Source organism: Enterobacter sp. BIDMC93 (assembly GCF_001037805.1).
GTDB classification, from domain to species: domain Bacteria; phylum Pseudomonadota; class Gammaproteobacteria; order Enterobacterales; family Enterobacteriaceae; genus Enterobacter; species Enterobacter hormaechei_C.
On the sequence record NZ_KQ089962.1, the window covers coordinates 2620341 to 2735683 of the forward strand.

Below are 115343 nucleotides of genomic sequence, written 5' to 3' on the forward strand. Positions count from 1 at the left end.
ACGACCACGGGCACGCCATATTCGTCCAGCGTCGCGAAAAAAGACTCGTTCGCCGGCGAGCTTAGCATGATGATCCCCTTGATCATCTTCTGCTTTATTTTACCCACGCATTTTTGCAGATCATCTTCGCTGCTTTTGGACGTTTGTAAAATAACATCAAAACCCTCTTCTTCTGCTTTTGCCGTAATGGCATGTAGTACATCAGAGAAAAACGGATTGCCTGCGGTGGTTTTGGTTGAACGGGTCGAAATAACCATAATGGCGTCGAAGCCAGAAGAGGTGAGTGCGCGGGCAAGTTTATTCGGTTGATAATTTAATTCTTCTATCGCCTTCAACACCTTTTCGCGCGCTTCAGGAGAAATATTCGTTTGTTTATTCAGAACGCGCGACACGGTTGATTTCGAAACGCCAGCAACGCGGGCAATATCATAGATGGTGGGTGACATACACCTTACTCACTCCAGACGGACAGCAATTGCGCCCATCTTACTGGAGAGAAAACGGCAATAGCAATAATTAAGAATTGATAATCAACGATCTGCCCCAATTTACTGTATTCTGAAGTGACTTTTTTCAGGGTTCCAGGCAATGAAGGACGGCGATGAAGCGACTTAAAAACGAATTCAATTCTCTGGTGAACCGTGGCGTTGATCGCCATCTGCGTCTTGCCGTGACGGGGCTGAGCCGCAGCGGTAAGACAGCATTCATTACGGCGATGGTCAATCAGCTGTTGAACCTGCATGCAGGGGCGCGCTTGCCACTGCTTAGCGCAGTGCGCGAGGAGCGGTTGCTTGGGGTGAAACGCGTACCGCAACGTGATTTTGGCATACCCCGTTTCACCTATGATGAAGGTCTGGCGCAGTTATACGGGGAGCCTCCCGCCTGGCCCACCCCGACGCGTGGCGTGAGCGAAATCCGTCTTGCGCTTCGTTTCCGCTCGAATGAATCCCTGATGCGTCACTTCAAAGAAACGTCCACGCTCTATCTCGAAATTGTGGATTACCCGGGAGAATGGCTGCTCGATTTACCGATGCTGGCGCAGGATTACCTGAGCTGGTCCCGACAGATGACCGGTCTGTTGCAGGGGCAGCGGGCAGAGTGGTCGACCAAATGGCGCCAGCTTTGCGAAGGACTGGATCCGCTGGCACCGGCGGATGAAAACCGTCTGGCCGTCATAGCCGAAGCCTGGACGGATTACCTGCATCAGTGCAAGCAGGAGGGGTTGCATTTTATTCAGCCGGGCCGCTTTGTTCTGCCGGGTGATTTAGCCGGTGCTCCCGCGCTACAGTTTTTCCCGTGGCCGGACGTTGACAGCATCGGTGAATCGAAACTGGCGCAGGCGGACAAGACCACCAACGCCGGTATGCTCCGCGAGCGATACAATTATTACTGTGAAAAGGTGGTTAAGGGCTTTTATAAAAATCACTTTTTACGCTTTGACCGCCAGATCGTGCTGGTGGACTGCCTGCAACCGCTTAACAGCGGGCCGCAGGCGTTTAATGATATGCGGCTGGCGCTTACGCAGCTGATGCAAAGCTTTCATTATGGCCAGCGTACGCTGTTTCGCCGTTTGTTCTCGCCGGTCATCGACAAGCTGCTGTTTGCCGCCACAAAAGCTGACCATGTGACGGTCGATCAGCACGCCAACATGGTATCCCTGCTGCAACAGCTGGTGCAGGATGCCTGGCAGAATGCGGCCTTCGAAGGGATCAGCATGGACTGTCTGGGGCTGGCGTCCGTACAGGCAACGCAGAGTGGGTTGATTGACCTGAATGGCGAGAAAATTCCGGCCCTGCGGGGCAACCGTCTCAGCGACGGGGAGCCGCTCACGGTCTATCCGGGGGAAGTTCCGGCGCGTCTGCCGGGCCAGGCTTTCTGGCAAAGCCAGGGTTTTCAGTTCGAAGCCTTCCGTCCGCAGAGCATGAACGTTGACCAGCCATTGCCGCATATCCGTCTGGATGCCGCGCTGGAGTTTTTAATTGGAGATAAATTGCGATGACGGAACCGTTAAAACCACGCATTGATTTTACCGGCCAGCTTGAGCAGTCCCCGCATGAGGCGTTTAAAACGGCGCAGACCTTCAGCGGGCCGCAGGCCGACAACTTTGCTCCCGTGCTGGCAGACGAACCGATGGTTGAAGAGGGGCAGGCGGAAGCGGTTGTTGATGCGGCACTGCGCCCGAAACGCAGCCTGTGGCGCAAGATGGTGACCGCCGGGTTAGCCCTTTTTGGTGTGAGCGTAATCGGTCAGGGCGTGCAGTGGGGCGTCAATGCCTGGCAAACGCAGGACTGGGTGGCGCTGGGGGGATGCGCCGCCGGGGCGTTGATTGTTGGTGCGGGCGTTGGCTCAGTCGTCACCGAGTGGCGTCGCCTCTGGCGTTTGCGTCAGCGTGCCCACGAACGCGATGAAGCGCGGGATCTGCTGCACAGTCACGGCACAGGAAAAGGGCGTGCTTTTTGTGAAAAGCTTGCGGCTCAGGCCGGGATTGATCACTCTCACCCGGCGCTTCAGCGCTGGTATGCGGCGATCCACGAAACCCAGAATGACCAGGAAGTGGTCACGCTCTATGCCCACATTGTTCAGCCGGTGCTGGATGCGCAGGCTCGTCGTGAGATCAGCTGCTCGGCGGCGGAATCTACCCTGATGATCGCCGTCAGTCCGCTGGCGATGGTGGACATGGCCTTTATCGCCTGGCGCAACCTGCGCCTGATCAACCGCATCGCCAGATTGTATGGCATCGAGCTTGGCTATTACAGCCGGCTGCGCCTGTTCAAACTGGTATTGCTGAATATCGCCTTCGCCGGGGCAAGCGAACTGGTACGGGAGGTCGGGATGGACTGGATGTCGCAGGATCTTGCGGCGCGTCTCTCTGCCCGGGCGGCGCAGGGGATTGGTGCCGGTCTGCTGACGGCACGCCTGGGCATCAAAGCGATGGAAGTTTGTCGTCCACTCCCCTGGATCGATGGCAATAAGCCGCGGCTGGGGGATTTCCGTCGCGAATTGATTGGCCAGCTTAAAGAGACGCTCAATAAAAAACCTGCTCAGTGAGGTTTTGTTTACTAATCGTGCGGGCTGTCAATATTTGTTGACAGCCACCTTCCCGAATACCGTTATCTGACATATCATTTTATTGTTATTGGCTTAAACGGTGAATTTCCCATGCGTCTGGAAGTCTTTTGTGAGGACCGTCTCGGTCTGACCCGCGAGTTACTCGATCTTCTTGTTTTACGTAGCATTGATTTACGTGGCATAGAGATCGACCCTGTTGGGCGAATTTACCTCAATTTTGCCGAAATTGAATTTAATACCTTCAGTAGCCTGATGGCGGAAATCCGCCGTATCGCTGGCGTTACGGATGTACGCACCATCCCCTGGATGCCGTCCGAGCGGGAACATCTTGCGCTGAGCGCGCTGCTGGAAGCAATGCCGGAGCCGTTTCTCTCTCTCGATCTGAAAAATAAAGTCGAGCGCGTTAACCAGGCCAGCTGCCAGCTGTTTGCGCAGACTCAGGAAAAACTTATCGGGCACCACGCCACGCAACTGATCACCGGGTTTAATTTCCAGCGCTGGCTGGACAGCAACCCGCAAAATACCCATAGCGAGCATGTCGTCATCAACGGACAGAATTTCCTGATGGAGATCACGCCGGTCTACCTGAAAGGGGAAAATGCCGCGCGGGTGCTCACCGGCGCGGTGATCATGCTGCGCTCCACGGTGCGCATGGGACGCCAGTTACAGAATCTTTCCAGCCAGGACGTCGGCGCATTCAGCCAGATTATTGCGGTGAGCCCGAAGATGCGTCATGTAATCGACCAGGCGCGCAAGCTGGCAAATCTTACGGCGCCGCTGCTGATTACCGGGGATACCGGTACGGGGAAAGATCTGCTGGCGCATGCTGTGCACATGGCCAGCCCGCGTGCGGCAAAACCGTATCTGGCGCTGAACTGCGCCTCTATTCCTGAAGATGCGGTGGAAAGTGAGCTGTTCGGGCATGCGCCGGAAGGTAAAAAAGGCTTCTTTGAACAGGCGAATGGCGGCTCGGTGCTGCTGGACGAGATTGGCGAAATGTCGCCACGCATGCAGGCGAAACTGCTGCGTTTTCTCAATGACGGCACGTTCCGCCGTGTGGGGGAAGATCATGAAGTACACGTGGATGTGCGCGTCATCTGCGCCACCCAGAAAAACCTGGTGGAGCTGGTGCAGAAAGGGGTATTCCGCGAAGATCTCTACTATCGTCTCAACGTTCTGACGCTCAATATTCCGCCGCTGCGCGATTGCCCGCAGGACATCATGCCGTTGACAGAACTGTTCGTGGCCCGTTTTGCCGACGAGCAGGGCGTGCCGCGTCCGAAGCTCTCTGCCGACCTGGGCACCGTGCTGACGCGTTACGGCTGGCCGGGCAATATTCGTCAGCTTAAAAATGCGGTCTATCGCGCATTAACTCAGCTTGAAGGGTATGAACTGCGCCCTCAGGATATTCTGTTGCCGGATTACGATGCCGGGACGGTCTCGGTAGGCGAAGAGGCAATGGAAGGCTCGCTGGATGACATCACCAGCCGTTTCGAGCGTTCGGTGTTAACGCAGCTTTATCGCAGCTATCCGAGCACGCGCAAGCTGGCTAAACGTCTTGGGGTGTCACATACCGCGATTGCGAATAAGCTGCGCGAGTATGGGTTAAATCAGAAGAAGGGTGACGAATAAATAAAAAAGCCTCTTTGCAGAGGCTTTTTTACGTTTAGGCTTTAAGCGCCTCAAGTGCAGCGGTGTAATCCGGTTCGGTAGTGATTTCGTTAACCAGCTCACTGAAAACAACGTTGTCGTTTTCGTCGATCACCAGCACCGCACGAGCAGCCAGACCTTTCAGCGCGCCTTCGGAAATGGCAACACCGTATTTTTCCAGGAAATCCGGGCTGCGCAGAGTGGAAAGGGTGATGACGTTACTCAGGCCTTCAGCGCCGCAGAAGCGGGACTGGGCAAACGGCAGGTCAGCAGAAATGCACAGCACTACGGTGTTGTCCATTTCGGTCGCCAGCTGGTTGAATTTACGCACTGATGCAGCACAAACGCCAGTATCGATGCTTGGGAAAATGTTCAGGACTTTACGTTTGCCAGCAAACTGGCTCAGCGTGACGTCAGACAGATCTTTAGCCACCAGAGTAAAAGGCTGTGCTTTGCTGCCAGACTGTGGGATGGAACCTGCAACAGCAACCGGGTTGCCCTGGAAATGAACGAGTTGTGACATAGATATCTTCCTGTTTACAAATAGTTAACGTCGTGGCTAGTGTATGTCATCCGCAGTTAGCACGGCAAACCAATTTTCTGCCTTTCCGGCCTGCAAGGAGTCAGTGATGAGAAGCGTTAAGGTCTATGAAGAAGCCTGGCCATTGCACACCCCGTTTGTGATCTCGCGTGGCAGCCGTAATGAGGCCTGTGTGGTCGTGGTTGAATGTGAAGAGGACGGCGTAAAAGGCGTCGGGGAATGTACCCCTTATCCTCGCTACGGAGAAAGCCTGGCGTCAGTCATGGCGCAAATTATGACGGTAGTGCCCGAGTTGCAGGCGGGCCTAACGCGTGAGGCTCTTCAGCTTCGGTTGCCGGCCGGCGCGGCACGCAACGCGATTGACTGCGCACTCTGGAGTCTGGAAGCGGCGAAACAACAAAAACCGCTGCCTGCGCTGCTGGACGTTACGCTGCCGCAATCGATCGTCACCGCGCAAACGGTGGTCATCGGTGAACCAGAGCAAATGGCCGCCAGCGCTCAGGCGTTGTATGCCACCGGTGCAACATTATTAAAGGTGAAGCTCGACGATCGTCTGATTAGCGAACGCATGGTCGCCATTCGTGCGGCGGTGCCTGATGCCACTCTTATCGTCGATGCGAACGAATCATGGCATAGTGAAGGGCTGGCAGCTCGTTGTCAGCTGCTTGCCGATCTGGGCGTCGCCATGCTGGAGCAACCCCTATCGGCAGAAGACGATGCCGCCCTGGCGAATTTTATTCATCCGCTTCCCGTCTGTGCAGATGAAAGCTGTCATACCCGTGAGAGCCTGTCAGCTCTCGAGGGACGCTACGAAATGGTGAACATTAAGCTGGATAAAACAGGTGGATTAACCGAAGCCCTGGCACTGGCACAAGATGCGCAGGCGCAAGGCTTTGCTCTGATGCTGGGCTGCATGTTGTGCACGTCAAGAGCGATCGGCGCTGCGCTCCCGCTGGTGAACAGCGTGCGTTTTGCCGATCTTGACGGCCCAACCTGGCTGGCGGTTGACGTATCACCCGCCCTGAATTTTACCTCCGGTGTACTTCATCTTTGAGGCTGCCAGCGCAGGAGATCTGTCATCGCCCGCAGGTATTTTTCGCTCGCTTCATCCGAGGAGATGGGCGGAAACTCTGCGGTGATACAGTGAAGGCTAAGGTCTGCGCACCAGCTGCCAAACGACCCGGGTGTTTCATAGCCAACGCTGCTCACCAGAGGTAGAGCAAACGCATCCGCCAGCCACTGCCCGAGCGCCGTATTACGAGGATCTTCAATACAGGCGAGGGGATCGTGGAAAGAGACAACCCAGGCCGGGTGGATCTTATGAATAAGCTGGCACAATGCCTGAGTCTCCGGTTCGGAACCGGGTTTGTCTCCCGTGAGCAGGACAACATCTCGCTCCTGCGCCGAACTGTTCCAGCGATACACCGTTTCACCGGCGCGCCAGTTTGCCGCCGGGAAGTTCCTGTTCAGGTCAACGCCGCGTGCATTCGCCCGTAATCCAAGCTGACAACCGTCCGGGTTGACGGTCAAAATCACATGATGACGTCGTAAATCGGGGGCCAGCGTACGTAGCGCGCACGAGAGCGTCACGACAGACGAGTTTTCATCGCCATGCGTGCCCGCAATGATTAAGCCGCTATTGCGATCGGCCTCGGGTGCCGGAAACCAGATCAGCGGCGCGCCTAAAAACGAGCGTCCGTAATGTTCAGTCCCGGGCGGGAAGGCGCCGCGTTCCGTTCTTGGTCGGGTAGTTGCCATAGTAAACCCTGATGATAAAGTCACTTCTGGCAGTGTTGTGCAAAAGCCGCGCTTAATCAAATAGTTTCCGTGTGTGGAAAATTGCCTGACATCAACTTTCCGGAGGAAGCATTTGCATTTCTCCGTTTCGAAACAAATAATTACGCATCTGCCTGTTACCTGACATCATTAAGGGGATCGTATGAAGCATCCTGTTTCGCTTCTTTGTACTGCGCTGTGGCTGTGCGGGCTTTCTTCACTTTCATATGCCGCGGAGGTTCCCGAAGGAACGGTTCTCGCGCAAAAGCAGGAGCTGGTTCGACATATCAAAGATGAGCCCGCTTCGCTCGATCCGGCAAAAGCGGTGGGGTTGCCCGAGATACAGGTGATCCGCGATCTCTATGAAGGGCTGGTGAATCAGAACGAAAAAGGGGAGTTAGTTCCCGGCGTGGCGACGCGCTGGCAGAGCAATGATAACCGCGTCTGGACATTCACGCTGCGGGATAACGCTAAGTGGTCCGACGGTACTCCGGTGACGGCACAAGATTTTGTCTATAGCTGGCGTCGTCTGGTTGATCCTAAAACAACGTCACCTTTCGCCTGGTTTGCGGCGCTGGCGGGCATTAACAATGCCCAGTCCATCATCGACGGCAAAGCTGCTCCGGATACGCTCGGCGTGACGGCGGTCGATGCTAAAACGCTGCGCGTGCAGCTGGACAAACCGCTACCCTGGTTCAGTAATCTGACGGCTAACTTCGCGTTTTATCCTGTTCAAAAGGCCAATGTGGAGAGCGGTAAGGAATGGACGCGCCCTGGCGCGCTCATTGGCAACGGTGCTTATGTGCTGAAAGATCGCGTGGTGAATGAAAAACTGGTGGTTGAGCCGAATTCTCATTACTGGGATAACGCCAGGACGGTGCTTAAAAAAGTCACCTTTGTGCCGATCAACCAGGAGTCCTCAGCGACCAAACGCTATCTGGCGGGCGATATCGATATTACAGAATCGTTTCCGAAAAACATGTACCAGAAGCTGCTTAAAGATATTCCGGGTCAGGTATATACACCGCCACAGCTTGGGACCTATTACTACGCGTTTAACACGCAAAAAGGCCCAACCGCGGATGCCCGCGTACGTCTCGCGCTCAGCATGACTATCGACAGACGTATTATGGCGGAGAAAGTCTTGGGGACCGGTGAGAAACCGGCCTGGCATTTTACTCCCGATGTCACTGCGGGTTTTACGCCGGAAACCTCACCATTTGAGCAGATGTCGCAGCAGGAGCTGAATGCGCAGGCGAAAACGTTGTTGCAGGCGGCAGGCTATGGCCCTCAGCGTCCGCTAAAATTAACGCTGCTGTATAACACGTCTGAAAACCACCAGAAAATCGCGATTGCCGTTGCATCCATGTGGAAGAAAAATCTGGGTGTTGACGTTAAGTTGCAGAATCAGGAGTGGAAAACCTACATCGACAGCCGCAATACCGGGAATTTTGACGTCATCCGTGCATCGTGGGTAGGGGACTACAACGAGCCGTCGACATTCCTGTCGCTGCTGACCTCCTCCCACAGCGGGAATATCTCACGATTCAACGACCCTGCTTACGATAAGATTATTCATCAGGCGACGCTCGAAGCCACTGAAAAAGCGCGTAATGCCGACTACAACATGGCCGAGAAGATCCTCACCGAGAAAGCACCGATTGCCCCTATTTATCAGTACACCAATGGACGTCTCATCAAGCCATGGGTTAAAGGTTATCCGATAAATAACCCAGAGGATGTTGCGTACAGCCGTACAATGTATATTGAAAAGCATTAAAAAGAGGTCAGGGCGCTACGTGATTATGGTAAACATCCATTAACCGCATAAGCGCCCGCTCTCAGGGGGTATGATTTTACAGCCTGGTTAATACCGAATATCCCCTTCCTATCAGCCCATCACTCATTGTCATGATGAATATCTTCAGAGAGATTCTTCCTCCCGTTTATCGAAAAACGCGTAGTCATTTATTCGCCATTCCAGTAGCAGTGTAGTCATTACTTTTTTTAAGATTAAATTTGTCCGATACAGGATTTTTCATATTCAGGCCATTTATTGAATTAAAACCTTATTTCTCTGCACTGTTAAGGGACGCGTTAATAAATGCATTGATGTAAATCAATTATTCAACCTCATGGAACAATAAGTTCAATATTTCCAATCAAAGCAGTCATTTCTGCCAAATTAATGTGAATAAATAGTTAATTTTTACTGTGTGTCATGTATCTATGGCATTTATGAGTACAATAATTTAGTGGAATATTCTTAAGAAAAGTCTAATAGTAGATCTTTGATCTGATAAGTTGATTTTAAATGGGCTTTTGCTCTAATATGGTTTTGTAAAGAAACGTCACTCACTTAACATTTATTTCTTTTAAAGAAAGGGACTGCTATGGCCGATTCATTCCAGAATGAGGTGCCCAAGGCACGCATAAACTTAAAGCTGGCTCTGCATACAGGTGGCGCGCAGAAGAAAATCGAACTGCCGCTTAAACTCCTCACCGTCGGTGATTTCAGTAATGGAAAAGAGAATCGCCCATTATCGGAAAGGGAGAAAATTAACGTCAATAAAAATAACTTCAACAGCGTACTTTCGGAATTTAACCCGGAAGTGAATCTGACGGTTCCTAACACAATGGCCGGGGATGGTTCGGAAGAAAGCATAAAACTGAATTTCTCCGATATTAAGGATTTCGAACCTGAACAGGTTGCCCGCCAGATCCCCCAGCTCCGCGCCATGCTGGCCATGCGTAATTTATTACGCGATCTCAAATCCAATCTTCTTGATAACGCCACTTTCAGAAAAGAACTCGAGAAAATTCTTAAAGACCCGGCGCTGTCTCAGGAATTACGCGACGAAATGAGTGCACTGGCCCCGAAATAAGCGGCATGTGTAATTTAATGGATTAACCGGGAATATGCTGATGTCTGTAAATACTGAAACCGCCTCCGCGCAGGGGCAGACCACCGTACTGGAAAAAGAGGGCGTTTACGCCTCCCTGTTTGAAAAAATCAACCTGACCCCGGCCTCCAGCCTGGGTGATATCAATGCGTTTCTGGATGACGCCGCGCTTTCTGACGCTCCGGCGGGTGAACGCCTGACGGCGGCGATGCAGGTGTTTATGGACTGCATCCGCAAATCCGGTCAGCCGGTGGAGAAGCTCGACAAAACGCTGATTGACCATCATATAGCTGAGCTGGATTTCCAGATTAGCCGTCAGCTGGATGCCGTAATGCATCACCAGGAGTTCCAGAAGGTGGAGTCCCTGTGGCGCGGCCTGAAGCAGCTGGTGGACAGCACCGACTACCGCCAGAACGTGAAAACCGAAATTCTGGATGTGTCGAAAGAAGATCTGCGTCAGGACTTTGAAGACGCGCCGGAACTTATCCAGAGCGGCCTCTACTGGCACACCTATACCGCCGAATACGACACCCCGGGCGGAGAGCCGATTGGTTCCGTGATTTCATCCTATGAATTTGACGCCAGCCCGCAGGATGTGGCGCTGCTGCGCAACATCTCTAAAGTGTCAGCTGCCGCACATATGCCGTTTATTGGCTCTGTCGGGCCGAAATTCTTCCTGAAAGACTCCATGGAAGAGGTGGCTGCAATTAAGGATATCGGCAACTACTTCGACCGCGCGGAATACATCAAGTGGAAATCGTTCCGCGACACCGACGACGCCCGCTACATCGGCCTCGTGATGCCGCGCGTGCTGGGGCGTCTGCCGTATGGCCCGGACACCGTACCTGTACGCAGCTTTAACTACGTTGAGCAGGTGAAAGGCCCGGATCACGAGAAATACCTGTGGACCAGCGCGTCGTTCTCCTTCGCGTCAAACATGGTGAAGAGCTTCATCAATAACGGCTGGTGCGTGCAGATCCGTGGCCCGCAGGCGGGCGGGGCGGTGAAAGACCTGCCTATTCATCTGTACGATCTGGGTACCGGCAACCAGGTGAAAATCCCGTCTGAGGTGATGATCCCGGAGACCCGCGAGTTTGAGTTTGCCAACCTCGGCTTTATCCCGCTCTCGTATTACAAAAACCGCGACTATGCCTGCTTCTTCTCGGCGAACTCCGCGCAGAAACCGGCGCTGTATGACACCGCAGATGCCACGGCCAACAGCCGCATCAACGCCCGTCTGCCGTATATCTTCCTGCTGTCGCGTATTGCGCACTACCTGAAGCTCATCCAGCGCGAGAACATTGGCACCACCAAGGACCGCCGTCTGCTGGAGCTGGAGCTGAATACCTGGGTGCGTAGTCTGGTGACGGAAATGACCGATCCGGGCGATGAGTTGCAGGCTTCTCATCCGCTGCGTGACGCGAAGGTGGTGGTGGAAGATATCGAAGACAACCCGGGTTTCTTCCGCGTGAAGCTGTTTGCGGTGCCGCACTTCCAGGTGGAAGGCATGGATGTGAACCTGTCTCTGGTGAGCCAGATGCCGAAAGCGAAAGCGTAACGTAAGGCAGGAAGCATGAAAACGGAACAACCGTTATGGGGCAGGGGCCAGATGGTCTCTCCCCAGCACTTCCAGCAACAGGCCGCCTATGCGGCCTGGTCTGCGGAATGTATCGCCCGACTGGGTCTCTCCCATCCCTGGGGGGTGATTAATGCCACTTTCGAACCGGATGTACTGAAGTTGGGCCGTCTACAGGCCCGTCATCTGCACCTCCGGTTCCCTGACGGGACATTAATCGATACGGATAATGCTGACGACCTGCCACCGGTGCTGGCGCTTGAGAGTGAAACACAGGACGTGGTGGTGGTTCTGGCTCTTCCGCTGCTGCGCGCGAATGGTGGCAACTGCCTTAAGCCCGATGAGGTGGCCGCGCGTCCTGTTCGCTATCGCCAGCGCTGGCGGGATGTCCGCAACCTTTTTGGCGATGATACCCGCCAGATTGCAGTGATGCGGCCAGAGCTGACGTTGCGATTTGCCCATCAGAACAACAGCGATTACCTGACCTGTCCGGTTGCCCGCCTGCAACAAGATTCGCAGGGGAACTGGGCACTTGATGAGACATACCTTCCGCCGCTGTTGGCGTTACTGGGCAGTCGCTGGCTGATGACCCAGCTGGAGCAACTGTTGACGCAACTGCGCGCCCGTCTGGGCCGCCTGATGGACATGCGCCGGGAAAGTAATGAGCGCATGGCGGATTTTGCCGTAGCCGATGTTTCATTGTTCTGGCTGCTCAATGCCCTGAACAGTGCTGAGCCCGTGCTGGGTCAGTTTCAGCGCCACCCGCAAAGCCCGCCTGAGCGTCTCTATCCGGAGCTGGCAAGGCTTGCAGGCAGCCTGTTGACATTCTCGCTGGAGCATCAGGTCAGTGCGATCCCGGCATGGCAGCATGAGCAGCTGAATAACGTCTTCCCGCCGCTGTTTGATTTACTTGGCGATCTTCTGGAAGCCAGCCTGCCGTCGCGGGTGGTGGCAATTGAGCTTGAGCATGATGACCGGCTTCACTTCTGGCAGGCCCGTCTGCATGATCCACGTCTGCGCGAAGGGGCTGATTATTACCTCTCCGTGCGTTCACCGATGCCGGTGGCACAATTGCAGGAGCAGTTCCCGCGCCAGTGCAAGGTCGGCAGTCCCGATCATGTCAGGAGTATCGTCAATTCATCGCGGGTGGGCGTCCCTCTGATGCCGCTGCGCCATGTGCCGGCAGCCATTCCACTACGTCTGGAAAATCAGTATTTCAGCCTTGATGTCTCTCATCCTCTGGCCATCGAAATGTTCCAGAGCGGCACCTGTATGTTTTACGTTCCGGGAATGCTCGCCGAGCCTGAACTTGAACTCTTTGCGGTACTGAGAACATGAATGATCGTAAACGCGCTACTGCCGCGTTCATTGATATTGATGCCCTGTTACAGGACACCTGGCTACAGGTGATCAGTCTGCGTCACGGCCCGACATTCCAGGACGGGGAAGGTCGTACGCTTTGGGAGCGCTGCATTGATGATGTCGGGCGTGTGCAGCGAGAACTGAAAGCGAGCGAACTCGATGAAGCCAGCTGCCAGCATATTCTTACGGCACAGTGTGCGCTGCTTGATGAGGCGGTCAAAGGTCGCGGTGTAGAGGATGACGCCTGTATACAGTGGTATGACATTCCCTTACAGGGATACTTTCTTGGCACCATGGACGCCGGTGACACGTTATGCGATCGGATGCGTGATGTGCTGCGTGAACCGGCTCCTGACCACGCCGTTGTGACCTGCTTCCAGCGAGTCATGATGCTCGGATTCCTCGGCAACTTCCGCTCCCTGAACGATCCTGAGCGGCAGAAACTCATGAATGCACTGAATGAATATGTTGCGCCGTTCAGCTATTCACAACCCCATCCCGTTCTGGCGGAAAGCCATGCCGGACGGGGGATAGGGGGTTGGCTGGCATCATGGCCTATGCGCATTGGCCTGAGTGTGGTGGTGGTCACCGCATTATGGTGGGGACTGGATTGCTGGCTGGATCAGACACTGCTTACCCTGCTGCCGGGAGCCGTGAAATGAGCCCTGCACAACAGCGCGGGCTTGCGCTCTGGGCTGCCCTGCTGAGTGCAGTGGTCTGCCTGTGGTTTCTGCCAGCATCCCGTCTGGTTTCCATTCTCGTCCTGCTGGCGGTACTGGGACTCATCATAGCGTTCTGGGCTGTCGCCTGCCGTCGCGTGCAGCACGATTTCACCCTGTGTCTGGAGGACCTGCCTGAAGCCAATTATTGTCAGCCCGTGGTACTGGTCTGTGGCGATCTGCCGCTTGCCTGGCCGCATCAGTCACCTGTGCTTACTGTCACGCAGGGCTGCTGGATCCGTGTGGAGGATCATCTGGAACTGGAGCAGGCCGCCCGTCAGGTACTGTGGTTGCGCCCCGACTGGGGACGTCAGCTGTCAGTGATGGTCAGTGTTTGTCCGCAGCAGCACCCTGACAGTGAGCGCCTTACCAGTCGTTTGCTTGCCCTGCGCTGGCAGATTAGCCGGTTGCGTAAAGCAACCGGCCATTCTGTGCCACTGGTTCTGAATGGACAGGTCGGCAGTGCGATGATGAATGACATGCTCTGGCAGACGGCGATCCTGGGGGAAGGGGTAAAGGTCTGGAGTGGGACTTCAGCGCCTGGCTCAGTTGCTGAATGGGTTAATACTGGCGGAACGCCTGCGATGCAGCAACAGGTGCTGATGAACAGCCTGATGAGCTGGTTCCAACAGCACGTCCAGGCTGTCCTTATGGATGAAAACCCCGATATTCCTGTCATTGAACCTGTTGCGGTTCTGTGGGGATTGGGTCCGATCCTGGCCGGAAGCATGGCCACCTCTGTCTGGACAGCGTGGTTGTCCCGCCATACTGCGATGCAGCAGGTGTCTGGCTGGCAGCCGGCGGGAACGGACAGTACGGTTATTTCCCTGTTCCCGAATTTTGTCCTCCCTTTACTGCCAGAAGGACGAGGCCTGACACCGCATGGACGAACCTGGCGCGGTGCGCTCGGAATCTTCACGCTGGCAGCCATTGCTGCGCTACTCAGCAGTGGCTGGAATAATCGCCAGCTGCTGCAACGCGTGAGCTTCGATATTGCACGCTATGAACGTATACCGATGAATGACTCCGGGCCGAAAGCTGACGCCGTTGCCGTGCTGCGCGAGGATGCGGCATTGCTGGACGACCATGCACGTAACGGTGTACCGGCCCGGCTGAGTCTGGGTCTGTATCAGGGCGGACGTCTGCGTATGCCAGTGCTGAATGCGATTCGCTCTTATGTGCCTCCGCCTCCGCCGCCTGAACCGGAACTCAAACCGGCACCGAAAATCATCCGCCTCGACAGCATGTCGCTGTTCGATACCGGAAAGTGGGCGCTTAAACCCGCCTCAACAAAGCTGCTGGTGAACTCGCTTGTGGGGATCAAGGCGAAGCCCGGCTGGCTGATTGTGGTGGCGGGCCATACCGACAGCACCGGGGATGACCAGTCCAACCAGGTGCTGTCGCTTAAGCGCGCGGAGTCGGTGCGCGACTGGATGCGGGATACCGGCGACGTGCCGGAGAGCTGTTTTGCGGTGCAGGGCTATGGTGAAAGCCGTCCTGTCGCCACCAACGACACGGCGGAAGGCCGGGCGCTGAACCGCCGTGTCGAAATCAGTCTGGTACCGCAGGCGAATGCCTGTCAGGCGCCGGGCAAGACCCATGCGTCATCGCAGGATGATGGCGCTGATAACAATGTAACGGAGTAATTAACATGGCAATTCCAGTCTATCTGTGGCTGAAGGACGACGGCGGCGCGGACATCAAAGGGTCCGTGGACGTTCAGGATCGTGAAGGCAGTATCGAAGTGGTGGCCCAGGAGCACAACCTGTACATCCCGACCGATAACAATACCGGCAAGCTGACCGGCACCCGTATCCACACGCCTTTCCTGTTCACCAAGGAAATCGACTCCTCCAGCCCGTACCTGTACAAGGCGGTGACGACCGGCCAGACCCTGAAATCTGCTGAGTTCAAATGGTACAGAATCAATGACGCAGGCCAGGAAGTGGAGTACTTCAACACGAAGCTTGAGAACGTGAAGCTGGTGAAAGTGAATCCGAAGATGCATGACATCAAGGACCCTGCTTTCGAGAAGCACAACCACCTCGAGCAGATTGAACTGCGCTACGAAAAAATCACCTGGACCTACAAGGACGGCAACATCATTCATTCCGATTCCTGGAACGAACGCGCCACTGCGTAAGAGCCCTGAGCAGACGGTCAGCCGTCTGCTTTTTTTGCTGAGCGCCTGCACTGACGGGTGGTCAGCAAAGAAAAACACAATCTGCCTGCCCGACCTGATGCGCTTTGGGTTCCTGAATAACAGGGAACAGCGACGGGCGGTAGCGTGTCCGGAACTGATAAAGAGAGAGTCTCATGGAAAATCCAGCCATCCTGTTACGCCGTCTTAACCCTTACTGTGCCCGCGCAATGGAAGGGGCCGCTTCCCTGTGCCAGACCCGCGCCCATGCGGAAATCCTGCCTGAGCACTGGCTGCTGAAACTGCTGGAGCAGGGTGAGGGCGACCTGACGGTGCTGGCGCGGCGCTACGAATGGGATATGGATACGATATGGCAGGATATGCTGGGTTTTCTGGACAGCCTGCCACGGTCGGTGCGCAGCCGTCCGCAGCTTTCGGAGGGCGTGCAGTCCCTTATGCAGGACGCCTGGCTGCACGCCTCGCTGTCGGGGGAAGAGCATATCCGCAGCATTCACCTCCTGATGGCTCTGGTGGAAAAACCGAAACTGCTGCGCTGCGACGGCCTGTGGCCGCTGCTGACGCTGGCGCAGAGCCAGCTTGAGCGCCTGCGTGGACTTCTGGATGCGCAGTCGGATGAACGACCGGAGGTGCAGCAGGAAGCGGAGCTTACGCAGGGGGATGAGGTGGAGTTTGTCGGCCGTCCGGTGAATGCGGATATAACAGGAGAGCTGAACCCGGCGTTGCAGAATGCGCTGGACAGGTTCACCCTCGACGTCACCGCCCGCGCCCGTGAGGGCAGAATCGACCCGGTCTATGGCCGCGACAATGAAATCCGCCAGATGGTGGATATTCTTTCCCGGCGCCGCAAGAACAACCCGATTCTGGTCGGCGAACCGGGCGTCGGCAAGACCGCGCTCGTGGAAGGACTGGCGCTGCGCATTCATGAGGGCAATGTGCCGGACGCGCTGAAGCCGGTCTCCGTGCGCACCCTTGACCTCGGCCTGTTACAGGCCGGGGCGGGTGTGAAGGGGGAATTCGAGCAGCGCCTGAAAAACATCATCGACGCGGTGCAGCAGTCACCCCTGCCGGTTCTGCTCTTCATTGACGAGGCGCACACCATTATCGGCGCGGGCAACCAGGCGGGCGGCGCCGATGCGGCCAACCTGCTGAAACCGGCGCTCGCCCGCGGTGAGCTCAGAACCATCGCCGCCACCACCTGGAGTGAGTACAAACAGTACTTTGAGCGCGACGCCGCGCTGGAGCGTCGTTTCCAGATGGTTAAAGTTGATGAGCCGGACGACGACACCGCCTGCCTGATGCTGCGCGGACTCAAGTCACGCTACGCGGAGCACCATGGCGTGCATATTACCGATGAAGCGGTTAAAGCCGCCGTCACGCTCTCCAGACGCTATCTGACCGGACGCCAGCTTCCGGACAAGGCGGTGGATTTGCTGGATACCGCCTCTGCCCGTGTCCGTATGAGCCTCGACACTATTCCGGAGCCGCTGACCCGCATGAAGGCGCAGCTCACGGCCCTTGCTATGGAGAAGCAGGCGCTGCTGGAGGATATCGCGGTGGGCAATACCGCCCACGGCGAACGTCTGACCGCCATCGGAGAGGAAGAAGTCGCCATCATTTTGCAGCTCGACGAACGGGAAACCCAATACGGCCAGGAGCTGGCGCTGACGGAACAACTGCTGGCCTGCCGGGCTGATATCTCCCGCCAGGCGGAGATGGCGGACCTGCAACAGCAACTGAGCGATATACAAAAGCATACCCCGCTGCTGGGGCTGGATGTGGATGCGCGTACCGTCGCCACCGTTATCGCCGACTGGACGGGCGTACCGCTCTCTTCCCTGATGAAGGACGAGCAGACGGAACTGCTGAGCCTTGAGCACAGTCTGGCGAAACGCGTCGTCGGTCAGGACAGTGCGCTGAATGCCATTGCGCAGCGCCTGCGCGCCAGCAAAACCGGTCTGGCGCCGGAGAACGGCCCGCAGGGCGTGTTCCTGCTTGTGGGGCCGAGCGGCACCGGCAAAACCGAAACCGCCCTGGCGCTGGCCGATGAACTGTTCGGCGGCGAGAAGTCCCTTATCACCATCAACCTTTCGGAATACCAGGAGCCACACACCGTCTCGCAGCTCAAGGGCTCACCTCCGGGCTACGTGGGTTACGGTCAGGGCGGCATTCTGACCGAAGCTGTCCGTAAGCGCCCGTACAGCGTGGTGCTGCTGGATGAAGTGGAAAAGGCGCACCGGGATGTGATGAACCTGTTCTACCAGGTCTTTGACCGGGGCTTCATGCGCGACGGCGAGGGGCGGGAAATCGACTTCCGCAACACGGTGATTCTGATGACCTCGAACCTCGGCAGCGACCTTATCATGCAGCTGCTGGAGGAACAGCCGGAGGCGACAGAGCCGGACCTGCATGAACTGCTGCGTCCTGTCCTGCGGGACCACTTCCAGCTTGCGCTGCTGGCGCGCTTCCAGACGGTGATTTACCGTCCGCTGAATGCAGAAGCCATGCGTACCATTGTGGAGATGAAGCTGGCGCAGGTCAGTAAACGCCTCAACCGTCACTACGGTATGAAGACCGATATCCACGAAAGTCTGTACGACGCGCTGACCGATGCCTGCCTGCTGCCGGACACCGGGGCCCGTAATGTCGACAGCCTGCTGAACCAGCAGATTCTGCCGGTCCTGAGCCAGCAACTGCTGATGCATATGGCAGCGGGGCAGAAGCCGCAGCATCTTACGCTGGGCTGGGATGAGGAAGAGGGCATAGTGCTCGAGTTTGACCGGACAGAAGGAGTGCACGCATGAGCAATAATCCTCCGTTAAGATTCAGCCACAGCCATCACCTGCTGTCGGTGAAGGACTGCGATGCAGGGCTTGATGTGCTGGAGTTTGAGGGCGATGAAGCCCTGAGCACACCGTTCAGCTACCGTATTGAGTTCACCAGCACGGACCATGCCATCAGCAAAGAGATGATGCTGATGAAAGCGGCTTCCCTGACGCTTCAGGCCCCGGTTGACCAGGGTTACGGCATCAAAATACAGCAGCCGGTGCGGGTGATTCAGGGCGTGGTCACGGGTTTTGAACGTCTGGGTACCTCAAAGGATGAAACCCGTTACGCGGTGACGCTTGAGCCGCGTCTGGCCCTGCTCAGCCGTTCGCACCAGAACGCCATCTACCAGGACATGTCCGTCCCGCAGATTGTGGAGAAAATCCTGCGCGAGCGCCACGGCATGCGTGGCCAGGATTTCCTGTTCTCACTGAGTAAAGAGTACCCGCGCCGCGAGCAGGTGATGCAGTACGGTGAGAGCGACCTGCACTTTATCACCCGCCTGCTGGGTGAGGTCGGTATCTGGTTCCGCTTCACCACCGACACGCGCCTCAACATTGACGTGGTGGAGTTTTACGACAGCCGGCAGGGGTATGAGAAAGGCCTGACGCTGCCGTCGGTGCCGCCGTCAGGGCAGCACTCGCAGGGTGTGGACTCGGTGTGGGATATGGAGTGCCACCATAACGTGGTCCAGAAGGAGGTCAGCACCCGCGACTACAACTACCGTCAGGCCACGGAGGACATGAACACCCGGGTTGACGCGACCGGCGGGGATGTCACCACGTACGGTGAGGCCTATCACTGGGCCGATAACTACCTGACACCCGGCAGCGCGTATGACCGCAACCCGGCACCGGAGTCCGGTGCGTTTTACGCCCGCATCCGTCACGAACGCTACCTGAATGGCCAGACGCAGACCGTTGCCTTCACCAGTTGTCCGGTGCTCTCTCCGGGTATGCTGCTGACCGTCACCGGCGGGTACGAAGTGGCAGACGTGTTTGCGCAGGGCGTGGTTGTCACGGCGATGCACAGCCATGCGCAGCGTGATGCGGACTTTTGCGTCAGGTTTGACGGTATCCCGGACAGTCCGGATTTCAGTTTCCGCCCGGAACCTGGTTCACGTCCGGTGATGGCCGGTACCTTACCGGCCCGCGTCACCAGTACCACTGAAAATGACATCTACGGGCATATCGATAAAGACGGCCGCTACCGCGTCAACATGCTGTTTGACCGTGAGAACTGGGAGACAGGGTTCGAGAGCCTGTGGGTCCGTCAGTCCCGGCCGTACGCCGGGAATACCTACGGCCTGCACCTGCCGCTGCTGGCGGGTACCGAGGTGGCGATTGGTTTTGAGGACGGCAACCCGGACCGGCCGTACATTGCCGGTGTGCTGCACGACTCGGCGCACGGCGACCACGTCACCAACCGCAACTACAGACGCAACGTGCTGCGCACGCCGGCGAACAACAAAATCCGCCTCGACGACGAGCGCGGGAAAGAGCATATCAAGGTCAGCACGGAGTACGGCGGCAAGAGCCAGCTGAATCTAGGCCACCTGGTCGACAGCGAGAAACAGCAGCGCGGTGAGGGGTTTGAGCTCAGGACGGACAGCTGGGGGGCCATCCGGGCGCAGAAAGGACTATTCATCTCGGCGGACGGGCAGGCGAAAGCGAAGGGACTGCAGCGTGAAATGCAAGCTGCGCTCAAAGAACTTGACGCTGCCAGAGAGGTGACTTCTGGATTACGTCACGTTGCTCAAGCAGCCCAGGCGGAATTAGCCGATCTTGAGAAACAAACAACATTAATGAATCAGACGCTTAGCGATCTTAAGCAGCAAGCGTTACTTCTGTCTGCCCCTTCAGGAATTGCGCAGGTCACCCCCGCGAGCATACAAGTCTCGGCAGGGGAGAATCTAATTGTTACCGCAGGTCAAAATGCAGACATTAGCATTGCCAAAAAATTAACCCTGGCGGTGGGCGATATTCTGAGCTTATTTGCACACAAACTGGGAATAAAAATGTATGCCTCGGAGGGCAAAGTAGATATTCAGGCACAGTCGGACGCGCTGAATTTATTTGCTAAAGAAAAGCTTTCTGTTGCCAGTTCTGACAACAGCGTTGTCATATCAGCCAAAAAAGAAATCCTTTTGGTTTGTGGGGGGGCATTTATACGGTTAAGTGACGCGGGGGTTGAAGTTGGTACTGGCAAAAACGTCACGTTGAAATGTATTGCGGTTCAACAGCAGTCTGCGGCGACGTTAAATTCAACGCTTTCGCTACCTTCTGGTTGCAAACCTGGAGTAATTTCTGCAGCCCAACAGCAAGGGGCTGTGGTGATGCTTAGCTAATACTTGAGGAAAAAGATGACTACAAAATTAGCCGTTTTAGGTGACAGGACGAGTAATGGGAAAATAATTACTGCAACTGCGAATTATTTTAGTGATGGAAAACAGGTGGCACAAAATAATGACAAAGCCATCTGTACTGTCTGTAAGGGAACATTTCCCATCCTGGCCACTGCAGTTGGTATCGTCAGTAATGGCATAGTTCTGGTACAGGATCAGGACCGTGTGCTTTGTCTATGTTCCGGCCATAAAGTGATCGCAGGCTCTAATTTTTTCACTGGTTGAATAAGAATTTTTTATTTACAGGCTTAATTAAAAAAAGGATGTGAATATGGCATGCCAGGGGTTATGCACAACGAAAGGCCTGACAGTACTGCCCGTGCGCTATGCTGTTGTGCCGGAAAATATTAATGCTAGTTTACCGGGATGGGCGAATGATCCGTGCATCACCGGGGTAACGATCGCCAGTAATGAAAAGTACACACTCCGCGCGCTTCGCCAGGGCTACCTTTACGTTTTTTATGAAAAAGGAAAGCAGGGCACCAATTACTGGCAGTGCTACAGCGTTGCGCCGGACGGCTCACTGTGGCTGCAACAGGTGGCGTCTAATCCTGTACCGGTGGATAAAGCGCTGTGCGAAACGGGCGAGCATATCGCTCAAAACGTCGAGTTCATGAGCATTGAATCCCCGGATAAGTGCGGCAATGTGTGGTTTGCGTTCAGTCAGTATCCGTGGGAGCAGGAAACGCTCGATCGGTATCGCACCAGGCCAGAAGAGCGCACTGAGAGAATGCAGAAAGTGATGCCTTCGGTGGCGGGATCTCAGCGCACAAAAACAGGGACCGACGTTACCGGGGCAAGCCTGAATCAGGTACTGGACTATCAGGTTCCTTCTGTTTCTGGTCTGCTTCCTGGTCCGGATGATGCGAAAGTGGTAAACGTCAGCCGGGCATCGTCACTCTGGGATCCGACGGTGGATGATCCCTGGCGGGTTAATAATGATGTGGTGAAACTGCAGTCCAGTCTGTATCCGTGGGCAAAAAACCGCAGTGGCATGGCAGACGCGACGGTCACGGCCATGGAAAACCGAAGTGAGGGGATGACGCCGCTGCTGCTTCCACTCTGGGATCCGGTGGGGATTGTTCATGAACTTAACGGATGGAGCCAGGATGTGCTGGGGCGCCAGGCGCAGTTTCTGCAGGAACGTGAGCTTGAGTTCGCCACCAAAACAAATCTCGATGCCGTCAGAACGCTGCTGGAAAGCAATGCCGAATCTCGGGAGGACGCAATGCGGAGACGAAGAACTGATGGTCCCATGCTGACAGACGAATATCTGGATTCGCGTCTGCAGGCGCTTGAGAAAAGGTATCAGGGTAAGCCTGATGTGCTGGCACAAATCAGGGCAGATGACAGGTTAGTGAGAAACTGGCATGCGCAGAACGTGACGGCATCATACCCGGAGAGTGTGCTGATGAGTCCACCCGAACCGCTGGCTGCTCACCAGCGACGGGTTGCCGCGATACAGGCGCAGGTCGATGAGGAGCTGGCGTTAAATCTGCCTAAACCCTCGCAGGATTTCAGTGGAGTCCGGGCCCGGAGCTGGGCACCCTATCAGAAAAAGCTCAACGCAACCCGACAGGCGAACTTTGATACATGCTACACGAACCTGGTTGATTCGGTTAACGCTATCTTCCAGAAGCGTATCGTCAGCGTGGTGAACTGGCTCAGTGCACCGGTACTGCTGGCAACGTTGGATGATTTCCACTGCGAGGCACAGCGGGCAGGGCTGTTCTACCAGTCAGCGGTGGGGATGGCCATGCACGGGATCAACAGTTGTCCGGCAGGGGCGGCAAAGATAGACGGCTGGTGGAATGAGTACAGCACTAAAAATCGCGGGAATCTGCTGTGGCGGCATGTGGCGGCCAATAACCCGCAGCTAATCAGTGAGCTGGAGCCGTATCTGGCGACGGTGAAAGGGAAAAAGGACGAGGACGTGACGCCTCTGACGGCGACCGCCATGACGGCAGCCCTGATGCAGCAGGTCAGCAATATGAAAAAGCTGGAGGGGTATTACCAGAAATCGATGAACAGTGTCGTGAAGGGGCTGAGGGAAAATGCCAGCAAACTGGAAGTACAGCTCTTCAACACGGATGCGTTTATCGTCACGGTGGGAGACAGGGTAAGCCGCATTCTGCGGGTGGATAAGGCAGGCGAGAAGCTGGCGACCACGGCGTTCAGGCTGATATTTATGATAAGGGCGGGAATACCTTCAGAAGAAGTTCACTCGTTAGTGAATGCGTATCTGAAAGATGCCCCGGCGTTACGTCAGACGGTGCTGGAAGGTATATGGCGCAGTGGACGTTTTATGGCGAGCGGGAATGAAGTCGCCGAGATTAAACAGAGAATGAGCAGCAGGCTGGAAGAGCACTTTGCATCAGAAAAGGGCAAGGCCGAATACCGGCTGGCGGGAATAAACAGTCTGTTGCTGGTGCTGAATGCGATGGATTTTATCTACCTGTGCGGACAGGTAAGGGATGAAAAGAAGCCGCTGGCGAGCCTGCTGGCCAGCGGGCTGGCGATGGTGAGTCAGGGGACGTCGGTTATTTTGCCGGCAATAGAAAAAGGTCTGGAAGCGCGTGAGCTTACAGTGGCCTGGGTCAAGGGGGTTGGGGCGGCAGCGGGTGGAACTGCGTCTTTAATTTCGGTGTTTGCTGATGGTGCAAGTACTTACGAAGAGTTGCAAAGCAATCGTTTTTTACTTTCCTCTGTATTGCTTATTAAAACAACAGTTGATGTCCTGGCAGTCACAAAATCAGTCGGTCTTCTGCTGGAACAGTTTAGTCAACCGATAGCTAAAAAAGTAGCTGGGAAAATTACAGGTTTTTTGGCTTGGGAAATTTTAGGGATCCGAATACTTGCAGTACTGATGACCTGGGAAGTGATGGTTGCGATAACTTTGTTACAGGTGGTTGTGACCTGGATATCGGACGATGAGCTTCAGATATGGTGTAGAAAATGCGTGTTCGGTACAGCACCTTTCAACCGCAGTCTGACAGACCAGAATAAAGCCCTGGAAGGGGCGATAAAGGATATTTCATGAATTCAGTTGAAAATCAGCAGATATGCTCCCGTTTTGTTGAGCCAGAAAAATTAGCAGACCTGCGTACAAAGCGAGAGATTGAGGTGATGAACGGCAGGCCGTGGACACGTGAGCTTCCGCCGTCGCCGGTATTGCCGCCTTATGGTCCTCTGGAGAAAATATCAGGGAAACTGCAGTCTTTCCGTAGCGAATATTTTCGGGAGTATTTTGATGCAGTTGCCTACCGGACCAGCATGTTGCCGGAGATATCAGATGGCCAGCGCGGAGCTGCCGCCGCTGCAGCGATAGTTGCAGGGAGCCCGGGTGTCGGGGCTGTAATGATGGCTGAAAGCGAGTCATCGAATGATTCGGCGGAATATGTGCAGGGGATGATTAATGGCCAGCCGTTTCGCGGCTGGGTGGGTGTCACCCGACTTCAGACTGGCGATGATGTGGACATGATTGTTGAGTGGCAGCATGACCATTATGAGGTCTATGCCATTGCGTTACCGGAAGAGCGGATAGTGTCAGTATGTCCGAAATGTGATATGGGGCATATTGCGCATATGCTGTGGCGCATTAAAAATATGTTCATTCTAATCACCATATTGATGGTGGCTTTTGTTTCTGTATGTGTATTTATCTCTCTCTCAAAAGGAAATCCAAATGGTGTCTCTTTATTTGAGAGGTTTTATCTTTTCCTGGTAATGGCTTTTGTGGTGTCTTCTGTAATTTCGGGGTTGATTGCATTCTTTGCATATAAAGCCTGTGCGCCAACACGCTGCAAACTGGCGGAGGAGATATTTCAGTTGCTGGGGATGAGACGTGTTGCAACAATCAATCTCAATAAAATAACAAAAAAACATGAGCAGCAACTAAAAGATAATGGGAAGTGGTATGAGCCGGGTGATAAAAGCAAACCAGCCTGTCCCAGTGGGAAATTCATTTATTCAGATGAAGGCTGGTTTTACTACTAGACAGAAAAAAACATTGTTATTTTGGTTACCCCCGGCAGGAATCAAGGTAAACCAGCATGCCCAAGTTTGAAATTTACCTATTCAGGAGAAAATTGCTATCGCTACTGAGAGGGGGCGGCTCAATATGAATAAGATAATGATGTTTTATGAAAGTCATAAATATAAATTAATTGAAATGTGTTTCTGATATTATTCTGGTGGGGTTGATTATGGATGGTATATTTTTTAACGATATACATGAAGAAATTACCAATGCTGCTTTTGGGGAAAATGGGAAATGTTTTCTACTGATAGATGCATCTTTAGAACAGTATCATTCATCACTTTTTTTGCCCAGTATTCTTAGAGAATATAAATCTTACCCTGTAACATTCCGCCAGGATGAACTTCAGGGGGCTTTACCACTTTACCTTTTCCCTCTTAGTGCCTCCAGCGAGAGAGATGGCCAATTGTTTAAGAATAGTATTTACAATTCATTGAATGAGTTGAAAATAGAAAAACTTGAGTCCGGGGAAGGGCGCAGCGTCTGTGCGTGGATTTCGACGGATTTAACTGGGGAGCAGCTTGCTGAACAGGTCGCTTTGTCCGCCGTACAGTCGATTCAATCAGTTGGTAATATATTACTTCGCTATTAGGACCCATCAGTATTTGGTTTGTTAATGTATACGCTGGATAAATGGCAAAAGCAACAGCTATTAAGCAATATTAATACATGGTCTTATATTGATGGAGGCGGAATAGCTCAGGTGGCGAATGGTGATGGTAAATGCAAAAAAAAATTAAACTACTCACTTGGATTAACAGAGCAAAATGCATTCGAAATGGGCCGGATTTCAGTTGTTAATAATATTTTGCGAGCATATCGGAAAATGAGAATGCCGCATAAATTTAGTGAGCGTGATGTGATGAAATTATTGAGTCCTGCGCTAGATTATTATTATTCAACTTTCTCTACATCCGCTAAGGATCTTATTGATTTTGGGCTTGACGTGTTGAGCGCGCAGCGACTATTTTATCAGGATGAGGTATTTAAGAAGATCATATTTAGTAATCGCAGTAAAGATCTTCAGTCATACTCAGATATTAAATCCATAATTGACAGTATGGCATGTTAAGAAGTTTTTTCTCTTAAAGAAAATGTGCTGTTAACAATGATGGAGAATGATATGAATTGGCCTGTACAAATAATCCCTCCAGTCGATAAGATTCCTGGAATTAAATGGAGTAAATGGTTTTTTTCTTTCATAAGTATTTTGTTGACTGTGGTGGTTAGTTGGGTTGGGGCTAAAATTATTTTGCCTGCTGAAGATAATGAGTTGTTAAAATTACTTACCCTGTTGGTTTTTTCGGTGCCCCTAGCTTTTTCTGTCATAATTCCCGTTAGAACCTATTACCATGGTTTGTGTTTGTCGGCATTCGAAGCAAGAGAGCGCGAAGCAGCATTGGTCAGGAAAGACTGGACTGAATGGGCAAGTCAAAAATTTTATGTTTCCGCTTATAAAGCGTTTCTCCCTTCTGTAATATCGCAAACCGATATGGCAATGTCTCATTCGGTTGAAATATATAATAACCAGCGATTGAAACTACGGGGCCATAACGATGATTTATATACTGAAGAACAACTGATTTACGAACTGTTGGCGTCTGTCAGAACAAGGCTGTTACGGTTGAGTGAATCATGTATATTTGATGTTATATTTACCTATGATAGTAATTATATTACTTTCTCAATATTTAAAGAGTGCTGGGCTGCGATCGGGTTTGATGAAAATTGCTTGCGTAATTATTACTGTTGGAGTAAAGCATTAGGGCAGGAATTTGATACATTATCCAACATCTCAAAAAATCGGGTGTCAATAATAATATCTGCAAACATTGAAAGTTTTGAAAAATACCCTCCTAACTCAACAGAGTTCGCTTCAATATTGCTGGTGACTCATCAAGAGCAACCACCTGAAAAAGCCAATAACGGTATAGCCTTGCGACCAATGGTATGCAACAAAAATCTCACCAAACAAGAGGTCATCCACATGATGACTTACCAGTCAGATGTCCTTAAAACGACAAGAGTACTTTTTAGCAATATGAGTGCAGAGGAAGCTTCAGAAGTTTCGGGGATATTAAGACTCTCATCTTTATCTATGAATGTTGAATGGGAGTGTGAGAGAATGTATTTAAATTTGATGCTGGGTAATTTAAATGAGCACCATTTTTGGTTGGTGTTTGCTCTGGCACTTTTCATATCAGAAAAAAACAATGAGCCGGTTTTAATGGTCACTGGCGTTGGTGATGAATACCTTTTAAATGTCATTAAGCCATTTGATAATAGCAAGGAGCATTAAATTGAACACCTCGGCAAAATGGAGAGTGATTGGCCTTGTATCCTGTCTCATTATTTTTGGTGTACTGACTTTTATAGGATGTTACTACTATGGGGATATCTTTGGATGGGTATCCTCAAAAGAAAAAGTGAGCCTTTGGTTCTTATGCATGTTTTTAATTTCTGTGTTCCTGATGTTGATGAACTTCGGTGTATGGTTCCATCAAAAAGAGTATCGCTTTCAGCATATCGCGGGAGGGAAGTCCGTCACAGCTAATGTTCTTAATAACTATAAAAAGTCCAGTAAAAAGGATCCTGTAAAAGCTCATTTATGCCGACGCTATAGCTTCTTCTGGCAAAACAAGATCCGCCTGCTGCTGATCACCGGCGATGAAGCCGCGATTGAGCAACTGCTACCCGGCCTGCAAAAGCAGCAGTGGCTTGAAGGCAACCGCACCGTGCTGATTTACGGCGGCAGCCTGGCATCGGAGCCTGACCGCGAAAAATACACAGCGCTGCGTAAACTACGCCGCGGGCGCCCGCTGGACGGGATTATCCGTTTACTGCCCGAGTCGCTTAAGCTGACCCCACATATCAGCGACAGCGATTTACGCGGCCTGGAAAAAATCAGCGAACTGCTGCGTTATTCCGCTCCGGTCTGGCTGTGGCAACTGTGCAGCAGTCACTGGTCGCAGAGTACGCGTCCTGAGCAGGCGGTAGGTGCAAGCTTTCCACCACGCGCAAAAGAAGACGATGTAATCCGCCAGCTGGAACTGATGCTGCCGGCCCTGCGGGCGCAGGGGATGAGTCAGGTCGCGGAAAACAGCAGCCACGACTTCCTGCTGCGCCTGAGCCAGCACCTGAACGACGGTGCTATTGCCCGCTGGGCTCAGCAGTTGCAGCCATGGCTCTTTGTTTCTCAGCAGCGCGTCCCGCTACGTGGTCTGATGTTCAGCCTGTCGGAGAAGAAACCTGCCGGAATGTCAGCGGGAACAGCCGACGCTGAGAATTATGGATCACAGCGTCATGCCCTGACTCTGCCAGCAACCTGGCAGGGTATTGTCGACGACTGCACCCGCGTACGTGGCCGTCGTGTCGGTATGCCGTGGGAACGAGCGCTGGCCTGGGCACTGATGGCCATCATCAGTTTCTGGGGGGTAGGGACGCTGCTGTCGTTTGCGGTCAACCGGTCACAAATCGTTTCTGTTGCACAGCAGGCTCATGCTCTGGTGGAGCACACTTCTGTATCGGATTACCAACTGACGGCCCTGCATGCTCTGCGTAATGATGCCGGTCGTCTGCTGCACCATATTCAGGACGGCGCGCCATGGTATCAGCGCTTTGGTCTGGACCATGATCAGCAGTTGCTTGACGCAATGCTGCCCTGGTACGGGGTGGCGAACAACCGTCTGATACGTGACCCGGCAAATGAAGCGCTTAAGCAGAAGCTCATTGCGCTGGTCAATTCGGCACCCAACAGCGACCAGCGGACACAGATGGCGAAACCGGGTTATGACCAGCTGAAAGCCTGGCTGATGATGTCCCGTCCGGATAAAGCTGATGGTGCATTCTACGCGCAAACCATGAAAACCGTGCAGCCGACGCGTTTAGGCATCTCAGCTGGCCTGTGGCAAAGCCTGTCACCGGATTTGTGGGCTTTCTACATCAACGAACTGCCAGCGCAGTCACAGTGGAAAACCACACCGGATGAGCAACTGGTCAGCCAGAGCCGCCAGGTGCTGTTGCAGCAAATTGGACGGCGCAACGCGGAAAGTACGCTGTACGAGAACATGCTCAAATCCGTGCGTCGTAACTTCGCCGATGTGTCTCTGGAGGACATGACCGGCGGTACCGATGCCCGTCGCCTGTTTACCACCGATGAGGTGGTGCCGGGCATGTTCACCCGTCAGGCCTGGGAGGGAGGTATTCAGCAGGCCATTGAGAAAGCGGCGAACTCCCGCCGCGATGAAATTGACTGGGTGCTGAGCGACAGCCGGAAAGCCGTCTCCTCAGACCTGTCGCCGGAAGCACTGAAAGCACGTCTGACGGAACGCTACTTCACCGACTTTGCCGGTAGCTGGCTGAGCTTCCTCAACAGCCTGCAACTTAATCCGGCAAACAATATTGCAGACGTCACCGACCAGCTGACGCTGATGAGTGATGTTCGCCAGTCACCGCTGATTGCCCTGATGAACACCCTCGCCTGGCAGGGGCAGACCGGCCAGAAGAGTGAAGGCCTGTCGGACTCCATCATCAAATCGGCTAAAGACCTGGTAGGCGGGAAGGACAAACCGGTAATTGACCAGTCAGCCTCAGGCCCGCAGGGCCCACTGGATGAAACCTTTGGACCGTTGCTGGCACTTATGGGTAAAAACAAAGGCAGCAATGTTATGTCGGCTGACAACTCACTGAGCCTGCAAACGTATCTTACCCGTATCACCCGTGTGCGTCTGCGTCTGCAACAGGTCGCCAGCGCCTCTGACCCTCAGGAAATGATGCAGAGCCTGGCGCAGACCGTGTTCCAGGGCAAAAGCGTGGACCTGACCGACACCCAGCAGTACGGCAGCCTGATTGCTGCAAGCCTGGGCGAAGAGTGGAGTGGTTTTGGCAGCACCATGTTTGTGCAGCCACTGACCCAGGCCTGGGAAACTGTGCTTCAGCCATCGGCAGCGAGCCTGAATGACAAATGGAGTCGCTCCGTGGTGGCGAACTGGCATACGGCATTTGACGGACGTTTCCCATTCGCTATCAGCAAGAGTGATTCCTCTCTGCCAATGCTGGCTGAGTTTGTGCGTAAGGACAGCGGACGCATTGAGCGCTTCCTGACCGCGGAACTCGGCGGTGTGCTGCATAAGGAGGGCAGCCAGTGGGTGCCAGATAAGGTTAATAGCCAGGGGCTGAGCTTTAATCCAGCCTTCCTGCGGGCGATTAATCAGCTCAGCCAGCTATCGGATATCTTATTTACCGACGGCAGTCAGGGCATCAGCTTTGAGCTACAGGCGCGTCCGGTACCGCAGGTGGTAGAAACGCAACTGACTATCGATGGACAAAATCTGCACTACTTCAACCAGATGGCAGACTGGCAGAGCTTCCGCTGGCCTGGTGACACCTACAAGCCCGGAGCCATGCTGACATGGACCACCGTCAATGCGGGTACACGTCTGTTTGGTGATTACAGCGGAACCTGGGGCTTTATTCGCTGGCTGGATGAAAGTAAGAGAGAGCAGCTTGACCGCAGTCAGTGGATGATGAGTTTTACCGCCCCGGATGGTCATACCCTACAGTGGGTACTGCGTTCACAACTGGGCAGTGGGCCGCTGGCGTTACTGGCACTCCGGGGTTTTACGCTGCCAGATCAAATATTCAGCGTCGACAGCGCGGCTATGGCGCAGGCGCTGATGACCAACACAGAAAACAGTGACATGGACGGAGTCGAATAATGGACGCTTTGCAGAATCTGGTTGTTGCCTGCCAGGCGGATGAAACCTTGCTGCGACAGCAGGCGCAGTCACGTATGGAAAGCTGGCAGCGCTGGCTTACCCCTATCAGTGAGATCAATCCTACTGGAGAAGACCCGGGTTATGACGATGATTTCCAGCGTATCCGGGAGGAGGTCAATAAACTTTCCGGCATTGATACCGGGCTGATTTGCCAGCTGGCTGAAAAGGTGCTGATCACTGTGGCCAAAGATGTCCGGGTTGCTACTTACTATTGTTGGGCGCGCTTGCACCAGGACGGTGAAACCGGGTTTGCTGCAGGGCTTGAGTTACTGGCGGGATTACTAACCCAGTATGGAACACAGCTCCATCCTCAGCGCGAGCGAAGCCGTAAACCGGCGCTGGAGTGGCTCGCAGGCTCTCGTCTACTTGACAGCCTGTTACTCTGGCCAGAAGTGGTACGCGACGATGCCCAGCGTACGACCGGTGCGTTGCTGCTCATCCGAGACAGTCTTGAAACTGAGCCTGAAGCGTCACGTCCAGATCTGAGTGCCCTGTACAGCGCGCTGGGATCCCGCCTGATGAAAGCCGGTGGCGTGGATGCGGTAATACCTCAAAACGCCAGCAGTCAGACACGCGCTCATCCAGCAGCTCATACGGCAGAACAGGAAACGCCAGTGCTGAGCCGCATCACGTCCGGTCAGGATTTGCTGGCTCAGGCCCGAACCCTGACGGGATATTTGCGTGAGCAACCTGATGGCTGGCTTGCCGCACACCGGCTGATGAAAAGTCTGCGTCACGACACGCTAAGAGCAATCCCGGCACCGGATGCCGAAGGGAAAACGCGCATCGAACCGCCGCGGGCTGACCAGCGGGCAATGCTCAAACGGCTGTATTTGCAACAGAGCTGGCTGGAGATACTGGAACAAGCGGACAGCACTTTCTCGCGTGGCGCCAATCATCTCTGGCTGGATTTGCAGTGGTATATCCATCAGGCCCTGATTAAATCAGGCCAGGATGTGCTGGCCGATATCATTACCGCTGACCTGAAAGGGCTGCTGCGGCGACTTCCCGGACTTGAAACGCTGGCCTTCAATGACGGCACACCCTTTGCTGATGAGGTCACGCTGCACTGGATAAACCAGAGCGTGCAGGACGAGATGTCCAACTGGCGGGATGAGTCTGTCAGTGCCTTGAGTGAAACTGGCAACGATATTCTGGCCCTTGAACCGGAAGCTTTGGAGAAAGCTGACACGGATGGTCTGGATGCCACACTCCACTGGCTGCAAACGCGCCCGGGTACCGACACCACCAAAGACAAATGGTTGGTGCGTCTGCTGATGGCACGTGTGGCTGAGCAGAAGGGTAAGAATGAACTGGCGCTGCATCTGCTGGGTGAGCTTGACGGTGCAGCACAGGCCATCACCCTCACTCAGTGGACGCCAGCGCTGTTGTTTGAAGTGAAATCGCGCCGCCTCAGGCTGCTGCGTATGAAAGCCGCCCGCAGTGAAACCGATAAGTCACGGCTTCAGCCAGAGATGGACCAGCTTCTGGCGGGCCTGATTGCCCTTGACCCGGCAGGCTGTGCGGTACTTTGCGGGTAAAGCGACTGACATACCTTTAAAACACACATATTCAGGTTCTTATGGACGACTTAACCCTGCGTTATTACGACGCTGAAATGCGCTACCTGCTGGAAGCCGGCGAAGAATTTGCCCGCGCTCACCCGGAGCAGGCAGCAATGCTCAATCTCGATAAAGCGGGCGCGCGCGACCCATACGTGGAGCGCCTGTTCGAGGGCTTTGCCTTCCTGATGGGCCGCCTGCGTGAGAAGCTTGATGACGACCTGCCTGAACTAACTGAAGGGCTGGTCAGTCTGCTGTGGCCGCATTACCTGCGCACTATTCCCTCGATGTCGGTGGTGGAGTTCACTCCTGTCTGGCGTGAGATGAAAGAACCGATGCGTATTGCCAGAGGTTTCGAGGTCAATTCGCGGCCGATCGGTGAAAAAGGCACGCGTTGTCGCTACACCACAACTAAAGAGATAACCCTTCAGCCACTGGCGCTGGAGCATGCCCGCCTGTCGACTGATCCTGACGGGCGCTCTGTCATCATCCTGCGCTTCAGTTGTAGCCATCTTGCTGACTGGAGCCGTGTCGATCTCAGCCAGATCCCGTTCTATTTCAATGCTGACGCACCGCTGGCCTGCGCTATGCATGAAGCTTTTACCATGAATACTGCGCGTCTGTGGCTGCGCATGCCGGGTGACACGGACAGAAGGCCGATGGACGGGTATTTCACCGCACTGGGGTTTGGTGATGATGACAGGCTGTGGCCGAAGGGGGACAGTAGTTTCAGCGGTTACCAGTTGCTGCTGGAGTACTTCACCTTTCGCGAGAAATTCATGTTTACGGGGCTGCGCGGGCTGGAGAGCGTGGTCTTTCCGGCTGAGATCCCGTGGTTTGAAATCGACGTGGTGCTGGCGGAACGCTGGGAGCATAACTTCAGCTTTACCGAAAAGCACCTGCGCCTGAATTGCGTGCCGGTCATTAACCTGTTCCCGCTGGAATCCGATCCGCTGACGCTCAATTCTCTGCAAACCGAATACATGCTGCGCCCGATGCGCGTGCAGGATGGCCATACCGAGATATATACCGTGGATTCGGTGATGTCATCGAGCCAGCACACCTACGTGCCGTTTTCGAGCTTCCGTCATAAGGGAGGAATGATGCGTCATGAAGCACCGGAATATTACTACCACACCCGCGTGCGCCGCGGTCCGTCCGGCCTGCATAACACCTGGCTCATCCTTGGCGGCGAAGCATTTGATAATCATACCGTCCCGGAAGACGAAAGCCTGTCGCTGACGCTCACCGGCACCAATGGTCAACTGCCACGACGTGCGCTGCAGAGCACCGTGCTTGATACGGTGATGAAAACCACTTCGGTCAGCATTGCCGTGCGCAACCTGTGTGCGCCGACGCTGCCTTGTTACCCACCTGCGCAGGACCGTTTTCACTGGCGCGTACTGAGTCACCTTGGCAGCGGATTTCTGTCGATGATGGATAATGCCGACGTGCTGCGCGGTACCATGGCGCTGTATGAATGGACCGACAGCGAGATGAACCGTCGCCGTCTGGAAGCCATCCTCGAGGTGAAGCACAGTGAAACGGAGCGCTTTGAACAGGGCTACCTAGTCCGTGGCGTGCAGATTGAAGTCACGCTGGACAGCAATGGCTTTGCCGGACGCGGCGACATCTGCTTATTTGGCGAGATGATGAGCCGATTCTTTGCGCTATACACTGACATCTACTTGTTTAACCGCCTGATTATCATTCTGCAACCGACCGGAGAACGCCTGGAATGGGAAGAGAAGCACAACCGCCGCATTCCCGGCTGAGCCCACGGCTGGAAGCCGACCTGCATCGTATTAACTTTTACCGTTTATGCCAGTTGCTGGAGAAGCGTAACCCGGGCAGGCCGCTGATGGGCTCGACCAGTCACCCGGGCGATGACCCGGTACGCTTTGCCCCGCATCCGGGCATGGGATTTCCGGCCAGTGAGCTGAAAGCCGTGGAGTATGATGAGGATGATGACAGCCGGCCACCACGTATCCGCACGACCTTTATGGGAATGTACGGTGTCGACTCACCCCTGCCGATGGCGTATCTCGATGACATCGCTCAGCGTCGGGAAGGGCATGACGCACTACAGGGTTTTCTGGATATTTTCAGCCATCGCATTCTGACGCAGTTTTACCGTATCTGGCGTAAATACTCTTATCCGGCCACCTTTGAACCCGGTGGTACGGACAGCATCTCGCAGTCATTGCTGGGCCTGGTGGGATTGGGTATTCCCGGCACAGCAGACCACATCGCCACACCGGTATCTCGTTTTCTGGCTCTGCTGGGTGTTCTACAGCAACCGGGCAAAACTCAGGAGGGAATGCAGGCGCTGGTGACGTTGCTGGCCCCGGATACCACCGTGAAGGTCAGTCCATACTGCCTGCGGCCGGTGGAAATGGGTCAGCCGCTGGGCTTTTACGGTGATGACGATTTTCTGCTGGACGGCAACACGCCACTGGGTGACGAAGCGATGGATGCGGGTAGCCAACTGCTGGTTGCGCTTACAACGGATAATGAACAGGAGGCACAGGGCTGGAAGCCGGACGGTCTGCTGTATCAGGACTTTCTGGTGATGCTTCGTGTCTGGCTCGGCTGGCGTTTTAAAGCAAAGATCACCCTGACCACACGGACCCGACTGCTGGCCGTTCCGCCGCTTGGCGAAGGCCCTTTCTGGCTCGGGATGAACGGCGTGCTGGGTGCTGATGAGGGGGAACTTAAAGACGATATCCCACCGACCTTTACGACGGAACTGGGCTATTACACTGGCCTGAAGCCGGCAATACCACAACAAGGAAACCGACGTGTTACGTACAAGTTTGATTAAATCCGCAGGCTGGTTGCCTGCACTGCTGGTGTTCAGCCTGACGGGGTGCGGGATGACGCAGGGTATCACCGATGGCACCAAATCGGCATTTAACGCCGTGTTCTACAAAAAAATTAAGATGCTGCACCTGGATTTCACGGCGCGTGAAGCGCTAAACACCGATTCCCGCGAAAGTAACTCACTCTCCGAGCCGGTGGTAGTTCGTGTCTATCAGCTGAAAGACCGTAAAATCTTCGATAAAACGGTTTACCAGCAACTACTGAACGATGGCGAAACTATTCTGAAAACCGACCTGATGGCGACCCGCGATGTGGTCGTAAAACCGGGCGGTGATACAAATCTTGATATGCCAATGGAAGAAGAAACGCAGTTTGTCGCGATAGTCGGCCTGTTTCGTCACCCGGACCTGGTAAACAATACCTGGAAGCAGGTTCTAAAACGTGAAGATCTCGATCCGGATAAGCCGCGCATTCTGGAGGCCGGGAATAACCACCTGACGTTACAGCCATTGAAGGATGACTGATGCCTAAGGGACATAATACGCCATCGCTGTATGAAATGCTGAGCGGCAATTTCTCAGGTGGCCTGAGCCTCAACCAGGTCAGCGAACAGAATCAGGTGATTTTATCAGTACTCGATAACATGCAGCGCATCCTCAACTGCCGCGCCGGTACGCTGGCTCACCTGCCGGACTACGGCCTGCCGGATATGACAAAAATCCTCCAGGGAATGCCCGGTACCGCCCATCAGCTGATTACCACACTGTCGGCCATATTGCTGAAATATGAGCCGCGCCTGAGCCGGATTAACGTGGTGATGCAGGAACAGATTCAGCCCGGTGAACTCCGCTACGCCATTGATGCGGAGCTGAAGGGGGTCGGGCTGGTGCGCTACGGCACGGAATTTATGCCCGAGGGCAGGGTATTAATCCGTCATCTGAAACAACAGCAATACCTCGATGCACGAGCCGCCATCTAGTTATTACTCAGGTTAAAACAGTTATGACAATAAATTCTGAACGCCAACTTAAAACCGGCGGGGATCCGCGCACACTTGCGGATTACGCTGCCTTGCGCGAAGAAATGAACAAGCTCACCCATCCGGCACGCCCGGATGTTAACTGGCAACACGCGGAAACGCTCTGTCTGTCACTGTTCGAGCATAACGGTGTGGAGCTACAAACGGCTGCCTGGTATACGCTCGCCCGCACGCATCTCGCCGGACTCTACGGCATGAATGAAGGGCTGGCGCTACTGGCTGCACTGGTCGTCCGTCAGTGGGGTAGCCTCTGGCCACAGCCTGTCCATGCGCGAGTTGAAATCCTCAGCGCACTGAGCAAACGCCTGCAACAGGTGGTGCGAACGCTGACGTTGACGTATGCCGATTTAGGACAACTTTATCAGGCTGAGGAGAATCTGAACGCGCTGAGTGACATGTTGCAGCGCCTCGAACTTAAGCATGCTGCTCAGCTTGATGCTCTGCGCACGATGATGCAGAACGCAGCAGTGCGTCTGGAAAACAGCGAAAATACGGGCGTAAGTCTGCCGGGTAACGCGGTAGGGGCCGCGGAACTCCACCTCACAGAACCGACAGAGCGTTGTAAATGGGTTTATGTGGTTCAGCCCGAGCCGTTGCCGAATAAAGAGCCTCCTGTACCCGCGAAGCAGTGGAAGCCATTTGCTGCGGGTATGTTGTTCATGCTGGTGGCAGCCAGCATTGTCGCAGTGGGATGGCAGACGATGCATGCGCCAGATTCAGTACAAACTCAGCTGGCCGCGTCCCTGACTCCTTTACCTGATGGACTCTCTACAGCACAGTTGCAGGCGCTGCAACAAACGTCACCGCCACCTGAACCGGGGATCAGCAAGACACAGCAGCTGTTAGCGCAGCTTTTACACCTGAAACCAGACTGGGCAGTAAGCTACGGCGACCGTCTGGTGCAGCAGGCGCTGACGCTGTGGCCTGAAGAGGCCAAACCCCTGGCGCAACAGTGGCACAAGCAGATTAGCGTTGCCGGACTTGCAGAGTCAGAGCTGAATGGCTGGCATCAGGGAATGACGCAGTTACAGCAGTTGACGAACAGGCTAAACGCGCTGGATGAACAGAAGGGGAAGTACATGACGGTCAGCGAACTGAAATCAGCCGTGTTTGCCATGTCGCAGTCCTTCAGCCATACCGTTCCGCTTGAGGAGCAGCTTCGTCTGCTTTCCATTTTACCTGCCGGGCAACCCGTGTCAGCAGCGCAGCTAAACCAGGCCGAACAGCATCTTCAGCAGTTGATTGCCAGCTATGCCTTGCTGAAGCACCAAAAAGAATAATGAGACTGGCGAAAAACACGGAGTTGACATGTCAGCAAGAGAGCGTTTTTTTAAGAAAGTGCAACAGAATATCGGGGACAAACCAATCTATGTTAATACGGCTGAGGCCGAAGTCAGGGCGTTTTGTGAGAGGATGGAGGATCTTGCGCAGCAAATCATTACATGGTTTGAAGGTTCTGGTATTGAAATATTTTTATCTAAAAAACATATCACCGATTTAAGTACGGTTGGCTACAGCCTCAGTAGCGGTATATGTCGTTATGCCATTACGACGATCATTTTGCAAAATGGGGATCGCAGCGTCACCATTATGCCAGAACAGGTGATCAGGGGGCCGGAGAAGGGGTGTGTGACGATGAGTATTAATGTCCCCGATAGTCTGTCGGGGGCGAGGATATTCCATTTAAGCATGGCGCCTGATACAGGCTGGTATATTCGTCGCGGGCATCAAAGTGCAAAAGAGAATATTCTCATGAATGAGGACTGCTTTTTCCAGACTATCGACTATCTGGCCTGAACGTAAGCCACTCTAACGGGAGGGGAGCGTATTAACTACGTTAACTTATTAAGCACCACTAAACAACGGCGCCCTACAGTACCCCTCCTTAAATATATAATTGCCATTTTTGAAGGGGTATCAGCAACCAAACGACAAGCCAGGCATTTAGCGTAAAACATGCTTTTTGTCCGCCTTAAGTAAAACTGCGAAAATCAAACTGCAAAACAACAAACCAGCGACGAACGTGAGGACAAATTCGTATGGCAATGCTATAACCCTTAATGCCAACCAAAATATAATGTCCCAGGAAAACGTATGCTAAGAAATATTAGTGTCAGAACGTTCATTGTCTATTTCCTTTTATGTGTATTTTTGGTAAGTGATGGAGTTATAGCGCTATTTTCACGGAATTCTTCGCTTTTTATTGCAGTCATAATTGTACAATTCATCGCCTTATTTTTGCTTTGGGCGTACATGACAAAATATCTTGTGACGCCGATCAATACGGTGAAAAAAAGTATTGAAGAAGTGACGTCAGGCAAACTTGGCGTGTCGATACCTGAATTTGGCAACAACTGTGCGGGACGACTGATCCCGGGGATTAACAGTCTCTCCAGCAACATTGCAACGCTGGTCCGTGAGATCCGCGCCTCCTCGCAAACCGCGATGACCCTGTCAGATCAACTCTCTTCACGCAGCGCGCAGCTTTCCGTCAAAACAGAACAGCAGTCAGCTTCGCTGGTGCAAACGGCAGCAAGCATGGAAGAGATGGCTGCAAGTACAAAAAATAATGCCGACAATACCCGTTTAGCCAGCGAGCAGGCGAATATCGCGACGTTACAGGCGCGTAAAGGCGGAGAATTAATGGGGCAGGTCGCGAACAATATGCAGTCGATTACCGACTGCGCCCAGCAAATGACAGAGATTATCTCGCTGATTGACGGTATCGCTTTTCAGACCAATATTCTGGCGCTTAACGCCGCCGTTGAAGCGGCAAGAGCGGGCGACCATGGTAAAGGGTTTTCTGTGGTCGCGGGTGAGGTGAGAAGCCTGGCGCATCGTAGCGCCGAAGCGGCAAAAAATATTAAGTCACTGATTGAAGTTACCAGCCATAACGTGACGCAGGGCGTTAACGTGGTCTCTGAAGCCGAAAAAAACATGCATGACATTGTTACCGGTTCGGGCAATGTCAGCAGACTGATGGATGAAATATCCGCCTCAACATCAGAACAGGAAAAAGGTATTTCACAAATTACGCAGGCATTGTCAGAGCTTGAACGCGTAACGCAGAGCAACGTGTCAATGGTTGAAGAACTCAATGGATCGTCAGATGTGCTGCGCAATCAGGTGATTGAGCTTCAGACACGAACACGTAATTTCCGTCTGGAAAATGAGTTCCAGACTGATAATGCATTAAAAAGCCGCGAATGGGCGGTGAATTCCTGAACGTATTCAGGACGATGCCTCACATAATTATTGCTTAACCCTCGGCGAAAGCTAGACTGACACCGAAAGAGATAAAACGGTGGAGGCGCTGTGGAGAGCATTAAAGGGTCTGAGGTTAACGTACCTGACGCAGTTTTTGCATGGGTGTTTGATGGACAAGGCGGCGCAAGGCCGCTTGAAGATCAGGATCACATCGACAGCGAACATCCATGCTGGCTGCACCTCAACTACACGCACCCGGACAGCGCCGAGTGGCTCGCGTCCACGCCGCTATTGCCCAACAACGTTCGGGATGCGCTGGCGGGAGAAAGTCTCAGACCCCGCGTCAGCCGGATGGGTGAGGGGACGCTAATTACGCTGCGTTGTATAAACGGCAGTACGGATGAGCGTCCGGATCAGTTGGTGGCAATGCGTGTTTATATGGATGAACGGCTGATTGTTTCCACCCGCCAGAGAAAAGTGCTGGCGCTGGATGACGTCATTAACGATCTGAAAGAGGGCACCGGACCTACGGATTGCGGCAGCTGGCTGGTGGATGTGTGTGATGCGCTGACCGATCATGCCAGCGAGTTTATAGAAGAACTTCACGATAAAATCATCGATCTGGAAGATAACCTGCTCGATCAGCAAATCCCCCCACGTGGTTTTCTGGCGCTGCTGCGTAAGCAGCTCATCGTGATGCGCCGCTATATGACCCCTCAGCGCGACGTTTATGCGCGGCTGGCCAGCGAACGCATGAGCTGGATGAACGACGATCAACGCCGCAGAATGCAGGATATCGCTGACCGGCTCGGACGTGGACTGGACGAGATTGACTCATGTATTGCCAGAACGGCAGTCATGGCGGATGAGATAGCCCAGGTGATGCAGGAGTCGTTAGCCAGGAGAACGTACACCATGTCGCTGATGGCGATGGTCTTTTTACCGAGTACCTTCCTGACGGGGTTGTTTGGCGTAAACCTCGGAGGAATCCCCGGCGGTGAATATCACTATGGCTTCACCACGTTTTGCGTCATGTTAGTGGTTTTGATTGGGGGTGTTGCATGGTGGTTGCATCGTAGTAAATGGCTGTAAATTTACGCTTTTCTGTGGCAGAGTCGGCTTCAAAACGACATTTTAATTGAGCGAAATCAATAAACTCCGACCATGTTAGGTGCAATATTACTCCCGCAGGTGAATGCAACGTCAAGCGATGGGCGTTGCGCTCCATATTGTCTTACTTCCTTTTTTTGAATTACTGCATAGCACAATTGATTCGTACGACGCCGACTTCATAGTCGGCTTTTTTTTGCCTCCTGTTTATCTGCGTCTACCCTTTAGGAGTAAGCACCCTAATCTGGAGGAAAAGATGAGTATGCTACTTGCCCTGCAACGCCTTAACACCTGGCAGTCCGATCCGGTGCCCATCGATCCGACGCCGATACCCGATCCTGTCCCACGTCCGCAGCCGATGCCGGATCCGCCGCCCGATGAAGAACCGATTAAATTGTCGCATCGTTAGCGCAGATCTGCGAGGATACGCGCCATCTGACTGCAATCATTACCACGAGAGTATATTGTGACCGCTTTTTCCACGCTGAACGTTCTGCCTGAAGCCCAACTGACTAACCTGAATGAGTTGGGCTATCTCACTATGACCCCTGTCCAGGCCGCCGCGTTGCCGGCTATCCTTGAAGGCCGTGACGTGCGCGTGCAGGCGAAAACCGGCAGTGGAAAAACGGCTGCATTTGGGCTAGGCCTGTTACAACACATTGATGCAACCCTGTTTCAGACCCAGTCCCTGATACTCTGCCCGACGCGCGAGCTGGCCGACCAGGTCGCGGGTGAGCTGCGTCGTCTGGCGCGTTTTTTGCCTAACACTAAAATTTTAACGATCTGCGGCGGGCAACCGTTCGGTGCGCAGCGCGATTCCCTTCAGCACGCGCCGCATATCATTGTGGCAACGCCGGGCCGTCTGCTCGATCACCTGCAAAAAGGCACCGTTTCACTCGATGCACTGCAAACGCTGGTGATGGATGAAGCTGACCGCATGCTGGATATGGGCTTCAGCGATGCGATTGACGAAGTGATCCGCTTTGCCCCAGCCACACGCCAGACGCTGCTCTTTTCTGCCACCTGGCCAGAGGCGATAGCGGCGATCAGCGGGCGCGTGCAGAAGAACCCGCTGACCATTGAAATCGATACTGTCGATGCGTTACCGGCGATTGAGCAGCAGTTCTTCGAGACATCGCGGCACGGCAAAATTCCACTGCTACAAAAATTGCTGAGCCAACACCAGCCAGCGTCCTGCGTGGTGTTCTGTAATACCAAAAAAGATTGTCAGGCGGTGTGCGATGCTCTGAATGATGCCGGACAGAGCGCATTATCGCTGCATGGCGATCTGGAACAGCGCGAGCGCGATCAGACGCTGGTGCGTTTCGCTAACGGCAGCGCTCGCGTGCTGGTTGCAACGGATGTGGCGGCCCGTGGCCTGGATATTAAATCGCTTGAGCTGGTGGTGAATTTCGAACTGGCATGGGATCCGGAAGTGCATGTCCACCGCATCGGGCGTACCGCGCGCGCAGGTAACAGTGGTCTCGCCATCAGCTTCTGCGCACCTGAAGAGGCGCAGCGCGCCAATATTCTTGCGGAAATGCTGCAACTAAAACTCAACTGGGTGAATGCCCCAGGTAATATCAGCATCGCTCCGCTGGCGGCGGAGATGGCCACCCTGTGCATCGACGGCGGTAAAAAGGCCAAAATGCGTCCCGGTGACGTTCTGGGGGCGTTAACTGGGGATATCGGTCTCGACGGGGCAGATATTGGCAAGATCACGGTCCATCCTGCGCATGTCTACGTAGCGGTTCGCCAGTCGGTTGCACATAAGGCCTGGAAACAGTTGCAGGGCGGGAAGATTAAAGGGAAGACCTGCCGCGTTCGACTGCTGAAATAAGCTTAAAACGCGTCTCAGAAATGATATCTGAGACGCTGCCAGGTTACTTGACTTCTACCACGTTCAGGCGCAGTTCATCGAATTGCGCATCCTCTTCCTCTGGCTGCCAGCCAGCAGGCTGCATCGGGATCTCTTCGCGGTCAAACGCCAGATCCCCGCCATTCACCACCTCTGAACCGTGGTTAATCCCTTTGAAATCGAACAGTTCAACGTCGGCGAGGTGCGAAGGCACCACGTTCTGCATGGCGCTGAACATGGTTTCGATGCGGCCCGGATAGCGTTTATCCCAGTCACGCAGCATGTCGCCAATGACCTGACGTTGCAGGTTCGGCTGTGAGCCGCACAGATTGCACGGAATGATAGGGAAGGCTTTGGCCTGGGAGAAACGCTCAATGTCTTTCTCGCGGCAGTAGGCGAGTGGGCGGATCACGATGTGTTTCCCGTCGTCGCTCATCAGCTTCGGTGGCATTCCCTTCATTTTGCCGCCATAGAACATATTCAGAAACAGCGTTTGCAGAATGTCGTCCCGGTGATGACCAAGCGCAATCTTGGTGGCGCCCAGTTCGGTTGCAGTGCGGTACAGAATGCCGCGACGCAAACGTGAGCAGAGCGAGCAGGTCGTTTTGCCCTCTGGGATCTTCTCTTTAACAATGCCGTAGGTATTCTCTTCTACGATTTTGTACTCAACGCCCAGGTTCTCAAGGTACTCCGGCAGGATATGCTCCGGGAAGCCCGGCTGTTTCTGATCGAGGTTAACCGCGACCAGGGAAAAGTTCACCGGTGCGCTTTGCTGTAGATTGCGCAGGATCTCCAGCATGGTGTAGCTGTCTTTACCGCCCGACAGGCAGACCATGATGCGATCGCCTTCTTCAATCATATTGAAGTCTGCAATGGCTTCGCCCACGTTACGGCGCAGTCGCTTTTGCAGTTTATTCAGGTTGTACTGTTCTTTCTTGTTAATTTCTTGATTTTGTTGCATCTATTCGTTACTCAGATCTCAAATGGGGCACAGGGTGAGGAAAACGATTTCAAAGCGTCAGCTTCGTGTTCATCTCTTCTATCCATGTAGCATAGATTTCATACACCATCTGCGCATTTACGTGCCCCACCTGGTTAGCGATAAAAGACGGGTTTGCGGCTACCGGTAAAAACCAGCATGCGAAAGTGTGTCGTGTATGGTACGGATTGCAGCGCCGAATGCCAGCACGATTTACAAATGAGCTCCACAGGAGAAGTTTGGTTAAGACTGAAGGGTTGTCTACACTTACAGCTTACGCAGTAAAAACGGAGGTGAAAATGACTGACCGTCCCGTTAATGGTGACCATCCTGATTATAATCCCAGCCCGGATAACCCGGACAAGGATGGAAAAAAACCGAAAGATGATCCTGGCTCAGCGCCTGAATCAGGCGATAAAGATCCAGAGTAATGACCTGCCGCCTTTTCGAAGGCGGTTTTAACACCCATTCGGCCTCTCTATGCGCACCGCTATTCATGTTGTCCTCTTCAACGTTGTCTGATAACCGCTCAGAACCCCTACTGTTTTGCCTGGCGAACAGCTGAGATAAAGCACGGATCTCATTCCCGCGTACCAGCGCGTTTTACATTTCTCCTGCTACGCTTTTGAGGGGGACAAGGGAGCGCTTCTATGAAAAATAAAGACGAGCAGACAGGATTAGTTGGGCTGGCGATTGGTGCCGCCGTTATCGGGCTGGTTTCATCCCAGAAGATCATCAACCGTGAAAGTATTGTCGCTGAGCTGGTAAGGCTCGGCAGGCAGAAGGGGGATGGTGTCGAAGATGAGGTCTTTTTAAAAGCGGCTGAGTTAGTGAGAAAAGGAGTATAACGATGGCTGACATTCGTCATGCACAGTGTCATTGTGGGGCGGTGAAATTTACGGTTGAGCTGTCGGACGGCCTGAATACCGCTCGTCGATGTAGCTGCTCGTTTTGCAGGATGCGTGGGGCGGTAGTGGTTTCAGCGCCTTTGACGGGCATTAAGGTGACGCAGGGCGCGGACACGCTCACAGAGTACCGTTTCAACACCGGCACGGCGCGCCATTTCTTCTGTTCGATTTGCGGTATTTACACGTTCCACCAACGACGTTCCAATCCCAATGAATATGGTGTGAATGTCGCCTGTCTGGAAAATGTCACGCCATTCGACTTCCCGGAAGTGGCGGTAATGGATGGAGTAAATCACCCTATGGATGGCGACAGCGGGGTAATTGGTTATCTCTCTTTTCGCAAAGAACAGGCGAAACAGCGATAAAATTAGCCCGCAGATCGCTGCGGGCTAACGGGATTAGAACTGGTAAACCAGACCTAACGCTACGATGTCATCCGTACCGATACCATTGTTTTTGTAGAACGAATCATCTTCATCCAGCAGGTTGATTTTATAATCAACATAGGTGGACATGTTTTTGTTGAAATAGTAGGTAGCACCGACGTCAGCGTATTTCACCAGATCTTTATCGTCCTGGCCATTGCCCAGGTCTTTACCTTTGGACTGTAAATAGGAAATAGCCGGACGCAGACCGAAATCGAACTGATATTGTGCGGTGACTTCAAAGTTCTGGGTTTTGTTTGCCACCGCATCTGCATTGTCGCCGTACGGCGTCATATTGCGGGTTTCGGAATACATTGCCGCCAGATAAATGTTGTTGGCATCGTATTTCAGACCTGCGGTCCATGCATCCGCAGTATCGCCGCCGGCGGTAGTGTAATTTACCTGATCGTTGGTACGGTCAGATGAAGTAAATGCTGCACCTGCGCTGAAGCCCATGCCGAAATCGTAGGTTGCGGATATACCGTAACCGTCACCATTTTCATGACGTGTATCACGACCGTTGTTGGTCCCTTCATTGGTAGAGCAGAAATTCTCGTCGCAGTTATTACCTTCATTATTACCCTGATACTGCACCGCGAAGTTCAGACCCTGCACCAGACCAAAGAAGTCGGTGTTACGGTAGGTAGCCACGCCGTTTGCACGACCGGTCATAAAGTTATCGGCATAAGTATAAGAGTCGCCACCAAATTCTGGCAGCATATCGGTCCAGCCTTCAACGTCGTACAGGACGCCATAGTTACGGCCGTAATCGAAGGAGCCGTAATCGCCCACCTTCACACCCGCGAAGGCCAGACGCGTCCAGGACTGATTGTCAGAACCTTCGGTGTTGTTTGCCTGAATGTTGTATTCCCATTGTGCGAAGCCGGTCATCATGTCGTTGATTTGGGTTTCACCTTTAAAGCCCAGTCGCATATAGGTTTGATCGCCATCTTTAGACGCGTCGTCAGAGAAATAATGCAGACCATCTACTTTGCCATACAGATCCAGTTTATTGCCGTCTTTATTATAAATTTCAGCTGCGTGAGCGGCGCCAGCCATTAACAAAGCGGGGATCATCAGTGCCAGTACTTTTCTTTGCATTTTGATTATTCCTTTGCAGTTATTTTTTTATTACTTCGTGAACTTTCCGGGCTGGAAAGCTGTCCCATGCTAAATCACTCTGACGGCGGATGAATAAAATATAATTGTTACGGGTTAAGTAAAATCTAAACTAAATGATGCGGTAGAAATAACGATTGATGCCATGAATGAATTATTATAATCAATACAAAATAAAAATTATTAATTACGTGGAAAACAAGGTAACCTTCACGCCGTTATATGCCTTTAAGATTTTTTCATCCATAATTCACGTGAATATTGTTCAGAACATTGAGGCAATTTTCACCGATCTTCTGGATTCGCCCGGTGCACGTGCATCGGGCTTTTTTTGGCAAAAAAATGCCCGGACATGCCGGGCATACAGGTTATTCGCTGGTCGATTTTTCGGCTTTCCCCGCCAGTTGCGCCAGGAAGTCATACCGCTTCTGTAGATCCGCTGCCGCATCCTTCCATAGCTGCTCTGCCACTTCTGGCTGTTGAGCGTTCAGCCTGCGGAAACGCTGCTCCTGAAGTAAGGTTTCGGCAAGGGCGTCTGACGGCGGACGCGAATCCAGCGCCAGCGGCAATTTCCCTTCATCGGCACGGCGCGGGTCGAAGCGGTACAGTGGCCAGAAGCCGGTTGCGGTGAGCTGACGCATCTGGTCGTGGCTGAGCGCCAGATCGTAGCCATGCTCCTCACACGGACTGTAGGCGATAATCAGCGACGGCCCTGGATACGCTTCCGCTTCCTGAATGGCTTTCACCGTCTGGTTGAGCTGCGCCCCCAGCGAAATCTGCGCGACGTAGACGTGTCCATACATCATCATGCTGACGCCCAAATCTTTACGCGCCTTGCGCTTGCCGTGCTCACCAAATTTCGTGACCGCCCCCAATGGCGTTGCTTTCGAGGCCTGTCCGCCGGTGTTGGAATAGCACTGAGTATCGAGCACCAAAATATTGACGTTTTCGGTCAGGCTCAGGACATGGTCAAGACCACCGAAACCAATATCGTAGGCCCACCCGTCGCCGCCGATCAGCCAGACAGATTTTTCAACCAGCGCGTCAGCATCAGTGAGGAGTTGTTCAGCCCCTTCAACACCCTGAAGCGCGTTGCGCAGTTCAGCAACCTGCGCGCGACGAACGTCAGGTGTGGCCTCCGCATGCAGGGCATCATTCAGTTCTGCCGGGATCTTATCGGCAAACTGTGCGAGCAGACGCATTACGCGGGCGCGGTGCTGATCGACCGTCAGACGGAATCCCAGACCAAATTCTGCGTTGTCCTCGAAAAGCGAGTTTGCCCACGCCGGGCCGCGACCGTTCGCGTCGGTGGTGTATGGCGTGGACGGCAGGTTACCCCCGTAGATCGACGAGCAGCCCGTCGCGTTGGCAATCAGCATTCGGTCACCGTAAAGCTGAGTGAGCAGTTTGATATACGGTGTTTCGCCGCAGCCGGAGCACGCCCCGGAGTACTCGAAGAGCGGGGTGATGAGCTGCGAGGTACGAATGTCAATGCGTTCCAGCTTGTTGCGATCGATTTCGGGCAGGTCGAGGAAGAAATCATAATTCACTTTCTCTTCTTCAACATGTTCAAGACGCGACATCATATTGATGGCTTTGATTGACGGGTCCTGACGATCTTTCGCCGGGCACACCTCAACGCACAGGTTACAGCCGGTACAGTCTTCCGGCGCCACCTGTAGGACATATTTCTGACCACGCATATCGCGGGATTTTACATCCAGCGAGTGCAAACTTTCCGGCGCGCCATCTAACGCTTCTGGCGACACCACTTTGGCGCGAATGGCCGAGTGCGGGCAGGCCGCCACGCAGTGGTTGCACTGGGTGCACAGCTCTTCTTTCCAGATGGGAATCGCTTCGGCAATGTTGCGTTTTTCCCAGCGGGTCGTGCCCATCGGCCAGGTTCCGTCAGGCGGAAGCGCAGAGACGGGAAGGGTGTCGCCCAGTCCGGCAAGCATCGCCGCCGTGACGGTTTTGACGAAATCCGGGGCGGCGTCAGACACCACTGGCGGCCGGTTCGGACTGCTGGCATTGACCGGCTGCAACGGCACCGCGAACAGCGATTCGCGGGCCAGCGCCAGCGCCTGCCAGTTGCGCTCAACCAGTTCCTGACCTTTGCTGCTGTAGCTTTTGGCGATTGCACCCTGAAGCTCCATCAGCGCGCTGTCGCCCGGCAGAATATTGGTCAGGTGGAAGAACGCCATCTGCATAACCGTATTGATGCGCGCCGCCAGGCCGCATTCGCGGGCGATCTTCGCGGCGTTAATGACATACAGGCGCGCCTGTTTCTGGTTAAGCACCGCCTGCACTTCCTGGGGCAGGCGTGCCCAGACCTCGTCGGCGCTGTAAGGGGTGTTGATCAGGAAAATACCGCCGGGCTTCAGGCGCTCGGCCATCTGATATTTATCAATGAACTGGAGCTGGTGACAGCCAACAAAATCCGCCTGAGAAATCAGGTATGCCGAGCGGATCGGGTGTTCGCTGACGCGCAGGTGGGAGACGGTCAGTCCGCCCGCTTTTTTGGAGTCATAGACGAAATACCCTTGCGCATACCACGGCGTAGAGTTGCCGATAATTTTGATGTTGTTCTTGGTTGCCGAGACGCTGCCGTCGCTACCCAGACCGTAGAACAGCGCTTCCAGTTTCGCAGTCGAGGGCAGGGTGTTTTCCGGCAAGGGCAGAGAAAGGTTAGTCACGTCATCATAAATGCCGACCGTAAAGCGCGGCTTCGGTTTTGCCTCGCGGAGTTCAGCAAATACCGCCAGGACGCACTCCGGTCCGAACTCTTTGGAAGACAATCCATAACGCCCGCCAATGACGCGCGGCAGCGTTTCGCGCTCACCGCGGTTAAACGCCTCAGCCAGAGCGGTCATCACATCCAGATAAAGTGGCTCAGCCTGTGCGCCAGGCTCTTTGGTGCGGTCCAGTACCGCCACTGCACGCGCGCTGTCCGGCAGGGCTGCGAGCAGGTGTTTCGCTGAGAAGGGACGGTAGAGGCGAACTTTGAGCACGCCAACTTTTTCACCACGCGTCAATAGCTCATCAACCACCTCTTCACAGGTGCCAATGGCGGAGCCCATCAGGACGATCACGCGCTCGGCCTGCGGATGACCGTAATATTCAAACGGCTTATATTCGCGGCCCGTCGCAGCGGCAAAATCGTCCATCGCCTGTTCAACGTGTTCATAGACCGCGTTGTACCACGGGTTTGTCGCCTCGCGGGACTGGAAATAGGTATCCGGGTTCGCAGAGGTACCCCGGATCACCGGATGTTCCGGATTGAGGGCGCGAGCGCGATGCGCATCGATGTCAGCCTGCGGCAGCAGATTAAGAATAGTGTCGTCCGGTAGCGGAACGATTTTATTGATCTCGTGGGACGTACGGAAACCATCGAAGAAATGAATAAATGGCACTCGGCTTTTCAGCGTGGCGATATGCGAAATCAGCGCGAAGTCCTGCGCTTCCTGCACGCTGCTGGCGCAGAGCATAGCGCAGCCGGTCTGACGCACGGCCATCACATCTGAGTGGTCGCCAAAAATAGAGAGAGCGTGAGTGGCTACGGTGCGTGCGGCAACGTGCAACACAAACGGCGTTAATTGCCCTGCCAGCTTGTAAAGCGTGGGGATCATCAACAGCAGCCCCTGAGACGACGTGAACGAGGTCGACAGGGCACCGGTCTGCAACGCACCATGCACGGTGGCAATGGCACCGGCTTCGGACTGCATCTCTACAACCCGCGGGACATCGCCCCAGACGTTTTTTATCCCATTACCAGCCCAGGCGTCAGCCTGTTCAGCCATCGTGGAGCTGGGAGTGATGGGGTAGATGGCGATCACTTCGCTGGTACGAAACGCAACAGACGCGACTGCACCATTGCCGTCAATAGTTTGCATAGGACAACACCCTTACATTGCGCAAAAAGAGGGGCCTGAAAAACGACGACAGACCCTGAATATTATCTGTGTATTTTAGCAAAGCTCAGGTTTTACGATTTTCGCTTTTGTGTCCTTGGTATGCGCTGTATCAATGACTCGATGGCTACTCGCGTTAAAAAATTGCGAGAAATTGTTACCAGGGCGCATAAATACGCACATCCGCTCTCGACGATGCGGCGCGTGATGCCTATTATGCATAGGTTTCGCGTTAATTATGGGGAGGAAGGTATGCGTTCAGCATTTTGGGTCGGATGTGCCGCGTTACTGTTGTCGGCATGCAGCAATGAACCTGTACAGCAGGCGACAGCGGCACACGTTACGCCAGGTATGCGGGCGGCTATGTCCAGTTCAGGTCAGGCCAACTGCGCAATGATCGGCGGTTCACTCTCCGTTGCCCGTCAGCTCGATGGCTCCGCCATCGGCATGTGCGCATTGCCAAATGGCAAACGCTGTAGTGAGCAGTCGCTTGCCGTAGGTTCGTGCGGAAGCTACTGAGTTATTCAACTCGCTTAAACATCAATGTTTTATTGGCTGTCGCCAGGGTTAACTGGTCTTCGGTCAGGTCTACCTGTGCGCCTGTGCGTAGCATATCGGCGATGGTCTGATCCAGTTCATTTAGCTGCGGCTCGGTGCAGAGTTTCCGCGTCATTGCCAGCGTTTTGACCGTCAAATCTCCTTCGGACAGTTTCCCCTGGCCGTTGAAGCCGTTGCACATTGTGCCGGAGACGACAATGTTGTTAATCAGGCTGATATTGGGTTGCGCACTGAAGCGAATTTCAGGCTGGGTTTTCCCGCCTTTAACCGCTTTGCCATCCACATTTTCCAGAACGAAACGATGATTCTCTAGCTGTTCGGTCTGAACGGAGGCTTTACCAGGATTAACGCATCCAGCCAGTGCGAGGCTGATTAAACTTACTGCCGCGAGCTTTTTCATTTTTTTTCTCAAACTATCAATACCGTAAATATTTTTTCAGTGTAACCATACCCTCCTGAGTGTTAATGGGGTTTATCTGAAAGTGCGGGAAGGGACCGGGCGGCGGCGCACCCGGTCAGTGAGTTAGTGCGATTTAAATCCGGCTGCGGCCATCAGCATTTTAAAGAGCATACTTACGCAGGCCAGCGCCAGGACGCTGCCGCCCCAGATGATGGCAAGCCACATCAAACGTTTCCATACAGGTTGTTGCATCAGTGATAACCCTCCCCATGCTGTACTTTTCCGCGAAAAACGTAATAACTCCAGAAGGTGTAGACCAGAATCACGGGAATGATCAACAGTGCACCCACTAACATAAAGCCCTGGCTTTGGGCTGGCGCAGCGGCCTGCCAGAGGGTAATGCCCGGCGGGATGATATGCGGCCAGATGCTGATCCCAAGCCCGCTAAACCCAAGAAAAACCAGCCCTAATGTCATGATAAACGGCAGAGTATGGCTCGCAGGATCGTTCAGGCAGCGCCACTGGCACAGACTCAGGATCGCAACCAGCGCAGGCACGGGCAGCAGATAAAACAGATTCGGCAGCGTAAACCAGCGCGCAGCAATAGCTGGTTGGGCGAGAGGGGTCCAGATACTGATTACTGCAATGAATACCAGAAGCAGGAGCAGAAGCACTTTCGATACCTGACGCATCCGCTGTTGCAGGGCATTTTCGCTTTTCATTACCAGCCACGTTGAACCTAGCAGCGCGTAAGCCACTACAAGACCCGCACCGCAGAAAAAATTGAACGCGGTAAACCAGTCAAACGGACCACCGCTGTAAGCGCGACCAGTGACGCTGAACCCATGGATGACCGCGCCGACGGTGATGCCCTGGCTAAAGGTCGCCACAATTGATCCGCCAATAAAGGCCTTATCCCAGAACGGGCGGTGCGCCGGAGTGGCCTTGAAGCGAAATTCGAAGGCGACGCCACGAAATATAAGCCCGATCAGCATTATTGTCAGTGGAATGGTTAGCGCGTCGATGATAACCGCATAGGCGAGAGGAAAGGCGCCAAACAGGGCCGCACCGCCAAGCACCAGCCAGGTTTCGTTGCCATCCCAGACGGGAGCCACGCTATTGACCATCACGTCGCGGTCGTCCGCATTCGGCGTTGCCGGAAACAGGATGCCTATCCCCAGATCAAAACCGTCCATCACGATATACATCAACGTGGCGAAAACGATAATCACGAACCAGATAATGGAAAGATCGATACCCATTACGGTTACTCCTTGAATTCAGTGGTGACGGCAGAAAGCGGACGAGCAGGGCGGCCATCGGATTCAGTCGCGAAGGATTCATGGGGCTGCGGCCCTTTTTTAATCAGACGCACCATATAGCTGTAACCCACGCCGAATACCGCGGTATAAACCACGAAGAAGGCCAGCAAACTGACGCTCATGTGCAGATCGCCATGCGCGGAAACCGCATCCTTTGTACGCTGTAGACCATAGACGACCCAGGGCTGGCGGCCGACCTCCGTTGTTACCCATCCGGCGAGGATCGCGATCAGCCCGGACGGCCCCATCAGCAGGGCAAACCACAGGAAGGAACGTAAGGTATAAAGGCGCTGTTTATAACGCAGCCAGATTGCCGTCACGCCCAGGAGCAGCATCAACATTCCCAGGCCGGCCATGATGCGGAAAGACCAGAAGACAATGGTGGCGTTCGGGCGATCTTCTTTTGGGAACTCCTTCAATGCCGGAACCTGTTTATCAAGACTGTGGGTCAGGATCAGGCTGCCGAGAGCGGGAATTTCCAGGCCAAAACGGGTCCGTTCCTGCTCCATATCCGGCCAGCCAAATAGCAGCAGTGGGGTAGGCTCACCCGGCGGATTCTCCCAGTGGCCTTCTATGGCGGCTATTTTCGCTGGCTGGTGTTTTAAGGTGTTAAGCCCGTGCATATCACCCACCAGCGCCTGGACGGGTGCCACGATCAACGTCATCCACAACGCCATGGAAAACATGGTGCGAATAGCGGGCGTATTGTTTCCGCGCAGCAAATGCCAGGCCGCGGAGGCACCGACAAACAGCGCGCTGCTGAGAAATGCCGCTATCGACATGTGCAGCAGGCGGTAAGGGAAGGAGGGGTTAAATACCACGGCAAACCAGTCCACCGGAACGACCTGACCGTTGATGATTTCATACCCTTGCGGTGTCTGCATCCAGCTGTTTGACGAGAGGATCCAGAACGTAGACATGAGGGTCCCCAGTGCGACCATGCAGGTCGAAAAGAAGTGCAGCCCTGGCCCGACCTTATTCCAGCCAAACAACATTACCCCGAGGAACCCCGCCTCAAGGAAGAACGCGGTAAGCACTTCATAGGTCAGCAGGGGGCCGGTAATACTGCCCGCGAACTGCGAAAACCCACTCCAGTTAGTGCCAAACTGATAAGCCATCACCAGGCCGGAAACCACGCCCATCCCAAAGTTGACGGCGAAGATCTTCGACCAGAAATGGTACAGCGAGCGCCAGACGGGATTTTTTGTTTTCAACCACAGCCCTTCCAGCACGGCGAGATAGCTCGCCAGGCCAATGGTTATCGCCGGAAAAATAATATGAAAGGATACGGTAAAGGCGAACTGTATTCGCGCAAGATGAAACGCATCTAAACCAAACATGCACTGCCTCAATGTTAAACGGTGTACTGTTATGATAGAGAGGCGGCAAATGAGATATCAGAAGCAGAAATCGATAATTTATCTATAACAGTTGTGGGAAAAGCTGAACTTTATCTGGCTGATATAGGTAACAAGGAAGAATAAAAAATTTCTTTTTATGATTTTTACGCATTAAACAGCTTGCTTTGTCGCCAGCAACATGCGTTAATGGATTTCTGGTTTTGAATCCAAATAAATATCTGACGTAGTTTTATAAAGCAGTTCTCATCACGTTGTGCCTCTCCGCAGCCTCTCTTGGGTCTTTATCTACATTCCGATTAGTTTTGTATCGAACCATTTATTGCCTGATCGGCTCATGAGTAATTTACGTTTTTACGTTTACAGGAGAATCCTATGACTTCTTATATCCATTTCCGCTGCCCATGCTGTCATGGCTCGCAGTACCGCACCTCAGCTTTTGATGTGTCTGACAAAAATCCGTTCGGCGCGAAATGCATTTTCTGCAAATCGTCGATGATCACGCTCGACCACCTGGCCGCAGCGCGTTCTGCTCAGAATCACATTACAGAGTACCGCAAGTAATCTGCCGCGTTTCCTATAACAGTTAGCAAAATCTTCTCTTTTTCTCCTGCTGATATACACTGTCAGCAATAAGGAGAATCTGATGAAAAAATACCAGCGTCTGGCGCAACAAATTATCTCGCAGATTGAGCTTGGCGTATGGTTGCCGGGCGATAAGCTGCCTTCTCTGCGAGAGCAGGTGGCAAGCAGCGGCATGAGTTTTATGACCGTGGGCCACGCGTATCAGATGCTGGAAAGTCAGGGGCGCATTGTTGCCAGACCGCAGTCAGGCTATTACGTTGCCGCCCGCCCGATCACACACCAGCCTGCACCGCCCGCGCAGGTGATGCGCGATGAAGTGGTCGACATCAACACCTATATTTTCGACGTGCTACAGGCCAGCCGCGACCCCTCCGTTGTCCCTTTTGCCTCGGCGTTTCCCGATCCGCGCCTTTTCCCGCTTCAGCAACTCAACCGATCGCTGGCTAACGTCAGCAAAACGGCTACCGCCATGAGCGTGATCGAAAACCTGCCGCCGGGTAACGTCGACTTACGTCATGCCATTGCCCGTCGCTACGCTCAGCAGGGAATGAATATCTCCCCGGATGAAATTGTGATTACCGCGGGCGCGCTTGAGGCGCTCAACCTCAGTTTGCAGGCTGTGACTGAACCAGGGGACTGGGTTATCGTTGAAAACCCCTGTTTTTATGGCGCACTCCAGGCGCTTGAACGTCTGAAACTGAAAGCGCTGTCGGTTGCCACTGACGTGCGTGAGGGCATCGATCTCAGTGCCCTTGAGCAGGCGTTAAATGATTATCCGGTGAAAGCCTGCTGGCTGATGACCAACAGTCAGAACCCGCTCGGCTTCACGCTGAGTGCAGAGAAGAAAGCTCAGCTGGTGGCCTTACTCACCCGGCATAACGTCACGCTGATTGAAGACGATGTTTACAGCGAACTCTACTTTGGCCGCGAAAAGCCGCTTCCGGCAAAGGCCTGGGATAAGCAGGATATGACGTTGCACTGCTCCTCATTCTCCAAGTGTCTGGTGGCCGGTTTCCGTATTGGCTGGGTGGCGGCGGGAAAACATGCGCGCCGTATTCAGCAGTTGCAGCTGATGAGTACGTTGTCCACCAGCTCTCCCATGCAACTGGCGCTGGTGGATTACCTGGCGACCAAACGTTACGACGCCCACCTTCGCCGTCTGCGACGCACGCTTGCTGAACGCAAACAGCAGGCCTGGCAATCGCTTTTGCGTCATATGCCTGCCGGCGTCAAAATCCATCATAACGACAGCGGCTATTTTTTATGGCTGGAACTGCCTGAACAGCTGGATGCGGGGCGGTTGAGTGAGAAGGCGTTAACCCATCAAATCAGCATTGCGCCCGGCAAGATGTTTTCCACCTCCAATATCTGGACACCGTTTTTCCGTTTCAATACCTCATGGGGCTGGGGCGAGCGGGAAGAGCAGGCGGTCATCCAGCTGGCGGGGTTAATCCGCGAAATGATGCTGCACCCAGTCACACCTTGATGAAAATTCCTGAAGCGACATAACGCGCAGTCTACCTTTAGTAAGGGAGCGCGGATTGGTAACGTGACGTTGTCACGTTTCTGCCCGCCAGAACGTGTGCTGACAGCGAAAACAATGTCGATTTCAACAGGACGATGCTATGCAAAATCAATTGCTGATTAATGGTGAACTGGTGACCGGCGAAGGTGAGAAGCAGGCGGTTTATAATCCTGCCACGGGTGAAGTGCTGCTGGAGATTGCTGAAGCGTCGGCAGCACAGGTGGACGCTGCCGTCCAGGCTGCCGATCGCGCGTTCACAGAGTGGGGACAAACGACGCCGAAAACGCGCGCCGAATGTCTGTTGAAACTGGCTGATGTGATAGAAGCCAACGCTGACGCGTTCGCAAAAGTGGAGTCCCTTAACTGCGGGAAACCGCTGCACTGTGTTCAGGGAGATGAGATCCCGGCCGTGGTCGATGTGTTTCGCTTCTTTGCCGGGGCCGCCCGCTGCCTGAACGGGCTGGCTGCCGGAGAATACCTCGAAGGACATACCTCAATGATCCGCCGCGACCCGGTTGGCGTTGTCGCCTCTATTGCGCCCTGGAACTACCCTCTGATGATGGCGGCGTGGAAGCTGGCGCCCGCGCTGGCGGCGGGAAACTGTGTCGTCATCAAGCCGTCTGAAATTACCCCGTTGACGGCGCTGAAGCTGGCGGAACTGGCGAAAGATATCTTCCCGCCAGGCGTGCTGAACGTGCTGTTTGGTCGCGGAAAAACCGTAGGAGATCCGCTGACCGGCCACGAAAAAGTCCGTATGGTTTCTCTCACCGGCTCTATTGCTACCGGAGAACATATTATCGGGCATACCGCATCTTCAGTTAAACGTACCCATATGGAATTGGGCGGAAAAGCCCCGGTCATTGTCTTTGACGATGCAGATTTGGATGCCGTGGTTGAAGGCGTGCGTACGTTTGGTTTCTACAATGCTGGTCAGGATTGTACCGCAGCCTGTCGTATCTATGCCCAGAAGGGGATTTACCCCGCGCTGGTCGAAAAGCTGGGCGCAGCCGTTGCCAGCCTGAAAATGGGCGCGCCGGACGATGCGTCAACCGAGCTGGGACCGCTCAGCTCCGCAGCGCATCTTTCCCGCGTTTGCGCTGCCGTGGACGAAGCCAAAACCCTTGGACATATCCGCGTCGTCACCGGTGGCAGTAAAAGTGAGGGGGCAGGATATTACTTCCAGCCAACGCTGCTGGCCGGGGCGAAGCAGGAAGATGCGATCGTCCAGCGAGAAGTGTTTGGCCCGGTGGTCAGTGTGACAGAATTTGAGGATGAAGCGCAGGTGCTGAACTGGGCTAACGATTCGCAATACGGCCTGGCCTCGTCCGTCTGGACAAAAGACGTCGGACGCGCCCATCGCCTCAGCGCACGGTTGCAGTATGGCTGCACCTGGGTCAATACCCATTTTATGCTGGTGAGCGAAATGCCGCACGGCGGGATGAAGTTATCCGGTTATGGCAAAGATATGTCGGTCTACGGACTTGAGGATTACACGGTAGTCCGGCATGTCATGATCAAACACTAAACCCTCATGCCCGGCGCAGTGCCGGGCGATTCAGCTTACCAGCCACAGACCTCGTGTTCATTTTCCGTATCGTAGGCGCGAACGGTGTTCACCAGATCCTTCACGACATCTGCCGCGACGTCCGGGATCAACAGCTCCATTGGCGCTTCTGTTTCATAATCCACCGACACGCCGTTGCTGTTGTTGGTGACGGTCACGGTATAGGTAGCCTTACCCATTATCTACTCCTTATGCGTATTGACCACTTTACCGATGCCCGCACCGCTGAGCGTGACGGCAGGATCCGCAAAAAAGTCGATATTAAAATAGGTGTCGTCGGTCAGTAGCTCAATGCGGTGCCATTTTTGCGGTGGGGAGATGCCAAAAGAACCGGCCTCAATAACCACTTCCAGATCGGGCTCGGTGGCGTCGCCATCGGCAAAGCCAAAGTAACGCACCGCACCCTGCATGACGGACAACCGACCGTACACGCCGGCTTTGGTGTTGTGATGGGTAAAAAGCGCTTTTGGGGCGGTCTCTTTATTCCAGAACGGCGTCGAGCGGGTATGAACAAAGTTTTCAGGAATACGTAACATAATAGTTTCCTTCATGTTGGCGGGCGCTTAAAGGGACTTAAGCACCTCAGGTTCAACAAAGAATTCAATATTGAACAGGGTGTCGTCGGTCATCACCTCAATGTGGTGCCATCTCTCTGGCGGGAAAACGCCGAAACGACCCGCTTCAATGACGAGCTCGCTGTCAGGCTCAGAGGTAAATTCATCAGCATAGCCCAGATAACGCACTGCGCCACGCATCACCGACAGGCGAGGGTAAACGCCCGGGCGCGTGCCCGTATCAAGGTGACGTTTAAAAATGCCGGCGGGGGCCGTTTCTTTGTTCCAGAAAGGCGTGGAACGGGTGTGAATGCAACTCTGCGGAATGCGTAGCATGTTTCCTCCCTTAAAAGCCTGCTGTTATTAAACTGCTTTCTGCGGGGATGAATTTATCAATAAGTGCATTTAATATGCATCTTATCAATAATAACCGTTTTGCTTTACCCGGCGTTGTTACACAAGGTACTCAGTTGTTATTATCCTTAGTATTTAAGTGGTTATGATGTAACGAAAAAACTTGATCTGTGTCAACATATGACGCATATTGCGTGCGGTTATTTTTCGGCTCAGGTAAACAGAATGACGTTGTATCAAAAGATGTTGGTGTTCTACGCAATCATGGCCTCCATCTGCGCATTAATCACCTGGTTCCTGTCTAAAGATCGTAAACGTATTCGCCTGTTGAGCGCATTCCTGGTGGGTTCCACCTGGCCGATGAGCTTTCCTGTTGCCCTGTTGATCTCTCTTTTCTGAAGCACGCTTCCAGAATCGGCATCCAGACATAGCATTCCATACATTGAGGCTGTATAAATATACAGTCCGTCATACATGGAGTGCTTATGAACAGTTTCTATTCGCAGCAAGCAGGCTGCACTGTGCGCTGGCAGGATCTTCCCGGTTTCGGTGACCCGGTTGTGTTTATCCACGGGTTGGGCTGTGCATCGTCGTATGAATATCCTCGTATTGTCTGTGATACCCGTTTCGGGGGGCGCAGAGCCATTCTGATCGATCTTCCCGGTAGCGGTTACAGTGACAAACCTGACAACTACCGTTATCGCACGAGCGAACAGGCGCAGGTGGTGGTTGAACTGTTAAACCATCTCGCCCTGGATAGTCTCTGGCTGTATGGTCATAGCATGGGGGGGAGTATCGCGATCGAAACGGCAGCACTGTTAACGTCGCGCGTTAAGGGCCTGATAGTATCTGAACCCAATTTTCATGCGGGTGGCGGGATGTTCAGCCGAGCAATTGCGGCCCAAACGGAACAACATTTTCTGGCTCAGGGCTATGATGACATGCTGCGGGCGGAAACGTCGCCGTGGGCTGGAAGCCTTCAAAGCAATGCCCCCTGGGCCGTCTGGCGCGGCGCAACAAGCCTGGTCGAGGGCGTTAAACCTGACTGGGCACACCTGTTCTTGTCATTGAGCTGCCCGGTAATGTTAGTTTTTGGTGAGCGCTCCCTGCCTGATGACGATTTTATTCGCCTGCAACAAAACGGCGTTGCTGTAAAAATTATCCCTGATGCGGGCCATTCAATGTCCTGGGAAAACCCGTCAGCGTTGGCTCAGGCTTTGTCTGGCTTCATAAACGGCTCATGAAGGGGTAGCCCGCATTGCTGCGGGCTGCAATGATTAAGACAGCAAGGCAGACAAGGCTTTCCGCGCAGCAGGCTGAACGTCATACGGGCACTGATAATCCATGTTTTCAATCGCGCGGGTGTAGAGCGCAACCAGCCAGTCATAAACATAGGCTGTCGCCGCATGGACAGGCTGCTCGCCAAGTCGGGTAAGACGGGGAGAAGCGCTGCTCACAACTGGCGTCACAAAAATTGGCTGACCTTTGCGGATCCGGCTTGCAGGCCGTTCAGAAACGGGCGTCATTTCATAGCCAAGCCAGCTAATGAAATTGCCTGTCGCGGCATGCAGCTGCGCGGCACTGCTTTTATCTTTTTCTGCAATGCGTTGCAGTTGCAGCGGCAGATCCAGCCGGTAGCTGGTAACGATCAGCACATCCGCAATCTGCTGTAATACCTCTGCGTCCAGGCCCAGACGGGCAGCCGCCGCGTCGTTGCGACTCCACTGACGAAGATGGTTAACCCACACGTTATGGGCCAGCCGCGCCTTGTCTTTGGTCTGCAACGCGCCTGGATTTTCCTGCGTCTCTTCCGCAAACAGATCGATAACATCGTTAAACAGGCCGTTGACCTGTTCCTCACGAGGCTGGTGAACGGTCAGCAGCGTCTCAAACGCGTTTAACGGCGGCAGAAGCCCCTCAAGCAGTTCACCATGACGAGCGGCACTGCCTTGCAGCGTTCGGACCATTTTTTCGGCCTGTGCCCGCCCTGCGCCTGGCTCCTGAGTGAGAGGCGCGACATATGGGCGCATCAGCGTCGACACCGACTCTTGTAACAGCCTTTTTAGCGCGCGGAGACGCTTCTGGCGCTGTGCCGGCAGGGTAGCCTGCGACAGCCACTCAATCACCCGCTGCATGCTGTGGGTATCGAGCGCCTGGAGCGTGCCCCAGCGCAGGCCCGGCTGGCCCAGCAATTGCTGCACCGCTTCGTCCAGATTCTGCTTTGTGGTAAACCGCGCATCATGAGGGGTAATGGCCCAGACCAGCCCCGGCAACGCGGATTCTTCAACCGGCTGCGTCTCTTTGACCCAGTTTTGCAGGAGCCTTGCCGTTTTCGCGGTCTGCTGGTGGTGCGCCGTCGCATTGCAGATAACCAGGACATCCGGCTGAATGTGCTGACGATAATGATCCAGCAACCACAGGCATTTTGCCTGCATCATCAGCGGCGTGTTTTCCTCAGAAATGACAGGGATATCAATGACGTCAACGTTATCCAGCACGCAGTTCTCAACGGGCAGCACCACTTCGCGGGTCAGAGATGCCAGTACATCGACGGGCAGGCTAATGGCGTTAAGCAGCTCGCCGTTTTTTACCGGATGAAGCAGTGTTTCCTGTGCTTCCGGCAGGGTAAACGCCCCGTGCGTAAGGAAGCCTTCGCAGGGCAGACCAAAGCTGTCCACCAGCAGACTCAACGGCGCCGCAAGCGCGCTGGCATGGCTGGTTTGATGCAGCACCTGGGCGAATTTAAGCCACTGCTGGGTTAACTCCTGCTGCTCACCCCACAGCAGAGACCAGACGCTGGCGCGGGTGCTGAGATCAAGCGACGGAACCAGCAGGGCAAACTGGTGCCACAGGGCATCATCAATATGCTGCTTAGCGCCGGGTACTACGCTTTGCCAGAACCGGGCAATGGTCGCGACTTCCCGCGCCGTCATTCCCGGCACGCTCTGCGGTTGACGCAGCGCCCGCCACTTCTCAAGCCGGGCTTCAATCACCGATTTATCCACCGCGCGGATCTGCGGATCCAGCGTGGTGCGCGCGATAAACAGCTGTACCAGCTCGGCCTCCGTTACCAGGCGCAGGCGTAAGGGAAACGCGTCGTCTGCGACCTCGCGGGACGCTCTGCTGAAACGCACGGCCATGTTGGTCGGTGCATGCCCGGGGTTAATATGCGAGAAGTAATCAAACGTGCGTTGACCCGGCGTAACGTTCAGCCGTTCGTCCCCGCTGCCGCAAAGTGCAGCCAGCAGGTGCGCTTTCGCGGCCTGCGAGTGGCCATATAAGCCGATACTGCCCTGGCTGACAAGGGCGCAATCGAGCGCCTCTTCACGCGCGCTTACTGCGTTAAGGCGGGCAAGCAGGGCGTCGGCTTCGTTATCCAGCATCGGGGCGTGCTGTCGCGTCTCGTTGATCCACCCGATTAAGGCCTGAGTGGTGGCAGTCGTCGCAGTCATTTGAGGTATACGCTCCCGCTGTCGATCCAGTAGTGGCTGCCGCTGTGTCGGCGATCGGCCAGAGTATTCAGTTTAAAGGTCAGGGCATCCGGCGGCACTGGCGTGCCGTCCTGTAGCCAGGCATCACTCAGCTCGAAAGATTCCGGGCTTTCCTGCTTAGTGCCGCCACGCAGCTTCAGGCGCACGTTCAGTACGCCGTCGCCCGCAATGGCTTTCGCCAGCTCGGCTGAGTTGATGCTCAGGGTATAGAGCGGCGTCGCGGGCCAGCGGGCATTGGCCAACTGCCGGAAGCCGAGCGTAACGTTGCCGCGCAGCGGGAAGTGCAGACGGGCGTCCAGTTTCGCGCCGGGTTTATCGAGGTCGATATCGTGATACCAGACGTTCTCGTCCCGCAGGGTATTGATCGTGTTATCCAGCACGCCCAGATAGCGCACCGTAGAGTACGCGCCGATATCCGCTGCTTTAAAGTTAAATCGCGGCAGACGAAGATCCAGCGCCAGGCTACAGAGCATCGCTCCCACCGCAGCGGTGGATTTCGGGTTGCCGATCCGTCCCTGCTGGCTGAACGGATACCATTCATGAACCTGGTATTTATCCAGCCAGACGATGCGGTTGACGGGCACCGGTTGCAGGTGGCGAATCAAGGCCTGAACGCCCGGCAGACAGCCCGGCCGTCCCGTGATAAGCAGGATATCGCAGCTGTAATGAGAGATCGCCTCACATACCGCATGAAGCGGGGCGGCAAGCGTGAACTGACCCGCCAGCATGGCGTCCCGCATCTCCCGGAAGCTGACGTGCAGCGGTACGCTGAACAGATCAAAGTGTTCTGAGCCGGCAGGCAACGCATGGTCGATCGCCTGCTGGAGATAATTCATCACGTTGCGCGTCGGTTTTTGCGCAAGCAGATCGCCAAAGTTGGCATGCAGCCCGGCCAGCGGATCGTCAACATCGCTCGATTCCCACGCCGCCAGGATCGCGTGACCGATCGGCATAAAGAGCTGAAGCGCCGTCTGCTGGCGCAGGACCGCCTGGGTATCTATCCGCCCGGAGTCACCGAACAGGGATGCCATCAGCTGGGAGGCATCGGCTATGCCGGATTTCTGAAGCTGGGTTTGCAGGGCGGGCAGAACGTAGCGCTGGATCACGTCCAGCAGCGTGTCGTCGCCAGCGACCTTGAACCCTTCGCGGAACAGCAGCTGCGGGGTGATTTTGACGTTATTCCCGGAACCATCATCTAACTGATAGTGCGTGATGGCCATATCCGTCGTGCCGCCGCCGATATCAATCGAGGCCACGCGTAGCGCACGCCCCGGCTGGACGCCAGGCTCAGGCGCGCGATCCGGACGGGCGAGGGAGGCGAAAAAGGCCTCGGTCTGGCCACCAAAATGGGAAATGGCTTCGTTATACAGCCACACCAGCTGGCCGCAGCTGGCCTCGTCCCACTCCATCTGGATCTCAGGGACCGGCACCACGCTTTTTTCCTGCTGCTTGCGGCTGGCAAAATCTTCATCCTGCGGGTGCCAGCCCATCGCCTTCCAGACGATGGCGATGGCTTCGAACATGCGGCGACGGAAAATCTCGCGCTCCTGTTTCGGCATTGCCGAAGGCAGGGTGAGGATCAGCGTCCGCAGCTGGCGGGGAGAGGCCGGGAAGCCGAGCCGCAGGCGGGTGGCCACGCTGTTAATCTGGCCAAGCGCCTGAGCCAGCAGCTCGCAGAGCATGTGCGTCATCAGGGTGCTGCGGCTGTACTGCGGAGAGAACACCGGCAGGCGCTCATCCTGCGGCAGCGTAAAGAGCGGTTCCCCGTCGTCGTTCATCAGGTTCATTAGCGGAAACGCAGTTGCCAGCGGTTCGCGCTGGGTTTTGCTGTTCATCTGGCTAAAGCGCCAGTCCTGCACCACCGGCGTCTCGTCCCACAGATAGCGACGTGGGCTGGAGATGCCGCTGTTGCCTTCCGTGCCCAGACGCTGCATCGCCAGCTTACGCGCTTCATCACCCACGCGGACAATCGACGGCCAGACGAACGCATCCTCCCGGCCGCTTTCCACGGAGAAGTGCTGTTTGCCAAAACGCGCTTCAGAAAACTCAAGTCGGCTGGTAAACAGCGGCTCATTCAGGAACTGCGGCTCACTCAGAGATCGTACCTGAAGTTCAGCCGTCTGACGCAGGCCGTCGTTGGCATCACCATGATCTTCAATAATCACGCCGCAGGTATGGGTGTTGCCTACGTCAAGGATCAAATCGACAGGAATAGCAGGGGTGCTCAGGGTATGGGTGACAAACTTCACTTCCGGCACGGTGAGTTGTTCACCGAGCATGGAGAGCAGGTTGAGCCAGTGCGCCTGATATTCAAAGCTGCGCATGGCCTGATGCAGCTCGCGCTCGGAGCGTTTTTCAACCCCGTCGGCAAACTGCGTGAAGGCTTCGCGCAGCCAGCCGTCAATCCAGGTCTGGTCGAGGAAACTCTCAACCTCACTGTCGCGCCAGGCGAGCGCGAAACGCGTGCCGTTCAGGATATCGTTTTCAACCGGCGACAGGGCAGACGTCGCATGCTCTGCAATCTGGCTGTCGAGCGCGACGGTGACCCGGTGCGTATTGCCAGCTGCGTCGGGCGTGGAAAGCTTTCGTACCTGGACGCGCGCCCAGTTATCCGGGCCTTCAACAAACGTCCGTGGCGGGTTAAAGCGCAGGAAAGGGATCGGCAGCCAGACGCCGTCCAGCACGGTCAGGGAGTCATGCAGTGGAATGGTGCTTTCAGGCTTGACCACTTCCGGCTGCCCGCCATCGGTGGCAGGGAGCGTGTACCGGCCGTTAACCAGGTCAAAATCCAGACGCAGCAGCGGGCCATTTGCCGTTTTACGCACGAAACGCCCGTTGCTGGCGGTGTCCTGCGGAGTCAGGCCAAAATCGAGAAACTGCACGCCGCTGTTAGCAATCAGCGTCACGCTCTGTTTATAGTCGCAAAGATTAACCAGCATAGGATCAAACACCTGCTTTCTTGAACGTCAAAGGAACGACGGTGTTGGCATCGTAACGTGCGGTACATTCCGCCACATCGCTGGCACCTGCCTTACAGGTCACTTCCGGCATCGGATAGCGTGAACCGTCGGTGCAACGAGCGTTTCCGCGCGTTTTGATCAACAGCTCGCCGTTGCTGTGTAATCCGGAAAAGACGTCTACCCGGCAGACAATGTTGTCGCCATGCACGACCCGGGCGAAACCTTTATTGTTCTGGATCTGGTAGCGCAGCGACGGCGGTTTGCCGGTGAGTGGATCCTGCACATCGAGAAACGCGCGCCAGGTGCCGTTCAGGAAGCGCGTTAACCCCGCTTTGACCTGGTTTGCCTCCATCACCATCGCATCTTTCGGTATCGCGGTAATGACCACCGGTTCGGCTGCCGGGGCAGGCGTTTTCACCTTCGGCTCTACCACTTCGGCCTGGTGCAGCGGGAGTTTCAGTTCAAGCGGCTCAACCGTCTTTATGGGGGCCGGAGCAATGGCGACGGGTACTGGCGCTGGTGTGGCAACAGGCGCTGCGATCGGGGCCTGTTTTGGCCAGAGCAGCGGGGTGGCGATGGCTGCAATAATGACGGCGGCAACCGGCAGCAACCACAGGGGGGAGCAACGTTTTTTCTGTATGGCCGCCGGTGCGGGCTCTGGCGGCGCGGCGTTCATGCGCACCGGCTCTGGCGTATACAGCTCATCGTCGGTGATACGGACGGTAGCCGCAGGCGTAATAAGCGGCGCGTCGGCCTGCTCAAAAGTCACCACCGGGGCCGGTTCTGGCTCCGGTTCAGGTTCAGGTTCGTTAATCATCTCGGGTGCAGGTTCAGGGATCAACGATTCACGCAGGCAGTCCAGCACGTCGTCGCGCGCGTTTTCGTTAAGGTTGACGAAGCCCCAGAAGCAGATCACCGGCTTGCCATCCACGAGGAAAACAAAGTTTTCACCGGGAAACTGAAAGGCTTTTGAGAGCAGAGAGCCAAACAGTTGCTGCGCCGTTTTCGGTGACTGAAGGCATTTTTTACTCAGCGACTCCACGCTGGCGAGCGTGTTTTCCAGATAGCGCAGGGCGCGATAACGATCATCTTCATCCGCCGCCTTCCAGCTGGAGACGGTTCCCTCAACCGGGGAGTACCAGTCAACGCGATCGCCGCCGTCGTTGACCTGAGGAATGGCCAGGCAATCAACAATAGCCTGCTGTTTGCGCAACCGAAGCGCTTCGCGGATTTGCAGCGCTGATTCAAAAACGGCCTGTCCGCCGCCGCCAACGGCCTGAAAATCATCCAGATTACCGCTGCGTAAAAGTGTTTTTGCCACGATTTGGTCCTGTAGACTTCTTCACGCCATTACTGTAACGAAACAGGTAAGCAAGCAAACGGCGGAGGAGACGACAAAAGGGACGATTTCTTGCGGCATTGATCGTGACGGTTGTGCTTGACGAATAATGAACCTTAAGGCAAATCGGTTTCTGCGGGCTGATGCTAAAACCAGCGAAATGTACGGCTTTAGAATAACCTGATAGTGATTCGTTATTTGTCAGGCCAAAACGTCTGTGCTGTTATTACTGTTCACTATAATAAAACCGAAAGGGTAATAACCATGTCTACAGGGAAAACCGTGCTCGCCCTCACGCTGAGCGCGCTGCTACCGGCAAGCGCCGCATGGGCGGCAAACAAAGACACCATTATCTACTGCTCCGAGGCATCGCCGGAGTCGTTTAACCCGCAGATCGCCAGCTCTGGCCCCTCGTTTGTCGCCAGCTCGCAAACGCTGTATAACCGTCTGATTAACTTCGACCCGGTAAAAAACACGCCGGTGCCTTCTCTGGCCGAGTCGTGGACCATTTCGCCAGACGGCAAAACATACACGTTTACCCTGCGTAAAGGGGTAAAATTCAACAGCAATAAATACTTCAAACCGACCCGTGATTTTAACGCTGATGACGTTATTTTCTCCGTTATGCGTCAGAAAGACCCTAAGCATCCCTATCACAATGTTTCCCAGGGCAATTACGAATACTTTAATGACGTGGGCCTCGACAAGCTCATTCAGGATGTGAAAAAAATCGACGATTATCACGTCCAGTTCACGCTGAGCGAACCCAACGCGGCGTTCCTGGCCGACTGGGGAATGGACTTCGCCTCGATCCTCTCTGCCGAGTACGCGGACGCGATGCTGAAAAAGGGGACACCTGAAAATGTGGATACCTGGCCAATCGGCACCGGGCCGTATGTGCTTCAGCAGTACAAGGTGGATTCGCTGATCCGCTACGTCGCCAACCCGAACTACTGGGAGGGAGAGGTGCCGACCAAACACCTGATCTTCTCCATCACGCCAAACGTTGAGACGCGTCTGGCGAAGCTGCAAACGAACGAATGTCAGATCATTCCTGCGCCGTCGCCAGTGCAGTTTGAAGCGATCAAGAAAAACAAAGACCTGACGCTGCACTCGGTGGATGCGCTGAACGTGGGGTACCTGGCGTTTAACACGGAGAAAAAACCGTTTGATAACGTGCTGGTGCGCCAGGCGCTGAATTACGCGACGGACAAAAAGGCCATTGTGAACGCGGTCTTTATGGGGTCTGGTACGGTCGCTAAATCGCCGATCCCGCCGAACATGCTCGGCTTTAATAAAGACCTTAAGGATTACGGCTACGATCCGGAAAAAGCGAAAGCGCTGCTGAAGCAGGCGGGTCTGGAGAAGGGCGCGGAAGTGACCCTCTGGTCCATGCCGGTTCAGCGTCCGTACAACCCGAACTCGCGACGCATTGCGGAGATGATCCAGGCTGACTGGGCGAAAGTGGGCGTGAAGGCGAAAATCGTCTCTTACGAGTGGGGGGAATATCTCTCCGGCATGCGTAAAGGCGAGCATGATTCCGCGCTGTTCGGCTGGATGTCTGATAACGGCGATCCGGACAACTTCGCCGATGTGCTGCTGGGTTGTAACAGCATCAAAACCGGATCTAACGCCGCGCGCTGGTGTGATAAGGGGTATGATGAGCTGGTGCAAAAGGCCAAACTGACCAGCAACCCGGACGAACGTGCGAAGCTGTATGGCCAGGCACAGGAGATTTTCTACCAGCAGGCACCGTGGATTGCGTTAGCTAACGGCAAAACGTTCTACGCGACCCGCAGCAACGTGACCGGGTACAGCGTGAGTCTGATGGGCAGTGACTTCTCGAAAGCGAAGCTGAACTGATCGTATTCTTGCCGGGTGGCGGCTATGCCTTACCCGGCCTACAGTTACCACCCGTAGGCCCGGTAAGCGTAGCGCCACCGGGCATTTGGAAAGGAGTGACAATGTCACATTTAAACGATGTTATCGCCCGCGTCGATGCCGCCATCGAAGAGAGCATAATTACCCACATGAACGAACTGCTGATCGAATTAAGCGACGATGCAGAGCTCAGCCGTGAAGATCGCTATACCCAGCAGCAGCGCCTGCGTACCGCGATTGCGCATCATGGTAAGCAGCATAAAGAAGAGGCGGAGGCGCGCCTTGCCCACCTCACGCAGGGTGGGACTATCCTGTAAGGGTTAAAACTGGCGCCGTGCCACCAGCCAGGCGCCGACCACCAGCATCACTGCGCCGCAGACCGGGCCAACCAGCGCCCTCAGGGGGACACCGTTGCTCTTGAGGATGTCCATCACCAGGCCGCCAATCAGCTGGCTTGCTACCAGCACGGCAATGGTCGTTGCCGCGCCCACATTCTGATACCCGCTAATACTGGCAAAGACAAAAAATGACCCCAGCAGGCCGGGGATCAACGTCCACCAGCGCACCGTTGACGCCAGTTCGCTAAACCCCGCCAGGCCATTTTTCACCAGCAAAATGCTGACAAACAGCACAATCCCCACCAGCGAGTTCAGCAGCATGGCGATAAGAATAGTGGAAGAGGATTGCGTAATGCGCACCATCAGGGTGTTTTGTACCACCAGCCCAATCCCGGCGGCCACCAGAAACGCTAACGTCAACGATTGATTCATGGCAGAGCATCCGGATCGCTGCGCTCATCGAGCTGGAGTTGCATAAAGGTTAAATCCAGCCAGCGACCGAATTTGGTTCCCACCTGCGGCATATTACCGGTGGTAACAAAGCCCAGGGTTTCGTGCAGATGAATCGACGCCTGGTTCTGCGCCTCGATACCGGCAACCATCACATGTTTACCAATCTGGCGGGCTTCCTTGATTAATTCCGTCATCAGCAGCCGACCGATGCCTTTGCCCTGGTGATCGGGATGAACGTAAACCGAGTGCTCCACCGTATGGCGAAAACCGTCGAACGCTCGCCAGTCGCCAAATGAGGCGTATCCCGTCACAACACCTTCTTCTTCACTGACCAGCACCGGATAACCCAACAGCGTGCGCGCCTCAAACCATGCAATACGGTTATCGGTGTCGACAGTTGTATCGTTCCAGATGGCGGCGGTGTGCAGCACCGCATGGTTATAAATTTCACCGATAGCGGCACAATCTTCTTTGCAGGCATGACGAACGATCATGGTTAACCTCTGGCTGTGTTGTTTACTATAGTAGTACGATTCACTCACAATATTACACAGTTCTTGTGTTGCATCGCTACGACAAAATCCCTATTTTTTTGTCACCAAACTGCCCCGAAAAACCATCCGTACACTATAGTATGACGTCATGAACACAATGACAGACAATATGAATCAACGCATTAGCGCCCGCATACGCCTTGAACGCGAGTCGCGGGGCTGGTCATTAAGCGAACTGGCCGAACGGGCAGGTATTTCACGCGCCATGATCCATAAGATTGAACGGGGGGACAGTAGCCCAACGGCGACGCTGCTTGCCCGGTTATCCGGTGCCTTCGGTATTAGCATGTCTACGCTCATTGCGCGCGCGGAAATGCAGGAGGGCAAACTGTTACGTCTGGCGAACCAGCCCGTCTGGCGCGATCCGCAAACCCACTATTTACGTCGTCATGTGTCGCCGCGCAGCGATATGCCTATTGACCTCGTCCAGGTGGAACTGCCCGCGGGCAGCGATGTGCCGATGCCCGCCTCCTCTTATGCGCTGGCGCGACAGCTGATTTGGTTGCAGGCAGGTGAACTGGTCTTTCTGGAGGGGGACACCCGCCATGAAATGAAGGCCGGAGATTGTCTGGAACTCGGGCCGCCGAACGACTGCCGGTTTATTAACGAAACGGATGAATCGTGCCTTTATCTGGTCGTGCGGCTTAATCAGTCCGGCTCATAATGCAAAGGCGATCCGCAGGATAACGTGCCAGACTTGAATGACATTTTCAGCTGTAAGGAGCGATGAATGAGTCAATCAACTACGCAAAACCGACGCTGGGTACTGGCTTCCCGTCCACACGGCGCACCGGTTGCCGAAAATTTCCGCCTGGAAGAGCAGCCGATCCCCTCGCCCGCAGAGGGGCAGGTGTTATTACGCACCGTATGGCTCTCGCTTGATCCGTACATGCGTGGCCGTATGAGCGATGCCCCATCCTATTCACCTCCTGTCGAGATTGGCGCGGTGATGGTGGGCGGCACGGTAAGCCGCGTCGAGACCTCCCGCCATCCGGATTATAAAGAGGGCGAGTGGGTTCTGGGCTACAGCGGCTGGCAGGAGTATGAACTTTCCGACGGGAAAGGACTGGTCAGGCTGGGCGAAAACCCGTCGCACCCTTCATGGGCACTCGGCGTGCTGGGAATGCCGGGCTTCACCGCGTATATGGGGCTGCTTGATATCGGCCAGCCTCAGGCGGGGGAAACGCTTGTCGTGGCGGCAGCCACGGGGCCGGTCGGCGCAACGGTGGGGCAGATCGGTAAAATCAAGGGGTGCCGGGTTATCGGCGTGGCCGGCGGGGAGGAGAAATGCCGTCATGCGGTCGACGTGCTCGGTTTCGACGCCTGCCTGGATCACCATGCGGATGATTTTTCCGAACAGCTGGCGAAAGCCTGCCCGCAGGGCATTGACGTGTATTATGAAAACGTCGGCGGTAAAGTCTTTGACGCCGTACTGCCGCTCCTGAATACCTCCGCGCGCGTACCTGTTTGCGGACTGGTCAGCGGCTACAACGCGACCAACCTGCCGGATGGTCCGGATCGCTTGCCGCTGCTGATGGGGACCATCCTCAAAAAACGCATCCGCATGCAGGGCTTTATCATCGCTCAGGACTATGGTCATCGTATCGACGAGTTCCAGCAGGAAATGGGACGCTGGGTGAAGGAAGGCAAAATTCACTATCGCGAGCAGGTCACCGAAGGGCTGGACGCGGCGCCGGAGGCGCTGATTGGGCTGCTGGAAGGGAAAAACTTCGGCAAGGTCGTGATCCGCGTGGCGGCGGACTAAACAGAGCATCGGTTATGGCGGGCAAAGTCCGCCATAATTATTTGTGAAGATACGATATATTGTCTTTAATTAATCCATAAGCATTGCGCGCCATCGGCCCAGCTGAGCCAGAAGTGGTAAACGTAATATTAATTGAACAATTTTTATTTTAACGCGCGCCCTTCATACCAGGCATGACGATACAGGATATATCAAACCGGCGATGTTTTTTTAAACAGTCGCTGAAAATGGCATTTTGTTTTGGCTACGGGAATTAAACATGCTTGATTTGGAAAACCTGGAAAAAGCACAAAGAATCAGTCTGACGATGCAAGTTGAGAACAGTTTAAAGGGAGCGTTAATTACGGGCTCATTAAAACCTGGGGCTCGACTCATCACGAAAGAGATTGCGGATAAATTAGGCACCAGCATCACACCGGTGCGCGAAGCCCTGCTGCGCCTGGTGTCGGCAGGCGCATTACAGGCCACGCCTGCTCAGGCGTTTTTGGTGCCAGAGGTTACGCTGGAGCGTTATAACGAAATTAACGCCATTCGAAAACAGCTTGAGCCGATGGCCGTTGCGGCGGCGTGTCAGAATATGACCGAGACCAAACTGGATGCATTACGCGCGCTGTCAGATAACTTCAGCACCGCCATGCATCAGGGCGACGTGCAGAAGGCGATCCATGCCAACCGCGTGTTCCGGTTTACGCTTTATCAGTATGCCGAAATGCCGACCCTGAACTCGCTGATTGAGCAGCTCTGGGTACGGATTGGTCCGTGTATCAACTACCTGCACGAAGAGATGAAAGATATCCCTGCAACGACTTACCATTATGCCGATCTGCTTTCTGCGCTTGAGCAAAGGGACGTGACGGCCAGTCGGGAAGCGATCGACCGAGCCATTGATGAAGCTAATATCCTCCTGCAACGGCAATACTACAGTTAAGGATCGCACTGGCGCACTTATTTTTTTATTCGTTTTAAACTTCCCTGAGTATATTCCCGGCGCTTAAGGCTACCGGGAATGATGTTATTTTTTACCGGCAACGTGCGCTGCCGGAAAATGTTTTACTCAAAGCGATAAGAGACCGACAGGCCCACTCCATAGTTACGGCCAGGGGCGGGTTCGTAATAGCGATTGTAGCCAGCGTTAACAATCTCTGAACCGACGTACTCTTTATCAAACAGGTTATCGACGCGACCAAAGATGTCCATTCCCCATTTGCCGTAATTGAGTTTATACCCGGTATTCAGACCGACCACGGTATAAGAGGGCGCTTTGGCGGTATTGGTGTCGTTTGCCATCACGTCGCTCATGTAGCGGGCATCTGCCCCCGCGTACCAGCCTTCCTCAGGCTCCCAGCCAAACGACGTATACCCCATGTTACGGGCAATCCCCGGCATCCGGTTGCCGCTACAGTCTGCATTGCTACAGACGTTGGTACGGTAGGTCGCATCGAGATAGGTCCACGCCATTTTCAGCTTCCAGTTTTCGGCAAACTGCTGGTCGAGCGCAATTTCCACACCCTGACGGCGCGTTTTCCCCGCATTTTTGTAGGTAGTGCGACCATCTTTGTTTTCGTCCACCACGATCTCGTTGTCGGTATCCGTGCGGAACAGCGCCGCCGTCAGGATGCCATTGCCGATGCGGGTTTTGCTGCCAATCTCATAGGTGTTATTGGTTGACGGTTGCAGATTAATATTGAGGCCGCCTTTGCCATCAGAACGGTAGGAGAGTTCGTTGATGGTCGGGGTCTCAAATCCACGTCCCGCCGCGGCATAAAGGTTCCAGGCGTCGGTCACGGCGTATTTCACCGCACCAGCCGGGAGCCATTTATGGTAGCTGGCGTCACCGCTGTCATCGCCGTTTTGCGGGGTAATGTAATGATCGTTGGAGTCAAACCAGACGGAGCTGTAACGCACGCCCGCCTCAACGGACAGCTTTTGCGTGAGCTGCCACTGGGTTTGCAGGTAGGGATCAAGGTTCCACATCAGGTTACGTTCGTCACGGCGTTTGTTACCCTTCACGCCAAAATCCGGCACGCCGTTGTTCATCACGAAGTTTTCATACCCGCGGCGATTTTCACTCATATTTTCGTAGTTAAGGCCGGTGGTAAACGTTACCGGCACCAGCAGCTCGCCGCGGTGGGTCCAGCGGGTATCAATACCCTGATAGTGGCGCTGCATATCAATTACGCCGCCCGAATGCGCTGGATTTTCAGTCTGCGTGGTATCCGGAATGGACTGGTACTGGGTCATTTCACGCTCACCGGCGTACATCATCACGCTGAGGTCGTCCTGTTCGCTCAGCTGGCGGTCGTAGCGGATCCCGGCCTGGGTCTGCTTAATGGTTTTACGCGTATTGTATTGATCGCCACGGGGTGACTGGCGCGGGTTGTTCTGCCACTCCTGATAACTCAGTCCGCCCGGATCGTTGGCTTTCATGTCCACGCTGTTAAAAATCAGCGTTAGCTTGCTGACATCATCAATGCGCACGCCCAGTTTCGCGTTGGCGAGGTTTTTCCGTGCGCCGCTGTGGTCGCGATAGCCATGGGTGGTGAAGCGGGTGGTGGATACCGCATAGTCCACATCCCCAGCCTGAGTCCCGTCGCCCACCGCACCGGTGGCCTTCATGCCGTAACGCCAGGTGCCGTAGCTGCCGTAATAGCTGCTGGCTTCAATTGTGGCTGGCTGTTGTCCGGTCTGGGTGTTGATGTTGATCACGCCGCCGGAGGCATTGCCGTACAGGGCAGAGAAGGGGCCGCGCAGCACGTCGACGCTCTGAATGCTGTTGAGGTCAATGTTAGACGTCTGCCCCTGGCCGTCGGGCATGGTTGCCGGAATGCCGTCCACGTACATGCGGATCCCGCGTACGCCGAAGGTCGAACGCGCGCCGAATCCGCGAACGGAAAGTTGCAGATCCTGAGCATAGTTCTGGCGGTTCTGGATTTGCAGGCCAGGTACGCTCCCAAGGGATTCAGAAAGGTTGATGCGCGGTGTGGCATGTCGCATATCCTCGCCGCTCACCACGCTGACTGCGGCCGGGGTGTCCAGTTCGGAGACGGTTTGCGGCGTGGCGCTGACGATCAGGGTCTGTTCATCCGCGGCCATCGCACTCAGCGGGCCAAAAATGACGGGAACGAAGAGCAGTGGTAGTGATGCCTTACGGGCAGTAATAATTTTCATGGAGTAAACCGGTTAAGAAAAATTCGAACCAAATCAACTGGAACCTGTGTATATATGTTAAATCCTTTGTAAATGTTATGAAAACTATAACCGCACATTTCGTGAATGTAAGGTTTTGAAGGAAAGAAATACTCCACATTCAACTCATTAATGATTACTATTCTCATTAAAATAACGGCAAAGCGATGACTTTGCCCACCGGAAGTGATGTCAGCGGTAAATCTCCTCATTTAAAAAGGAATTGTTATGTCTTTACGTCATCTGTGCTCGCCGCGCCTGCGTGGGTCTCTGCTGTTGGGCTCTTTACTGTTTGCCGGTACGTTCCAGGTTCATGCCGCTGAAGAGATGCTGCGCAAAGCGGTCGGCAAGGGCGCGTATGAAATGGCCGTCAGCCAGCAGGAAAACGCGCTGTGGGTTGCGACGTCACAAAGCCGCAAAACCGATAAGGGCGGCGTGGTCTATCGTCTGGATCCGGTCACGCTGGAAGTGACGCAGGCGATTCATAACGATCTCAAGCCGTTTGGCGCCACGATCGATAACGCCACCCAGACGCTGTGGTTCGGTAACACCGTCAACAGCGCCGTGACGGCGATTGACGCCAAAACGAGCGAGGTGAAAGGGCGCCTGGTGCTGGACGATCGCAAGCGTAGCGACACGGTGAAGCCGCTTCAGCCGCGCCAGCTGGTGGCCGATGACACGACCAATACGGTATACATTACCGGCATCGGCAAGCAGAGCGTGATCTGGGTTGTTGATGGCGCAACGCTGAAGCTGAAGGACACCATCACGAACACCGGCACGTTCAGCACCGGGCTGGCGCTGGATGCGAAGGCAAAACGCCTGTATACCACCAATGCGGACGGCGAGCTGGTGACCATTGATACGGCAACCAACAAAATCCTTAGCCGTAAAAAAGTGCAGGATGACGGAAAAGAGCACTTCTACCTGAACCTGAGCCTGGACACTGCCGGCCAGCGTGCGTTTGTGACGGATTCAAAACAGCCAGAAGTGCTGGTGGTGAATCTGAAAGATGGTAGCGTGATGCAGAAAATCGCCGCGCCAGCATCGCTGGCCGTACTGTTTAACCCGGCGCGTAACGAAGCCTATGTGACGCACCGCGAGGCGGGCAAGGTGAGCGTGATTGACGCCAAAACCTACAAAGTGACCAGGACCTACGATACCCCGGTTTACCCGAACAGCCTGGCGCTGTCTGCGGACGGTAAAACGCTGTACGTAACGGTGAAACAGAAATCAACCCGTCAGCAGGAAGCGACCCAGCCTGACGATGTGATTCGTATCGCGCTGTGATGGTGGAATTGCCCGGTGGCGCTGCGCTTACCGGGCCTACAAAACCATGACATGTAGGCCGGGTAAGGCGAAGCCGCCACCCGGCTTTTTTATTAACGCGAGGTTTCTTCTACCAGCGGTGCGTCGTGCTTTTCATCGTCGTGATGAAGCGGCGCGGTGCTGTGGATCTCGTGAACGCGCTTACGCACGCCGAACCAGCCAGCAATCAGCAGAACCGCCAGCAGTGGAATCGTCGCGATGGTGTAAGTACCGTTCGGGTAGTCAAACGCCATCAGTACCAGCACGCTGAACAGGAACAGCAGGGTGAGCCAGGAGGTCACCGGTGCGCCCGGCATCTTGAAGCACACATCAGCCGCTTTGCCTTCTTTGATCGCTTTGCGCAGACGCATCTGGCAGACCACAATAAAGGCCCAGGAGGCGATAATCCCCAGTGCAGCCACGTTCAGAACGATCTCAAATACGCGGGACGGCACCAGATAGTTCAGGAACACGCCAAAGACGTAAACCACCAGCGTGGCCAGAATCCCCGCATAAGGAACCTGCTGCCTGCTCATCTTCGACATAAACTTCGGCGCAGAGCCTCCCATCGACATGGAGCGCAGGATACGGCCCGTCGAATAGAGCCCGGAGTTCAGGCTGGAGAGCGCGGCGGTCAGTACCACGATGTTCATGATGCTGCCCACGTACGGCACGCCCAGCTTAGAGAAGAAGGTTACAAACGGGCTTTGCCCCGCCTGGTATGCATTCCACGGCAGCAGCAGCACCAGCAGCACCACGGAACCCACATAGAACAGACCGATACGCCAGATCACGCTGTTGATGGCTTTTGGCACCATCGTCTGCGGATCTTTACATTCGCCTGCCGCCGTACCGACCAGTTCGATGGAAGCAAAGGCGAACACCACCCCCTGCACCAGCACCAGCGCAGGCAGCAGGCCGTGCGGGAAGAAACCACCGTTATCGGTAATCAGATGGAAGCCGGTTGCGTTACCGTCCAGTGGTTTACCGGTACCGAGGAATACGGTTCCGACCACCAGGAAGATCACAATGGCCAGCACCTTCACCAGTGCGAACCAGAACTCCATCTCGGCGAACCATTTCACGCCTATCATGTTCATGGTCCCGACAATTGCCAGCGCCCCAAGGGCGAAAACCCACTGCGGCACATCGCCAAACGCGCCCCAGTAGTGCATGTACAGCGCAACGGCGGTGATATCGACGATACCGGTCATCGCCCAGTTAACGAAGTACATCCAGCCCGCGACATACGCGGCTTTTTCACCAAGAAACTCGCGGGCGTAAGAGACAAAGCTGCCGCTGGAAGGGCGGTGGAGTACCAGTTCGCCGAGGGCGCGAAGGATGAAGAAAGAGAAGATCCCGCACACCAGATAGACCAGGGCGAGAGCGGGGCCAGCCATTTGCAGACGTGCGCCTGCACCTAAAAACAGACCTGTACCGATAGCGCCGCCGATGGCGATCATCTGCACCTGACGGTTGCCCATCGCCTTGTGATAGCCCTCTTCATGAGAGTTCAACCAGCGACGTTTCGCAGCATGATGATCGGCTGCGCTTTTATTGCTTGTTTTCATTGAGTTACCTGTTTGCCTGTCTGAACCATTAACGTGATAGTCCTGCCTGGCAGATGTCGAAACAAACGATTGCTTCTGCGCAGACACATGCTGCCTTTCCAGTCATTCTGTGTATGGATAAGGCAAAACATGGCGAGGCATCCTACCCGCAATTGATAAGCGACGCAAAATATAACCGTGCCGAAAGTGATGCACGTCGAAGGAAATCATGTGGTCAGAGCAGACGGGGATCACAACGCGCTGAATCGTGGCGTTTTTTTAGGCAAAAAGGTCGGCGAATGCTGATTTAATCATCAGGTTTACTTAATAGTTACTTATAGGTAGAGACTATGAATGCCGCAGGGCTGCAATGAGTAATGCAAAGGCGGTAGTGTGCTGGCGGCGGCTCGGATAATACAGATGGTATCCCGTAAAAGCCGGGCACCAGGCTTCAAGCACACGCACTAACCGGCTCTCAGCAAGGGCGTCCTGAACCGCATCTTCCGGGACGTACGCCAGCCCCAGACCGTTTTCGGCGGCATCGATGCGCTGCGGCAGGCTGTTGAGGATCAGCTGGCCGTCAACCCGCACGCGCAGCTCACGTCCGTCCCGTTCAAATTCCCAGGCATATAATCCGCCGCGTGTGGGCAGGCGCATATTAATGCAGCGGTGCTGATCAAGCTGCTCCGGCGTTTCCGGTACGCCGAAACGTTGCAAATACTCTGCCGACCCGACGACCGCCATGCGCATGTCCGGCGCAATACGAACGGCAATCATATCTTTCGCCACCTGCTCACCCAGACGCACCCCCGCGTCAAAGCGGCCATCGACAATATCAGTCAGCCCATTGTCCACCGTGACTTCAACGTTGATGTCAGGATACTGCGCCATAAAGGGTTTAAGCACAGGCCACAGCACCGCAGACATGGCGTGCTCCCCGGCGGTAAGGCGAATATTCCCGGCAGGTCTGTCGCGGGTATCACGCAGCGCGGTGAGTTCCTGTTCGATCTCCAGCAGATGGGGGCTTAAGCGCATGAGGAGTTGCTCGCCGGCCTCGGTAGGGGCCACGCTACGGGTGGTGCGGGTTAACAGACGGACTTCCAGCCTCGTTTCCAGATTGCGCATTGCGTGGCTGAGCGCCGACTGAGATACTCCAAGCTGCGCCGCGGCGCGGGTAAAGCTGCGCTCCCGGGCGACGACCATAAAGGAAAGCAGATCGTTGAAGTTGTCTTTTAACATGGCGGTTTACTCGATTTATGAAATGAATTCATGGTTCCTTTCTGATTATGCACTCTAATGCTCCCCATGGCTTTACGCTACTGTTAACGCAACAGCAAACGAGGAGTTAATCATGAAAATTATCCGTAGCGGTTCGTTACCTTCCGTTCAGGGGCCAGAGGCCTGGTTTACCGGCTGCGTGCGCATTGACGCGCCTTTCCAGGCGACTGAACCGGCAAAAGTCGGCGGCGCGACCGTCACCTTTGAACCCGGCGCACGTACCGCCTGGCATACGCATCCTCTTGGACAAACGCTGATCGTGACGCAGGGGCGCGGCTGGTTACAGGAGTGGGGGAAAGAGGCGGAACCGCTGAATCAGGGTGATATCGCCTGGATCCCACCCGGCGTGAAGCACTGGCACGGCGCAAGCGCGCAGACGGCCATGACCCATATAGCCATCGCAGAAGCCGTCGACGGGAGTCCGGTGGCATGGCTGGAGAAGGTCACCGACGAGCAGTATCCGAACGAGTAGTCTGGCGTTTCGTAAACAAATTATTAACGTTATGATTCGATCCGTTTTCTTCAGCATGTGCAGGCGGAACGGTGAAAATCAATATCATAGGCACCAGCGGAAGTGGGAAAAGTACGTTTGGCAGGCGAATCGCGGAGGCGCTGGCTATCCCTTACATTGAAATGGACAGGCTTTACTGGCGAGCGAACTGGCAGGGAACACCGGATGATGAGTTTCTTGCAACCCTGGAAAAAGCGCTCGCCGCCTCGCCTGACTGGGTCCTGGACGGGAATTACAACCGCACACGCGACGTTAAGTGGCGCGACGTCGATCTGGTGGTGTGGATAGATCGTGGGTTTATCCGCACGCTCTGGCAGGCGGTGACGCGGGCCTCCAGACGCGCCTGGCACAAACAGGAGCTCTGGCCCGGCACGGGGAACCGCGAAAGCTTTCGTCGGTCGTTCCTTAGCAAGGACTCTATTATCATCTGGACGATCAAAACCTGGCGCAGCAACCGCAAACGATATGAGGCGGATATACAAAACCCGCAGTACGCACACATTCGCTTTCTCCGCATTACCCGACGGCAGGATGCGGAAAGACTCATTACATCGCTCAAATCACGCCGATGACAGACTCTCTATTGCCGTTTTCCGGCAATCCAAATGTAAATTAATTGTTTCTCAGAGGTGAAATCCACCTTTAATAATGACGACATGTTAAGTCAAACGAGAACGCAACATGTCATGGCGAATCAGCATTCTGGATAAAAGCCCCGTCGCAGAACACGAAACAGCCGCCGATGCGCTGGCGCGAACCTTAGCACTGGCGCAACAGGCAGAAACGCTGGGTTATCACCGCTTCTGGATTGCCGAACACCACAATACCCCGCAGCTTGCCAGCCCCTCGCCGGAGCTGCTGATTGCCTGGATCCTCGGGCAAACAAAACGTATTCGCGTGGGCTCAGGCGGCGTCATGCTGCAACATTACAGCCCCTATAAAGTCGCCGAAAATTTTAACGTACTGGCCGCCATTGCGCCGGGCCGGGTTGATCTGGGCGTTGGCAAAGCGCCCGGCGGTCTGCCGCTCTCTACCCGCGCCTTGCAGCACGGCCTTAATCCGCAGGAAAAAGGCAGCTTTGCTGAACAACTGACGCAGCTCGATCGCTGGATCCGCCCTGAAAATCAGTCAGCGGAGGAGGACGTTCGCGCCACGCCGCTGCCGCCGGTGCCTGCCCGGGGGTTTCTGCTGGGCGCCAGCACAGAAAGCGCGCTGCTGGCGGCCTCCCTCGACTGGCATTTTGTCTTTGCCGCCCATCTGAACGGCGATCCTGAGCTGCTGCGCGAGGTCGTCACAGCCTGGCGTCAACACAGCGTCCGGGAGGTGATTGTGGCCGTGCAGGCCATTGTTGCCCCAACCCAGGCTGAGGCCGATGCGCTGGCGCAGAAGGTTGAAGTGTGGGGCGTGGAGCTGGCAAACGGACAGCGCGTCACCGTCGCCAGCGAAGAACAGGCCTACGCCTTTGCGCGGCAGGCGGGGAGTGAACCGGTGCGCATCGCGCGTCGGGCGCAGTCTCTGCTGGCCGGAACGGCGGCGTCGGTGCTTGAACAGCTCAACGCGTTGCATCAGCAGTGGGGGATTGACGAATTTATCATCGACACGCCGGTCGCTGATGGCGCAACGCGCGTACAGTCCCTGCGACTGCTGGCCGAGGCGCGTCCTGACAGGGAGGTTACCGTATGAGCTTTAGCGAACAACTGATTGCCTGGCGCCGTGAGCTGCACCAGAACCCTGAACTCTCTGGTCAGGAGGTCGAAACAACGGCGCGCCTGCGCGAGTGGCTGACGGCAGCCGGGATTGCCCCGCTGCCTTACGATCTCCAGACCGGGCTGGTTGCGGAGATCGGCACGGGCAACGCACTGGTTGCGCTGCGCGCCGATATCGACGCGTTACCCATCGACGAGCGCAGCGGGGTGCCGTTTAGCTCCCGGCGTGCCGGGGTGATGCATGCCTGCGGACACGACATTCACACCAGCGTGATCCTCGGCGCCGCGCTAAAGCTGAAAGAGCGGGAAGCCTCGCTCAACGGTCGCGTGCGGATCCTGTTCCAGCCAGCGGAAGAGAATTTCGGCGGAGCAAAAAGCATGGTGCGGGCCGGGGCGTTACGCGACGTACGCGCGATTTTCGGGATGCATAACGAGCCGTCACTGCCGGTCGGCGAGTTTGCCACGCGCGGCGGCCCGTTCTATGCCAACGTTGATCGCTTCGTTATTCACGTGACCGGCAAAGGCGCGCATGCCGCACGTCCCCATGAAGGCAACGACGCCATCGTGCTGGCAAGTCAGCTGGTAACCGCGCTGCAAAGCGTAGCCAGCCGTAACGTCAACACGCTGGATTCGGTTGTTCTGAGCGTGACGCGCATCGCCGGGGGGAATACCTGGAACGTGCTGCCGGAAAGCGTTGAGCTGGAGGGCACGCTGCGCACGCACCGCACGGAAGTGCAGCAGAACGTGAAAGCGCGCGTCGGTGAAATCGCCGCCGGATTTGCCAGCGCCTTTAGCGCGCAAATCAACATCACCTGGTACGCCGGGCCCACCGCGCTGGTGAACGATGAGCACTGGGCCGGGTTTGCCACCTCGGTCGCGCGCGAAGCGGGATATGAAACCCGGCATGCGGAACTGCACATGGGCGGGGAGGATTTCGCGGTCTATCTGCAAAACATACCCGGCGCGTTTGTCAGCATTGGCAGCAACAGTCCGTTTGGGTTACATCACCCGGCATTTAACCCGGACGAAGCATTAATCGAACCCGCTGCCTGCTATTTTGCACAGCTCGCGGAAAAAGCCCTGCAACACGTTTAATTAATTTGAGGTGAATATGTCTGCACATCGTCAATTGCGGCTGGGGACCATTTTGCATGGTGCATCCGGAAATATGTCTGCCTGGCGCCATCCCGCGGCGGTCGCGGATGCCAGCATTAATTTTGATTTCGTTAAAGAAACGGCTTTAAAAGCAGAAGCGGGCAAGCTCGACTTTATATTTGTGGCCGACGGTCTTTATATTAACGAGAAATCCATTCCGCATTTTTTAAACCGCTTTGAGCCGCTGACGGTGTTGTCCGCGCTGGCGAGTATCACCTCGCGCCTGGGGCTGGTCGGCACGTTATCCACCTCGTACAGCGAGCCTTTCACCGTTGCACGCCAGTTCGCCAGCCTCGATCACCTGAGCAACGGACGCGCGGGCTGGAACGTGGTGACGTCACCGCTGGAAGGGTCAGCCAGGAACTTCTCCCGCGAAAAACACCCGGAGCATGCGCTGCGCTACCGCATTGCCGATGAGTATCTCGACGTGGTGAAGGGGCTGTGGGATTCCTGGGAAGGGGATGCCTTTATCCGCAATAAAGAGAGCGGAAAGTTCTTTGATGCGTCGAAACTGCATACTCTTGATCACCACGGTGATTTCTTCCAGATTTCCGGCCCGCTGAATATTGGCCGCACGCCGCAGGGACGTCCGATTGTCTTTCAGGCTGGCGCGTCCGACGACGGTAAAAAGCTGGCGGCAAAACACGCTGACGCCATCTTTACCCACCATGACACGCGGGAAGAAGCCCAGGCTTTTTACCGCGATGTTAAACAGCAGCTGGAAAGTCACGGCCGCCGCGCAGAGGATTTACATATATTCCAGGGCGTCAGCGTGATTGTTGGAAACGACGCCGATGACGTAGAAAACCAGTATCAAACTACGGCGGCACTGGTCTCCATTAATGATGCGCTGAATTACCTCGGACGTTATTTCGAGCATCACGACTTCAGCCAGTATCCCCTCGACGCGCCGTTCCCGGATATTGGCGATTTGGGCAAAAACAGCTTCCGCAGCACCACCGATGAAATCAAGCGTAACGCCCGTGAGCGCAACTTAACTCTGCGTCAGGTCGCGCTGGAAGCCGCATCGCCGCGCCCGCGTTTTTCCGGCACACCGGAGCAGGTGGCCGATGGTTTACAGGCCTGGTTCGAAGAGAAGGCGGCGGATGGCTTCATCATTCAGGGCGGCACGCCGGACACCTTCCCGCGCTTTGTCGACCAGGTGGTGCCCGTTTTACAGGCGCGCGGCCTGTTCCGCACCGACTATCCCGGCACCACGCTGCGCGAAAGTCTGGGCTTAGACGAGCCCAAAAATCAGTTCACACAACAATAAAAGAGAAAAATGCTATGCAGAAATCATCGCTTATTCTGGCGCTTGCGCTGGCCTTTACCCCTGCCGTCTGGGCAGAGAACGTCAATATTAACGGCACCGGCGTGAGCATTGAGGCCAATAAAACGCCGATCAATACCGCCAAAAACAGCGATGCGATCGCGCAACTGCCGAAAGACTATCGTTTTGCCGTGCCGGGGAAATTTACCGTGGCGGTGGCGGGACTGAATCAACCGCCACTGACGGTCTTTTCCGACGACAACAAAACTCTGCTGGGAAGTGAGGTCGACATCGCGCGTCTGGTAGCGGACAGCCTCGGACTGGAGCTGAACGTGGTGCCCACCTCCTGGGAGGATTGGCCGCTGGGGGTTGCCTCCGGGAAATACGACGCGGCTATCAGCAACATCACCGTCACTAAAGCGCGCAAAGAGAAGTTCGACTTCGCCACCTACCGCAAGGATTCACTTGGCTTCTACGTGAAATCCACCAGTCCGATCAACTCGCTTGTGAAGGCAGAGGATATCGCCGGGCTGCGCATCATCGTGGGTTCCGGCACCAACCAGGAGGCCATCCTTCTGGCATGGAACGAAGAGAACCTCAAAAAAGGGCTTAAACCCTTTACGCCGATCTACACCAAAGACGACGCGGCCCAAACGCTGGCGCTTCAGTCCGGACGCGCGGACGCCTACTTTGGCCCGAACGTGATCGGTGCCTGGAAAGCGGCGCTTAACGGTAAAACCAAACTGGTCGGCAGCGTCGACGGCGGCTGGCCGAAGGCGGCGCATATCGCGGTGACGCTGAAAAAAGGCAGCGGCCTGGTCGAGCCGGTTCAAACCGCGCTGAACGGCGCGATCAAGAACGGAGATTACGACAAAGTGCTGAACCGCTGGGGGGAAGGCGTGGAGCGTATCCCCAGTTCCGAAGTTAACCCGGCGGGTCTGGGCGATTAAGGAGGCGCTATGCGCGAACAATTTCGTGACGTTTCGCCGGAAGATGCCGATCTTCAGCCCATTATCGAGGGGCTTTTCGGTGAGTACGCCGCTCGTTACGGCGACTACTTTTCAAAGGATGCGGAAGTCGAGCTGACAGAGTGGTACCTGGCGCCGCAGGGGCTGTTTATCGTCCTGGAGCGCGATGGCGAGATCATCGCCACCGGTGCGTACAAGCCCTTCGACGAACATACCGCAGAGATCAAACGCATCTGGACGAATAAAACGCTGCGCCAGCAGGGGCTGGCCGCGCGCGTGGTACAGGAGCTGGAGCGCCGGGCGGTGCTGGCGGGCTACAGCCGCATCTACCTGACCACGGGGTTTCGCCAGCCGGAGGCGGTGCGGCTCTATCTCAGCCAGGGGTTCCAGCCGCAGTTCGATCTTAACCGTGATCCGGAAGAGTATAGCCAGCCGCCGTTCGACGGTCGGCTGCGTTTCACCAAGACGCTGATCCGCGAAGCGCTCAGCAAAACCGCATAAGGAGCGACGATGAGCAACGTTGAAACCATAAAAGTGGTCCCGGCACGTTATCCGCTGCGCGCTGCTGGCGCCGTGGTGGCGCTGTTTGTGCTGGCGGTCGTAATCCAGTCCGTGGCCTTTAATCCGCGCTGGGAATGGGCGGTATTTGCCCGCTGGTTCTTCGACCCGGTGATCCTCGAAGGCGTCGGACAGACGCTGCTGCTGACGTTGATCAGCACCGTACTGAGCGTGGTGATTGGCGGCATGCTGGCGCTGGCGCGGCTCTCGTCATCATGGCTATTGAGCAGCCTGGCGTGGGGGTACATCTGGCTGTTCCGATCGTTGCCGCTGATCGTGGTGCTGATTATCCTCTATAACTTCTCCTATCTCTACGACACGCTCTCTCTCGGCGTGCCTTTTACCGGCATTACCTGGGGCAGCTTTGAAACCATCAATGTTCTCGGGCAGTTTTCTACCGCCATCGTGGGGCTGACGCTGGTGCAGAGCGCCTATACTGCGGAGATCATTCGCGGGGGCTTCCTTGGGGTCGACCACGGTCAGTATGAGGCGGCCGCTGCGCTGGGGCTGCCGGCGTGGCGTCGCACGGTGCGCATCATTCTCCCCCAGGCGCTGCGCACCATCCTGCCGTCCGGGTTTAACGAAATCATCAGCCTCGCCAAAGGGACGGCGATGGTTTACGTGCTGGCGATGCCGGAACTGTTCTACACGATCCAGATGATCTACAACCGCTCACAGGAGGTGATCCCGCTGTTGATGGTGGGGGCCGTCTGGTATCTGGTGATCACCACCGTACTGTCTGCCATCCAGCATGTTATTGAGCGTGGACTTGCCCGCAGCGAGCGCCGCTCCGCCGTAAACCACAACCGGGCGACCAGTCGCGCGCGTTCCGTCACCGCTTCGCCAGCACAGGAGCCTGTTCATGCAAGCCTCTCCTGAAGGACACATTTCCATTACCGGCGTCAGTAAGTTTTTTGGCCGACATAAAGCGCTCGATAACGTCACGCTTGAGATCCCGCCGGGCTCCGTGACGGTGATCCTTGGCCCCTCTGGATCGGGAAAATCGACGCTGCTGCGCACCATTAACCATCTGGAGCGCGTAGACGAAGGCTTTATTCAGATTGACGGGGATTACATCGGCTATCGCCGTCAGGGTGACAAACTCTACGAGCTAAAAGAGAAAGAGATCCTCAAACAGCGCGTCAACGTTGGGTACGTGTTTCAGAACTTCAATCTTTTTCCGCATCTCACGGTGCTGGAAAACCTGATTGAAGCACCCATTGCGCATAAAAAGTTCAGTAAAAAAGAGGCTGTTGAAAACGCATACAGCCTGCTGGATGTGGTCGGACTGCGCGATAAAGCTGATGCATGGTCGCGTCACCTCTCCGGCGGCCAGCAGCAGCGTATCGCCATTGCCCGCGCGCTGGCGCTGCGCCCGCGCGTGATGCTGTTTGATGAACCCACCTCGGCGCTGGATCCAGAACTGGTTGGCGAAGTGCTGGACGTGATTAAAAAGCTCGCCCGTTCCGGCACGACGCTGGTGGTGGTCACCCATGAGATCGGTTTTGCCCGGGAAGTGGCGGACCAGGTGGTATTTATGGTCGACGGTAAAATTGTGGAGCAGGGCAGCAGCGACGACGTGTTAAACCGACCGTCGCATCCGCGAACGCGCCAGTTCCTCTCAAAAGTGCTGTAAGGAGCGCAGATGAAATATGGACTCCTGGCGGGGCTGGTCTTCACGACGGCGAGCTACGCCAGCATTGATTTAAAGGCCAACGAACAGCCGCTGCCGGTGACGGTTGATCAACAGGCAGTGGCGAAAATCCCGGCGAACTATAAATTTGTTGAGCCGGGGACCCTCACGGTGGTGATTTCAGCGCTGAATTCTCCGCCGCTGGCGCTGCTGGCCAGTGATAACCGCACCCGTATTGGCAGCGACCCGGATATCGCCCGGTTGCTGGCGGGCAGTCTGGGGCTGAAGCTGAAGCTGGTGCCAACGGCGTGGGAAGACTGGCCGCTGGGGATCACTTCCGGGCGCTATGACGTGGCGTTGGTGAATATCGCCGTCACCGAGCAACGTAAGGCGAAGTTTGATTTTGCGACCTATCGCGTCGATTCCCTCGCCTTCTCGGTGAAATCCACCAGCAACGTACAGTCGATCACCCGTGCGAAAGATCTGGCCGGTAAAAAGGTGATTGTCGGGTCAGGCACCAATCAGGAACGTATTCTGCTGGGCTGGAACGAAGAGAATAAAAAGGCCGGGCGCGAGCCTGCGTTGCCGTTTTATCTGACCGACGACGCCTCAGGCACTCTTTATATTCAGTCCGGCAGGGCGGATGTTTTCTTTGGACCGCAGTCCGTTTCGGCCTACAAAGCCGCCTTAACCGGCAAAACCCGCGTCGTGGGATTAGGGCCGAAGAAAGCCTATGTCGCCACCACAACCAAAAAAGGTAATGGGCTGGTGTATGCGTTGCAGGCTGCGCTGGACGGTGCGATTAAGCGCGGGGAGTATCAAAAGGTGCTGGCGCGCTGGGGGGAGGCGGGCGAAGCGGTGACGTCTTCTGACGTTAACCCGCCCGGGATAACCTACTAATGGTGCTCTACACTTAGGGTTTTCATCCCTGAGGGGGCAACATGATCAAACTCTATGGCGTACCCGGCTGGGGATCGGCAATCAGTGAAGTGATGCTGACTCTGGCAGACATCCCGTATCAGTTCGTCAACGTGGACGGGTTTGACCAGCCCGGCCCGCAGCGCGAATTGCTGTTGAAACTGAACCCGCTGTGCCAGGTGCCGACGCTGGAACTGGAAAACGGGGCGATCGTGACGGAAACCGCAGCGATCGCCCTGATGGTGCTCGACAGACGTCCCGACCTCGCGCCGCCCGTAGGGCAGGCCGAGCGCCAGCAGTTTCAGCGCCTGCTCATCTGGTTTGTGGCGAACGTCTATCCCACCTTTACGTATGCAGATTACCCGGAACGCTGGGTGCCTGATGCCCCGGAACAGCTGAAGAAAAATTGCATTGAGTACCGAAAATCGCTCTATCTGTGGTTCGACAGCCAGCTCAGCGCCTCGCCGTTTGCGTTTGGCAAACAGCTGACGCTGCTTGACGTCTATATTGCCGTTGCGCGTACCTGGGGGCCACGTCATGAGTGGTTTGCCACTAACACGCCTAATATTACCGCCGTCGCGGATGCCGTCTGCGCGCTGCCGGAACTGCACAAGGTGCTAAAAGCTAACGATATAATCTGATAACGTGGAACGCTCACCTATAAAAGGAGCCCTGCCCATGCCACACGTTGATATCAAATGTTTTCCACGCGATCTGACTGACGAACAAAAAACGGCCCTGGCGGCGGATATCGCCGAAGCGATCGCCCGTCATCTGAACAGCAAAGATCGCTCAATCTCCGTGGCGCTTCAGGAGGTTCAGGAAGCTGACTGGAAGGCGCAGGTCTGGGATACCGAGATCGGCCCGAAACTGGATGAACTGATTAAGAAGCCCGGTTATTCGATGTAACTTGCCTGCCGGGTGGTGCAATATCACCCGGCGCTCCTCGCTTTTATTCCCTTTCGCAAAAATCGATAATAAAAACCATAACGATTCCGCTACAATTCATCCTTCCGAACAATATTCGTTAAATCAGCAGGTAAGCACTGCAACTGCACCAGATTAAGTACAAATTAGTAAAAGGATAATTTTTCCATGACAAAATTACCTCAGTTTTCACTCGCCTTTATTCATCCTCGTTACTGGCTCAGCTGGGCAGGCATTGCCGCGCTCTGGTGCACGGTTCAGCTTCCGTACCCGCTGCTGTTGAAAACAGGTCACGGGCTTGGGCGTCTGGCTATGCGCCTGCTTCCACGCCGCGTGGAGATCGCCAGACGAAATCTTGAGCTTTGCTTTCCTGATATGAAAGAGGACGAGCGCGAGGGTTTACTTGAGCGTAATTTTGAATCGGTTGGAATGGGCGTCATCGAAACGGGGATAGCGTGGTTCTGGCCAGACTGGCGCGTACGGAAACACTTCAGCGTGACCGGCTACGAACATATGGAACAGGCGCGGGCGCAAGGAAGGGGCGTGGTGCTCATTGGCATGCATTTTCTCACGCTGGAATTAGGCGCACGCATCTTTGGCATGCTCAACGCGGGTATTGGTGTGTATCGTCCCAACAATAATGCGTTGCTCGACTGGCTGCAAACGCGCGGTCGTCTGCGTTCCAATAAAACCATGCTTGACCGCTATGACCTGAAGGGCATGATCCGCGCGCTGAAGCAAAACGAGATCCTGTGGTATGCCCCGGACCACGATTATGGCAAAACGAATAGCGTGTTTGTGCCGTTTTTTGCCGTCCCGGACGCCGCGACAACTGCCGGGAGCTACATGCTGGTGAAAAGTGCCAGACCGGCCGTGATCCCGTTTGTACCGCGCAGAAAAGCAGATGGCACAGGGTATGAGCTGATTATTCTGGAAGATATTAGCGATACCTTGCAGGGAGGCGACAAAGCGTCGGTGGCCACGCAAATGAACAGAGCGATTGAACGCGCCGTGATGATGGCGCCTGAGCAATATATGTGGCTGCATCGCCGGTTCAAAACCCGCCCTGAAGGCCAGCCGGACCGGTATAAACGCAAAAAACAGGTCGCGTCTACTGCAAGAACCTTTTCTGCCAGCGATATTTCGGACCGGTCGAGTATCCAGCAGTAGCCCGGCAGGGCGGATGCCGGTGCGCTCCGCCCTTTATAAATCCTGCCGCGCTGGATAGAATTACCGCATCCATATTGACGGGATGCCCCACATGACCGGAAGAGTCGATTATCATCTGGAAAAATACCTCCTCACCGAAGCCGGTGAGCCGGAACGTCTGACGCGCCAGTGGGCCGAGGTGATGCGCGAGTGTCATGACCAGAGATCCGGGGCAGAAGAGCGGCTGCGTCTCGCGCTGCTGAACGTGGATTATGTGACCAGCTTTGAGCTTCCCTTCCGGTTACTTCTTACCCGCGCACCGCAGCTGATTGATGGCATCAGAAATGAGTTTCAGCTCAGTCAAAAAAATGTCCTGTTCAACGGCAAGCGGTTTGGCTGCGTCTACAGCCTTAAACGGGATTTGAACGGCATTCCCGATGAATTTACCTACCACCTGAAGACCCGTATTCAGCGAATCGATGCGTCCGGCGGATCGGAAGTGCCTTACCGGCAAATCGCTCAGCAGGTGAAAGCCCCCCGCGAGCGCCTCCAGCTGGCGCTGGAGCAGGGGCTTACGGTCACCGCGCTTGACGGGCTTTTCTGGTTTGGCCTCCAGCGCATAGCCGCCGACGTGCAGAGGTTAAGGAAGACCGGGATGAGGATAGTGACGTCCGATACGGAGGTGTTCGACACCCTTACCGGAACAACACGGCGCATTCCGGTTTATCGTCTTGAGGACGCTGCCGCTACTTAGCCTGGAGCAGGATCGCCAGCAGCCCAGGAAAGCGGGCGTCCAGATCTTCTCTTCTCAGTGAGATCATATTCTCGCGCCCCTGCGGGCGCTGCCAGATCACGCCGCTGTCGCGCAGCACGCGCCAGTGGTGAGTCATAGTAGATTTCACCACCTCTTCCGGGCGCAGCGCGTTACAGCTCAGTTCGCTGCCGTCGGCCAGCCTGCGGATAATCGCTAATCGCAGCGGGTTGCCGAGGGCGAACAGCACATTTTCCAACACTATTTGTTCAGGTTCCGGGTGGTTTGGGATCATCGTTTTCCTGCGTCTCGCGTGAGATTGAGCTATATCAACAATAGGTCAACCGTTAAAAAATAGTTCGATAATACTCGTACAATGGGACTATTATAACAAACGAACGAATACGCGACCATCCCGGTCGTCACAAACCAGTCATGAAGACTTAAGGAAATATCATGCCCCGACCCATTCCACTCGAACGTTATCGCAACATCGGTATCTCCGCGCATATCGATGCGGGCAAAACAACCACCACTGAGCGCATCCTGTTTTACACCGGGATGAGCCACAAGCTGGGTGAAGTACACGATGGCGCGGCAACCACCGACTGGATGGCGCAGGAGCAGGAGCGCGGGATCACCATTACGTCGGCGGCGGTAAGCTGTTTCTGGCCCGGTATGGACAGAGGCTTTGAACCGCACCGCATCAATATTATCGACACCCCCGGGCACGTGGATTTCACCATTGAGGTGGAACGTTCCATGCGTGTGCTCGACGGCGCGGTGATGGTCTATGACTCCGTCGGTGGCGTGCAGCCGCAGTCGGAAACCGTCTGGCGTCAGGCGAATAAATATCACGTCCCGCGTCTGGCGTTCGTCAACAAAATGGACCGCCCGGGTGCGGATTTCTTCCGCGTGGTGCAGATGATGCAGGAGCGGCTGAAAGCCAATCCGGTCCCGATTGTGATCCCCGTGGGGGCAGAAGAACACTTCACCGGCGTGGTGGATCTCATCAAGATGCGCACCATTCTGTGGGACGATACGACGCAGGGCATGGCGTTCAGCTATGCGCCAGTGCCTGACGATCTGCTGAGTACCGCCCAGGCGTGGCGAGAAAAAATGGTTTCGGCTGCGGCAGAAGCCAGCGATGAGCTTATGGATAAGTACCTTGAGACGGGCGAACTGGATGAAGCGGAAATCATCCAGGGGCTGCGCGTCCGGACCATCTCCGGTGAAATACAGCCCATGCTGTGCGGCAGCGCCTTCAAGAACAAGGGCGTGCAGCGCATGCTCGACGCGGTAATTGAATTGATGCCGTCCCCACTGGACGTGCCCGCTATTGATGGGGTTGACGAAGACGGACAGCACGCCGAGCGCCACCCAAGCGATGATGAACCGTTCTCGGCGCTGGCCTTCAAGCTGATGAGCGATCCGTACGTCGGCCAGCTGACCTTTATCCGCGTCTATTCCGGCATACTGCGTAAAGGCGACGCGGTGTACAACCCGGTGAAGGGTAAGAAAGAACGTATCGGGCGCATCGTGCTGATGCATGCCAACGATCGCCATGAGGTGGACGAACTGCGCGCAGGGGATATCGCGGCCTGTGTCGGGCTGAAAGACGTCACCACCGGTGACACGCTGACCGACCCGAATGCGGTGATCACCCTTGAACGGATGGAGTTCCCGGACCCGGTTATTTCGCTGGCGATTGAGCCGAAAACCAAGGCCGATCAGGAGAAAATGGGGATCGCCCTACAGCGCCTGGCGGCGGAGGATCCGTCGTTTCGCCTGCACACGGACGAAGAGTCCGGACAGACCATTATCTCCGGGATGGGCGAGTTGCATCTGGAGATCATCGTTGACCGCATGAAGCGTGAGTTTGGCGTTGAGGCGAACATTGGTCGTCCGCAGGTCACCTACCGTGAAACTCTGCGTAAAGCGGTGAAGGATATTGAAGGTAAATTTGTCCGACAGTCCGGCGGGAAAGGGCAGTACGGTCATGTGGTTCTGAGCCTTGAGCCGTTAGCCGCCGGGAGTGGTTTTGTGTTTGAAGATGCCACCAAAGGCGGGGTGGTGCCGCGGGAGTACATCCCGTCGGTGGAAAAAGGCTTGCGAGAAGCCATGAATACGGGAGTGCTGGCGGGCTATCCGGTGGTGGATGTGAAAGCGACCCTGACGTTTGGTTCCTACCATGACGTTGACTCCTCGGAGATGGCCTTCCGCATGGCGGCGATCCTCGGCTTCAAAGAGGGCGCTAGGCGGGCGGATCCGGTTATTCTTGAGCCGGTGATGCACGTTGAGGTGGAAACGCCGGAAGAGTACGCCGGGAACATTATGGGCGATCTCTCCTCCCGTCGCGGCCTGGTGCAGGGAATGGCAGAACAGTACGGCAGCCAGATTATTCGCGCTGACGTCCCGCTGGCTGAGATGTTTGGCTACGCCACCACGCTGCGCTCGATGTCCCAGGGTCGCGCGACGTATACGATGGAATTCCATCATTTTGCGGAAGCTCCGCGGAATGTGGCGGATGAGATTATTGCGAAGCGTGTGAAGTAATAAAAAGCCCTCTTCCTCAGGAAGAGGGCTTTTCTTTTTTGAGGTGCGTTAATCCAGCGCCTTCACCATTTTCCCGCTCGCGACAAACGTGCCCGCTCCCAGATGATGCAGCGTATTCAGTTTATCCCCGTCAAACTGCCAGCGTCCGGCGACAAATGCGCGTTCATCCGCCGCGGCGGAAACCACTTCGCCAAACAGGGTGTCATATTTCTCTGCCGCAGAGGTTACAGGTAATAACCGGCACTCCATCCACGCCAGACATTTCTCTTCTATAACCGGCAGGCCAAGCTCAGGGCCATAAATAACCGGGATCCCGTAGCAGTTAAATTTATCCTCGTCTCGCCCGCTGACGCTGCCGACCGCCCAGGTCCAGTTGGCTGCCGCCACGCCGGGGATCACAATGCCGAATTTCCCGCTGCGTTCGATCAACTCCCGTGACCACGCGCTTTTGTCTACCACAATCGCGATACGCGGGGGCTCAAATTCCACCGGCATAGACCATGCGGCGGCCATGACGTTGCGACGATCGATGGTCTCATCCCGGCTGGTGATGAGCACGGTTGGACCGTGATTCAGAAGACGGCTGGCATGGCGTAATTCAACAGGGCGAAAGTGGTTCATAGGATCTCCTCATGTACACGATGAGTATGACGAAAAAGCACTTTTGCGCATATGCATAAGGGAAAATAGTTTATAAACAGGGGATATCACATCCTGGAGCAAATCATGTCCCCATTTCTGAGTGCTTATTTCGCCCGCACGGGCTGGCAGCAGCCCGTGCAGGTTGATATCGATACCCTGCGGGGGCTGCATTTACACCATAACTGCGCAATCCCTTTCGAAAATATCGATGTTGTTTTGCCGCGGGAAATCCATCTGGACGACGGGTGTCTGGTGGATAAACTGGTCACCGCGCGTCGGGGGGGGTATTGCTTCGAGCAAAACGGCCTGTTTGAGCGGGTGTTGCGCGAAGTCGGTTTTACGGTGCGCAGCGTGCTGGGGCGGGTTGTGCTGGCTAATCCGTCGCAGATGCCGCCGCGTACGCACCGGTTGCTGCTGGTTGAGCTGAACGGCGAGCGCTGGATCGCCGATGTGGGATTTGGCGGACAAACGCTGACGGCGCCGATTCGTTTGATCGCCAACGAGGAACAGGAAACCCCGCACGGGAGTTATCGTTTGCTGAGCGAGGGTAACGACTGGGTACTGCAATTCCGCCATCACGAGCACTGGCAGTCAATGTACCACTTCGACCTGGCGACCCAGTGCTTCAACGATTACGTGATGGGAAACTTCTGGTCGGCGCACTGGCCGCAGTCCCATTTCCGTCATCACCTGCTGATGTGTCGCCACCTGCCGGACGGGGGCAAGCTGACGCTGACCAACTTTAATTTTACCCACTGGCAGAACGGGCATGTGGAGGAGCAGATCCATTTGCCGGATGCGGAGGCGCTGTATAAGCTGATGCAGGCGCGGTTTGGCCTGGGCGTTGATGACCCGAAGCACGGCTTTACCCTGGCCGAGCTGACGGCCGTGATGGCGGGGTTTGATACGCATCCACAGGCAGGGAAATAGCCCGGTGGCGGCTACGCCTTACCGGGCCTACAGCGGCTTGAAACGTAGGTCGGGTAAGGCGAAGCCGCCACCCGACAAAATCAACGGCGCGATCTCACCACCTGATAGCGACGGGTAAAATACTCAAACGGCGCGCTCCAAACATGCACCAGACGGGTGAACGGGAAGATAAGGAAGATCGTCATCCCCAGCACCAGATGCACGCGGAAGATCGGTGCGACGCCGCTCAGCATTTCTGACGAGCCTCCCTTAAACGTCACGATCCCCTGCGCCCAGCCGACCAGCTTCATCATCTCGCTTCCGTCAGGATACTGGGCGGAGAAAGGAATGGTCGACAGCCCAAGGATGCACTGAAGCAGCAGGATACTCATGATGATAATATCCGGCGTGGTGGACGTGGCACGCACCCGCTGGTTGAACAGGCGGCGGATCAGCAGCATCGACCCGCCAATCAGCGTCAGCACCCCGCAAATCCCCCCCGCAATCATGGCTAACTGCTGTTTAACCGCGACGGGTAAAAACCAGGCGTACATCCAGTGCGGGGTTAACATGCCGAACAAATGCCCGAAGAAGATCCCCAGAATGCCAATATGAAACAGGTTAGAGCCCCAGTTCATACCGCGCTTGCTGAGCATCTGGCTCGACGAGGCGCGCCAGGTGTACTGCCCGTAGTCGTAGCGCAACCAGCTGCCAAGGAAAAACACGGTGGCGCAGATGTACGGATAAATGTCATAGAAAAACACGTTCAGGTAATGTGTCATTTTGGGCCTCCGGCGCTGACGTCCACGTACTGCGGCGCGACGTCCTGGCTAAAGCGTCGTTGATATTGCTGCATCGGCGAGCTGTCGCACGATGTGGCGTTGTCTTCAATAAACTTCACCTGTTCCTCTTCCCACACGGCGTCCAGCGCCTGACGGGTATCATCCCGTTTTTCACCGGACACCTGTTTCGCCACGCTGTCGCTGGAAAGGCGCGTTCCGGCCAGCGTCAGCAGGGCGTCAAACAGCTGGTAATGCGCTACCTCGCGCTGTTTCAGGCGGCCACCAATCAGCGCCAGGATCGGCGCGACGTTTTGCAGCCCTTCACGCGCCTCGTCATCGCTGACGATACTGAGATATTCCAGATAGAGCGGCAGATAGTCCGGCAGCTCGCGGCAGTCAAGCTGAAGGCCGGCTTTCTCATACTGGCTCATCAGGTCGACCATCGCCTGACCGCGATCGCGGGACTCGGCGTGAACGTGTTCGAACAGCAGTAGCGAGGTTGCGCGCCCGCGTTCAAACACTTCGCACCATTCGGCCTGCTTATCCAGCAGCGGGGCGCTCAGGTGCTGCTGCGCAAACGGCAGCAGCATGGGCGCGTCCTGTTCCACCAGGGAAAGCGCTTCGTCACGGTTTTCCCACAGCAACTCATCGGGATACTCAATGAGCAGCGCGATGATTTTGAGGATCTGCATTATTCTCCCTCCCCGTGTTCGCGCACTTCGGTGATGTTGATCGCGTCGATGCGGCTGCTGTTGAAGAGGTTGAATTTGGTGTCGGAGCCGTGGCAGCCGTCGCCGAAGGTGAAGCCGCAGCCGTTTTTCTCCGGGAAGGCGTCGCGCGCCATTTCGCGGTGGCTGGTCGGGATCACGAAGCGGTCTTCGTAGTTGGCGATAGCCAGATAGCGGTACATCTCCTCAACCTGCGCTTCGGTCAGGCCCACTTCTTCAATGGCGCGGGTGTCGGTCACGCCTTCCACGGTCTGGGAGCGTTTGTAGTGGCGCATCGCCATCATGCGCTTCAGGGCGCGCAGCACCGGACCGGTATCGCCCGCGCTGAGCATGTTTGCCAGGTACTGCACCGGAATGCGCAGGCTTTCTACGGCAGGCAGCACGCCGTCGCTCTGCGGCAGACCACCCGCGTCCGCGTAGGACTGAATCGGTGACAGCGGCGGCACATACCAGACCATCGGCAGGGTGCGGTATTCCGGATGCAGCGGCAGGGCAAGCTTCCAGTCCATCGCCATTTTGTAAACCGGGGAACGCTGTGCCGCGTCGATGACGTTCTGCGGAATACCCTGTTTCAGCGCTTCCTCAATCACCGCCGGATCGTTCGGGTTAAGGAACACGTCGCACTGGCGCTCGTACAGATCGGTTTCATGCTCGGTGCTGGCCGCCTCTTCAATGCGGTCCGCGTCATACAGCAGCACGCCAAGGTAGCGGATGCGCCCGACGCAGGTTTCCGAGCAGACGGTCGGCTGGCCGGACTCAATGCGCGGGTAGCAGAAGATGCACTTCTCTGACTTGCCGCTCTTCCAGTTGAAGTAGATTTTCTTGTACGGGCAGCCGCTGATGCACAGACGCCAGCCGCGGCATTTGTCCTGGTCAATCAGCACAATGCCGTCCTCTTCACGCTTGTAAATCGCACCGCTCGGGCAGGTGGCAACGCAACTGGGGTTCAGACAGTGCTCGCACAGGCGCGGCAGGTACATCATGAAGGTGTTTTCAAACTGGCCGTACATCTCCTTCTGGATCTTCTGGAAATTGCGGTCGCGGGCGCGTTTTTCGAACTCGCCGCCCAGCAGCTCTTCCCAGTTGGGCCCCCATTCGATTTTATCCATTCGCTTGCCGTCAATCAGCGAGCGCGGGCGGGCGGTAGGGAGGTGATCGCCCTCTGGCGCGCGGTGCAGATCCTGGTAATCGAAGGTGAAGGGTTCATAGTAATCGTCAATCTGCGGCAGGACGGGGTTAGCGAAAATCTTCGACAGCACGCCCATTTTGCCGCCGAGGCGCGGGGTCAGCTTGCCGTGAATACCGCGGATCCAGCCGCCTTGCCACTCATCCTGATCTTCCCAGTTTTTCGGATAGCCGATACCCGGTTTGGTTTCGACGTTATTGAACCACGCGTACTCCATCCCTTCGCGCCCGGTCCAGACGTTCTTACAGGTGACCGAGCAGGTGTGGCAGCCAATGCATTTATCGAGATTCAGAACCATGCCAACCTGTGAGCGTATTTTCATTTTTTCGCCTCCTGTACCTGATCCCGACCTTCGCCGTCCAGCCAGTTAATGTTTTTCATTTTGCGGATCATGATGAACTCGTCGCGGTTCGAGCCGACGGTGCCGTAATAGTTGAAGCTGTACGCCAGCTGCGCGTAGCCGCCGATCATGTGGGTCGGTTTCGGGCAGACACGGGTGACCGAGTTGTGGATCCCGCCGCGCCGTCCGGTTACTTCTGACCCCGGAATGTTCAGAATGCGCTCCTGAGCGTGGTACATCATGGTCATGCCCGGCGGTACGCGCTGGCTGACCACTGCGCGGGCGGTGAGGGCGCCGTTGGCATTAAAGGCTTCGATCCAGTCGTTGTCCTCAATGCCCAGCTCGCGCGCGTCGGTTTCGCTGATCCAGACGATTGGCCCCCCGCGCGACAGGGTTTGCATCAGCAGGTTTTCGCTGTAGGTGGAGTGAATGCCCCATTTCTGGTGCGGCGTCAGGAAGTTAAGCGCTTTTTCCGGGAATCCGTTCGGCGGGATTTCGCGCATATGGGTAACGCTGCGGGTGTCAATCGGTGGACGATAGGCCACCAGACTCTCCCCGAAGGCGCGCATCCAGGCATGATCCTGATACAGCTGCTGGCGGCCCGAAATCGTGCGCCACGGGATCAGCTCGTGAACGTTGGTATAGCCTGCGTTATAGGAGACGTGTTCGCTCTCAAGGCCGGACCACGTCGGGCTGGAGATGATTTTGCGCGGCTGCGCCTGAATATCGCGGAAGCGGATTTTCTCATCTTCTTTGTTCAGCGCCAGATGAGTGTGATCGCGTCCGGTCAGTTCGCCGAGGGCTTCCCAGGCTTTGACCGCGACCTGACCGTTAGTTTCCGGCGCAAGGGCGAGGATCACCTCTGAAGCGTCAATGGCGGTCTCGATGCGCGGACGACCTTTCGCCGGGCCGTCAGGCTTGACGTAGTTGAGCTTGCCGAGGAAATCGACCTCATTCTGGGTGTTCCACGATATGCCTTTTCCGCCGTTGCCGAGCTTGTCCAGCAGCGGCCCAAGGGCCGTGAAGCGCTCGTAGGTTTCCGGATAGTTGCGCTCGACGACTGCAATGTTTGGCGCGGTTTTGCCGGGAATCAGATCGCACTCGCCTTTGCGCCAGTCCAGAATATCAAAAGGCTGCGACAGCTCCCCCGGGGAGTCATGCTGAAGCGGCTGTAGCACCACGTCAGTTTCGGTGCCGAGATGTCCGACGCACACTTCAGAGAAGACTTTGGCGATGCCCTTGTAAATCTCCCAGTCGCTGCGGGACTCCCACGCCGGGTCAACGGCTGCGGAAAGCGGGTGAATAAACGGATGCATGTCCGAGGTATTCATATCGTCTTTTTCATACCAGGTGGCGGTGGGCAGGACGATATCCGAGAACAGGCAGGTGCTGGACATACGGAAATCGAGCGTCACCAGCAGATCCAGCTTGCCCTCAATGGCGGCGGTTTGCCATTCCACTTCCTCGGGCTTCACGTCGTCTGTTGAGCCTAAATCCTCACCCTGAATACCGCTCTCGGTGCCAAGCAGGTATTTCAGCATGTATTCATGGCCTTTCCCGGACGAACCGAGCAGGTTAGAACGCCAGACGAACAGGTTGCGCGGGTGGTTCTTACCGTTGTCCGGCTGTTCGCAGGCGAAGCGAATATCACCCGATTTTAACGCCTGCACGGTGTAATCCTGCGGCGACATCCCGGCGGCGTCGGCGCGAGCTTTCACGTGCAGCGGGTTGAGGTTGAGCTGCGGCGCGGAAGGGAGCCAGCCCATGCGCTCGGCGCGGACGTTGAAATCAATAAGGTGACCGGTAAACTTCGATGCGTCTGCAAGGGGAGAAAGCAGTTCCTGTGCGGTGAGCTTCTCATAGCGCCACTGGCTGGCGTGGTTGTAGAAGTACGATGTGCTGTTCATCTGGCGCGGCGGACGGTTCCAGTCCAGCGCGAAGGCCAGCGGCAGCCAGCCGGTTTGCGGGCGCAGCTTCTCCTGGCCCACGTAGTGCGACCAGCCGCCGCCGCTCTGCCCGACGCAGCCGCAGAAGACCAGCATGTTGATCATCCCGCGGTAGTTCATGTCCATGTGGTACCAGTGGTTCACACCGGCCCCGAGAATGATCATCGAACGACCGTGAGTTTTGTGCGCCGTGTCGGCAAATTCACGGGCGATTTTTTCTATCAGATAAGCGGGGACGCCGGTAATTTGTTCGCCCCAGGCCGGGGTGTAGGCTTTTATCTCGGCGTAGTTTGTCGCCGCGTTACTGTCTTCCAGACCGCGATCGAGGCCGTAGTTTGCCAGCACCAGATCGTACACGCTAACCACGCGTCTCTGGCTGCCGTCGGCCAGCGTCAGGGTTTTACTCGGTACGCGGCGCGTCAGCACCGGCTCCTGCTTCACGCTGCGGAAATGCGGATTCTCGTTGCCCCCGAAGTAAGGGAAGGCCACGTCTGCCACGCTGTCGTGGGTGATGAGCAGGGAAAGCGTCAGCTCGGTTTCCTGTCCCGCAGCCAGCGACTCCAGGTTCCATTTGCCTTTTTCACCCCAGCGGAAGCCGATGGAACCATTCGGCGCCACCAGATTTCCGGCCACGTCAAAGGCGATGGTTTTCCACTCCGGATTATTGGTTTCACCCAGCCCGTCGGCCAGATCCGACGCGCGCAGCATGCGGCCCGGCACCACGCGACCGTCAGCCTGTTCATCCAGCAGGACCAGCATCGGCATGTCGGTGTAGCGGCGGCAATAGTTGAGGAAGTACTCGCTCGGGTTATCGAGGTGGAACTCTTTAAGGATCACATGGCCCATCGCCATGGCAAGGGCGCTGTCGGTACCCTGTTTGGGGGCCAGCCACTGGTCGCTGAGCTTCGCCACCTCCGAGAAGTCCGGCGTAATGGCGACGGTCTTGGTGCCCTTGTAACGCACTTCGGTAAAGAAGTGGGCGTCCGGGGTGCGCGTCTGCGGCACGTTCGACCCCCAGGCAATGATATAGCTGGAGTTGTACCAGTCCGCGGATTCCGGCACGTCGGTCTGTTCGCCCCAGGTCATCGGCGACGCCGGTGGCAGATCGCAGTACCAGTCATAGAAGCTCAGGCAGGTGCCGCCGAGCAGGGAGAGATAGCGCGTACCGGCGGCATAAGAGACCATCGACATGGCCGGGATGGGGGAAAAACCGGCTACCCGATCCGGGCCGTAGTTTTTGATGGTCCAGACGTTGGCGGCAGCAATCAGCTGGTTAAGCTCTTTCCAGTTTGAGCGGATAAAACCGCCTTTTCCGCGCGCTTTCCTGTAGCTCTGCGCTTTCTGCGGATCGTTCTGGATGGCATCCCAGGCCAGCACCGGATCGGTATGCTGCGCCAGCGCCTCGCGCCAGAGTTCGATCAGCCTGCGGCGTACCAGCGGGTACTTGAGACGGTTGGCGCTGTAGAGATACCAGGAGTAGCTTGCGCCACGCGGGCAGCCGCGAGGTTCGTGGTTAGGCAGGTCAGGGCGGGTGCGCGGGTAGTCGGTCTGCTGGGTTTCCCAGGTCACCAGGCCATTTTTGACATAAATCTTCCAGCTACAGGAGCCGGTGCAGTTAACGCCGTGGGTGGATCGCACAATCTTGTCGAACTGCCAGCGCTGACGGTAGCTGTCCTCCCAGTCGCGGTTGGTGTGGTACACCTGCCCGTGCCCATCGGCGAAACTGTCGCCTTTTGTTTTGAAGTAACGGAAGCGGTCCAACAGTTTGCTCATGACATTTCTCCTGCTTCGATAGCATGGCCGGAGGGTGAGACATCACGCTCCGGCGAAGAGGTAGTTATTATTTTTGTGAGGATTTGCGGCCGTACACCAGCCAGGTGACGAGCACGCAGACGATGTAAAACACGAGGAAGACTTTCATGGCGCCCACCGGGGAACCGGTCATCGCCAGGGATGTGCCAAAGGCTTTGGGAATAAAGAACCCGCCTACCGCACCGATGGCAGAGATAAAGCCCAGCGCGGCAGCCGTTTCGGTCACCGCTTCATGCTGTGCCTGTTCGTCGCTCCCGCCCTGTTTTTTCACGCGGTCGAGGGTGATTTGGCGAAAGATAATCGCGATCATCTGGAAGGTCGAGCCGCTGCCCAGGCCTGCGGTGAGGAACAGGCCCATAAAGACCAGATAGAAGGCCATAAAACTGCCTGAACCAGACCCGGGGAGCGTCAGGAAAATCAGGGCGCTAAAGATGGCCATAAAAACGAAGTTGATCAGCGTCACCCGTACGCCGCCCAGCCTGTCTGAAATCATTCCGCCAGCCGAACGCGCCAGAGCGCCGATCAGCGGGCCAAAGAAGGCGAGGTGGAGGATATTTACGTCCGGAAACTGGGTTTTCGACAGCATAGCAAAGCCTGCCGAGAAACCGATAAACGAGCCGAAGGTTGCCAGATAAAGCAGGCTAAGCAGCCAGAGGTGAAAGCGCTTAAGCACCGGAAGCTGGCTGGCAATGGACGCTTTCGAGCTGGCGATGTCGTTCATGCCAAAAAACGCCGCAAGGGTAGCAAGAATCAGCAGCGGGGCCCAGATCCACGCCGCGTTCGCCAGCCACATCGTCGAGCCATCCTCCTGGGGGACGCCGTGAACGCCGAGGAAGGTAAACATCGGCAGAAAAATCACCAGCGGCGCAACCAGCTGCATCACGCTCACGCCCAGGTTACCCAGCCCGCCGTTAATGCCCAGCGCGCTGCCCTGTCTGGCTTTCGGGAAGAAGAAGCTGATGTTTCCCATGCTGGAAGCGAAGTTGGCGCCGGCAAAACCGCACAGCAGTGCGATGATGATAAAGACCCAGTAAGGCGTGGCGGTATTCTGGATGGCGATCCCAAGCCAGACACAGGGTACGACCAGGATAACGGTACTTAACACGGTCCAGTAACGTCCGCCAAATATCGGCACCATAAAAGAGTAGGGGACACGCAATATCGCGCCGGAAAGAGAAGGTAATGCCGTTAGCATAAAAAGCTGATCGGTGCTGAAATTAAATCCGACCTTATTAAGATTTACCGCAATAGCGCTAAACAACATCCATACACAAAACGCGAGAAGCAAACACGCCACGGAAATCCACAGGTTTCTACGTGCGATATGTTTCCCTTTATTCTCCCAAAATTGCGCGTTTTCCGGTTTCCAGTTACTCAACAGATGCTGATTACTCTTCTCGCTTTGATGTGACATATCACCCTCTTGCTTACCCAAATGGAGAGAAAAAAGAAGTGAAAACAGAAAGATACCTTTCGGCAGTTTGTAGAAATTTTTGGATGTTATGGGATACATCTGAAAGGATAGATAAAAAAGCGAATCCCTGAGTTTGGAATGGGAATCAGGGTTCGCTTTATGTGTTACTAATTGTAACTATTTGCGGAAATTAATACCCCGATGGGAGTATTAATACAATTCGAGGGAAATAAGCTTATCCAGATGCTTATTAAATGCCGCGTCGTCCATTTCAGGCATATTTAATACGTATATGCCATCCAGGCCACATACCAGACCAATTAAACGCCAGGCGATATTTTCCGGCTGGTCAGCAAGCGTAAAGGCGTTGGCCTCCGCCCCAGCGCGGATAATCGCGACCGTTTCCTGGTGCCACATCTCCATAGTCAAAACGTAGGCGCCTTTGATATCGCTATCCCGGCTGGCGAGAATTTGCGCCTCCCGCCACAGTCGAATGTAGGGCTCAAACCCGCCGTCATCGCTGCCGAGCATGGCATGCAGGCGCTCGCGCCAGCCGGCGTTTTCGCCAACGATTTCAGCATCCAGCAAATCGCGGATCAGCCGGACAAACGCCAGCGACTTAAGCTCGCCCGCCGACGCAAAGTGGTGATGCACCTGCCCGGTGGCGACGCCCGCTTCGGTGGCGATGCGGCGCACGGTCATCGCAGCGAATCCTTCGGTCAGCGCCACGCGCATCGCGGCCTGGAGGATCTCTTCCCGCCGCTCGTCCTTGCTCAGATAACGCATAATTTCTCACTCTCAATGGCAACGAAACGAGTGTAACAAAGAGCTGGACAAGTGTTCAACTTTACGTAGGATCGCATTCTGGACATGTGTCCAGTTTTTAACTGAAAAGGAAATTTATGTTTCGTCAGTGGTTAGCGTTAGTGATTATCGTGCTGGTGTATATCCCGGTGGCGATTGACGCGACGGTGCTGCACGTGGCGGCGCCAACATTGAGCATGACGCTGGGTGCCAGCGGCAACGAATTGCTGTGGATTATTGATATTTACTCGCTGGTGATGGCGGGAATGGTGCTGCCGATGGGCGCGCTGGGCGATCGCATAGGTTTTAAGCGCCTGCTGATGATCGGCAGCGTGCTGTTTGGCCTGTCATCGTTAGCGGCGGCTTTTGCGCCGTCCGCGGGCTGGCTGATTGCCGCCCGCGCGTCGCTGGCGATTGGCGCGGCGATGATCATTCCGGCTACGCTTGCAGGGATCCGCACCCTGTTTATTGACGTGCGGCACCGTAATATCGCCCTCGGCGTCTGGGCTGCCGTTGGGTCGGGCGGCGCGGCGTTTGGCCCGCTGATTGGCGGCATGCTGCTGGAGCACTTTTACTGGGGGTCGGTGTTCCTGATTAACGTGCCGATCGTGCTGATCGTGGTTTCGCTTGCTGCGCGCCTGGTGCCTGCTCAGCAGGGGCGGCCCGAGCAGCCGCTCAATATCAGCCATGCCATTATGCTGATTGTGGCGATTTTACTGCTGGTCTATAGCGCCAAAATCGCCCTGAAAGGGGTGCTGTCGCCGTGGATGGTGGCCTGTACGCTGCTTACCGGGGCGGTGATGCTGTTTATCTTCGTCCGTATCCAGCTGCGCGCGCGCGTGCCGATGATCGACATGCGTCTGTTTTGCCATCGCATTATTTTAAGCGGCGTGGTCATGGCGATGACCGCCATGATTGCGCTGGTGGGCTTTGAACTGCTGATGGCGCAGGAGTTGCAGTTCGTGCATGGTTTTACGCCGTTTGAAGCAGGGATATTCATGCTGCCGGTGATGGTGGCGAGCGGATTTAGCGGGCCGATCGCGGGTGTGCTGGTCGGGCGTCTGGGGCTGCGCATTGTCGCGGCCGGAGGCATGGGGCTTAGCGCGGTCAGTTTTATCGGCCTGTCGACGCTCGATTTCAGCACCCAACAGTGGCAGGCGTGGAGCCTGATGGTGCTGCTGGGCTTCAGTGCCGCCAGCGCACTGCTGGCATCGACGTCAGCGATCATGGCTGCCGCGCCGAAAGAGAAAGCGGCCGCCGCAGGCGCGATCGAAACCATGTCCTACGAGCTGGGTGCTGGTCTGGGGATCGCCATTTTCGGTCTGCTGTTAACCCGCAGCTTTTCGGCGTCTATTGTACTGCCGCAAGGGCTGAGCGCGTCGCTGACAGATAAAGCCTCGTCGTCCATCGGTGAAGCGATGAAGGTGGCGCAGGAGCTGTCGCCGTCTCTGGCCGAGCCGGTGATGAAGGCGGCGAAAACCGCGTTCATCACCTCGCACAGCGTGGCCCTGGGCAGTGCGGGAGGCATGCTGCTGATTCTGGCGGTCGGGATCTGGTTTAGTCTGGCGAAGGTCGGAGGGCAGCAGTAATAAAAAAGGCCAGCCGCGAGGGCTGGCCTTTTGAACTAACAGATCTTAGAACTGGTAGGTCAGACCTACAGCTACGATGTTGTCGGTAGCCACTTTGGCATCTTTGGTGAACTGGCTGTCATCCACGAGGTTGATTTTGTAATCAACATAGGTGGACATGTTTTTGTTTAAGTAGTAGCTCGCGCCAACGTCAACGTATTCAACCAGGTCCTGGTCGCCATAAGAACCGATGTCTTTACCTTTGGATTTCAGGTAAGCGATGGACGGACGCAGACCGAAGTCAAACTGGTACTGAGCCACAACTTCGAAGTTCTGCGCTTTGTTGGCAACGTGACCGTTACCGAACGCCGTCATGTTGCGGGTTTCAGAGTAGGTGGTTGCCAGGTAGATGTTGTTCGCATCGTACTTCAGGCCAGCAGCCCAGACTTCTGCGTTTTCGCCACCGGCGTTCAGGTTGCTTGCAGCACGAACCTGACGGTCGGTACGGTCAGATTTCGCGTAGGTCGCACCCACACCGAAGCCGTCGAATTCATAGGTAGAAGACAGACCCCAGCCGTCACCGTTGGATTCGGTGATATCGTCACGGTCGTTTTTACCCTGGTACTGAGCAGCCACGTTCAGGCCGTCAACCAGACCAAAGAAGTCGGTGTTACGGTAGGTTGCAACGCCAGTGGTACGGCCGGTCATGAAGCCGTCAGTCTGCGTCCAGGTATCGCCACCGAACTCTGGCAGAACGTCAGTCCATGCGCCGATGTCATAAGCCACACCGTAGTTACGACCGTAGTCGAAGGAACCGAATTCATCGAATTTCAGACCAGCGTACGCCAGACGGGTTTTGTTGCCGTCGGAACCTTGAGCTTCAGAGCGATTGCCCTTGAACTCATATTCCCACTGACCGTATCCGGTCAGCTGATCGTTGATCTGAGTTTCACCTTTGAAGCCCAGACGAACATACGTTTTGTCGCCGTCGCTACCAGCATCATCAGAAAAATAGTGCAGACCAGTAACTTTGCCGTACAGATCCAGTTTGTTACCGTCTTTGTTAAAAACTTCAGCCGCGTTAACAACGCCAGCTGCCAACATGGAAGTCACTGCCACTGCAACTAATTTAAGTTTCATCTTAAATAATCCTTATAATTTTATTTAGGTATTTCCTAAGCCACCTGAGCGATTTTTAAACGAGGCTTATCGTCAATGGCAGACTATTTTTAAAATTCCGTAGACTGCTTTCAATAATAAGTTTCAAAATATTAAAGATAATTTCAATTAGTGTGATCCTGATCGGATAAATTGCCCTTAAATCGGCCAGTCAGGTTAATATATAGACATAAAGTGATTATTAACCAATCAAGATAATATGGCTGTGAATAGTTGACGGACGTTTTAGTTTTTTGGTGGGATTAAAAGGGTTTGGCAGGGAATGTCAAAGCATGTGTCAGGATAACCTTTTTTAAAACAGTTGATTATAAATTTCTCGGGAAACCAGAACCTGTTTTCTAACAGAAATATTCAGAAATAAACTATTGCACTTTGTGCTATATAGCGCGGGAATATTGGCGCTGAATTAATTACCTGCGTTGTCAGTTTATGTCAATTTCCACAACGACTCTGGCTTTCTTACAGCACTCTATACAGAAATTTAATTACTCTCTAATGTTACGAATTATATTCGAGGGTGTGATCACATATTAAAATATTGTTAATATTTTGCCGGGTATATTCGGTACCCGGCAAAAATAAAAATGCTATTTGCGGGTGGCATACCAGCACAGTAACGATCCGGCGCACACCATCAATGCCCCTTGCCAGAATGAGAGTGAAAGCGGAGAACTCAGCAGAATAGCCGCCAGTGCGGCGGAAAGAACTGGCGTGAAATAAGAGACAGCCGCAAGCACCGTGACGTTACCGTGAAGAATACCGATATTCCAGGCGGCGTAGCCAAAGCCAAGCGCAACCCCGCACATCAATAGCTTCACCACAACCGGGACGCTGAACACCATTTCGGGCTGATCGCTGACGGCATATTTGACCCACAGGCTCAGGGCGGTCAGCAGGACGAAAAGGGTAATGCCATTTTGCCCTTTGGCATACTTGCTGGTGACGGTGCAGTAGGCGGCCCAGATAAAAGCGCCAGCAAACGCCAGCCCATAACTTAGCGGACTGGAAACGACGTTCTGCATGATGTCATTCAGTTGCAGACCGTTTTCGCCACCTAAAACCCAGCACACCCCCAACAGCGAGATGAGAAGCCCAGGGATCACCCACAGGGTGGTTTTTTGCCCGTTGAACAAAATCGCGAACGCAATCGTCAGGCTTGGCCACAGATAATTGACCATACCGACTTCAATCGCCTGTGAGCGCGTCGCGGCATACCCCAGCGACAGGGCCAGGCACATCTCATAGCTGACAAACAGGATGCTGCCCGCAATGAGATAGCGCATGGAAAAACGCCGAAGATCGGGAAAACCCACCGTCACCAGACACAACAGCCCGCTGACGGTGTAAATCATCGCCGCGCCGCCCACCGGGCCCAGTCCTTCACTGACGCTGCGGATGAGACCCACCATGGTGCTCCACAACAATATGGCCGCCAGGCCTGTCAGCGTTGCTCTTTTTCTGTCCATTACCCTGCCAGTCTTCTAAAAATCAAAGGGAAAACTTATAGCATCTATTTGCTACACCTGGCGAATTTTCAAAGAGCCTGTTAACCCGAAAGGATTAGCAAATCGTACCGGCAGTGACTATTAAGGGGGCGAAGTCTGGCGACCTTGATTTGACGCAAAAAAAACAGGGGCTTTGCTGTTAGTTTGCGGCGCGAAGTCTTATCAGATAACGAGGACAGCAATGGACGTCAGCCGCAGACAATTTTTTAAAATCTGCGCGGGCGGTATGGCCGGAACAACAGCCGCAATGCTGGGATTCGCTCCCAAAATGGCGCTGGCTCAGGCACGCAACTATAAACTGCTGCGCGCGAAAGAGATCCGTAACACCTGCACATACTGCTCCGTGGGTTGTGGGCTATTAATGTATAGCCTGGGTGATGGCGCAAAGAACGCCAAAGAAGCGATTTATCATATTGAAGGGGACCCGGACCATCCGGTGAGCCGCGGGGCGCTTTGCCCGAAAGGGGCGGGGCTGCTGGACTACGTCCACAGTGAAAACCGTCTGCGCTACCCGGAATATCGTGCGCCGGGCTCTGACAAATGGCAGCGTATCTCCTGGGACGAAGCCTTCTCCCGAATTGCAAAACTGATGAAAGCGGATCGCGACGCCAACTTTATTGAGAAGAACGAGCAGGGCATCACGGTAAACCGCTGGACCTCCACCGGGATGTTGTGTGCCTCTGCGGCAAGTAATGAGACCGGCATGCTGACGCAAAAATTTGTGCGCTCCCTCGGCATGCTGGCGGTTGATAACCAGGCGCGCGTCTGACACGGACCAACGGTAGCAAGTCTTGCTCCAACATTTGGTCGCGGTGCGATGACCAACCACTGGGTTGATATCAAAAACGCTAACGTCGTGGTGGTAATGGGCGGTAACGCCGCTGAAGCCCATCCGGTGGGATTCCGCTGGGCGATGGAAGCAAAAAACAACAACGATGCGACGCTGATCGTCGTCGATCCGCGCTTTACGCGTACGGCATCGGTGGCTGATATCTATGCGCCGATCCGCTCCGGTACGGATATTACGTTTCTTTCCGGCGTGCTGTTGTACCTGATTGAAAATAACAAAATTAACGTGGAATACGTTAAGCATTACACCAATGCCGGCCTGCTGGTACGGGAAGATTTCGCCTTCGAAGATGGCCTCTTCAGCGGCTATGACGTCGGGAAACGTCAGTACGATAAATCGTCCTGGAACTATCAGTTCGACGAAAACGGCTACGCGAAACGCGATGAGACCCTGAGCGATCCGCGCTGCGTGTGGAACTTGCTGAAACAGCACGTTTCCCGCTATACGCCGGACGTGGTGGAAAACATCTGCGGTACGCCGAAAGCGGACTTCCTGAAAGTATGTGAAGTGCTGGCTTCCACCAGTGCCGCCGACAGAACCACTACATTCCTGTACGCGCTGGGCTGGACGCAGCATACCGTGGGCGCGCAGAACATCCGTACCATGGCGATGATCCAGCTGCTGCTCGGCAACATGGGGATGGCCGGTGGCGGCGTGAACGCCCTGCGCGGGCACTCTAACATTCAGGGCTTAACCGACCTCGGCCTGCTGTCGACCAGCCTGCCGGGTTACCTGACCCTGCCGTCCGAGACGCAGACCGACTGGCAAAGCTGGCTTGACGCCAACACGCCAAAAGCGACGCGTCCGGACCAGGTGAACTACTGGAGTAACTATCCGAAGTTTGCCGTCAGTCTGATGAAATCGTTCTACGGCGACGCGGCGCAGAAAGAGAATGACTGGGGCTTTGAGTGGTTGCCGAAATGGGACCAGGCTTACGATGTCATCAAGTATTTCAATATGATGGATAAGGGCGACGTCACGGGGTATATCTGCCAGGGCTTTAACCCGGTAGCGTCATTCCCGGATAAAAACAAAGTCGTTCGCAGCCTGAGCAAGCTGAAGTACATGGTGGTTATCGATCCGCTGGTCACCGAAACGTCTACGTTCTGGCAGAACCACGGTGAATCAAACGATGTCGATCCGGCAGCGATTCAGACCGAGGTGTTCCGCCTGCCGTCGACCTGCTTTGCGGAAGAGGACGGTTCAATTGCCAACTCTGGCCGCTGGCTACAGTGGCACTGGAAAGGTCAGGATGCGCCCGGCGAAGCGCGTAATGACGGCGAAATTCTGGCCGGGATTTACCATCGTCTGCGCGAGATGTACCGCGCCGAAGGCGGCAAAGGCGCTGAGCCGCTGCTGAAGATGAGCTGGAACTACAAGCAGCCGGATCATCCTGAGTCCGAAGAGGTGGCAAAAGAGAACAACGGCGTGGCGCTGGCCGACCTATACGATGCCAACGGTAATCTGGTGGCGAAGAAAGGACAGCTGCTCAATAGCTTCGCGCTGTTGCGTGACGACGGTACCACGGCCTCTTCCTGCTGGATCTACACCGGCAGCTGGACGGAGCAGGGTAACCAGATGGCCAATCGCGATAACGCCGATCCGTCAGGCCTGGGCAATACCCTGGGCTGGGCATGGGCGTGGCCGTTAAACCGCCGCGTACTGTACAACCGTGCCTCCGCAGACGTGAACGGTAAGCCGTGGGATCCGAAACGCATGCTGATCGAGTGGAACGGCACGAAGTGGACGGGGAACGATATCCCGGACTTCAACACCGCCGCGCCGGGCAGCAACACCGGGCCGTTTATCATGCAGCCGGAAGGGCTGGGACGTCTGTTTGCTATCGACAAACTGGCGGAAGGGCCGTTCCCGGAACACTACGAGCCGATGGAAACGCCGCTCGGCACTAACCCGCTGCACCCGAATGTGGTCTCCAGTCCGGTGGTACGCATCTATGAAGACGACGTGCTGCGTTTAGGTAAAAAGGACAAGTTCCCTTATGTCGGCACCACCTACCGCCTGACCGAGCATTTCCATACCTGGACCAAGCACGCGCGGCTTAACGCCATCGCGCAGCCGGAACAGTTTGTGGAGATAAGCGAAACGCTGGCGAAGGCGAAAGGCATTGCCAACGGCGATCGCGTGAAGGTCAGCAGCAAGCGCGGCTTTATTCGCGCGGTGGCGGTGGTCACCCGTCGTCTGCAAACGCTGAACGTGCATGGCCAGCAGGTGGAAACCGTCGGTATACCACTGCACTGGGGCTTTGAAGGGGTAGCGCAGAAAGGCTACATCGCCAATACCCTGACGCCAAACGTCGGCGATTCCAACTCGCAAACGCCGGAGTATAAAGCGTTTCTGGTCAACATCGAGAAAGCGTAAGGAGCGATTAAATGGCGATGGAAACACAAGACATTATTAAACGCTCCGCGACCAACCCGATAACGCCCGCGCCTCGTGCGCGGGATTACAAGGCAGAAGTCGCCAAGCTGATCGATGTCTCCTCCTGCGTGGGCTGTAAGGCCTGCCAGGTGGCCTGCTCGGAGTGGAACGATATTCGCGACGAGGTGGGGCACTGCGTTGGTGTCTATGACAATCCTGCTGATCTGAGCGCCAAGTCCTGGACGGTGATGCGCTTTAGCGAAACCGACCAGAATGGCAAGCTGGAGTGGCTGATCCGTAAAGACGGCTGTATGCACTGTGAAGATCCGGGCTGCCTGAAGGCATGCCCGTCTGCCGGGGCAATCATTCAGTACGCCAACGGGATCGTCGACTTCCAGCAGGATAACTGCATCGGCTGCGGTTACTGTATTGCAGGTTGTCCGTTTAATATCCCGCGACTCAATAAAGAGGATAACCGGGTCTATAAATGCACGCTGTGCGTCGATCGCGTCAGCGTCGGCCAGGAGCCTGCCTGCGTGAAGACCTGTCCTACCGGGGCGATCCACTTCGGTACCAAAAAAGAGATGCTGGACGTGGCACAGCAGCGGGTGGATAAGCTCAAAGCGCGCGGCTATGACAAGGCCGGGATTTATAACCCGCAGGGTGTCGGCGGTACGCACGTCATGTATGTTCTGCACCACAATGACCAGCCGGAGCTGTATCACAATCTGCCGAAAGATCCGGCGATCGATACCTCAATCAACCTGTGGAAAGGGGCGCTTAAGCCGCTCTCAGCAGCGGGCTTTATCGCCACCTTTGCCGGGCTGATTTATCACTACATCGGTATCGGGCCGAATAAAGAGGTGGATGACGACGAGGAGGAGCATCATGAGTAAGTCGAAAATGATAGTGCGCACAAAATTTGTCGATCGCGCCTGTCACTGGACGGTGGTCATCTGCTTCTTCCTGGTGGCGGTATCCGGCATATCGTTCTTCTTCCCGACGCTACAGTGGCTCACGGAAACCTTCGGGACACCGCAGATGGGGCGCATTCTGCACCCGTTCTTCGGCGTGCTGATTTTCGTGGTGCTGATGTTTATGTTCGTGCGTTTCGTTCATCACAACATCCCTGACAAGCAGGATATTCCCTGGATTAAAGGGATTGTTGAGGTTCTGAAAGGCAACGAGCATAAAGTCGCGAAGGTGGGCAAATACAACGCCGGGCAGAAGATGATGTTCTGGACCATCATGAGTATGATTTTCGTGCTGCTGGTGACCGGAGTGATTATCTGGCGTCCGTATTTTGCCCAATATTTCCCGATCCAGGTGGTGCGTTACGCACTGCTGATCCACGCGACCTCGGCCATTATTCTGATCCACGCCATCCTGATCCATATGTATATGGCCTTCTGGGTGAAAGGATCGATTAAAGGCATGATTGAAGGGAAGGTGAGCCGCCGCTGGGCGCAAAAACACCATCCGCGCTGGTATCGGGACGTCGAGCGTCTTGAAGCGCAAAAAGAGAGTTCGGAAGGGTTGAAGTAAACCTCGCGCCGTCGACATTGTCCGGCGGCGCTGCACTTGCGCGGCTCTGAGCTACGTATTGGTAATTAACGCATCAATTCCTGCAAGAACACTACTTCTTGCACTGCGCAGATTACATACATAATTCTTATTATTAAGTTTCTTTGTCTCCACGTGTGTGATGTTGGCTGTATTAAGAAAATATGTCTGGAATTCAATGTTCACCAGTGGCGTTGCAGCGTTTGAATGTCCTCTTAAATGATTGTGATAGCTTAACGGTACAATAAGTCTCGTTGATAAGTCGTCATAAAAATCGTGCTGAATAATCATAAAATAGGGCTGATATTCACGCGTTCTGTCTGATGGGTTGCGATAAACGTCAAACTGAAAACACATCAAAGCCCTCCAAAATAAGGGTCATCCGATAATAGCCCTGCTTTGGCCGTTAATTCATTCATCGCTTTAATAAATCCCTGATCCTGTTGATGCTGTCGCTTGTGCTCTGCTGTTGTAGAGAGTGGGCGAGGCTTTTTCCCCGTAAAAGGCTTTGTTGTAACACATCTTTCTGTGCGGTTCGGTTTCATGTTTTCTCCTTTGTTGGTGCGGTCATTATCAACCGCAGCCAACAAAAAACAATACTGTTTCCCCTGGTAATCTACATTATGCGAGCCGTCTTCCAGTAATATCAAAATCGCTCTGCAATATACCGGAAGGGATATTTTGTAGGCTTCACTTTGCCGATCTTGCGTTTCGGTAAATCCACCTTGTCTACGTGAATTTCTTTATAGGGGATCTGGGAAAGCAGATGCGAAATAATATTCAGCCGCACCCGTTTTTTATCTTCTGAGCGCGCCACAAACCACGGCGCCCAGGCGGTGTCGGTCGCTTTAAACATCGCGTCGCGGGCGAGGGTATATTCATCCCACAGATTGAAAGATTTAATATCCATTGGAGACAGCTTCCAGATCTTGCGACCATCATTGATGCGATCGCGCAGGCGTCGCTCCTGCTCTTTTGGCGTTACTTCAAGCCAGTATTTCAACAATATGATCCCGGCATCGACCATCGCTTTTTCCATTACCGGCGTTCCATCAAGAAATTTTTCGGCCTGCTCTTCGGTACAGAAACCCATGACTCTTTCCACGCCCGCACGGTTGTACCAGCTGCGGTCAAAAATAACGATTTCCCCGGCAGAGGGCAGATGGGGAACGTAACGCTGAAAATAGAGCTGACTTTTCTCTTTATCGGTGGGGGCCGGTAACGCAACAACGCGAAACACCCGAGGGCTGACGCGTTCGGTGATGGCTTTGATAGCGCCGCCTTTACCGGCGCCGTCTCGCCCTTCAAAAACAATACAGACCTTTAACCCTTTGGCGACCACCCATTGCTGGAGCTTAACCAGTTCAACATGGAGGCGGCGAAGCTCTTGCTCGTACGCTTTAGTTTTGAGCGGCGCGTTTTTAACGACATCATCAACAACATGGGTTTTCTTCTTACTGACCATGGTGGGTCTCCCTTTGTATCCGGTCGCGGGATCGAGGCCGTACTAAGAGTGTAATCGGCCTGAATGAATGGATTAATGTGTCAGAAATCTGATTTGAACTGGTTCACCATACAAGTTTAATCAATAATGCACGCTGCATATTTTTTAACAGTGGTCGCGGTATGAAAAAGACAATTTTTTCGTTAGCACTGGGTACCTTTGGCCTGGGGATGGCTGAGTTTGGCATTATGGGCGTGCTCACCGAGCTGGCTCATGATACGGGCATTTCGATTCCCTCCGCCGGAAATATGATTTCGTTTTACGCTTTTGGCGTGGTGATCGGCGCGCCGATTGTGGCGCTGTTCTCCAGCAAATTTTCGCTGAAAACAACGCTGCTGTTTCTGGTGGCGATGTGCGTCGTCGGTAACGCGCTCTTTACCTTCTCTGACTCCTACGTGGGACTGGCGGCGGGGCGCTTAATCTCTGGTTTCCCGCATGGCGCGATTTTCGGAGTGGGGGCGATAATCCTGTCAAAAATCGCGCCGCCGGGTAAAGTGACGGTCGCTGTGGCCGGGATGATTGCCGGGATGACCGTTGCCAACCTGCTTGGCGTGCCGCTCGGGACGTGGCTGGGACATGAATTTAACTGGCGTTACACCTTCTTTTTGATTGCGGTCTTTGACGCGCTGGTGATCCTGTCTGTTCTGCTGTGGGTGCCTGACATTCACGACACGACAACCACCCGGCTGGCAGAACAATTCCACTTCCTGAAGAAACCGGAACCGTGGCTGATTTTTGCCGCTACGATGTTTGGCAATGCCGGGGTGTTTGCCTGGTTTAGCTTCGTGAAGCCGTTTATGGTCAACGTGTCAGGCTTTTCTGAGGGCGTCATGACCGCGATCATGATGCTGATGGGGCTGGGCATGGTGCTGGGAAATGTCTTCAGCGGCAAGCTGTCGTCACGCTTTAGCCCGCTGCGCATTGCTGCCACCACCGACCTGGTGATTGTGGCTTCGCTGCTGGCGTTGTTTGCCTTTGGCGAGCTTAAAACAGCTTCACTGGTCATGGGATTTGTCTGCTGCGCCGGGCTGTTTGCGCTCTCTGCGCCTCTGCAAATTCTGCTGCTGCAAAATGCGAAAGGCGGCGAGATGCTGGGGGCCGCAGGCGGGCAAATGGCGTTTAACCTCGGCAGCGCAATTGGCGCCTATTTCGGTGGATTGATGATTACGCTCGGCTTTAGCTGGAGCTATGTCACGCTGCCGGCCGCGATTTTATCCTTCTCTGCGATGACCTCTCTGCTGATGTATGGTTATTTATGTGCCAAAAAGCGTCAGGCCAACGCAGGTGCGCTGGCCTGATTACACACTTTGCCCGCTGGTCGCGGGCGCAGAAGGGGACTAAACGAATTTCGCCAGCGGGTCAGCGGCGGCAAAAGCGACCGCTTTGTCTGCTGCTGGCGGGTAAATCAGTTCGTTGGTGATGGCGACTTTGATCTTTTTGCCTTCCTCGCGCACGGATTTAACGCGCTGTTCCCAGCCCTCGGTGTATACCGCGCCCCAGCCACCCAAATCCAGACAGGTGACGTAGTTCACCTGACGGTAAGGGTACGGCTCCAGATTTAACAGGCTGGCCGCCGCGTTGTGTCCGGCGAATTTCCCCAGCTGGATCGCGTGCTGGCAGGTCATCAGCGCCGTGTTGCCCGCATCGTCCGTTTTGGCGTGCGCCATATCACCCGTCGCGTAAACCTCCGGATGCGCAGGAACCTGCAACGTGTCGTTGACGATCAGCCGTCCCTGAGTATCGCGTTCCCCGTCAATTTGCAGGCTGAGGAGGTTAGCTTCTACCCCTGCCGTCCACACTACAGTGGCGCTGGCAATGCGCTCTCCGTTTTTCAGCGTTACGCCGCTGGCATCGATGGCTTCAATTTCACTGTTTAAACGCCATTCAACGCCGAGCGCGTTGCTTGCTTCTTCAATTGTGTTACGCAGCGCCTCGCTATAACGCCCGCCGATGGTTGCACCTCTTTCAACTACGATTACTTTAGTCTTTGTATCAGCGCCGAAGCGAGTACGGAGTCGGGCAGGGAGTTCCGTTGCCAGTTCGATGCCGGTAAAGCCGCCGCCACA

General features: G+C 55.1%; 100 protein-coding genes and 2 pseudogenes (2 of these 102 cut by a window edge). 66 read left to right on the forward strand and 36 right to left on the reverse strand.

Going from position 1 to position 115343, the window contains the following annotated elements:
• Positions 1-446 carry the beginning of a LacI family DNA-binding transcriptional regulator gene (locus tag SK58_RS12315; protein WP_023296696.1) on the reverse strand. Its footprint begins 565 nt before the window's first position, so 446 of the gene's 1011 nt are visible here — the first part of the coding sequence; its start codon is at positions 444-446; the stop codon falls past the left edge of the window.
• Between the two features lie 155 nt (positions 447-601).
• Between SK58_RS12315 and SK58_RS12320 the strand changes: the two genes are divergently transcribed.
• The 3 genes from SK58_RS12320 (at position 602) to tyrR (ending at position 4701) form a co-directional block, all read left to right on the forward strand.
• On the forward strand, positions 602-1999 hold the full coding sequence (locus tag SK58_RS12320; RefSeq protein ID WP_017382231.1) for a YcjX family GTP-binding protein: 1398 nt from the start codon (positions 602-604) through the stop codon (positions 1997-1999).
• Entirely contained in the window at positions 1996-3048 is a 1053-nt protein-coding gene (locus tag SK58_RS12325; protein WP_048219968.1) for a YcjF family protein, read from the forward strand. The genes SK58_RS12320 and SK58_RS12325 overlap by 4 nt, the downstream gene beginning before the upstream one ends.
• A gap of 111 nt (positions 3049-3159) precedes the next feature.
• The gene (tyrR, locus tag SK58_RS12330; protein WP_003856887.1) at positions 3160-4701 is read left to right on the forward strand and encodes a transcriptional regulator TyrR; all 1542 of its coding nucleotides are present in this window, start codon (positions 3160-3162) and stop codon (positions 4699-4701) included.
• 34 nt (positions 4702-4735) lie between these two features.
• On the opposite strand, the gene tpx is transcribed toward tyrR, so the two are convergent.
• Positions 4736-5242 (reverse strand): thiol peroxidase, encoded by a 507-nt coding sequence (tpx, locus tag SK58_RS12335; RefSeq protein WP_003856889.1) that lies wholly within the window; start codon positions 5240-5242, stop codon positions 4736-4738.
• A 106-nt stretch (positions 5243-5348) separates the two neighbouring features.
• On the opposite strand from tpx, the gene ycjG reads away from it, so the two are divergent.
• The gene (ycjG, locus tag SK58_RS12340) at positions 5349-6314 is read left to right on the forward strand and encodes an L-Ala-D/L-Glu epimerase (RefSeq protein ID WP_017382233.1); all 966 of its coding nucleotides are present in this window, start codon (positions 5349-5351) and stop codon (positions 6312-6314) included.
• Here ycjG and mpaA read toward each other — a convergent pair.
• Complete coding sequence (mpaA, locus tag SK58_RS12345; protein WP_017382234.1) at positions 6305-7018, reverse strand: murein tripeptide amidase MpaA; 714 nt, start codon at positions 7016-7018, stop codon at positions 6305-6307. The two genes, ycjG and mpaA, sit on opposite strands and share 10 nt — an antisense overlap.
• A gap of 181 nt (positions 7019-7199) precedes the next feature.
• On the opposite strand from mpaA, the gene SK58_RS12350 reads away from it, so the two are divergent.
• The 27 genes from SK58_RS12350 to dbpA all read left to right on the forward strand — a co-directional run bounded on the left by SK58_RS12350 (position 7200) and on the right by dbpA (position 42381).
• The gene (locus SK58_RS12350) at positions 7200-8816 is read left to right on the forward strand and encodes a peptide ABC transporter substrate-binding protein (RefSeq protein WP_048219971.1); all 1617 of its coding nucleotides are present in this window, start codon (positions 7200-7202) and stop codon (positions 8814-8816) included.
• Positions 8817-9429: 613 nt separating this feature from the next.
• Entirely contained in the window at positions 9430-9921 is a 492-nt protein-coding gene (tssB, locus tag SK58_RS12355) for a type VI secretion system contractile sheath small subunit (RefSeq protein WP_003856899.1), read from the forward strand.
• A gap of 40 nt (positions 9922-9961) precedes the next feature.
• The gene (tssC, locus tag SK58_RS12360; RefSeq protein ID WP_023324775.1) at positions 9962-11497 is read left to right on the forward strand and encodes a type VI secretion system contractile sheath large subunit; all 1536 of its coding nucleotides are present in this window, start codon (positions 9962-9964) and stop codon (positions 11495-11497) included.
• Positions 11498-11512: 15 nt separating this feature from the next.
• Entirely contained in the window at positions 11513-12853 is a 1341-nt protein-coding gene (tssK, locus tag SK58_RS12365) for a type VI secretion system baseplate subunit TssK (RefSeq protein WP_015570415.1), read from the forward strand.
• Positions 12850-13539, forward strand: a complete 690-nt coding sequence (tssL, locus tag SK58_RS12370) for a type VI secretion system protein TssL, short form (protein ID WP_015570416.1) — start codon at positions 12850-12852, stop codon at positions 13537-13539. Before tssK ends, tssL begins: the two co-directional genes overlap by 4 nt.
• A complete protein-coding gene (locus SK58_RS12375) occupies positions 13536-15242 on the forward strand; it encodes an OmpA family protein (RefSeq protein ID WP_047637253.1) in 1707 nt (568 codons plus the stop codon). The genes tssL and SK58_RS12375 overlap by 4 nt, the downstream gene beginning before the upstream one ends.
• A 5-nt stretch (positions 15243-15247) precedes the next feature.
• A complete protein-coding gene (hcp, locus tag SK58_RS12380) occupies positions 15248-15739 on the forward strand; it encodes a type VI secretion system effector Hcp (protein WP_009653685.1) in 492 nt (163 codons plus the stop codon).
• A 173-nt stretch (positions 15740-15912) separates the two neighbouring features.
• Positions 15913-18558 carry a type VI secretion system ATPase TssH gene (gene tssH, locus SK58_RS12385; RefSeq protein ID WP_048219973.1) on the forward strand — a complete coding sequence of 882 codons (2646 nt, stop codon included), beginning with the start codon at positions 15913-15915 and terminating at the stop codon, positions 18556-18558.
• A complete protein-coding gene (locus SK58_RS12390; RefSeq protein ID WP_048219975.1) occupies positions 18555-20927 on the forward strand; it encodes a type VI secretion system Vgr family protein in 2373 nt (790 codons plus the stop codon). Before tssH ends, SK58_RS12390 begins: the two co-directional genes overlap by 4 nt.
• A gap of 15 nt (positions 20928-20942) precedes the next feature.
• Complete coding sequence (locus tag SK58_RS12395; RefSeq protein ID WP_017382243.1) at positions 20943-21209, forward strand: PAAR domain-containing protein; 267 nt, start codon at positions 20943-20945, stop codon at positions 21207-21209.
• A gap of 46 nt (positions 21210-21255) precedes the next feature.
• A complete protein-coding gene (locus SK58_RS12400; RefSeq protein WP_048219977.1) occupies positions 21256-24024 on the forward strand; it encodes a T6SS effector BTH_I2691 family protein in 2769 nt (922 codons plus the stop codon).
• Entirely contained in the window at positions 24021-24980 is a 960-nt protein-coding gene (locus SK58_RS12405) for a putative type VI secretion system effector (RefSeq protein WP_017382245.1), read from the forward strand. The genes SK58_RS12400 and SK58_RS12405 overlap by 4 nt, the downstream gene beginning before the upstream one ends.
• A gap of 209 nt (positions 24981-25189) precedes the next feature.
• Entirely contained in the window at positions 25190-25615 is a 426-nt protein-coding gene (locus SK58_RS12410; RefSeq protein ID WP_048219979.1) for a hypothetical protein, read from the forward strand.
• Between the two features lie 24 nt (positions 25616-25639).
• Positions 25640-26095, forward strand: a complete 456-nt coding sequence (locus tag SK58_RS12415) for a hypothetical protein (RefSeq protein WP_048219981.1) — start codon at positions 25640-25642, stop codon at positions 26093-26095.
• 51 nt (positions 26096-26146) lie between these two features.
• Positions 26147-27322 carry a hypothetical protein gene (locus SK58_RS12420; RefSeq protein WP_017382247.1) on the forward strand — a complete coding sequence of 392 codons (1176 nt, stop codon included), beginning with the start codon at positions 26147-26149 and terminating at the stop codon, positions 27320-27322.
• Entirely contained in the window at positions 27285-30740 is a 3456-nt protein-coding gene (locus SK58_RS12425) for an ImcF-related family protein (RefSeq protein WP_311184003.1), read from the forward strand. Before SK58_RS12420 ends, SK58_RS12425 begins: the two co-directional genes overlap by 38 nt.
• On the forward strand, positions 30740-32341 hold the full coding sequence (gene tssA / locus SK58_RS12430; protein WP_048219984.1) for a type VI secretion system protein TssA: 1602 nt from the start codon (positions 30740-30742) through the stop codon (positions 32339-32341). The genes SK58_RS12425 and tssA overlap by 1 nt, the downstream gene beginning before the upstream one ends.
• 41 nt (positions 32342-32382) lie before the next feature.
• Positions 32383-34137 carry a type VI secretion system baseplate subunit TssF gene (tssF, locus tag SK58_RS12435; protein WP_048219985.1) on the forward strand — a complete coding sequence of 585 codons (1755 nt, stop codon included), beginning with the start codon at positions 32383-32385 and terminating at the stop codon, positions 34135-34137.
• Complete coding sequence (tssG, locus tag SK58_RS12440; protein WP_045338701.1) at positions 34101-35186, forward strand: type VI secretion system baseplate subunit TssG; 1086 nt, start codon at positions 34101-34103, stop codon at positions 35184-35186. Before tssF ends, tssG begins: the two co-directional genes overlap by 37 nt.
• Positions 35164-35709, forward strand: a complete 546-nt coding sequence (tssJ, locus tag SK58_RS12445) for a type VI secretion system lipoprotein TssJ (protein ID WP_026080520.1) — start codon at positions 35164-35166, stop codon at positions 35707-35709. The genes tssG and tssJ overlap by 23 nt, the downstream gene beginning before the upstream one ends.
• Positions 35709-36164, forward strand: coding sequence for a type VI secretion system baseplate subunit TssE (tssE, locus tag SK58_RS12450; protein WP_015570427.1), 456 nt, complete (start codon positions 35709-35711; stop codon positions 36162-36164). The genes tssJ and tssE overlap by 1 nt, the downstream gene beginning before the upstream one ends.
• 23 nt (positions 36165-36187) lie before the next feature.
• On the forward strand, positions 36188-37504 hold the full coding sequence (locus tag SK58_RS12455; RefSeq protein WP_032103615.1) for a VasL domain-containing protein: 1317 nt from the start codon (positions 36188-36190) through the stop codon (positions 37502-37504).
• A 28-nt stretch (positions 37505-37532) separates the two neighbouring features.
• On the forward strand, positions 37533-38021 hold the full coding sequence (locus SK58_RS12460; RefSeq protein ID WP_033486893.1) for a hypothetical protein: 489 nt from the start codon (positions 37533-37535) through the stop codon (positions 38019-38021).
• A gap of 297 nt (positions 38022-38318) precedes the next feature.
• Positions 38319-39449 (forward strand): methyl-accepting chemotaxis protein, encoded by a 1131-nt coding sequence (locus SK58_RS12465; protein WP_023303809.1) that lies wholly within the window; start codon positions 38319-38321, stop codon positions 39447-39449.
• 90 nt (positions 39450-39539) lie between these two features.
• Positions 39540-40523, forward strand: coding sequence for a zinc transporter ZntB (gene zntB / locus SK58_RS12470; protein WP_017382256.1), 984 nt, complete (start codon positions 39540-39542; stop codon positions 40521-40523).
• Positions 40524-40803: 280 nt separating this feature from the next.
• Positions 40804-40950, forward strand: a complete 147-nt coding sequence (locus SK58_RS22895; protein WP_369700085.1) for a proline-rich small protein YnaL — start codon at positions 40804-40806, stop codon at positions 40948-40950.
• 57 nt (positions 40951-41007) lie between these two features.
• Positions 41008-42381 (forward strand): ATP-dependent RNA helicase DbpA, encoded by a 1374-nt coding sequence (gene dbpA, locus SK58_RS12475; protein WP_048219988.1) that lies wholly within the window; start codon positions 41008-41010, stop codon positions 42379-42381.
• Between the two features lie 43 nt (positions 42382-42424).
• On the opposite strand, the gene ttcA is transcribed toward dbpA, so the two are convergent.
• Both ttcA and SK58_RS22355 read right to left on the reverse strand, forming a co-directional pair.
• Positions 42425-43360 (reverse strand): tRNA 2-thiocytidine(32) synthetase TtcA, encoded by a 936-nt coding sequence (ttcA, locus tag SK58_RS12480; protein ID WP_001186974.1) that lies wholly within the window; start codon positions 43358-43360, stop codon positions 42425-42427.
• Positions 43361-43409: 49 nt separating this feature from the next.
• Positions 43410-43607, reverse strand: a pseudogene (locus tag SK58_RS22355) (tyrosine-type recombinase/integrase); the annotation flags it as partial.
• A gap of 70 nt (positions 43608-43677) precedes the next feature.
• Here SK58_RS22355 and SK58_RS23200 point away from each other — a divergent pair.
• From SK58_RS23200 to SK58_RS12490, 3 genes are all read left to right on the forward strand, one after another.
• On the forward strand, positions 43678-43809 hold the full coding sequence (locus tag SK58_RS23200; RefSeq protein ID WP_017693355.1) for a hypothetical protein: 132 nt from the start codon (positions 43678-43680) through the stop codon (positions 43807-43809).
• Positions 43810-44028: 219 nt separating this feature from the next.
• Positions 44029-44226: a hypothetical protein gene (locus SK58_RS12485; RefSeq protein WP_000790642.1), complete on the forward strand. Its 198-nt coding sequence runs from the start codon at positions 44029-44031 to the stop codon at positions 44224-44226.
• A gap of 2 nt (positions 44227-44228) precedes the next feature.
• Positions 44229-44651, forward strand: coding sequence for a GFA family protein (locus SK58_RS12490; protein WP_017382259.1), 423 nt, complete (start codon positions 44229-44231; stop codon positions 44649-44651).
• A gap of 33 nt (positions 44652-44684) precedes the next feature.
• On the opposite strand, the gene ompC (SK58_RS12495) is transcribed toward SK58_RS12490, so the two are convergent.
• Together ompC (SK58_RS12495) and nifJ are read right to left on the reverse strand one after the other, a co-directional pair.
• Complete coding sequence (ompC, locus tag SK58_RS12495) at positions 44685-45812, reverse strand: porin OmpC (RefSeq protein ID WP_048219990.1); 1128 nt, start codon at positions 45810-45812, stop codon at positions 44685-44687.
• A 386-nt stretch (positions 45813-46198) separates the two neighbouring features.
• Positions 46199-49723 carry a pyruvate:ferredoxin (flavodoxin) oxidoreductase gene (gene nifJ / locus SK58_RS12500; RefSeq protein WP_017693357.1) on the reverse strand — a complete coding sequence of 1175 codons (3525 nt, stop codon included), beginning with the start codon at positions 49721-49723 and terminating at the stop codon, positions 46199-46201.
• 270 nt (positions 49724-49993) lie between these two features.
• Between nifJ and SK58_RS12505 the strand changes: the two genes are divergently transcribed.
• Positions 49994-50260: a putative hemolysin gene (locus SK58_RS12505; RefSeq protein WP_003856935.1), complete on the forward strand. Its 267-nt coding sequence runs from the start codon at positions 49994-49996 to the stop codon at positions 50258-50260.
• 1 nt (position 50261) lies between these two features.
• Here SK58_RS12505 and hslJ read toward each other — a convergent pair whose 3' ends face one another.
• The 4 genes from hslJ to SK58_RS12525 form a co-directional block, all read right to left on the reverse strand.
• On the reverse strand, positions 50262-50699 hold the full coding sequence (gene hslJ / locus SK58_RS12510; protein ID WP_048219992.1) for a heat shock protein HslJ: 438 nt from the start codon (positions 50697-50699) through the stop codon (positions 50262-50264).
• A 123-nt stretch (positions 50700-50822) separates the two neighbouring features.
• Positions 50823-50951: a DUF2474 domain-containing protein gene (locus SK58_RS12515; protein WP_017693358.1), complete on the reverse strand. Its 129-nt coding sequence runs from the start codon at positions 50949-50951 to the stop codon at positions 50823-50825.
• The gene (gene cydB, locus SK58_RS12520; RefSeq protein ID WP_048219994.1) at positions 50951-51961 is read right to left on the reverse strand and encodes a cytochrome d ubiquinol oxidase subunit II; all 1011 of its coding nucleotides are present in this window, start codon (positions 51959-51961) and stop codon (positions 50951-50953) included. The genes SK58_RS12515 and cydB overlap by 1 nt, the downstream gene beginning before the upstream one ends.
• Before the next feature lie 5 nt (positions 51962-51966).
• On the reverse strand, positions 51967-53361 hold the full coding sequence (locus SK58_RS12525; protein WP_040117698.1) for a cytochrome ubiquinol oxidase subunit I: 1395 nt from the start codon (positions 53359-53361) through the stop codon (positions 51967-51969).
• A 393-nt stretch (positions 53362-53754) separates the two neighbouring features.
• Here SK58_RS12525 and SK58_RS12530 point away from each other — a divergent pair, with 393 nt between their 5' ends.
• The 3 genes from SK58_RS12530 to patD all read left to right on the forward strand — a co-directional run bounded on the left by SK58_RS12530 (position 53755) and on the right by patD (position 57014).
• Entirely contained in the window at positions 53755-53943 is a 189-nt protein-coding gene (locus tag SK58_RS12530) for a cold shock small protein YmcF (protein WP_017693360.1), read from the forward strand.
• A gap of 82 nt (positions 53944-54025) precedes the next feature.
• Positions 54026-55450, forward strand: coding sequence for an aminotransferase-like domain-containing protein (locus SK58_RS12535; protein WP_032103602.1), 1425 nt, complete (start codon positions 54026-54028; stop codon positions 55448-55450).
• A 139-nt stretch (positions 55451-55589) separates the two neighbouring features.
• On the forward strand, positions 55590-57014 hold the full coding sequence (patD, locus tag SK58_RS12540) for an aminobutyraldehyde dehydrogenase (RefSeq protein WP_023303800.1): 1425 nt from the start codon (positions 55590-55592) through the stop codon (positions 57012-57014).
• A gap of 35 nt (positions 57015-57049) precedes the next feature.
• On the opposite strand, the gene SK58_RS12545 is transcribed toward patD, so the two are convergent.
• From SK58_RS12545 to SK58_RS12555, 3 genes are read right to left on the reverse strand one after another with little or no spacing between them, the layout of a single operon-like run.
• Positions 57050-57232, reverse strand: coding sequence for a DUF1869 domain-containing protein (locus SK58_RS12545; protein ID WP_003856955.1), 183 nt, complete (start codon positions 57230-57232; stop codon positions 57050-57052).
• Positions 57233-57235: 3 nt separating this feature from the next.
• Entirely contained in the window at positions 57236-57589 is a 354-nt protein-coding gene (locus SK58_RS12550; RefSeq protein ID WP_003856958.1) for a TehB family protein, read from the reverse strand.
• 27 nt (positions 57590-57616) lie between these two features.
• Entirely contained in the window at positions 57617-57943 is a 327-nt protein-coding gene (locus SK58_RS12555) for a TehB family protein (protein WP_023303799.1), read from the reverse strand.
• Between the two features lie 243 nt (positions 57944-58186).
• Between SK58_RS12555 and SK58_RS12560 the strand changes: the two genes are divergently transcribed.
• Positions 58187-58360 carry a GhoT/OrtT family toxin gene (locus SK58_RS12560; RefSeq protein WP_003856960.1) on the forward strand — a complete coding sequence of 58 codons (174 nt, stop codon included), beginning with the start codon at positions 58187-58189 and terminating at the stop codon, positions 58358-58360.
• Positions 58361-58446: 86 nt separating this feature from the next.
• A complete protein-coding gene (locus SK58_RS12565; protein ID WP_017382270.1) occupies positions 58447-59205 on the forward strand; it encodes an alpha/beta fold hydrolase in 759 nt (252 codons plus the stop codon).
• Between the two features lie 33 nt (positions 59206-59238).
• Here the strand turns inward: SK58_RS12565 and SK58_RS12570 are convergent, their stop codons facing one another.
• From SK58_RS12570 to SK58_RS12580, 3 genes are read right to left on the reverse strand one after another with little or no spacing between them, the layout of a single operon-like run.
• Complete coding sequence (locus SK58_RS12570; protein WP_048219995.1) at positions 59239-61413, reverse strand: virulence factor SrfC family protein; 2175 nt, start codon at positions 61411-61413, stop codon at positions 59239-59241.
• Positions 61410-64391, reverse strand: a complete 2982-nt coding sequence (locus tag SK58_RS12575; RefSeq protein ID WP_017382272.1) for a virulence factor SrfB — start codon at positions 64389-64391, stop codon at positions 61410-61412. The genes SK58_RS12570 and SK58_RS12575 overlap by 4 nt, the downstream gene beginning before the upstream one ends.
• A 4-nt stretch (positions 64392-64395) precedes the next feature.
• Positions 64396-65733 (reverse strand): SrfA family protein, encoded by a 1338-nt coding sequence (locus tag SK58_RS12580; RefSeq protein ID WP_048219997.1) that lies wholly within the window; start codon positions 65731-65733, stop codon positions 64396-64398.
• A gap of 282 nt (positions 65734-66015) precedes the next feature.
• Here SK58_RS12580 and SK58_RS12585 point away from each other — a divergent pair, with 282 nt between their 5' ends.
• Together SK58_RS12585 and SK58_RS12590 are read left to right on the forward strand one after the other, a co-directional pair.
• On the forward strand, positions 66016-67614 hold the full coding sequence (locus SK58_RS12585) for an ABC transporter substrate-binding protein (protein WP_048219999.1): 1599 nt from the start codon (positions 66016-66018) through the stop codon (positions 67612-67614).
• Positions 67615-67715: 101 nt separating this feature from the next.
• Complete coding sequence (locus tag SK58_RS12590) at positions 67716-67949, forward strand: YdcY family protein (protein ID WP_048220001.1); 234 nt, start codon at positions 67716-67718, stop codon at positions 67947-67949.
• 3 nt (positions 67950-67952) lie between these two features.
• Here the strand turns inward: SK58_RS12590 and SK58_RS12595 are convergent, their stop codons facing one another.
• Together SK58_RS12595 and SK58_RS12600 are read right to left on the reverse strand one after the other, a co-directional pair.
• Positions 67953-68402, reverse strand: coding sequence for a DMT family transporter (locus tag SK58_RS12595; protein ID WP_015570448.1), 450 nt, complete (start codon positions 68400-68402; stop codon positions 67953-67955).
• A complete protein-coding gene (locus SK58_RS12600; protein WP_015570449.1) occupies positions 68399-68917 on the reverse strand; it encodes a GNAT family N-acetyltransferase in 519 nt (172 codons plus the stop codon). Before SK58_RS12600 ends, SK58_RS12595 begins: the two co-directional genes overlap by 4 nt.
• Positions 68918-69065: 148 nt before the next feature.
• On the opposite strand from SK58_RS12600, the gene SK58_RS12605 reads away from it, so the two are divergent.
• The 3 genes from SK58_RS12605 (at position 69066) to SK58_RS12615 (ending at position 71670) form a co-directional block, all read left to right on the forward strand.
• Positions 69066-69641, forward strand: a complete 576-nt coding sequence (locus tag SK58_RS12605; protein WP_017382277.1) for a helix-turn-helix domain-containing protein — start codon at positions 69066-69068, stop codon at positions 69639-69641.
• A gap of 66 nt (positions 69642-69707) precedes the next feature.
• Positions 69708-70742, forward strand: a complete 1035-nt coding sequence (locus SK58_RS12610) for an NADP-dependent oxidoreductase (RefSeq protein ID WP_045329906.1) — start codon at positions 69708-69710, stop codon at positions 70740-70742.
• 259 nt (positions 70743-71001) lie between these two features.
• Positions 71002-71670, forward strand: coding sequence for a GntR family transcriptional regulator (locus tag SK58_RS12615; RefSeq protein ID WP_003856981.1), 669 nt, complete (start codon positions 71002-71004; stop codon positions 71668-71670).
• 122 nt (positions 71671-71792) lie between these two features.
• On the opposite strand, the gene pqqU is transcribed toward SK58_RS12615, so the two are convergent.
• The gene (gene pqqU, locus SK58_RS12620) at positions 71793-73910 is read right to left on the reverse strand and encodes a TonB-dependent receptor PqqU (protein WP_047056846.1); all 2118 of its coding nucleotides are present in this window, start codon (positions 73908-73910) and stop codon (positions 71793-71795) included.
• Between the two features lie 246 nt (positions 73911-74156).
• On the opposite strand from pqqU, the gene SK58_RS12625 reads away from it, so the two are divergent.
• Positions 74157-75218, forward strand: a complete 1062-nt coding sequence (locus SK58_RS12625; protein ID WP_048220003.1) for a 7-bladed beta-propeller protein YncE — start codon at positions 74157-74159, stop codon at positions 75216-75218.
• Between the two features lie 92 nt (positions 75219-75310).
• Here SK58_RS12625 and ansP read toward each other — a convergent pair whose 3' ends face one another.
• Both ansP and SK58_RS12635 read right to left on the reverse strand, forming a co-directional pair.
• Positions 75311-76807 carry an L-asparagine permease gene (gene ansP / locus SK58_RS12630; RefSeq protein ID WP_015570454.1) on the reverse strand — a complete coding sequence of 499 codons (1497 nt, stop codon included), beginning with the start codon at positions 76805-76807 and terminating at the stop codon, positions 75311-75313.
• Positions 76808-77134: 327 nt separating this feature from the next.
• Positions 77135-78025 carry a LysR family transcriptional regulator gene (locus SK58_RS12635; RefSeq protein ID WP_045334941.1) on the reverse strand — a complete coding sequence of 297 codons (891 nt, stop codon included), beginning with the start codon at positions 78023-78025 and terminating at the stop codon, positions 77135-77137.
• A 112-nt stretch (positions 78026-78137) separates the two neighbouring features.
• Here SK58_RS12635 and SK58_RS12640 point away from each other — a divergent pair, with 112 nt between their 5' ends.
• From SK58_RS12640 to SK58_RS12705, 13 genes and pseudogenes are all read left to right on the forward strand, one after another.
• The gene (locus SK58_RS12640; protein WP_015570456.1) at positions 78138-78536 is read left to right on the forward strand and encodes a (R)-mandelonitrile lyase; all 399 of its coding nucleotides are present in this window, start codon (positions 78138-78140) and stop codon (positions 78534-78536) included.
• Positions 78537-78607: 71 nt separating this feature from the next.
• Positions 78608-79147 carry a shikimate kinase gene (locus SK58_RS12645; RefSeq protein ID WP_023303788.1) on the forward strand — a complete coding sequence of 180 codons (540 nt, stop codon included), beginning with the start codon at positions 78608-78610 and terminating at the stop codon, positions 79145-79147.
• A gap of 109 nt (positions 79148-79256) precedes the next feature.
• Complete coding sequence (locus tag SK58_RS12650; protein ID WP_023303787.1) at positions 79257-80258, forward strand: LLM class flavin-dependent oxidoreductase; 1002 nt, start codon at positions 79257-79259, stop codon at positions 80256-80258.
• Entirely contained in the window at positions 80255-81376 is a 1122-nt protein-coding gene (locus tag SK58_RS12655) for an amidohydrolase (protein ID WP_040117692.1), read from the forward strand. Before SK58_RS12650 ends, SK58_RS12655 begins: the two co-directional genes overlap by 4 nt.
• Positions 81377-81392: 16 nt before the next feature.
• Positions 81393-83656: pseudogene (locus SK58_RS23205) on the forward strand (NtaA/DmoA family FMN-dependent monooxygenase).
• Between the two features lie 9 nt (positions 83657-83665).
• Complete coding sequence (locus tag SK58_RS12670) at positions 83666-84175, forward strand: GNAT family N-acetyltransferase (RefSeq protein WP_048220007.1); 510 nt, start codon at positions 83666-83668, stop codon at positions 84173-84175.
• A 9-nt stretch (positions 84176-84184) separates the two neighbouring features.
• The gene (locus tag SK58_RS12675) at positions 84185-85111 is read left to right on the forward strand and encodes an amino acid ABC transporter permease (protein WP_048220010.1); all 927 of its coding nucleotides are present in this window, start codon (positions 84185-84187) and stop codon (positions 85109-85111) included.
• Positions 85095-85868 carry an amino acid ABC transporter ATP-binding protein gene (locus SK58_RS12680; RefSeq protein ID WP_017693375.1) on the forward strand — a complete coding sequence of 258 codons (774 nt, stop codon included), beginning with the start codon at positions 85095-85097 and terminating at the stop codon, positions 85866-85868. The genes SK58_RS12675 and SK58_RS12680 overlap by 17 nt, the downstream gene beginning before the upstream one ends.
• A 9-nt stretch (positions 85869-85877) precedes the next feature.
• Positions 85878-86765, forward strand: coding sequence for a transporter substrate-binding domain-containing protein (locus SK58_RS12685; protein WP_048220012.1), 888 nt, complete (start codon positions 85878-85880; stop codon positions 86763-86765).
• 41 nt (positions 86766-86806) lie between these two features.
• Positions 86807-87424 (forward strand): glutathione S-transferase family protein, encoded by a 618-nt coding sequence (locus SK58_RS12690; RefSeq protein ID WP_006810732.1) that lies wholly within the window; start codon positions 86807-86809, stop codon positions 87422-87424.
• A gap of 37 nt (positions 87425-87461) precedes the next feature.
• The gene (gene pptA, locus SK58_RS12695) at positions 87462-87692 is read left to right on the forward strand and encodes a tautomerase PptA (protein ID WP_003857012.1); all 231 of its coding nucleotides are present in this window, start codon (positions 87462-87464) and stop codon (positions 87690-87692) included.
• A gap of 186 nt (positions 87693-87878) precedes the next feature.
• Positions 87879-88880: a Kdo(2)-lipid IV(A) acyltransferase gene (locus tag SK58_RS12700; RefSeq protein ID WP_047732036.1), complete on the forward strand. Its 1002-nt coding sequence runs from the start codon at positions 87879-87881 to the stop codon at positions 88878-88880.
• A gap of 91 nt (positions 88881-88971) precedes the next feature.
• Complete coding sequence (locus SK58_RS12705) at positions 88972-89613, forward strand: ECs1377 family protein (RefSeq protein WP_045338679.1); 642 nt, start codon at positions 88972-88974, stop codon at positions 89611-89613.
• Here the strand turns inward: SK58_RS12705 and SK58_RS12710 are convergent.
• Complete coding sequence (locus SK58_RS12710; RefSeq protein WP_000612740.1) at positions 89606-89905, reverse strand: ArsR/SmtB family transcription factor; 300 nt, start codon at positions 89903-89905, stop codon at positions 89606-89608. The two genes, SK58_RS12705 and SK58_RS12710, sit on opposite strands and share 8 nt — an antisense overlap.
• 161 nt (positions 89906-90066) lie before the next feature.
• On the opposite strand from SK58_RS12710, the gene fusA reads away from it, so the two are divergent.
• Positions 90067-92166, forward strand: coding sequence for an elongation factor G (fusA, locus tag SK58_RS12715; RefSeq protein WP_047365087.1), 2100 nt, complete (start codon positions 90067-90069; stop codon positions 92164-92166).
• A 48-nt stretch (positions 92167-92214) separates the two neighbouring features.
• On the opposite strand, the gene SK58_RS12720 is transcribed toward fusA, so the two are convergent.
• Entirely contained in the window at positions 92215-92787 is a 573-nt protein-coding gene (locus SK58_RS12720; RefSeq protein WP_017382293.1) for a flavin reductase family protein, read from the reverse strand.
• Between the two features lie 105 nt (positions 92788-92892).
• Between SK58_RS12720 and nhoA the strand changes: the two genes are divergently transcribed.
• Complete coding sequence (gene nhoA / locus SK58_RS12725; protein ID WP_048220014.1) at positions 92893-93738, forward strand: N-hydroxyarylamine O-acetyltransferase; 846 nt, start codon at positions 92893-92895, stop codon at positions 93736-93738.
• A gap of 80 nt (positions 93739-93818) precedes the next feature.
• Here the strand turns inward: nhoA and narI are convergent, their stop codons facing one another.
• From narI to SK58_RS12755, 6 genes are all read right to left on the reverse strand, one after another.
• On the reverse strand, positions 93819-94499 hold the full coding sequence (gene narI, locus SK58_RS12730; protein WP_015570467.1) for a respiratory nitrate reductase subunit gamma: 681 nt from the start codon (positions 94497-94499) through the stop codon (positions 93819-93821).
• Positions 94496-95191 (reverse strand): nitrate reductase molybdenum cofactor assembly chaperone, encoded by a 696-nt coding sequence (narW, locus tag SK58_RS12735; protein WP_017382295.1) that lies wholly within the window; start codon positions 95189-95191, stop codon positions 94496-94498. Before narW ends, narI begins: the two co-directional genes overlap by 4 nt.
• On the reverse strand, positions 95191-96735 hold the full coding sequence (narH, locus tag SK58_RS12740; RefSeq protein ID WP_017382296.1) for a nitrate reductase subunit beta: 1545 nt from the start codon (positions 96733-96735) through the stop codon (positions 95191-95193). Before narH ends, narW begins: the two co-directional genes overlap by 1 nt.
• On the reverse strand, positions 96732-100472 hold the full coding sequence (locus SK58_RS12745; RefSeq protein ID WP_017693382.1) for a nitrate reductase subunit alpha: 3741 nt from the start codon (positions 100470-100472) through the stop codon (positions 96732-96734). Before SK58_RS12745 ends, narH begins: the two co-directional genes overlap by 4 nt.
• A gap of 67 nt (positions 100473-100539) precedes the next feature.
• Complete coding sequence (locus tag SK58_RS12750) at positions 100540-101925, reverse strand: NarK family nitrate/nitrite MFS transporter (RefSeq protein ID WP_026094300.1); 1386 nt, start codon at positions 101923-101925, stop codon at positions 100540-100542.
• Positions 101926-102135: 210 nt separating this feature from the next.
• Positions 102136-102711 (reverse strand): TetR family transcriptional regulator, encoded by a 576-nt coding sequence (locus SK58_RS12755; RefSeq protein ID WP_045338669.1) that lies wholly within the window; start codon positions 102709-102711, stop codon positions 102136-102138.
• A 116-nt stretch (positions 102712-102827) separates the two neighbouring features.
• Here SK58_RS12755 and SK58_RS12760 point away from each other — a divergent pair, with 116 nt between their 5' ends.
• Positions 102828-104318, forward strand: a complete 1491-nt coding sequence (locus tag SK58_RS12760) for an MFS transporter (RefSeq protein ID WP_045911762.1) — start codon at positions 102828-102830, stop codon at positions 104316-104318.
• A gap of 45 nt (positions 104319-104363) precedes the next feature.
• Here the strand turns inward: SK58_RS12760 and ompC (SK58_RS12765) are convergent, their stop codons facing one another.
• Together ompC (SK58_RS12765) and yddG are read right to left on the reverse strand one after the other, a co-directional pair.
• Positions 104364-105437, reverse strand: coding sequence for a porin OmpC (gene ompC / locus SK58_RS12765; protein WP_048220016.1), 1074 nt, complete (start codon positions 105435-105437; stop codon positions 104364-104366).
• A 626-nt stretch (positions 105438-106063) separates the two neighbouring features.
• Positions 106064-106942, reverse strand: a complete 879-nt coding sequence (gene yddG / locus SK58_RS12770) for an aromatic amino acid DMT transporter YddG (protein ID WP_017382301.1) — start codon at positions 106940-106942, stop codon at positions 106064-106066.
• 220 nt (positions 106943-107162) lie between these two features.
• Between yddG and fdnG the strand changes: the two genes are divergently transcribed.
• Genes fdnG through fdnI form a run of 3 tightly spaced genes read left to right on the forward strand, consistent with a single transcriptional unit; the run spans position 107163 to position 111755 of the window.
• Positions 107163-110210: a formate dehydrogenase-N subunit alpha gene (gene fdnG, locus SK58_RS12780; RefSeq protein ID WP_115172827.1), complete on the forward strand. Its 3048-nt coding sequence runs from the start codon at positions 107163-107165 to the stop codon at positions 110208-110210.
• Positions 110211-110221: 11 nt separating this feature from the next.
• Positions 110222-111106 (forward strand): formate dehydrogenase subunit beta, encoded by an 885-nt coding sequence (gene fdxH, locus SK58_RS12785; RefSeq protein WP_015570476.1) that lies wholly within the window; start codon positions 110222-110224, stop codon positions 111104-111106.
• Positions 111099-111755, forward strand: a complete 657-nt coding sequence (gene fdnI / locus SK58_RS12790; protein WP_015570477.1) for a formate dehydrogenase-N subunit gamma — start codon at positions 111099-111101, stop codon at positions 111753-111755. The genes fdxH and fdnI overlap by 8 nt, the downstream gene beginning before the upstream one ends.
• A 51-nt stretch (positions 111756-111806) precedes the next feature.
• Here the strand turns inward: fdnI and SK58_RS22360 are convergent, their stop codons facing one another.
• The 3 genes from SK58_RS22360 to ppk2 form a co-directional block, all read right to left on the reverse strand.
• Positions 111807-112130, reverse strand: a complete 324-nt coding sequence (locus SK58_RS22360) for a CcdB family protein (RefSeq protein ID WP_017382305.1) — start codon at positions 112128-112130, stop codon at positions 111807-111809.
• The gene (locus SK58_RS22365) at positions 112130-112318 is read right to left on the reverse strand and encodes a hypothetical protein (protein ID WP_017382306.1); all 189 of its coding nucleotides are present in this window, start codon (positions 112316-112318) and stop codon (positions 112130-112132) included. The genes SK58_RS22360 and SK58_RS22365 overlap by 1 nt, the downstream gene beginning before the upstream one ends.
• Before the next feature lie 101 nt (positions 112319-112419).
• A complete protein-coding gene (ppk2, locus tag SK58_RS12795) occupies positions 112420-113238 on the reverse strand; it encodes a polyphosphate kinase 2 (RefSeq protein ID WP_045339967.1) in 819 nt (272 codons plus the stop codon).
• A 161-nt stretch (positions 113239-113399) separates the two neighbouring features.
• Here ppk2 and araJ point away from each other — a divergent pair, with 161 nt between their 5' ends.
• Positions 113400-114575, forward strand: coding sequence for an MFS transporter AraJ (gene araJ, locus SK58_RS12800; RefSeq protein ID WP_017693387.1), 1176 nt, complete (start codon positions 113400-113402; stop codon positions 114573-114575).
• Between the two features lie 39 nt (positions 114576-114614).
• Here the strand turns inward: araJ and SK58_RS12805 are convergent, their stop codons facing one another.
• A protein-coding gene (locus tag SK58_RS12805) for an NAD(P)/FAD-dependent oxidoreductase (RefSeq protein ID WP_048220018.1) crosses the window boundary here: on the reverse strand, positions 114615-115343 show its 3' portion. Its footprint extends 474 nt past the window's final position; only the last 729 of its 1203 coding nucleotides appear in the window; the start codon falls outside the window, past its right edge; the stop codon is at positions 114615-114617.

What these genes read in the sequence shown, in the direction of transcription:
- SK58_RS12320 (WP_017382231.1), top strand. Translation starts at nt 602, where the DNA reads ATGAAGCGACTTAAAAACGAATTCAATTCTCTGGTGAACCGTGGCGTT.
- SK58_RS12325 (WP_048219968.1), top strand. Translation starts at nt 1,996, where the DNA reads ATGACGGAACCGTTAAAACCACGCATTGATTTTACCGGCCAGCTTGAG.
- tyrR (WP_003856887.1), top strand. Translation starts at nt 3,160, where the DNA reads ATGCGTCTGGAAGTCTTTTGTGAGGACCGTCTCGGTCTGACCCGCGAG.
- tpx (WP_003856889.1), bottom strand. Translation starts at nt 5,242, where the DNA reads ATGTCACAACTCGTTCATTTCCAGGGCAACCCGGTTGCTGTTGCAGGT.
- ycjG (WP_017382233.1), top strand. Translation starts at nt 5,349, where the DNA reads ATGAGAAGCGTTAAGGTCTATGAAGAAGCCTGGCCATTGCACACCCCG.
- mpaA (WP_017382234.1), bottom strand. Translation starts at nt 7,018, where the DNA reads ATGGCAACTACCCGACCAAGAACGGAACGCGGCGCCTTCCCGCCCGGG.
- SK58_RS12350 (WP_048219971.1), top strand. Translation starts at nt 7,200, where the DNA reads ATGAAGCATCCTGTTTCGCTTCTTTGTACTGCGCTGTGGCTGTGCGGG.
- tssB (WP_003856899.1), top strand. Translation starts at nt 9,430, where the DNA reads ATGGCCGATTCATTCCAGAATGAGGTGCCCAAGGCACGCATAAACTTA.
- tssC (WP_023324775.1), top strand. Translation starts at nt 9,962, where the DNA reads ATGTCTGTAAATACTGAAACCGCCTCCGCGCAGGGGCAGACCACCGTA.
- tssK (WP_015570415.1), top strand. Translation starts at nt 11,513, where the DNA reads ATGAAAACGGAACAACCGTTATGGGGCAGGGGCCAGATGGTCTCTCCC.
- tssL (WP_015570416.1), top strand. Translation starts at nt 12,850, where the DNA reads ATGAATGATCGTAAACGCGCTACTGCCGCGTTCATTGATATTGATGCC.
- SK58_RS12375 (WP_047637253.1), top strand. Translation starts at nt 13,536, where the DNA reads ATGAGCCCTGCACAACAGCGCGGGCTTGCGCTCTGGGCTGCCCTGCTG.
- hcp (WP_009653685.1), top strand. Translation starts at nt 15,248, where the DNA reads ATGGCAATTCCAGTCTATCTGTGGCTGAAGGACGACGGCGGCGCGGAC.
- tssH (WP_048219973.1), top strand. Translation starts at nt 15,913, where the DNA reads ATGGAAAATCCAGCCATCCTGTTACGCCGTCTTAACCCTTACTGTGCC.
- SK58_RS12390 (WP_048219975.1), top strand. Translation starts at nt 18,555, where the DNA reads ATGAGCAATAATCCTCCGTTAAGATTCAGCCACAGCCATCACCTGCTG.
- SK58_RS12395 (WP_017382243.1), top strand. Translation starts at nt 20,943, where the DNA reads ATGACTACAAAATTAGCCGTTTTAGGTGACAGGACGAGTAATGGGAAA.
- SK58_RS12400 (WP_048219977.1), top strand. Translation starts at nt 21,256, where the DNA reads ATGGCATGCCAGGGGTTATGCACAACGAAAGGCCTGACAGTACTGCCC.
- SK58_RS12405 (WP_017382245.1), top strand. Translation starts at nt 24,021, where the DNA reads ATGAATTCAGTTGAAAATCAGCAGATATGCTCCCGTTTTGTTGAGCCA.
- SK58_RS12410 (WP_048219979.1), top strand. Translation starts at nt 25,190, where the DNA reads ATGGATGGTATATTTTTTAACGATATACATGAAGAAATTACCAATGCT.
- SK58_RS12415 (WP_048219981.1), top strand. Translation starts at nt 25,640, where the DNA reads ATGTATACGCTGGATAAATGGCAAAAGCAACAGCTATTAAGCAATATT.
- SK58_RS12420 (WP_017382247.1), top strand. Translation starts at nt 26,147, where the DNA reads ATGAATTGGCCTGTACAAATAATCCCTCCAGTCGATAAGATTCCTGGA.
- SK58_RS12425 (WP_311184003.1), top strand. Translation starts at nt 27,285, where the DNA reads ATGTCATTAAGCCATTTGATAATAGCAAGGAGCATTAAATTGAACACC.
- tssA (WP_048219984.1), top strand. Translation starts at nt 30,740, where the DNA reads ATGGACGCTTTGCAGAATCTGGTTGTTGCCTGCCAGGCGGATGAAACC.
- tssF (WP_048219985.1), top strand. Translation starts at nt 32,383, where the DNA reads ATGGACGACTTAACCCTGCGTTATTACGACGCTGAAATGCGCTACCTG.
- tssG (WP_045338701.1), top strand. Translation starts at nt 34,101, where the DNA reads ATGGGAAGAGAAGCACAACCGCCGCATTCCCGGCTGAGCCCACGGCTG.
- tssE (WP_015570427.1), top strand. Translation starts at nt 35,709, where the DNA reads ATGCCTAAGGGACATAATACGCCATCGCTGTATGAAATGCTGAGCGGC.
- SK58_RS12455 (WP_032103615.1), top strand. Translation starts at nt 36,188, where the DNA reads ATGACAATAAATTCTGAACGCCAACTTAAAACCGGCGGGGATCCGCGC.
- SK58_RS12460 (WP_033486893.1), top strand. Translation starts at nt 37,533, where the DNA reads ATGTCAGCAAGAGAGCGTTTTTTTAAGAAAGTGCAACAGAATATCGGG.
- SK58_RS12465 (WP_023303809.1), top strand. Translation starts at nt 38,319, where the DNA reads ATGCTAAGAAATATTAGTGTCAGAACGTTCATTGTCTATTTCCTTTTA.
- SK58_RS22895 (WP_369700085.1), top strand. Translation starts at nt 40,804, where the DNA reads ATGCTACTTGCCCTGCAACGCCTTAACACCTGGCAGTCCGATCCGGTG.
- ttcA (WP_001186974.1), bottom strand. Translation starts at nt 43,360, where the DNA reads ATGCAACAAAATCAAGAAATTAACAAGAAAGAACAGTACAACCTGAAT.
- SK58_RS23200 (WP_017693355.1), top strand. Translation starts at nt 43,678, where the DNA reads ATGACTGACCGTCCCGTTAATGGTGACCATCCTGATTATAATCCCAGC.
- SK58_RS12485 (WP_000790642.1), top strand. Translation starts at nt 44,029, where the DNA reads ATGAAAAATAAAGACGAGCAGACAGGATTAGTTGGGCTGGCGATTGGT.
- SK58_RS12490 (WP_017382259.1), top strand. Translation starts at nt 44,229, where the DNA reads ATGGCTGACATTCGTCATGCACAGTGTCATTGTGGGGCGGTGAAATTT.
- ompC (WP_048219990.1), bottom strand. Translation starts at nt 45,812, where the DNA reads ATGCAAAGAAAAGTACTGGCACTGATGATCCCCGCTTTGTTAATGGCT.
- nifJ (WP_017693357.1), bottom strand. Translation starts at nt 49,723, where the DNA reads ATGCAAACTATTGACGGCAATGGTGCAGTCGCGTCTGTTGCGTTTCGT.
- SK58_RS12505 (WP_003856935.1), top strand. Translation starts at nt 49,994, where the DNA reads ATGCGTTCAGCATTTTGGGTCGGATGTGCCGCGTTACTGTTGTCGGCA.
- hslJ (WP_048219992.1), bottom strand. Translation starts at nt 50,699, where the DNA reads ATGAAAAAGCTCGCGGCAGTAAGTTTAATCAGCCTCGCACTGGCTGGA.
- SK58_RS12515 (WP_017693358.1), bottom strand. Translation starts at nt 50,951, where the DNA reads ATGCAACAACCTGTATGGAAACGTTTGATGTGGCTTGCCATCATCTGG.
- cydB (WP_048219994.1), bottom strand. Translation starts at nt 51,961, where the DNA reads ATGGGTATCGATCTTTCCATTATCTGGTTCGTGATTATCGTTTTCGCC.
- SK58_RS12525 (WP_040117698.1), bottom strand. Translation starts at nt 53,361, where the DNA reads ATGTTTGGTTTAGATGCGTTTCATCTTGCGCGAATACAGTTCGCCTTT.
- SK58_RS12530 (WP_017693360.1), top strand. Translation starts at nt 53,755, where the DNA reads ATGACTTCTTATATCCATTTCCGCTGCCCATGCTGTCATGGCTCGCAG.
- SK58_RS12535 (WP_032103602.1), top strand. Translation starts at nt 54,026, where the DNA reads ATGAAAAAATACCAGCGTCTGGCGCAACAAATTATCTCGCAGATTGAG.
- patD (WP_023303800.1), top strand. Translation starts at nt 55,590, where the DNA reads ATGCAAAATCAATTGCTGATTAATGGTGAACTGGTGACCGGCGAAGGT.
- SK58_RS12545 (WP_003856955.1), bottom strand. Translation starts at nt 57,232, where the DNA reads ATGGGTAAGGCTACCTATACCGTGACCGTCACCAACAACAGCAACGGC.
- SK58_RS12550 (WP_003856958.1), bottom strand. Translation starts at nt 57,589, where the DNA reads ATGTTACGTATTCCTGAAAACTTTGTTCATACCCGCTCGACGCCGTTC.
- SK58_RS12555 (WP_023303799.1), bottom strand. Translation starts at nt 57,943, where the DNA reads ATGCTACGCATTCCGCAGAGTTGCATTCACACCCGTTCCACGCCTTTC.
- SK58_RS12560 (WP_003856960.1), top strand. Translation starts at nt 58,187, where the DNA reads ATGACGTTGTATCAAAAGATGTTGGTGTTCTACGCAATCATGGCCTCC.
- SK58_RS12565 (WP_017382270.1), top strand. Translation starts at nt 58,447, where the DNA reads ATGAACAGTTTCTATTCGCAGCAAGCAGGCTGCACTGTGCGCTGGCAG.
- SK58_RS12570 (WP_048219995.1), bottom strand. Translation starts at nt 61,413, where the DNA reads ATGACTGCGACGACTGCCACCACTCAGGCCTTAATCGGGTGGATCAAC.
- SK58_RS12575 (WP_017382272.1), bottom strand. Translation starts at nt 64,391, where the DNA reads ATGCTGGTTAATCTTTGCGACTATAAACAGAGCGTGACGCTGATTGCT.
- SK58_RS12585 (WP_048219999.1), top strand. Translation starts at nt 66,016, where the DNA reads ATGTCTACAGGGAAAACCGTGCTCGCCCTCACGCTGAGCGCGCTGCTA.
- SK58_RS12590 (WP_048220001.1), top strand. Translation starts at nt 67,716, where the DNA reads ATGTCACATTTAAACGATGTTATCGCCCGCGTCGATGCCGCCATCGAA.
- SK58_RS12595 (WP_015570448.1), bottom strand. Translation starts at nt 68,402, where the DNA reads ATGAATCAATCGTTGACGTTAGCGTTTCTGGTGGCCGCCGGGATTGGG.
- SK58_RS12600 (WP_015570449.1), bottom strand. Translation starts at nt 68,917, where the DNA reads ATGATCGTTCGTCATGCCTGCAAAGAAGATTGTGCCGCTATCGGTGAA.
- SK58_RS12605 (WP_017382277.1), top strand. Translation starts at nt 69,066, where the DNA reads ATGAACACAATGACAGACAATATGAATCAACGCATTAGCGCCCGCATA.
- SK58_RS12610 (WP_045329906.1), top strand. Translation starts at nt 69,708, where the DNA reads ATGAGTCAATCAACTACGCAAAACCGACGCTGGGTACTGGCTTCCCGT.
- SK58_RS12615 (WP_003856981.1), top strand. Translation starts at nt 71,002, where the DNA reads ATGCTTGATTTGGAAAACCTGGAAAAAGCACAAAGAATCAGTCTGACG.
- pqqU (WP_047056846.1), bottom strand. Translation starts at nt 73,910, where the DNA reads ATGAAAATTATTACTGCCCGTAAGGCATCACTACCACTGCTCTTCGTT.
- SK58_RS12625 (WP_048220003.1), top strand. Translation starts at nt 74,157, where the DNA reads ATGTCTTTACGTCATCTGTGCTCGCCGCGCCTGCGTGGGTCTCTGCTG.
- ansP (WP_015570454.1), bottom strand. Translation starts at nt 76,807, where the DNA reads ATGAAAACAAGCAATAAAAGCGCAGCCGATCATCATGCTGCGAAACGT.
- SK58_RS12635 (WP_045334941.1), bottom strand. Translation starts at nt 78,025, where the DNA reads ATGTTAAAAGACAACTTCAACGATCTGCTTTCCTTTATGGTCGTCGCC.
- SK58_RS12640 (WP_015570456.1), top strand. Translation starts at nt 78,138, where the DNA reads ATGAAAATTATCCGTAGCGGTTCGTTACCTTCCGTTCAGGGGCCAGAG.
- SK58_RS12650 (WP_023303787.1), top strand. Translation starts at nt 79,257, where the DNA reads ATGTCATGGCGAATCAGCATTCTGGATAAAAGCCCCGTCGCAGAACAC.
- SK58_RS12655 (WP_040117692.1), top strand. Translation starts at nt 80,255, where the DNA reads ATGAGCTTTAGCGAACAACTGATTGCCTGGCGCCGTGAGCTGCACCAG.
- SK58_RS12670 (WP_048220007.1), top strand. Translation starts at nt 83,666, where the DNA reads ATGCGCGAACAATTTCGTGACGTTTCGCCGGAAGATGCCGATCTTCAG.
- SK58_RS12675 (WP_048220010.1), top strand. Translation starts at nt 84,185, where the DNA reads ATGAGCAACGTTGAAACCATAAAAGTGGTCCCGGCACGTTATCCGCTG.
- SK58_RS12680 (WP_017693375.1), top strand. Translation starts at nt 85,095, where the DNA reads ATGCAAGCCTCTCCTGAAGGACACATTTCCATTACCGGCGTCAGTAAG.
- SK58_RS12685 (WP_048220012.1), top strand. Translation starts at nt 85,878, where the DNA reads ATGAAATATGGACTCCTGGCGGGGCTGGTCTTCACGACGGCGAGCTAC.
- SK58_RS12690 (WP_006810732.1), top strand. Translation starts at nt 86,807, where the DNA reads ATGATCAAACTCTATGGCGTACCCGGCTGGGGATCGGCAATCAGTGAA.
- pptA (WP_003857012.1), top strand. Translation starts at nt 87,462, where the DNA reads ATGCCACACGTTGATATCAAATGTTTTCCACGCGATCTGACTGACGAA.
- SK58_RS12700 (WP_047732036.1), top strand. Translation starts at nt 87,879, where the DNA reads ATGACAAAATTACCTCAGTTTTCACTCGCCTTTATTCATCCTCGTTAC.
- SK58_RS12705 (WP_045338679.1), top strand. Translation starts at nt 88,972, where the DNA reads ATGACCGGAAGAGTCGATTATCATCTGGAAAAATACCTCCTCACCGAA.
- SK58_RS12710 (WP_000612740.1), bottom strand. Translation starts at nt 89,905, where the DNA reads ATGATCCCAAACCACCCGGAACCTGAACAAATAGTGTTGGAAAATGTG.
- fusA (WP_047365087.1), top strand. Translation starts at nt 90,067, where the DNA reads ATGCCCCGACCCATTCCACTCGAACGTTATCGCAACATCGGTATCTCC.
- SK58_RS12720 (WP_017382293.1), bottom strand. Translation starts at nt 92,787, where the DNA reads ATGAACCACTTTCGCCCTGTTGAATTACGCCATGCCAGCCGTCTTCTG.
- nhoA (WP_048220014.1), top strand. Translation starts at nt 92,893, where the DNA reads ATGTCCCCATTTCTGAGTGCTTATTTCGCCCGCACGGGCTGGCAGCAG.
- narI (WP_015570467.1), bottom strand. Translation starts at nt 94,499, where the DNA reads ATGACACATTACCTGAACGTGTTTTTCTATGACATTTATCCGTACATC.
- narW (WP_017382295.1), bottom strand. Translation starts at nt 95,191, where the DNA reads ATGCAGATCCTCAAAATCATCGCGCTGCTCATTGAGTATCCCGATGAG.
- narH (WP_017382296.1), bottom strand. Translation starts at nt 96,735, where the DNA reads ATGAAAATACGCTCACAGGTTGGCATGGTTCTGAATCTCGATAAATGC.
- SK58_RS12745 (WP_017693382.1), bottom strand. Translation starts at nt 100,472, where the DNA reads ATGAGCAAACTGTTGGACCGCTTCCGTTACTTCAAAACAAAAGGCGAC.
- SK58_RS12750 (WP_026094300.1), bottom strand. Translation starts at nt 101,925, where the DNA reads ATGTCACATCAAAGCGAGAAGAGTAATCAGCATCTGTTGAGTAACTGG.
- SK58_RS12755 (WP_045338669.1), bottom strand. Translation starts at nt 102,711, where the DNA reads ATGCGTTATCTGAGCAAGGACGAGCGGCGGGAAGAGATCCTCCAGGCC.
- SK58_RS12760 (WP_045911762.1), top strand. Translation starts at nt 102,828, where the DNA reads ATGTTTCGTCAGTGGTTAGCGTTAGTGATTATCGTGCTGGTGTATATC.
- ompC (WP_048220016.1), bottom strand. Translation starts at nt 105,437, where the DNA reads ATGAAACTTAAATTAGTTGCAGTGGCAGTGACTTCCATGTTGGCAGCT.
- yddG (WP_017382301.1), bottom strand. Translation starts at nt 106,942, where the DNA reads ATGGACAGAAAAAGAGCAACGCTGACAGGCCTGGCGGCCATATTGTTG.
- fdxH (WP_015570476.1), top strand. Translation starts at nt 110,222, where the DNA reads ATGGCGATGGAAACACAAGACATTATTAAACGCTCCGCGACCAACCCG.
- fdnI (WP_015570477.1), top strand. Translation starts at nt 111,099, where the DNA reads ATGAGTAAGTCGAAAATGATAGTGCGCACAAAATTTGTCGATCGCGCC.
- SK58_RS22360 (WP_017382305.1), bottom strand. Translation starts at nt 112,130, where the DNA reads ATGTGTTTTCAGTTTGACGTTTATCGCAACCCATCAGACAGAACGCGT.
- SK58_RS22365 (WP_017382306.1), bottom strand. Translation starts at nt 112,318, where the DNA reads ATGAAACCGAACCGCACAGAAAGATGTGTTACAACAAAGCCTTTTACG.
- ppk2 (WP_045339967.1), bottom strand. Translation starts at nt 113,238, where the DNA reads ATGGTCAGTAAGAAGAAAACCCATGTTGTTGATGATGTCGTTAAAAAC.
- araJ (WP_017693387.1), top strand. Translation starts at nt 113,400, where the DNA reads ATGAAAAAGACAATTTTTTCGTTAGCACTGGGTACCTTTGGCCTGGGG.